At 61.9% G+C, this 115,343-nt stretch carries 65 protein-coding genes, 5 tRNA genes and 1 pseudogene (2 of these 71 only partly in view); 28 read left to right on the top strand and 43 right to left on the bottom strand.

Annotation, left to right across the window (positions count from 1 at the left end; genetic code table 11):
- The 6 genes from AC1RME_RS14640 to leuC form a co-directional block, all read right to left on the bottom strand.
- On the bottom strand, window positions 1–602 hold the 5' portion of the coding sequence (locus AC1RME_RS14640; protein ID WP_493091509.1) for an aspartate-semialdehyde dehydrogenase. 409 nt of this gene lie to the left of the window's left edge; 602 of the gene's 1,011 nt are visible here — the first part of the coding sequence; its start codon is at window positions 600–602; the stop codon falls past the left edge of the window.
- A gap of 193 nt (window positions 603–795) precedes the next feature.
- Entirely contained in the window at window positions 796–1,908 is a 1,113-nt protein-coding gene (gene asd / locus AC1RME_RS14645; protein WP_064363920.1) for an aspartate-semialdehyde dehydrogenase, read from the bottom strand.
- 66 nt (window positions 1,909–1,974) lie between these two features.
- Entirely contained in the window at window positions 1,975–3,057 is a 1,083-nt protein-coding gene (leuB, locus tag AC1RME_RS14650) for a 3-isopropylmalate dehydrogenase (RefSeq protein ID WP_085732478.1), read from the bottom strand.
- Window positions 3,058–3,126: 69 nt separating this feature from the next.
- Entirely contained in the window at window positions 3,127–3,894 is a 768-nt protein-coding gene (locus AC1RME_RS14655; protein ID WP_011333352.1) for a class I SAM-dependent methyltransferase, read from the bottom strand.
- A gap of 37 nt (window positions 3,895–3,931) precedes the next feature.
- The gene (gene leuD / locus AC1RME_RS14660) at window positions 3,932–4,576 is read right to left on the bottom strand and encodes a 3-isopropylmalate dehydratase small subunit (RefSeq protein ID WP_493091510.1); all 645 of its coding nucleotides are present in this window, start codon (window positions 4,574–4,576) and stop codon (window positions 3,932–3,934) included.
- A gap of 10 nt (window positions 4,577–4,586) precedes the next feature.
- A complete protein-coding gene (gene leuC / locus AC1RME_RS14665; RefSeq protein ID WP_096821194.1) occupies window positions 4,587–6,005 on the bottom strand; it encodes a 3-isopropylmalate dehydratase large subunit in 1,419 nt (472 codons plus the stop codon).
- Between the two features lie 140 nt (window positions 6,006–6,145).
- On the opposite strand from leuC, the gene AC1RME_RS14670 reads away from it, so the two are divergent.
- The 3 genes from AC1RME_RS14670 to AC1RME_RS14680 all read left to right on the top strand — a co-directional run bounded on the left by AC1RME_RS14670 (window position 6,146) and on the right by AC1RME_RS14680 (window position 12,184).
- Window positions 6,146–7,036 carry a LysR family transcriptional regulator gene (locus AC1RME_RS14670; RefSeq protein ID WP_096821193.1) on the top strand — a complete coding sequence of 297 codons (891 nt, stop codon included), beginning with the start codon at window positions 6,146–6,148 and terminating at the stop codon, window positions 7,034–7,036.
- Window positions 7,037–7,104: 68 nt separating this feature from the next.
- On the top strand, window positions 7,105–10,383 hold the full coding sequence (locus tag AC1RME_RS14675; RefSeq protein WP_493091511.1) for a PAS domain S-box protein: 3,279 nt from the start codon (window positions 7,105–7,107) through the stop codon (window positions 10,381–10,383).
- A 109-nt stretch (window positions 10,384–10,492) separates the two neighbouring features.
- Window positions 10,493–12,184 (top strand): Hsp70 family protein, encoded by a 1,692-nt coding sequence (locus AC1RME_RS14680; RefSeq protein ID WP_493091512.1) that lies wholly within the window; start codon window positions 10,493–10,495, stop codon window positions 12,182–12,184.
- Here AC1RME_RS14680 and AC1RME_RS14685 read toward each other — a convergent pair.
- The 12 genes from AC1RME_RS14685 to gltX all read right to left on the bottom strand — a co-directional run bounded on the left by AC1RME_RS14685 (window position 12,181) and on the right by gltX (window position 21,588).
- Window positions 12,181–14,856 carry a DUF805 domain-containing protein gene (locus AC1RME_RS14685; protein ID WP_493091513.1) on the bottom strand — a complete coding sequence of 892 codons (2,676 nt, stop codon included), beginning with the start codon at window positions 14,854–14,856 and terminating at the stop codon, window positions 12,181–12,183. The two genes, AC1RME_RS14680 and AC1RME_RS14685, sit on opposite strands and share 4 nt — an antisense overlap.
- Entirely contained in the window at window positions 14,853–15,548 is a 696-nt protein-coding gene (locus tag AC1RME_RS14690; protein WP_493091514.1) for a DUF1266 domain-containing protein, read from the bottom strand. Before AC1RME_RS14690 ends, AC1RME_RS14685 begins: the two co-directional genes overlap by 4 nt.
- 186 nt (window positions 15,549–15,734) lie before the next feature.
- Window positions 15,735–16,181 carry an Hsp20 family protein gene (locus tag AC1RME_RS14695; protein WP_102621524.1) on the bottom strand — a complete coding sequence of 149 codons (447 nt, stop codon included), beginning with the start codon at window positions 16,179–16,181 and terminating at the stop codon, window positions 15,735–15,737.
- 120 nt (window positions 16,182–16,301) lie between these two features.
- On the bottom strand, window positions 16,302–17,261 hold the full coding sequence (locus AC1RME_RS14700) for a tRNA dihydrouridine synthase (RefSeq protein WP_102621523.1): 960 nt from the start codon (window positions 17,259–17,261) through the stop codon (window positions 16,302–16,304).
- Between the two features lie 35 nt (window positions 17,262–17,296).
- Window positions 17,297–17,758: an acyl-CoA thioesterase gene (locus AC1RME_RS14705; protein WP_114882099.1), complete on the bottom strand. Its 462-nt coding sequence runs from the start codon at window positions 17,756–17,758 to the stop codon at window positions 17,297–17,299.
- Between the two features lie 47 nt (window positions 17,759–17,805).
- Complete coding sequence (locus AC1RME_RS14710; protein ID WP_493091515.1) at window positions 17,806–18,639, bottom strand: alpha/beta fold hydrolase; 834 nt, start codon at window positions 18,637–18,639, stop codon at window positions 17,806–17,808.
- 30 nt (window positions 18,640–18,669) lie between these two features.
- Window positions 18,670–19,209 carry a TetR/AcrR family transcriptional regulator gene (locus AC1RME_RS14715; RefSeq protein WP_096821186.1) on the bottom strand — a complete coding sequence of 180 codons (540 nt, stop codon included), beginning with the start codon at window positions 19,207–19,209 and terminating at the stop codon, window positions 18,670–18,672.
- A gap of 181 nt (window positions 19,210–19,390) precedes the next feature.
- A tRNA-Glu gene (locus AC1RME_RS14720) sits at window positions 19,391–19,466 on the bottom strand.
- A 78-nt stretch (window positions 19,467–19,544) separates the two neighbouring features.
- Window positions 19,545–19,620: transfer RNA gene (locus AC1RME_RS14725), tRNA-Ala, on the bottom strand.
- A 53-nt stretch (window positions 19,621–19,673) separates the two neighbouring features.
- A tRNA-Glu gene (locus AC1RME_RS14730) sits at window positions 19,674–19,749 on the bottom strand.
- Window positions 19,750–19,828: 79 nt separating this feature from the next.
- Window positions 19,829–19,904: transfer RNA gene (locus AC1RME_RS14735), tRNA-Ala, on the bottom strand.
- Between the two features lie 202 nt (window positions 19,905–20,106).
- Window positions 20,107–21,588 carry a glutamate--tRNA ligase gene (gltX, locus tag AC1RME_RS14740; RefSeq protein WP_096821185.1) on the bottom strand — a complete coding sequence of 494 codons (1,482 nt, stop codon included), beginning with the start codon at window positions 21,586–21,588 and terminating at the stop codon, window positions 20,107–20,109.
- Window positions 21,589–21,818: 230 nt separating this feature from the next.
- On the opposite strand from gltX, the gene AC1RME_RS14745 reads away from it, so the two are divergent.
- Together AC1RME_RS14745 and AC1RME_RS14750 are read left to right on the top strand one after the other, a co-directional pair.
- Entirely contained in the window at window positions 21,819–22,868 is a 1,050-nt protein-coding gene (locus AC1RME_RS14745; RefSeq protein WP_096821184.1) for an HlyD family secretion protein, read from the top strand.
- Window positions 22,858–24,408: an MDR family MFS transporter gene (locus tag AC1RME_RS14750; RefSeq protein ID WP_096821183.1), complete on the top strand. Its 1,551-nt coding sequence runs from the start codon at window positions 22,858–22,860 to the stop codon at window positions 24,406–24,408. The genes AC1RME_RS14745 and AC1RME_RS14750 overlap by 11 nt, the downstream gene beginning before the upstream one ends.
- 60 nt (window positions 24,409–24,468) lie before the next feature.
- Here the strand turns inward: AC1RME_RS14750 and uvrB are convergent, their stop codons facing one another.
- Window positions 24,469–26,484, bottom strand: coding sequence for an excinuclease ABC subunit UvrB (uvrB, locus tag AC1RME_RS14755; RefSeq protein ID WP_096821182.1), 2,016 nt, complete (start codon window positions 26,482–26,484; stop codon window positions 24,469–24,471).
- 336 nt (window positions 26,485–26,820) lie between these two features.
- On the opposite strand from uvrB, the gene AC1RME_RS14760 reads away from it, so the two are divergent.
- Together AC1RME_RS14760 and AC1RME_RS14765 are read left to right on the top strand one after the other, a co-directional pair.
- Window positions 26,821–28,017, top strand: a complete 1,197-nt coding sequence (locus tag AC1RME_RS14760) for an amino acid aminotransferase (protein ID WP_096821181.1) — start codon at window positions 26,821–26,823, stop codon at window positions 28,015–28,017.
- Window positions 28,018–28,129: 112 nt separating this feature from the next.
- Window positions 28,130–28,330, top strand: a complete 201-nt coding sequence (locus AC1RME_RS14765; protein ID WP_007956421.1) for a hypothetical protein — start codon at window positions 28,130–28,132, stop codon at window positions 28,328–28,330.
- Here the strand turns inward: AC1RME_RS14765 and AC1RME_RS14770 are convergent.
- The gene (locus AC1RME_RS14770) at window positions 28,327–28,557 is read right to left on the bottom strand and encodes a hypothetical protein (protein ID WP_096821180.1); all 231 of its coding nucleotides are present in this window, start codon (window positions 28,555–28,557) and stop codon (window positions 28,327–28,329) included. The two genes, AC1RME_RS14765 and AC1RME_RS14770, sit on opposite strands and share 4 nt — an antisense overlap.
- A gap of 228 nt (window positions 28,558–28,785) precedes the next feature.
- Between AC1RME_RS14770 and AC1RME_RS14775 the strand changes: the two genes are divergently transcribed.
- Window positions 28,786–28,861: transfer RNA gene (locus tag AC1RME_RS14775), tRNA-Asn, on the top strand.
- A 135-nt stretch (window positions 28,862–28,996) separates the two neighbouring features.
- Here AC1RME_RS14775 and AC1RME_RS14780 read toward each other — a convergent pair.
- A complete protein-coding gene (locus AC1RME_RS14780; RefSeq protein WP_096821179.1) occupies window positions 28,997–30,517 on the bottom strand; it encodes a nucleobase:cation symporter-2 family protein in 1,521 nt (506 codons plus the stop codon).
- Window positions 30,518–30,771: 254 nt separating this feature from the next.
- Here AC1RME_RS14780 and AC1RME_RS14785 point away from each other — a divergent pair, with 254 nt between their 5' ends.
- Together AC1RME_RS14785 and AC1RME_RS14790 are read left to right on the top strand one after the other, a co-directional pair.
- Window positions 30,772–31,056, top strand: a complete 285-nt coding sequence (locus AC1RME_RS14785; protein ID WP_096821178.1) for a BrnT family toxin — start codon at window positions 30,772–30,774, stop codon at window positions 31,054–31,056.
- Between the two features lie 3 nt (window positions 31,057–31,059).
- Window positions 31,060–31,389, top strand: coding sequence for a BrnA antitoxin family protein (locus AC1RME_RS14790; protein WP_096821177.1), 330 nt, complete (start codon window positions 31,060–31,062; stop codon window positions 31,387–31,389).
- 3 nt (window positions 31,390–31,392) lie between these two features.
- On the opposite strand, the gene AC1RME_RS14795 is transcribed toward AC1RME_RS14790, so the two are convergent.
- The gene (locus AC1RME_RS14795; RefSeq protein WP_096821176.1) at window positions 31,393–32,220 is read right to left on the bottom strand and encodes an arylamine N-acetyltransferase family protein; all 828 of its coding nucleotides are present in this window, start codon (window positions 32,218–32,220) and stop codon (window positions 31,393–31,395) included.
- Between the two features lie 198 nt (window positions 32,221–32,418).
- On the opposite strand from AC1RME_RS14795, the gene AC1RME_RS14800 reads away from it, so the two are divergent.
- On the top strand, window positions 32,419–33,006 hold the full coding sequence (locus tag AC1RME_RS14800) for a GNAT family N-acetyltransferase (protein WP_096821175.1): 588 nt from the start codon (window positions 32,419–32,421) through the stop codon (window positions 33,004–33,006).
- Between the two features lie 6 nt (window positions 33,007–33,012).
- Here the strand turns inward: AC1RME_RS14800 and AC1RME_RS14805 are convergent, their stop codons facing one another.
- The 4 genes from AC1RME_RS14805 to AC1RME_RS14820 form a co-directional block, all read right to left on the bottom strand.
- Window positions 33,013–34,455 (bottom strand): mechanosensitive ion channel family protein, encoded by a 1,443-nt coding sequence (locus tag AC1RME_RS14805; RefSeq protein WP_192560214.1) that lies wholly within the window; start codon window positions 34,453–34,455, stop codon window positions 33,013–33,015.
- 150 nt (window positions 34,456–34,605) lie between these two features.
- On the bottom strand, window positions 34,606–35,232 hold the full coding sequence (ycaC, locus tag AC1RME_RS14810) for an isochorismate family cysteine hydrolase YcaC (protein ID WP_096821173.1): 627 nt from the start codon (window positions 35,230–35,232) through the stop codon (window positions 34,606–34,608).
- A gap of 51 nt (window positions 35,233–35,283) precedes the next feature.
- A complete protein-coding gene (locus tag AC1RME_RS14815) occupies window positions 35,284–35,967 on the bottom strand; it encodes an isochorismatase family protein (RefSeq protein ID WP_493091516.1) in 684 nt (227 codons plus the stop codon).
- A 93-nt stretch (window positions 35,968–36,060) separates the two neighbouring features.
- A complete protein-coding gene (locus AC1RME_RS14820; protein WP_102621969.1) occupies window positions 36,061–36,927 on the bottom strand; it encodes a pirin family protein in 867 nt (288 codons plus the stop codon).
- A gap of 104 nt (window positions 36,928–37,031) precedes the next feature.
- Here AC1RME_RS14820 and AC1RME_RS14825 point away from each other — a divergent pair, with 104 nt between their 5' ends.
- Both AC1RME_RS14825 and dkgB read left to right on the top strand, forming a co-directional pair.
- A complete protein-coding gene (locus AC1RME_RS14825) occupies window positions 37,032–37,940 on the top strand; it encodes a LysR substrate-binding domain-containing protein (RefSeq protein WP_102621968.1) in 909 nt (302 codons plus the stop codon).
- A gap of 116 nt (window positions 37,941–38,056) precedes the next feature.
- Entirely contained in the window at window positions 38,057–38,860 is an 804-nt protein-coding gene (dkgB, locus tag AC1RME_RS14830) for a 2,5-didehydrogluconate reductase DkgB (protein ID WP_096821169.1), read from the top strand.
- 4 nt (window positions 38,861–38,864) lie between these two features.
- Here dkgB and AC1RME_RS14835 read toward each other — a convergent pair whose 3' ends face one another.
- From AC1RME_RS14835 to AC1RME_RS14865, 7 genes are all read right to left on the bottom strand, one after another.
- The gene (locus tag AC1RME_RS14835) at window positions 38,865–42,086 is read right to left on the bottom strand and encodes an ATP-binding protein (RefSeq protein WP_493091517.1); all 3,222 of its coding nucleotides are present in this window, start codon (window positions 42,084–42,086) and stop codon (window positions 38,865–38,867) included.
- A 10-nt stretch (window positions 42,087–42,096) separates the two neighbouring features.
- Entirely contained in the window at window positions 42,097–42,723 is a 627-nt protein-coding gene (locus AC1RME_RS14840; protein WP_493072849.1) for a response regulator, read from the bottom strand.
- Between the two features lie 144 nt (window positions 42,724–42,867).
- Entirely contained in the window at window positions 42,868–43,299 is a 432-nt protein-coding gene (locus AC1RME_RS14845) for a chemotaxis protein CheY (RefSeq protein WP_493091518.1), read from the bottom strand.
- Window positions 43,300–43,409: 110 nt separating this feature from the next.
- Window positions 43,410–44,126, bottom strand: a complete 717-nt coding sequence (locus AC1RME_RS14850; RefSeq protein ID WP_085711975.1) for an MgtC/SapB family protein — start codon at window positions 44,124–44,126, stop codon at window positions 43,410–43,412.
- A 54-nt stretch (window positions 44,127–44,180) separates the two neighbouring features.
- Window positions 44,181–46,880, bottom strand: a complete 2,700-nt coding sequence (mgtA, locus tag AC1RME_RS14855) for a magnesium-translocating P-type ATPase (protein ID WP_096821165.1) — start codon at window positions 46,878–46,880, stop codon at window positions 44,181–44,183.
- 493 nt (window positions 46,881–47,373) lie between these two features.
- Window positions 47,374–48,711 carry a lysine N(6)-hydroxylase/L-ornithine N(5)-oxygenase family protein gene (locus AC1RME_RS14860; RefSeq protein ID WP_493091519.1) on the bottom strand — a complete coding sequence of 446 codons (1,338 nt, stop codon included), beginning with the start codon at window positions 48,709–48,711 and terminating at the stop codon, window positions 47,374–47,376.
- A 132-nt stretch (window positions 48,712–48,843) separates the two neighbouring features.
- Complete coding sequence (locus AC1RME_RS14865; protein ID WP_096821163.1) at window positions 48,844–49,326, bottom strand: sigma-70 family RNA polymerase sigma factor; 483 nt, start codon at window positions 49,324–49,326, stop codon at window positions 48,844–48,846.
- A 320-nt stretch (window positions 49,327–49,646) separates the two neighbouring features.
- Here AC1RME_RS14865 and AC1RME_RS14870 point away from each other — a divergent pair, with 320 nt between their 5' ends.
- Genes AC1RME_RS14870 through AC1RME_RS14880 form a run of 3 tightly spaced genes read left to right on the top strand, consistent with a single transcriptional unit; the run spans window position 49,647 to window position 54,195 of the window.
- Window positions 49,647–50,819, top strand: coding sequence for an efflux RND transporter periplasmic adaptor subunit (locus AC1RME_RS14870; protein ID WP_493091520.1), 1,173 nt, complete (start codon window positions 49,647–49,649; stop codon window positions 50,817–50,819).
- The gene (locus tag AC1RME_RS14875; protein ID WP_493072851.1) at window positions 50,820–52,793 is read left to right on the top strand and encodes a MacB family efflux pump subunit; all 1,974 of its coding nucleotides are present in this window, start codon (window positions 50,820–50,822) and stop codon (window positions 52,791–52,793) included.
- A gap of 7 nt (window positions 52,794–52,800) precedes the next feature.
- A complete protein-coding gene (locus AC1RME_RS14880) occupies window positions 52,801–54,195 on the top strand; it encodes an efflux transporter outer membrane subunit (protein WP_493091521.1) in 1,395 nt (464 codons plus the stop codon).
- 33 nt (window positions 54,196–54,228) lie between these two features.
- Here AC1RME_RS14880 and pvdP read toward each other — a convergent pair whose 3' ends face one another.
- Window positions 54,229–55,839 (bottom strand): pyoverdine maturation tyrosinase PvdP, encoded by a 1,611-nt coding sequence (gene pvdP / locus AC1RME_RS14885; RefSeq protein WP_096821159.1) that lies wholly within the window; start codon window positions 55,837–55,839, stop codon window positions 54,229–54,231.
- A gap of 184 nt (window positions 55,840–56,023) precedes the next feature.
- Here pvdP and pvdM point away from each other — a divergent pair, with 184 nt between their 5' ends.
- The 5 genes from pvdM to AC1RME_RS14910 all read left to right on the top strand — a co-directional run bounded on the left by pvdM (window position 56,024) and on the right by AC1RME_RS14910 (window position 65,570).
- A complete protein-coding gene (pvdM, locus tag AC1RME_RS14890) occupies window positions 56,024–57,394 on the top strand; it encodes a pyoverdine-tailoring dipeptidase-like protein PvdM (protein WP_096821158.1) in 1,371 nt (456 codons plus the stop codon).
- Entirely contained in the window at window positions 57,391–58,686 is a 1,296-nt protein-coding gene (pvdN, locus tag AC1RME_RS14895) for a pyoverdine-tailoring periplasmic protein PvdN (RefSeq protein WP_493091522.1), read from the top strand. The genes pvdM and pvdN overlap by 4 nt, the downstream gene beginning before the upstream one ends.
- Before the next feature lie 40 nt (window positions 58,687–58,726).
- Window positions 58,727–59,635 (top strand): dihydropyoverdine dehydrogenase, encoded by a 909-nt coding sequence (gene pvdO / locus AC1RME_RS14900; RefSeq protein WP_096821156.1) that lies wholly within the window; start codon window positions 58,727–58,729, stop codon window positions 59,633–59,635.
- An 88-nt stretch (window positions 59,636–59,723) separates the two neighbouring features.
- Entirely contained in the window at window positions 59,724–61,382 is a 1,659-nt protein-coding gene (locus tag AC1RME_RS14905; RefSeq protein WP_085732444.1) for a cyclic peptide export ABC transporter, read from the top strand.
- 36 nt (window positions 61,383–61,418) lie between these two features.
- Window positions 61,419–65,570, top strand: a complete 4,152-nt coding sequence (locus AC1RME_RS14910) for a non-ribosomal peptide synthetase (protein ID WP_096821155.1) — start codon at window positions 61,419–61,421, stop codon at window positions 65,568–65,570.
- 165 nt (window positions 65,571–65,735) lie between these two features.
- On the opposite strand, the gene AC1RME_RS14915 is transcribed toward AC1RME_RS14910, so the two are convergent.
- The 5 genes from AC1RME_RS14915 to AC1RME_RS14935 all read right to left on the bottom strand — a co-directional run bounded on the left by AC1RME_RS14915 (window position 65,736) and on the right by AC1RME_RS14935 (window position 103,173).
- Complete coding sequence (locus AC1RME_RS14915; RefSeq protein WP_096821154.1) at window positions 65,736–68,216, bottom strand: TonB-dependent siderophore receptor; 2,481 nt, start codon at window positions 68,214–68,216, stop codon at window positions 65,736–65,738.
- 346 nt (window positions 68,217–68,562) lie between these two features.
- Window positions 68,563–71,775 carry a non-ribosomal peptide synthetase gene (locus AC1RME_RS14920; protein ID WP_493091523.1) on the bottom strand — a complete coding sequence of 1,071 codons (3,213 nt, stop codon included), beginning with the start codon at window positions 71,773–71,775 and terminating at the stop codon, window positions 68,563–68,565.
- Window positions 71,772–85,277: a non-ribosomal peptide synthase/polyketide synthase gene (locus tag AC1RME_RS14925; protein ID WP_493091524.1), complete on the bottom strand. Its 13,506-nt coding sequence runs from the start codon at window positions 85,275–85,277 to the stop codon at window positions 71,772–71,774. Before AC1RME_RS14925 ends, AC1RME_RS14920 begins: the two co-directional genes overlap by 4 nt.
- Window positions 85,277–102,241 carry a non-ribosomal peptide synthase/polyketide synthase gene (locus AC1RME_RS14930; RefSeq protein WP_493091525.1) on the bottom strand — a complete coding sequence of 5,655 codons (16,965 nt, stop codon included), beginning with the start codon at window positions 102,239–102,241 and terminating at the stop codon, window positions 85,277–85,279. Before AC1RME_RS14930 ends, AC1RME_RS14925 begins: the two co-directional genes overlap by 1 nt.
- A 194-nt stretch (window positions 102,242–102,435) precedes the next feature.
- Complete coding sequence (locus AC1RME_RS14935; protein ID WP_096822467.1) at window positions 102,436–103,173, bottom strand: thioesterase II family protein; 738 nt, start codon at window positions 103,171–103,173, stop codon at window positions 102,436–102,438.
- 127 nt (window positions 103,174–103,300) lie between these two features.
- Here AC1RME_RS14935 and AC1RME_RS14940 point away from each other — a divergent pair, with 127 nt between their 5' ends.
- Window positions 103,301–104,431 carry a cupin-like domain-containing protein gene (locus AC1RME_RS14940; protein WP_096822468.1) on the top strand — a complete coding sequence of 377 codons (1,131 nt, stop codon included), beginning with the start codon at window positions 103,301–103,303 and terminating at the stop codon, window positions 104,429–104,431.
- Between the two features lie 6 nt (window positions 104,432–104,437).
- On the opposite strand, the gene AC1RME_RS14945 is transcribed toward AC1RME_RS14940, so the two are convergent.
- Complete coding sequence (locus tag AC1RME_RS14945; protein WP_096822469.1) at window positions 104,438–105,610, bottom strand: MFS transporter; 1,173 nt, start codon at window positions 105,608–105,610, stop codon at window positions 104,438–104,440.
- A gap of 207 nt (window positions 105,611–105,817) precedes the next feature.
- On the opposite strand from AC1RME_RS14945, the gene AC1RME_RS14950 reads away from it, so the two are divergent.
- From AC1RME_RS14950 to AC1RME_RS14960, 3 genes are all read left to right on the top strand, one after another.
- On the top strand, window positions 105,818–107,644 hold the full coding sequence (locus AC1RME_RS14950; protein WP_096822470.1) for a glycoside hydrolase family 15 protein: 1,827 nt from the start codon (window positions 105,818–105,820) through the stop codon (window positions 107,642–107,644).
- Between the two features lie 308 nt (window positions 107,645–107,952).
- A complete protein-coding gene (locus AC1RME_RS14955; RefSeq protein WP_096822471.1) occupies window positions 107,953–108,342 on the top strand; it encodes a hypothetical protein in 390 nt (129 codons plus the stop codon).
- A gap of 10 nt (window positions 108,343–108,352) precedes the next feature.
- The gene (locus tag AC1RME_RS14960) at window positions 108,353–109,252 is read left to right on the top strand and encodes an alpha/beta fold hydrolase (RefSeq protein ID WP_096822472.1); all 900 of its coding nucleotides are present in this window, start codon (window positions 108,353–108,355) and stop codon (window positions 109,250–109,252) included.
- On the opposite strand, the gene AC1RME_RS14965 is transcribed toward AC1RME_RS14960, so the two are convergent.
- Window positions 109,221–110,204, bottom strand: a complete 984-nt coding sequence (locus AC1RME_RS14965; RefSeq protein WP_096822473.1) for a GlxA family transcriptional regulator — start codon at window positions 110,202–110,204, stop codon at window positions 109,221–109,223. The genes AC1RME_RS14960 and AC1RME_RS14965 overlap by 32 nt on opposite strands.
- 88 nt (window positions 110,205–110,292) lie before the next feature.
- Between AC1RME_RS14965 and inhA the strand changes: the two genes are divergently transcribed.
- From inhA to AC1RME_RS14980, 3 genes are all read left to right on the top strand, one after another.
- Entirely contained in the window at window positions 110,293–110,979 is a 687-nt protein-coding gene (inhA, locus tag AC1RME_RS14970; RefSeq protein WP_096822474.1) for an isonitrile hydratase, read from the top strand.
- Between the two features lie 133 nt (window positions 110,980–111,112).
- Complete coding sequence (locus AC1RME_RS14975) at window positions 111,113–111,904, top strand: CPBP family intramembrane glutamic endopeptidase (protein WP_096822475.1); 792 nt, start codon at window positions 111,113–111,115, stop codon at window positions 111,902–111,904.
- Between the two features lie 102 nt (window positions 111,905–112,006).
- Window positions 112,007–113,572, top strand: a complete 1,566-nt coding sequence (locus AC1RME_RS14980; protein ID WP_096822476.1) for a methyl-accepting chemotaxis protein — start codon at window positions 112,007–112,009, stop codon at window positions 113,570–113,572.
- Between the two features lie 75 nt (window positions 113,573–113,647).
- On the opposite strand, the gene AC1RME_RS14985 is transcribed toward AC1RME_RS14980, so the two are convergent.
- Window positions 113,648–114,007 (bottom strand): DUF6124 family protein, encoded by a 360-nt coding sequence (locus tag AC1RME_RS14985; protein ID WP_096822477.1) that lies wholly within the window; start codon window positions 114,005–114,007, stop codon window positions 113,648–113,650.
- A gap of 617 nt (window positions 114,008–114,624) precedes the next feature.
- Window positions 114,625–115,343: pseudogene (locus AC1RME_RS14990) on the bottom strand (IS3 family transposase) (its annotated part continues 78 nt past the right edge of the window); the annotation flags it as partial.

The raw sequence follows: 115,343 nt of genomic DNA on the forward strand, positions 1-115,343 counted from the left end.
ACCTGAGCCAGCAGGTTGAAAGCCATTTGCCGGTCGAAGAATGTCGGCTCCAGCGGACGCATGTTCAGCAACTCGGCGGTCTGGCGAGCCAGCTCGGTCACCGCTTCGCGGCCTTGGGCGGAAACCGCCAGATTGGCGGTGACATGCACATATTGCAGCTCGATCAAATCGAGCAGCGGCGCCAGCACCACGGCGAGCGTGGTGGCCGACGGGCTTGGGCTGCTAACCTGGAACGGCATTTTCAAACCGGCCAGCAACTCGGCATTGGCTTCCGGCACCACTTGCGGCGCCTGATCCGCCGGCAACGCGCCGGACAGATCGACCAGCGAGCAACCCGCCGCGTGAGCGCGAGCGGCGTAACTCAGGGTGATGGCCGGGCCGGCGGCGAAGAACGCCAGCTTGACCTTGCTGAAATCGAACTCGTCGACTTCGCGCACTCTTACGTTCTTGTTGCGAAACAGCACCGAGCTGCCGGCGGATTCACTGCTGGCCAACAGGTGCAAGGTGCCGACCGGAAAGTCGCGCTCTTCGAGAATCTGCACAAGGGTTTCGCCGACAGTACCGGTGGCGCCGATCACGGCAATATCAAGGGTCTGGGTCATGGTGCTGCCTCTGGCGAAACGGGGGGAGCGGCACTTTACCGGGTGAGTCGCACACAGGCAATTCGCGCCCGCCGCGAAGAGCGGACGCGGAGCGTCCATGGCTGCATTCCCACGCGGAGCGTGGGAACGATCAACAGGTACAAAAAAACCCGCGCCTCTTTCAAGGCACGGGTTCTTTCATTGCGTCACGCGATCAACGCTCCAGCAGGATCCGCAGCATGCGACGCAGCGGCTCGGCCGCGCCCCACAGCAGTTGGTCGCCGACGGTGAAAGCACCGACGAACTGCGAACCCATGTTCAGCTTGCGCAGACGACCGACCGGCACGTTCAGGGTACCGGTGACTTTCGTCGGGCTCAGCTCCTGCATGCTGATTTCGCGCTGGTTAGGCACCAGTTTGACCCAAGGGTTGTGCTGGCTGATCAGCCCTTCGATGTCGGCGATCGGCACGTCTTTGTTCAGCTTGATGGTCAGCGCCTGGCTGTGGCAACGCATGGCGCCGATGCGCACGCAGATGCCGTCGACCGGGATCGGGCTCTTGAAGCGACCGAGGATCTTGTTGGTCTCGGCCTGGGCCTTCCACTCTTCGCGGCTCTGGCCGTTCGGCAGTTCCTTGTCGATCCACGGGATCAGGCTGCCGGCCAGCGGTACGCCGAAGTTTTCGGTCGGGTACGCGTCGCTGCGCATGGCTTCGGCCACACGGCGGTCGATGTCGAGGATCGCGCTGGCCGGATCAGCCAGTTGATCGGCGACAGCGGCGTGGGTCGCGCCCATCTGCTTGATCAGTTCACGCATGTTCTGCGCGCCGGCACCGGACGCCGCCTGATAGGTCATGGCGCTCATCCACTCGACCAGACCGGCCTCGAACAGACCGCCCAGGCCCATCAGCATCAGGCTGACGGTGCAGTTGCCGCCGATGTAGTTCTTGGTGCCCGCGTCGAGCTGCTGGTCGATGACCTTGCGGTTGACCGGGTCGAGGATGATGACGGCGTCGTCGTTCATCCGCAGGCTCGAGGCCGCGTCGATCCAGTAACCCTGCCAGCCGGCTTCGCGCAGCTTCGGGAACACTTCGCTGGTGTAGTCGCCGCCCTGGCAGGTCAGGATCACGTCGAGGGTCTTCAGCTCATCAATGCTGTAAGCGTCCTTGAGCGGAGCAATGTCCTTGCCCACGGACGGGCCTTGGCCACCGACGTTGGAAGTGGTGAAAAACACCGGCTCGATAAGATCGAAATCCTGCTCTTCCAGCATCCGCTGCATGAGCACGGAACCGACCATGCCGCGCCAACCGATCAGACCTACACGTTTCATCGCAACTACACCTTCTTGAAAAGTGGGCCGCTGCTTTGTCTTGAATTTCGCAGCGGGCCCGAGAGATTACAGATTCCGCAGCGCGGCGACTACTGCGTCACCCATTTCCTGCGTACCGACTTTAGTGCAACCGGTCGAAAAGATGTCGCCGGTACGCAGCCCTTGATCCAGCACCACGCTGACCGCTTTCTCGATGGCATCGGCCGCTTCGTGCAGATTGAAGCTGTAACGCAGCATCATCGACACCGACAGGATGGTCGCCAGCGGGTTGGCAATGCCTTTGCCCGCGATGTCCGGCGCCGAACCGTGGCAAGGCTCGTACATGCCCTTGTTGTTGGCGTCCAGCGAAGCCGACGGCAGCATGCCGATGGAGCCGGTGAGCATCGACGCTTCGTCGGACAGGATGTCGCCGAACATGTTGTCGGTGACGATCACGTCGAACTGCTTCGGTGCACGCACCAGTTGCATGGCGGCGTTGTCGACGTACATGTGGCTCAGTTCGACTTCAGGGTAATCCTTGGCGACCTGCTCGACCACTTCACGCCACAGTTGGCTGGACGCCAGCACGTTAGCCTTGTCCACCGAGCACAGCTTTTTGCCACGAACCATGGCCATGTCGAAACCGACACGGGCGATGCGGCGGATTTCGCTTTCGCTGTACGGCAGTGTGTCGTAGGACTGACGCTCGCCGTTTTCCAGGGTACGGGTGCCACGCGGCGCGCCGAAGTAGATACCGCCGGTCAGCTCACGGACGATCAGGATGTCCAGGCCGGCAACGATTTCCGGTTTCAGGCTCGAAGCGTCAGCCAGTTGCGGGTACAGGATCGCCGGGCGCAGGTTGCCGAACAGGCCCAGTTGCGCACGGATTTTCAGCAGGCCGCGCTCAGGGCGGATGTCACGCTCGATGGTGTCCCATTTCGGACCGCCCACGGCGCCCAGCAGCACGGCGTCGGCAGCGCGAGCGCGGTCGAGGGTTTCGTCGGCCAGCGGTACGCCGTGCTTGTCGATGGCCGCGCCACCGATCACGTCATGGCTCAGCTCGAAGCCCAGGCTGTACTTGTCGTTGGCCAGCTCCAGCACCTTGACCGCTTCGGCCATGATTTCCGGACCAATACCGTCGCCTGGGAGAATCAGAATCTGCTTGCTCATGCTTTCCTCGTGTCTTCAGTCGGTGCGCCATCGACAGGCGCGCCCGGAAAAATACTTATCGTTCCAAGATTACTTTTCAGCCCAGAGCACCAGTACATCTGTACTGAACGAACCATCGGCCTCAATCTCAAAATATTCGCGCACTTCGTTGCCCATCGACTGCTGCAACTGGCGGATCGCGGCGCGCATCACTTCAGGTGTGCGCATGCGCTCGACCCAGCTGTTGTACTCCAGACGCAGGCGCTGACGCGTGGTGCTGCGGGTGTGCAGACCGGCCTCGCTGACCTGGCGCAGCCACTCACCGGCAGAATAATCGCGTACATGGCTGGTGTCGCGCAGCACTTCGACGCTCTGCAGGTAGGTGTCGAACAGCGGACTGCCCGGCGACAGCACGTCGATGAACGCCGCCACGCCACCCGGCTTCAGCACCCGACGCACTTCGCGCAACGCAACGCCGAGGTCACTCCAGTGGTGCGCCGAGTAACGGCTGAACACGAAATCGAACTCGCCATCGGCGAACGGCAGGCGCTCGGCAGCACCGTTGACCGTGGACACGTTGCTCAAACCGCGATCAACGGCAGCCGCAGCCACCACGTCGAGCATCTGCTGCGACAGGTCGTAGGCCACCACTTCTTTCACCAGCGAAGCGACGTGAAAACTCACGTGCCCGGCGCCGCAACCCAGGTCCAGCACCCGAGCCTCACCCTGCCCCGCCAGCTCAGCCTGTAGCAGCGCAAATTCAGTGCCTTGAGCGTGAACGGCGCTGCTCAGGTAGGCGGCGGCCTGTTCACCGAATTGCTTTTGTACAACCTGACTGTGCTGGGCGGTGCTGGTCATGGGTACTTCCTTTTATTGGGGTTTCAACCTTTCTAATTCACGCGTCGCGGAACAACCACGGCTGGCTCGTACGATGCTTGCTTTCAAACGCCGCGATCGCATCGCCGTCCTGCAAGGTCAGGCCGATGTCGTCCAGACCGTTGAGCAGGCAGTGCTTGCGGAACGCGTCGATCTCGAAGCGGTACACCTTGCCGTTCGGGCTGGTCACGGTCTGTTCGTGCAGATCGATCTGCAACTGATAGCCCGGCGCGGCCTCGACCTGTTTGAACAGTTCGTCGACTTCGGCATCGCTCAAGATGATCGGCAGCAAGCCGTTCTTGAAGCTGTTGTTGAAGAAGATGTCGGCGTAGCTCGGCGCGATGATGCTGCGGAAACCGTATTCTTCCAGCGCCCATGGCGCGTGTTCACGGCTGGAGCCGCAACCGAAGTTTTCGCGGGCCAGCAACACGCTGGCGCCTTGATAACGCTCGGCGTTGAGCACGAATTCCTTGTTCAGCGGACGCTTGGAGTTGTCCTGATACGGTTGACCGACATCCAGGTAACGCCACTCGTCGAACAGGTTCGGGCCGAAGCCGGTGCGCTTGATCGACTTCAGAAACTGCTTCGGGATGATCTGGTCGGTGTCGACGTTGGCACGATCCAGAGGTGCGACAAGGCCAGTGTGCTGGGTAAAAGCTTTCATGCTGCGCTCCTCAGATCAATTCACGAACGTCGATGAAACGACCGTTCACCGCCGCCGCAGCGGCCATGGCCGGGCTGACGAGGTGGGTACGGCCACCGGCGCCCTGACGGCCTTCGAAGTTACGGTTGGACGTCGAGGCGCAATGCTCGCCGGACTCCAAACGGTCCGGGTTCATCGCCAGGCACATCGAGCAACCCGGTTCACGCCATTCGAAACCGGCTTCGAGGAAGATCTTGTCCAGACCTTCGGCCTCAGCCTGCGCCTTCACCAGACCCGAACCCGGCACCACGATGGCCTGCTTGATGGTCGAAGCAACCTTGCGGCCCTTGGCGATCACCGCAGCAGCGCGTAAATCTTCGATGCGCGAGTTGGTGCAGGAACCGATGAATACGCGGTCGAGCTGAATGTCGGTGATCGCCTGATTGGCGGTCAAACCCATGTATTTCAAGGCGCGGACGATCGAGTCGCGCTTGACCAGATCCATCTCTTTAGCCGGGTCCGGCACGTTCTGATCAACGGCCAACACCATTTCCGGCGATGTGCCCCAGCTGACTTGCGGCTTGATCTGCGCAGCGTCGAGTTCGACCACGGTGTCGAAATGCGCGTCGGCGTCGGACACCAGGTCTTTCCAGGATTCGACGGCCAGATCCCACTCGGCGCCTTTCGGTGCGAACGGACGGCCCTTGACGTAATCCACAGTCTTTTGGTCCGCCGCCACCAGACCTACGCGGGCACCGGCTTCAATGGACATGTTGCAAATGGTCATGCGGCCTTCGACGGACAAGTCACGGATGGCGCTGCCGGCAAATTCGATGGCGTGGCCGTTACCGCCGGCGGTGCCGATCTTGCCGATGACGGCGAGGACGATGTCTTTGGCGGTCACGCCGAACGGCAATTGGCCTTCGACGCGCACCAGCATGTTCTTCATTTTCTTGGCGACCAGGCACTGAGTGGCGAGCACGTGCTCAACCTCGGAAGTGCCGATACCGTGGGCCAATGCGCCGAACGCGCCGTGGGTCGAGGTGTGCGAGTCGCCGCAGACCACGGTCATGCCCGGCAAGGTCGCGCCCTGCTCCGGGCTGATCACGTGGACGATGCCCTGACGGACGTCGTTCATCTTGAATTCGACGATGCCGTATTCATCGCAGTTGTCGTCGAGGGTCTGAACCTGCAAACGCGAGACCTGGTCGGCAATGGCCGCGATGCCGCCCTTGCGCTCCGGGGTGGTCGGTACGTTGTGGTCCGGGGTCGCGATATTGGCATCGATGCGCCATGGCTTGCGCCCGGCCAGACGCAGGCCTTCGAAGGCTTGCGGCGAAGTCACTTCATGGATGATGTGACGATCGATGTAGATCAGCGCCGAACCATCGTCGCGCTGCTTGACCAAATGCGAATCCCAGAGCTTGTCGTAGAGCGTTTTGCCGGCCATCAGACGTTTCCTCATCAGCTTGTTTCTATGCCCTGGGCTTATCAATAACCCTTTGGCTTGTGAGGCCGATCCTATGGGGTTAGATTGAATAACTCAAATTCATATTTTTTATGCTTTGGATAACCAACTGGAATACGAACATGGATCTGGCCAACCTCAATGCTTTTATCGCCATCGCCGAGTCCGGAAGCTTCTCCGGCGCCGGTGAACGCCTGCACCTGACGCAACCGGCGATCAGCAAACGCATCGCCGGACTGGAGCAGCAACTGAATGTGCGGCTGTTCGACCGACTGGGCCGCGAAGTGGGTCTGACCGAGGCCGGCCGGGCCCTCCTGCCACGGGCCTATCAGATTCTCAACGTGCTCGATGACACGCGCCGCGCCCTGACCAACCTGACCGGCGAAGTGACCGGTCGTCTGACCCTGGCCACCAGTCACCACATCGGCCTGCACCGTTTGCCCCCCTTATTAAGGGAGTACACCCGCCGTTACCCACAGGTGGCGCTGGATATTCAGTTCCTCGATTCGGAAGTGGCCTACGAGGAAATTCTCCATGGCCGCGCAGAACTGGCAGTCATCACCCTGGCGCCGGAGCCACACACACTGGTCAAGGCCACGCCGGTCTGGGATGACCCGCTGGATTTCGTGGTCGCCCCGGAACATACATTGATCAGCAACGGCGCTGTCACATTGGCGGACATTGCCGGCCATCCTGCGGTTTTCCCCGGCGGCAACACCTTTACCCACCATATTGTCCAACGTCTGTTCGAGGCACAGGGCCTGACGCCGAACATCGCCATGAGCACTAACTACCTGGAAACCATCAAGATGATGGTGTCGATTGGCCTGGCGTGGAGCGTTTTGCCGCGCACCATGCTCGATGAACAGGTGGCGCGCATACCTTTGCCGGGCATACAGCTCAGTCGCCAGCTAGGCTATATCCTGCACACCGAACGGACGCTGTCGAATGCTGCACGGGCGTTTATGGCCCTGCTGGACGCTCAAATCGATCTGCCAGGGAATCACGGCTGACTTGTGCTACTCCTATAGAGCTGCCGTCCCTGTGCCTAATGCCCAAATCAGCTCAAGGCCCCTTAACAATGCCGAAATCTGTTGACCGTATTCCGCCGATGCCGCGTATTCAGGCCATTGATCCACGGCGTTCCGAGCAGAGCTGGGAGAGCGCGCCGCAATTGCTCGCGGCGCTCAATGGCGCCCGACTCGGCGCCTGGTATTGGGACATCGAACGCGGGCAGATCAGTTGGTCGCGGGGCACTCAGGCCTTGTTCGGCTTCGATCCACGGCAGCCGTTGCCCGAAGATCTGGAATACCTCGACCTGCTGCCGCCGGAAGACCGGGCGAAAACCGTTCGCGCCTTCCACGCGGTAATAGCCGGCGCGCCGCTGGAACAGGCGATGCACCACCGCATCCGCTGGCCCGATGGCAGCCTGCACTGGCTGGAGATCAATGGCAGCCTGCTGCCGGACAAGCATGGCCGGCCCCGAATGATCGGGGTGATCCGTGAAATCACCCACCAGCGGCAACGGGAACAGGCCCTCAGCAGTTCGGAGAAACGTTTCGCCACACTGTTTCATCTGTGCCCGAACATGGTGCTGCTGACCCGACAGGAAGACGGCCTGATCAGCGAGGCCAACCAGTATTTCGAAAGTCTGTTCGGCTGGCCGGTGCAAAGTGCGATCGGGCGCACCACCCTGGAATTGGGCCTGTGGGTGCATCCCGAGCAACGGGCGGAGCTGGTCAAGAAGACCAAGGCCAAGGGCGAACTGATCAGCATGGAAGTGCAGTTCCGCGCCAGCAATGGTCAAGTCCATGACGGCATTCTCAGTGCGCAAAAGGTCGAGCTCGAAGGCCAGCCTTATCTATTGAGCACGTTTCTCGACACCACCGAACGCAAAGCCGCCGAGCACGCGCTCAAGGACAGCCAGGAACGCCTCGACCTGGCGCTGGATTCGGCGCAGCTCGGCACCTGGGACTGGCACATTCCCAGCGGCATGCTCTACGGCTCGGCGCGCGCCGCGCAATTGCACGGGCTGGAGCCGATTCCGTTTCACGAATCTTTTGACGAGTTCTTCGAAGGCGTGCCCGGCGAGGAACGCGACAGCATGCGCGACGCCTACCGCAGCCTGCGCGAAGGTCCGGCGGGCAATTATCAGCTGACGTATCGCGTGCAACTGCCGGACGGCAGCTCGCGTTACCTGGAAAGCCGCGCCCGCCTCTATCGCGATGAAAACGGCGCGCCGCTGCGCATGGCGGGCACCCTGCTGGACATCACCGATCAAGTCGAACGCGAACAACGGCTGGTGGCTTCAGAAGAGAAGTTCGCCACGCTGTTCCAGGTCAGCCCCGACCCGATTTGCGTGACCCGCCAGGAAACCGGGGAATTCATCGAGATCAACTCCAGCTTCACCCAGACTTTCGGCTGGAGCGCCACTGACGTCATCGGCCATACCGCCGAAGAAGTCGGCCTGTGGGACGCCTCGGCGAAAAGCCTGCAACGCATCGAACGGGTGATCCGCGAACAGGGCCTGAGCAATGTCGCGATCATCGTCCAGCACAAGGATGGCCAGTCGCTGACCTGTGTGATTTCCAGCCGCCAGATCAGCGTCGGCAATCAGCCGTGCATCGTCACCACGCTGCGCGACATCACCCAGCAACAGCGCTCGGAAGCGGCCCTCAAGGCCAGTGAAGAGAAGTTCGCCAAGGCGTTTCACTCCAGCCCCGACGCCATCACCATTACCGAACGCGACACCGGGCGTTATCTGGAAGTCAACGACGGCTTCTGTCGCCTGACCGGTTATCGCGCCGACGAAGTGGTGGGCAAAACCGTGTATCAGGTCGGCATCTGGGCCGAGGAAAAACAGCGCTCGGGACTGCTTGCAGAGCTTCAGATCAAGGGCCGCGTGCACCATCAGGAAATGCTCGGGCGCAACAAGCGCGGGGAGTTGCTGACGGTGGAAGTGTCGGTCGAACCGATCACGCTCAACGAAACCGCGTGCCTGCTGATGACCGCCCGGGACGTCAGCCTGCTGAAGAACGCTGAAGCGCAGATCCGTCATCTGGCCTATCACGACCCGCTGACCAACCTGCCCAACCGCGCGCTGCTGATGGATCGTCTGAGCCAGCAGATCGCCCTGCTCAAACGCCACAACCTGCGCGGCGCGCTGCTGTTTCTCGACCTGGATCACTTCAAGCACATCAACGACTCGCTCGGCCATCCGGTCGGCGATACGGTGCTAAAAATCATCACCGCGCGCCTTGAGGCCAGCGTGCGCATGGAAGACACCGTGGCGAGGCTCGGTGGTGACGAATTCGTGGTGTTGCTCAGCGGTCTGGAAGGCACCCGCAACGAAGTCAGCGGCCAGGTGCGTGAACTGGCCGACACCATTCGCGAATTGCTGTCCGAGCCGATGTTCCTCGACGGCCAGCGCCTGCAAGTGACGCCGAGCATTGGCGTCGCACTGATTCCCGATCACGGCTCGACCCCGACCGACCTGCTCAAGCGCGCGGACATTGCGCTGTACCGGGCCAAGGATTCCGGGCGCAACACCACGCAGATGTACCACAACACCATGCAGAAAGCGGCCAGCGAACGGCTGCGCATGGAGACCGACTTGCGCCTGGCGCTGTCCCGTGGCGAATTCAACGTGCATTTCCAGCCGCAAGTGGACGCCCGGGACAATCGCATCATCGGCGCCGAAGCGCTGGTGCGCTGGAATCACCCGGAGCTCGGTGCGCAATCACCCACCGAGTTCATCAAGGTCCTGGAGGACAGCGGGCTGATCCTTGAGGTCGGCACCTGGATCCTCGATGAAGCCTGCGATGCCTTCAAACAACTGATCGCCGAAGGCCTGATCGATCCTCTGGCATTCAGCCTGTGCGTGAACATCAGCCCCCGGCAGTTCCGCCAGAACGACTTCGTCGAACGCATCGAACACAGCATGACCAGCCACGGCCTGCCCTGCTCGCTGCTGAAACTGGAAATCACCGAAGGCATCGTCATCCAGAACCTGGAAGACACCATCAGCAAGATGCGCCGCCTGAAAAAACTCGGCGTGAGCTTCGCCATGGACGACTTCGGCACTGGCTATTCATCACTGACCTACCTGAAACGCCTGCCGGTGGACACGCTGAAGATCGATCAATCCTTCATCCGCGACGCCACCAGTGACCCCAACGACGCCGAGATCATTCGCGCCATCGTCGCCATGGCCCGCAGCCTGGAACTGGAAGTGATCGCCGAAGGCGTGGAAACCCCGGAGCAGCTGGAATTCCTGCAAGGGCTGGGTTGCCATTTGTATCAGGGGTATCTGCACAGCCGGCCGGTGGCGCTGGAGGTATTGAAAGGCTTGCTGGATTGACCGGGACGCGTGCGGTTGCTGACCGAAGGCACCGACGCCAGGCCAGTAATTGCCAGGGTTGGCGGCAACCTGTAGGGTCGCGTTTTTTCGCGCCGTTTCGAGATCGATCATGCAGGATGCAACCCTCCCCCGCCCGGCCCTGCTGGGCATTGACCTAGGTACCACCAACAGTTTGATCGCCGTCTGGCAGGACGGTCAGGCCCGGTTGATCCCCAACGCCCTTGGCGAGGTACTCACGCCTTCCGTCGTCAGCCTCGATGAAGACGACAGCATTCTGGTCGGCAAAGCCGCCCGCGCACGCCTGACCACCCACCCGGAACGCACAGCGGCGGCGTTCAAGCGATTCATGGGCAGTGAAAAACGTCTGGAACTGGGTGGGCGCTCATTCAGCCCGGAAGAACTCTCGGCGCTGGTGATCGGTTCGCTCAAACAGGATGCCGAGGCCTTTCTCGGTCATCCGGTGTCTGAAGCGGTGATTTCCGTGCCGGCGTATTTCAGTGACGAGCAACGCAAACGCACGCTATTCGCCGCCGAACTGGCGGGCCTGAAAGTCTCCCGCCTGATCAACGAACCGACCGCCGCGGCCATGGCGTACGGGCTGCACGAACAGAAATTCGAACGCACGCTGATCTTCGATCTGGGTGGCGGGACCTTCGATGTCACGGTGCTGGAATATGCGTTGCCGCTGATCGAGGTGCATGCGTCTACCGGGGACAACTTTCTGGGTGGCGAAGACTTTACCGAGGCCTTGCTGCAGGCGTGCCTCAAGGCATGGCAGCTCACCCCGGCGCACATTGAAGCCCAGAACCTGGCCAGCCTTTGCGACGCCCTTGAACAGCTCAAGTGCAAGCTCGCCGAAGGCACTCAAAGCCTGAACTGGCGCAATGGCGATACCTCATATGAATGGACGCTGGACGAAGCGACAGCGCTGAAAGCCTGGGAACCGCTGCTGACTCGCTTGCGCGCCCCCATCGAACAGGCCTTGCGCGACGCCCGGCTCAAACCCCGCGACCTCGACAGCCTGGTGCTGGTGGGCGGCGCCACACGGATGCTGGCTGTGCAGCAAATGGTGGCCACGCTCTTCGGACGCCTGCCTTACCGACACCTCGATCCGGACACGATCGTCGCACTGGGTGCGGCGACGCAAGCGGCGTGCAAGGCGCGCGATGGTGCGGTTGAGGAACTGATCCTGACCGACGTCTGCCCCTACACCCTGGGAATTTCGACCAGCCGCGGAGAAGGCATCAGCGGTGCTTTTTCACCGATCATCGAGCGCAATACCGTTATTCCGACTTCCCGCGTGCAAAAATTCCATACCACGCATGCGAATCAGTCACTGATCCGTATCGAGGTGTATCAGGGCGAGCGCCCGTGGGTGCGCGACAACATTTTCATCGACTCCTTCGACGTGGAGCTGACCCCGAGCGAGCATATCCAGGGCCTGGACGTACGCTTCAGCTACGACATCAACGGCCTGCTGGAGGTCGATGTGACCTTGCACGACAGCGGCAAACGCCACAGCCACAGCATCGACCGCAGCCCGACCGGGCTTGACGAAGAATCCAGGCAAACCAGCCACGACCGACTGATCGCCCTGAAAATCCATCCTCGCGATGCGCTGCCCAACCGAACCCTGCTGGCACGCCTGGAACGGGCCTGGATGCAGAGCCTGGGCGATGAGCGCGAGCAGATCGCCGAATGGCTGGACGCTTTCACCACCGTGCTCGGCGCCCAGCAATCGGCGGACATCACTCGCCATCGCACCCAGTTGAACAAGGCGCTCGACGAGTTGCGCCTTTAGGTTTCCAGCTGCCGCAAAGCGGCCTGCAAACCACCGGGCAACGCATCCCTTCCTGCACTGTCCGGTGGCACACCGTAGCGATTGAGCAACTGGTCGCCAGGCAGGAAGAACAGCGTCAGCGGCAAAAAGGGCAGGATCAAGGACACCAGGCCGAACGCCAGCAACGTCGCAACTCCGCGGCCCAGGTCATGCAACCGTCGGAGAACGACGCCGAGCAAACACGCGAAGCCTAGCCCCATCACAACAGTCCCGGACGTCGGTGTGCCGCTCATCAGCGCGGCGACCGGGGTGATCAACACGACGGCCAATACCTGCCAGAAGAATGCCCCGCGCCCCAAGCGCGAGCCCCAACGCCAGAACGCCGCGGCAGGCACTGGCTGAGTATCGCCCTTGGCCAGCAACAGCACTTCACAGCGGGACAACAACGCACTGAACGCAAACCGCAGGCCGAGCCCGTTACCAGGGTCATCCTTGGCTTGCTGCAGACGTTGCAGGCGTTTTTGCCGAGGTACGCCGTTACGACCGAAAAGCACCAGTTCCTTGAGGGTATCGAGGGCCAGGTAAAAATCTTCGCTGTTGATCCCCTCATCTTCGAGTTCCTGCTGCGGAGGTCGCGGCGGCTCGCCCTTGATCAAGCCATGACGAAAACCATCGAACCATTCGGCAGGATTGACCACCTCGGTGATGCGGTCTATCAGGAAGCGGCGCTGCTTCGCATCGAACAAGGTGTCGTGATAAAGCACAGCACTCAGCAGCATACGCCCTAGCAGATCATCGTCGAACGCGGACATTTCGCTGCGCATGCACTCGAGCAAGCGGTCATTGCCCAGCAACCGAACGCTGTCGAGCGCCTCCTGAACACCAAGCAATTGCCGGGCAAGCATGGCATGCACCGGGTCCGCGCCTTGTAGCCAGCCGAGTATGGTCCCCAGGTCACCCTGTTCACGCATCAACCGGGTCAACAGCGGCTGCAACCGGCTGAGCGGATGGGCCGGGTTGAAGGTCAGGCGCTCGAGACACTGCACATCAACCATTTGCATCCAGCGTTCCGGCTGATCGAGCAATGCCCGCAGGAACAGTGTTTGGGCGTACCACGCCCAGACCGCCTCGCCCTCCCCGATCGACGGCAACACCGCGCCACGCTGAGCCAGTTCGAGCAGCAGCTTGAGATCGGACACATCGCTGTCAGCTTTCGGGTCATCGAGCTTGAACGCCTCGGCGATACGTTCCAGGGCAACGTGACTGTAGGGGCGCAATCGGCGCAACCACACCCGGCAAACATCGTGTGGCGTGCTTTTCATCAACGCTTCGGGCAACTGCGCCGAGGCTGCGTCGTCGGCAACGAAGGCTTGCATGGCCAGCGCAATCGGCGCCCGGCTCAGCCAGCGAACGTGTTGCTCAGCCTGGTACTTGAAGCCACCCAGCACCAGCGCTTCGAGTGCGTCAAACGGCAGCGGCTCATCCAGTAACTGTTGCAACAATTGTGTATCCCCACGATGCAGCGCCCAGGCATGTCGATAGAGACGCTGCAACCGTGAATCGTCATGCTCGCCAAGCAGTTGCGCCAGCAGGGGCAACTCGTCGCCGGTCAGCCGCCAATCGACAAAGGCTTGCGCCAGGCCTCGCAGTTCGAGCTGGCCGATGCCCAGCCAACGCATCATCGTTTCCGGGCGCTGTGCGGGGCTGCCAAAAACCTGAGTGGCGTGGGCCAGATCGACGGGCCAGTCACTGAACGACTCCAGGCGATCGAACGCCTGTATCAGCAGTGGCAAAAAGTCCGGCAGGCGCTTGGCGCACAATGCAAGCAACTGGCTCTCGGCCTTGGGATGGCGGTGCTCCTGCCACAAGCGAATCCAGTACGGCAGCGCCTGATCGTCCAGACCCAACAGACTGCTCTGGCACGCCAGCAAATACAGCCAATCGACATCATCCGGCGACGCGCGGTGCTGCTCGATGCACCGCTGCAAAAAGCTTTCGCCGCCGATGCCGGCCTGCGTGAACAGCACCGTCAGGCGCTTGAGGTAAACCGCGTCGTCGGGTAATGGCAGGCATGTGTGCTGGCGAGCGAAGTCTTCGAACTCTTGGAGTGGCCGCTCGGCGAAAACGAAATCCAGACTTCGCGCGTACCACAGGGTTTCCATTTGCGCCGCCTCCGACCACTCCCCCATCAGCGACGTATCAAACGGGTCGGAGGTGTTGATCCGGTCGAGGAACGCTTCAACGTGTCGGGCCTGATCGAAGCCCAGATCCAGCAACTGATGCTCCCACCCCATGCGCCGGGCCAGAACGCTTGCACAGCGGTAGGACAGCGGACCGGCGTTGGCCGTGCGCCAGAACAATTCCCAGCGCAGCTCATCAAGCTCCCCGAGTGGCAGTTGATCGAGGGCTTTGACAAAGTCCTGCCAGGCGCCGCTGTTGAAGCGCCGCGTCGGATCGCTCAGCAGCGAATCAAATTCGACAAACGTCTTGCGCGACACTGGCTCTTCAGGCGCATCCGGCGCCTCTTCATTGTCACGCGCCTCGCGGATTGCATGTTCGTAGGCCTGGCGAAGCGCTTGAAAACCGTCGGGATCGGTCTCCGGGTGATGCTCCGGCAATCGTGCGCGGTAGGCATTGCGGATCAGGGTTTCATCCGTGGTGGGTTCAATGCCCAGACGTATCCAGCAACTCATGACCAGTCCAACTCCTCAAGTGACTCCGGCCGTTGCGGCACGTCCAGTTCCATCTGCCATGGCAGGTCTGCAAGAAACACCGGAATGTTCTTATTGAGTCCGTGAACAATCAGCAGATTGTTCGAAAATATCCCCTGCCGATCCAGCTCGAAGGCCAGCTCGTCATCGCTTTTACTCATGAGACTCCAGAACGCACGACCCACCAGGAAGCCATTGAAATAGGCCAGCCAATTGCTGTAATGGAATTGCGCCCTGGCTGCCAGCCGACTGTGCAACCAGATGCTCTCGGCCACATCGATCCACTGGTTGCGCACGCCGCAACGCAGGAGAAATCCCATGCGCCCGTAATCCCAGGACAGAATCCCGCCGGGCCCGCAATTGCCGAAGGTGCGACTGGCGAACTGGTGCAGGATGCGCTCTCGAGGTTCAAGTTTTTCGAGCAACGCCTGCCATTCACTCGGCAGACAATGCTCCCAGGCGCGAAAGGCGTCTTCGAGATGAGTGGCATGGCCGTTGTCGGTCATTCTTTCGAGCATTTCGAACAACTGCTCGCGGTCATCAATGCCCCAGCTTTCGCGCAGATTGATGTATTTGTCTTTGCAGAACGCGGGAGCGTCGTACCACGTGCCAGGATTGAGCGCCGCCATCGGCGCAGAGAGGGCCCACAGCCAACGCTGCTGAATCTCGTCCATGAAAAATGCTCCAGGCCGACCGGAAAGGAATGGGGCCGGCAAAACTGCGGGCGATTGTAGAGAAACCGCTACGACGGGGCAAAGCAGCCCTTCCCTTTTCTTTCGCCCACAAAAAAGGCCCCGACGTATCGGGGCCTTCATTCAGCGGCTTATCGCCCGTTCAGACGACTTGTTTCTGCAAGTGAATCAGTGTTGCAGCGCCGGCTTCTGCGTCCCGTTGATCGGGATGCGTTTGGCTTTCGCCTCTTCAGGGATCACACGCAGCAGATCGATGCTCAGCAGGCCGTTGCTCAGGCCGGCGGCCTTGATCTCGATGTGATCGGCCAGGCGGAAGGACAGCTTGAATGCACGCTGGGCAATGCCCTGGTGCAGGAAAGTGACGCCTTCGTTCGCGTCACGCTTGCCGCCACTGATGGTCAGCACGCCTTTCTCGACTTGCAGTTCCAGGTCTTCTTCCTGGAAACCGGCCGCCGCTACGACGATGCGGTATTGATCGTCACCGTGTTTTTCGACGTTGTAAGGCGGATAGCTGCTGCCTGGCTCGTTGCGCAGGGCGGTTTCGAACAGGTCGTTGAAACGGTCGAAGCCTACCGAGGAACGGAACAGTGGTGCGAGGGAAAATGCAGTACTCATGGTTCAAATCTCCTGAAAACAATCAGCAAGGTTTTTTGTCTCCGCGACCCGAATTCGGCATCGCGTAACCCTTAGATAGGGACCTGCGTTTTGTTTTCAAGAGATTGTTCGGAGATTTTTTCAGGCGGCTTCGGCGACCGGCAAGCCCAGCAAACGCGAGACGTGATCCGGCTCGGTTTCTCGGCGCAACACGGTGAACAGCTCGGTAGCCTCAGGATAATTGCGGGTCAGCATCGCCAGCCATTGCTTCAAGCGGCCCGGGGATTGGCGTGCTGTCATCTGCGCCTTGGCTTGCAGCCAGAAGTCCTGGATCAGCGGCAGCAGCTCGGCCCAGGTCATCTCGACGACTTCCTCGCCGGCACGGGCGGCAGCGATCTGACGGGCCAGATCCGGACGCGACACCAGGCCGCGACCGAGCATGATGTCCTCGACGCCGCTGATTTCCCGGCAGCGGCGCCAGTCTTCGACGCTCCAGATGTCACCGTTGGCGAACACCGGCACCTTGACCACGTCCTGCACGCGCGGAATCCACTCCCAATGAGCCGGTGGCTTGTAGCCGTCCATCTTGGTCCGGGCGTGAACCACAATGTGCTCGGCGCCGCCCTCGGCAAGCGCGGTGGCACACACCAACGAGCCGTCCGGGCTATCGAAACCGAGGCGCATCTTGGCGGTGACCGGAATATGTGCCGGTACGGCACGCCGCACGTGTTCGACGATCTGGTTGAGCAGCTCCGGCTCCTTGAGCAGCACCGCACCGCCACGAGACTTGTTGACGGTCTTGGCCGGGCAGCCGAAGTTCAGATCGATCACTTCAGAGCCCAGTTCGCAGGCCAGCGCAGCGTTTTCCGCCAGGCATACCGGATCGGAACCCAGCAACTGCACGCGCAACGGTACGCCGGAAGCTGTGCGGGCACCGTTGAGCAATTCAGGGCCGAACTTGTGGAAATAGGCCGGAGTCAGCAACTGGTCGTTGACCCGGATGAACTCGGTCACGCACCAGTCGATACCGCCGACACGGGTCAGGACATCGCGCAGGATGTCATCGACCAACCCTTCCATCGGCGCCAAAGCAATTTGCATGGGAAACACACACTCAAGGAAAAACGTGCGGCAGTTTACTGGGTTTCGCGGGTTAAACCCATGTCCGCTGTCTGGATGGCTGGGCCGTAGCCTTCGATGAACTCGGCGGGCATGCGCTTGGGCCTGCCGGTGGACAGCTCGATGCAGACGAAGGTGGTCTGGGCGCGCAGCAGCGTGGTGTTGTCGCTGGGGCGAATCAGCTGGAATTGACGGGTCATTTTCAGGCGCTGATCCCAATCGACGATCCAGGTCGCCAATTGCAGTTCATCACCTTCGTAGGCGGCCGCCAGGTAGTCGATTTCGTGCCGCACCACCGCCATCGCCCGATCCAGACGACGGTACTCGACCAGATCCAGACCCAGCCGCTGCGAGTGGCGCCAGGCGCAACGTTCGAGCCAGGAGACGTACACCGCGTTGTTCGCGTGCCCCAGCCCGTCGATGTCCTCGGCGCCCACTTGCAGATCAATGGTAAACGGCGTTGCCCGATCCCAGCCCATGCCCTACTCCCGGTCAAATGATTCAACCGAGGCAGTGTAACGGATGACTACGCCGATTGCCGCGCCTGAAGGCTGCGACCGGCCAGCAGTGATAACACGCCATCAATCACCCGAGGGTCAGCCAGCACGCGCTGGTGACCGCCGGCTTCCAGGCGCAGCAGTCGGCTGTCGAACCAGGATTCGTGGATCAGTTGGGATTCCTTGACCGAGACGAAGGTGTCGTCTTCGGCGTGCACGATCAGGCCCGGCATATCCAGCTGATAGTGGGCGACATCGAGGGTTGCGGCACGCATGCCGACGTCTTGCTCAACCTGGCGAATGAAGGCAGAACGAGCTCTTGGCGGCATCCCGACGTAATGGGCAAACCCGCGCAACACGCCCAGAATGCGAGCCGGAGCAGCAATGCTGACCAGGGTTTCAGTGCGCAACCCCAATTGCACCGCGAGCATGGCGCTGGCGCCGCCCATGGAGTGGCCGATGACGGCCTGCAGCGGAGGCAATTCAGCGGCGGCTTCGAGCATGGCCCGGGCAAACAGTACGACGTTGGCTTCGCGCCCCGGCGAACGACCGTGGGCCGGACCGTCGAGAGCGACAACGGTGTAACCGGATTCGACCAGCGCCGTGATCAGCGCGGCAAACTGGGTCGGACGCCCTTCCCAACCGTGCATCAGCAGAACCGTCGGACCTTGCCCCCAGCGCAGCGCGGAGAGGCCGAAACGCAAAGTGATCCGCTCGGATTTCGCCAGCAGCGGCAATTCCCAATCCCGTGGCGCATTGGCGCGTGGGGTCATGAATGCCAGCCGCATTTTGCTTGCCACCAGTTTCGGTGCAAACCAGCCCAAGGTGCCATTAACGCCGCGAACCCACTTCAACGTGCTCATCGCTCTCTCCTCAGGCTCGTTGCCTTCAGGTCAACGCACCGCCGACTTGGCAGCGCGCAGCAATCGATCGGATAAATCACCAGGCCCCAACGCCCTTGAGAGCGCCAGACCACCTACCATCAAGGCCACGTCGGCCAACGTTTTATCGATGTCTTCAGGGCTTGAAGCCAACTGCGCGATCATCAACTCCAGGTGCTCGTTCAGCGCGGTGCGGAACTCTTCCGGCAGCCGTCCCAGCTCACCGATGGATGCCGGGATCGGGCAGGCCGAATCGCTGGAATCACGGTGTTTGCGCGACAGGTAGAACGCAGCCACCAGGGCGCGACGTTCTTCGCCGGTCAATTCAGAGTCCATATCGGCGATCAGGTCTCGGCGACGCCCCAGCAACTGCTTGAACGCCTCAAGCATCATGGCGTCCTTGCTTTCGAAGTGCGCATAGAAGCCACCGACAGTCAGGCCGGCGGCGCCCATCACTTCACCCACGCTCGGCTCGGCCGGGCCACGCTGAATCAGCGCGGCGCTGGCAGCCTTGAGGATGCGTTCGCGGGTTTGAGCTTTTTTGTCGTTCATCGTTGCCTCCGAATATTACGATTAGAATATTATTCTCATAATAATATTCTGCAAGTCGAAAATATGACCGCTGGTCTGAAGCACAGTTTAAGGAAAAAGGAGACTTGGCCAAACGCCAGACAAACAAAAGGGCCATTCAATAATTGAATGACCCTTATAAATCCCGCAGAGCGGGTAATCGTGGCGTCCCCTAGGGGACTCGAACCCCTGTTACCGCCGTGAAAGGGCGGTGTCCTAGGCCACTAGACGAAGGGGACACAAACCTTCTATACAACTGATCAGTGCTGAGATCTGATCGATTCAAGGTCGGTGTGGCCAGACCTTGAACTGTAAATTGGTGGAGCTAGACGGGATCGAACCGTCGACCTCTTGCATGCCATGCAAGCGCTCTCCCAGCTGAGCTATAGCCCCGGATTTTTCGCCTCGCGGCGGAGCGACATCTTGCAACATCGCTTCTGTAAAACTGGCGTCCCCTAGGGGACTCGAACCCCTGTTACCGCCGTGAAAGGGCGGTGTCCTAGGCCACTAGACGAAGGGGACGCAAACCCTTCTATACAACTGATCAACGCTGAGTGTTGATCGCTTCGAAGCCGGTGTGGCCAGGCTTCGAAGTGTAAATTGGTGGAGCTAGACGGGATCGAACCGTCGACCTCTTGCATGCCATGCAAGCGCTCTCCCAGCTGAGCTATAGCCCCTCATCGTTGATGTCATCGCTGAGGACGGGGCGAATCTTAAGGGCGTATCGAAAGGCTGTCAAACTTATTTTTGAAAAATTTCAAAATTTTTTGTCGGCATAACAATCACTTACCACCCTCCCCCCGTAAATTCGGGGGAAAACGCCGAAGGACGGGATCAAAAGATCCTGACCTCCGGCGCGTCCTGCAGAGTCAAACGCAATCAGGCGATAGCGCCCAACAGCTTTTCCCACTCTTTGTTTTCTTTCTTCGACACGCCGCCCAGCAGGTCAATCGCCTGGCGCAGACGGAAACGGGTCAGGTCCGGCCCGAGGATTTCCATCGCATCAAGCACCGATACCGAGCTCGCCTGACCGGTGATCGCGGCAAACATCAACGGCATCGCATCACGCAGTTTCAGTTCGAGGGATTCGACTACTGCCTGAATCGTCGCCGTGATGCTGTCCTTCTCCCACTGACGCAGGCTTTCGAGCTTCCACAGGATCAACTGCATCAGTTGACGAACCTGATCGCCCGAGAGCTTTTTCGATTCGAACAGCTTGGCATCCGGGTTCACGCCACCGGCAAAGAAGAAACCGCCCAGCGGTGCAACCTGGCTGAACGTCTCGACGCGGCCCTGAACCAGCGGTGCGATCTTCATCATGTATTCGGAGTTGAACGCCCACTTCTGCACACGAGCAGCGAACTCTTCCACCGGCAGATCACGCAGCCACTGGCCGTTGAGCCACGACAGCTTCTCGATGTCGAAAATCGGCCCGCCCAGCGAGACGCGCTTGAGGTCGAAGTTGTCGACCATTTCCTGCAGCGAGAATTTCTCGCGCTCGTCCGGCATCGACCAGCCCATGCGGCCCAGGTAGTTGAGCATGGCTTCCGGCATGAAACCCATGCGCTCGTAGAACGTCACCGAGGTCGGGTTCTTGCGCTTGGACAGCTTGCTCTTGTCCGGGTTACGCAGCAGCGGCATGTAGCACAGCTCCGGTTGTTCCCAGCCGAAGTATTCGTAGAGCAGGATCAGTTTCGGCGCCGACGGCAGCCATTCTTCACCGCGCAGCACGTGGGTGATGCCCATCAGGTGATCGTCGACCACGTTGGCCAGGAAGTACGTCGGCAGACCGTCGGTCTTCATCAGTACCTGCATGTCCATGCGATCCCACGGGATCTCGACGTCGCCACGCAGCATGTCCGGAACAACGCACACGCCTTCGCTCGGCACTTTCATACGGATCACGTGCGGCTCGCCCGCAGCCAGGCGACGCGCGACTTCTTCCTTGGACAGCAACAGCGCACGGCCGTCGTAACGCGGGGTTTCGCCGCGCGCCATTTGTTCGGCGCGCATCTGGTCCAGCTCTTCGGCGGTGCAGAAGCACGGGAAGGCGTGGCCCAGGTCGACCAGTTGCTGGCAGTACTTCTGATAGATGTCGCCGCGTTCGCTCTGACGATAAGGACCGTGCGGGCCGCCGACGTCCGGGCCTTCGCTCCAGTCGATACCGAGCCAGCGCAGAGCGTCGAAGATCTGCTGTTCGGACTCGCGGGTCGAGCGCAACTGATCGGTGTCTTCGATGCGCAGGATGAACTCACCGCCGTGCTGCTTGGCAAAGCAGTAGTTGAACAATGCGATGTAAGCGGTACCTACGTGGGGATCCCCGGTAGGCGATGGCGCGATGCGAGTGCGGACGGTGGTCATGGCATGTCTCGAAAAGAATGAAAAGCAAAGAACGATCAAGCGGCGAATGGTAACAGGCGACACCCGCCCCGCTCCAGCGGACAGGGCATTTAAGCCAACTTTGCGTCTGTAACGCCCGTTGGCCGTGGTGAATGGCTGAATATCAGCAGACGGCATTTACCGTTCATCGGCTGTATGCCAGATTCGCCTGCTGATAACTTTCCTTACAATTCCTCGACTACAGTTTGCCCATGCCTGCCCAACTCAAGCGTCGCCTGTTCATTTTCCTGCTGCTCGTCCTGCTGATTGCCGGGGGCTTTTTTGCTCATTGGTTTTTCAAGGGACGCTTTTATGAAAGCACCGACAACGCCTATGTCCAGGGTGAAATCACCCGCGTGTCGAGCCAGTTGAGCGCACGCATCGACGAAGTCCTGGTGCAGGACAACCAGCATGTGGAAAAAGGCCAGTTGCTGGTGCGTCTCGAAGGCGATGATTTCCGTCTCGCGGTCGATCGCGCCAACGCCGCCCTCGCCACCCGCGAGGCCGAGCGCCTGCAAGCCCAGAGCAAACTGACCCAGCAAGCCAGCCTGATCGCCGCCAGCGACGCGCAGGTAGCAACCACACAAGCCACCCTCGGCCGCTCGCAGGTCGATTTGTCACGGGCAGAAACCCTGCGCAAACCCGGCTACGTCTCCGAGGAGCGGGTCACCACCCTCTCCGCCGACGCCCATATCGCCCGCTCGCAAGTGGCCAAGGCCCAGGCCGATGCGCAGAGTCAGCGCCAGCAAGTCAACGCGCTGAGCGCCGAAATCAAACGCCTCGACGCACAGATCTCCAACGCCCGCGCCGACCTCGCCCAGGCCGAGCTGAACCTGACCCGCAGCGAAATCCACGCACCGATCAGCGGCCTGATCGGCCAGCGCGCCGCACGCAATGGCCAAATCGTGCAGGCCGGCGCTTACTTGTTGTCGATCGTTCCGGACGAAGACATCTGGGTGCAGGCCAACTTCAAGGAAACCCAGATCGGCCACATGCTGCCGGGCCAGAAAGCCGAACTGGTCTTCGACGCTTATGGCGATACGCCGATCGAAGCGCGGGTCGACAGCCTGTTCGCCGCCTCCGGCGCACAGTTCAGCCTGTTGCCGCCGGACAACGCCACCGGCAACTTCACCAAGGTCGTGCAGCGGATTCCGGTCAAGCTGACCTTCAAGGCCGATAACCCGTTGCACGGCAAGATCCGTCCGGGCATGTCGGTCACCGCCACCGTGAATATCAAAGACGCCCCAGACAATGGCCGGTGATCAACTGATCCGCCCGGTCGGCGAACCGACCCGGCGGGACTGGATCGCGGTGATGAGCGTCATGCTCGGCGCGTTCATGGCGGTGCTCGACATCCAGATCACCAACTCGTCGCTCAAGGATATTCAGGGCGCCCTGTCGGCGACGCTGGAAGAAGGCTCGTGGATTTCCACCTCCTATCTGGTGGCGGAAATCATCATGATCCCGCTGACCGCATGGCTGGTGCAGTTGCTCTCGGCACGGCGGCTGGCGGTGTGGGTGTCGCTGGGGTTTCTGATTTCGTCGTTGCTGTGCTCGATGGCCTGGAGCCTCGACAGCATGATCGTGTTCCGCGCCATGCAGGGTTTCACCGGCGGCGCGCTGATCCCGCTGGCCTTCACCCTGACCCTGATCAAACTTCCCGAACACCACCGCGCCAAAGGCATGGCGATGTTCGCCATGACCGCCACCTTCGCCCCGTCCATCGGCCCGACCCTCGGCGGCTGGCTCACGGAGAACTGGGGCTGGGAATACATCTTCTACATCAACATTCCGCCGGGGCTGATCATGATCGCCGGGCTGATGTACGGTCTGGAGAAAAAAGAAGCGCACTGGGAACTGCTGAAAAGCACCGATTACACCGGCATTCTCACGCTGGGTATCGGACTGGGATGTTTGCAGGTCTTTCTTGAGGAAGGCCATCGCAAGGACTGGCTGGAATCGAGCCTGATCGTGACACTGGGCAGCATCGCCCTGCTGAGCCTGATCACCTTTGTGATCGTGCAGGTTTCCAAACCCAATCCGCTGATCAACCTCGGCATCCTGCGCAATCGCAACTTCGGGCTGTCGAGCATTTCCAGCCTTGGCATGGGGGTCGGGCTGTACGGCTCGATCTATCTGCTGCCGCTGTACCTGGCGCAGATCCAGAATTACAACGCCTTGCAGATTGGCGAAGTGATCATGTGGATGGGCGTTCCCCAGCTATTTCTGATTCCACTGGTGCCGAAACTGATGAAGTTCGTGTCGCCGAAATGGCTGTGCACGATCGGCTTCGGCCTGTTCGGGCTGGCGAGTTTTTCATCCGGCGTGCTCAACCCGGACTTTGCCGGACCGCAGTTCAATCAGATCCAGATCATCCGCGCCCTCGGCCAGCCGCTGATCATGGTGACCATTTCGCTGATCGCCACGGCGTACATCCTGCCGCAGGACGCGGGCTCGGCATCGAGTCTGTTCAACATCCTGCGCAACCTCGGCGGGGCCATCGGCATCGCCCTGCTCGCGACGTTGCTGGATGCGCGTACCAAGACCTACTTCGATTACCTGCGTGAAGCAGTGGTACCCACCAATCCGCAGGTGGCCGAACGGCTGGCGTCGATGGCCGATCGCTTCGGCAGTGACACGGCGGCACTGGGGAAATTGAGCGAAATTGTTCATCAGCAGGCGCTGATCATGGCCTACAACGATGCGTTTCGTTTTGTCGGGATTGCGCTGGGAATCAGCATGCTGGCGATATTGCTGACCAAGAAACTGCCCGCCGGCCTGAAGGCTGGCGAGGCGCACTAACCCTGAGTGGACGCAGAGCGTCCAGGGCTGCATTCCCACGCAAAGCGTGGGAACGATCAGTCAGACTGCCAACAATCGCTCGCGCATTTTGGCAATCTCGTCGCGCATCTGCGCCGCCGCTTCGAATTCCAGGTCGCGGGCCAACTGGTACATCTTCTCTTCCAGTTGGCGGATGCGCTTGGTGATCTCGCTCGGCGAGCGCAATTCGGCTTCGTACTTGGCGTTTTCTTCGGCAGCCTTGGCCATGCCCTTGCGCTTCTTGCTGCGCGAACCAGGCACGGTGGCGCCTTCCATGATGTCGGCGACGTCCTTGAACACGCCCTTCGGTGTGATGCCGTTGGCCAGGTTGAAGGCGATCTGCTTGTCGCGACGGCGCTCGGTTTCGCCGATGGCACGCTCCATCGAACCGGTCATGCGATCCGCGTAGAGAATCGCCCGGCCATTGAGGTTACGTGCCGCGCGACCGATGGTCTGGATCAGTGAACGCTCGGAACGCAGGAAGCCTTCCTTGTCCGCATCGAGGATCGCCACCAGCGAGACTTCCGGCATGTCCAGACCTTCACGCAGCAGGTTGATCCCCACCAGCACATCGAAGGTGCCCAGGCGCAGATCACGGATGATTTCAACCCGCTCGACCGTGTCGATGTCCGAGTGCAGATAACGCACGCGCACGCCGTGATCGGCCAGGTAATCGGTCAAATCTTCGGCCATGCGTTTGGTCAGCGTGGTGACCAGCACTCGCTCCTCCACCGCCACACGTTTGGTGATTTCCGAAAGCAGATCGTCGACCTGGGTCAGCGCCGGGCGTACTTCAACCTGCGGGTCGACCAGACCGGTCGGGCGCACCACTTGCTCGATCACCCGCCCGGCGTGCTCGGCTTCGTAGTTGCCGGGCGTGGCCGAGACGAAAATCGTCTGCGGGCTCACCCCTTCCCACTCGTCGAACCGCATCGGCCGGTTGTCCAGCGCCGATGGCAGGCGGAAGCCGTATTCCACCAGGGTTTCCTTGCGCGAACGGTCACCCTTATACATCGCGCCGACTTGCGGCACGCTGACGTGGGATTCGTCGATCACCAGCAAGGCGTCGGCTGGCAGGTAATCGTAGAGCGTCGGCGGCGCCGCACCGGCCGGGCGTCCGGACAGGTAACGCGAGTAGTTTTCGATGCCGTTGCAGTAGCCGAGTTCGAGGATCATCTCCAGGTCGAACCGGGTGCGTTGCTCCAGACGCTGGGCTTCCACCAGCTTGTTGTTGTTGCGCAGGTATTCAAGGCGTTCCTGCAACTCGACCTTGATCCCCTCGATGGCGTCGAGCAGGGTTTCCCGGGGCGTCACGTAGTGGCTCTTCGGATAGAAGGTGAAGCGCGGCAGCTTGCGGATGACCTCACCGGTGAGCGGGTCGAACGCGGAAATGCTTTCCACCTCGTCATCGAACAACTCGATACGGATCGCTTCAAGATCGGATTCCGCCGGATAGATGTCGATTACATCGCCGCGCACACGGAACGTGGCCCGGGCGAAATCCATGTCATTGCGGGTGTATTGCAGGTCGGCCAGACGCCGCACCAGCGCACGCTGATCGAGCTTGTCGCCGCGATCGACGTGCAAGACCATTTTCAAATAGGTTTCCGGGCTGCCCAGACCGTAGATGCACGACACCGTCGTGACGATGATCGCGTCCTTGCGCTCCAGCAATGCCTTAGTTGCCGACAGACGCATCTGCTCGATGTGGTCGTTGATCGACGCATCCTTCTCGATGAAGGTGTCGGACGATGGCACATAGGCTTCAGGCTGGTAGTAGTCGTAGTAGGAAACGAAGTATTCGACGGCGTTGTTCGGGAAGAACGACTTGAACTCGCCATACAACTGCGCGGCCAGGGTCTTGTTCGGCGCCAGCACCAGGGTCGGACGCTGTACCTGGGCAATCACGTTGGCGATGCTGAAGGTCTTGCCCGAGCCGGTCACACCGAGCAGGGTCTGGTGCGCCAGCCCGGCTTCGATGCCCTCGACCATCTGGCGAATGGCTTCAGGCTGATCGCCGGCTGGGTCGAATCGGGTGACGAGCTGGAATTCAGACATAAACACCTCTGGATTCGCGACGCTGCGGACAAACCGGAGCCCCACGAGAAAGACCGCAAACGACCGATGTCGCGCAAGGAAAAACGAAGATTGTGCTGAATGTGGAGCCGATTGCCTCGCCTTTCAAGGCAAACGTCCTACATCCGGTAAAGTCTCCGACAAGTCCATTCGACTAACGGTCGAGAAATAATCGGAAAAACTTACCTTAAAAGCCGAATCGCCTGTCGCCATTGATCGATGATGGCCTCTATACTAGCTCCCCGTTTGTGCACCGCTCTAGTGCATTCGGCTGGAGCGCCACACGTCCCTCCACTCTCCATTAGAGCTGCCGTAAAAATGAGCCTGTTCTCCGCTGTCGAAATGGCACCCCGCGATCCAATCCTGGGCCTCAACGAAGCATTCAACGCCGATACCCGGACCAATAAGGTCAACCTCGGGGTGGGTGTGTACTGCAACGAAGAGGGGCGAATTCCACTCCTGCGCGCCGTCATCGAAGCCGAAACCATTCGCGCTGCTCAGCATGCCTCCCGTGGCTATCTGCCAATCGACGGCATCGCTGCCTACGACCAGGCCGTGCAAAAGCTGCTGTTCGGCAATGATTCGCCACTGCTGGCGGCTGGCCGAGTTGTCACCACTCAGGCGGTCGGCGGTACCGGCGCACTGAAAATCGGTGCCGACTTCCTCAAGCAACTGCTGCCGAATGCCGTCGTGGCGATCAGCGATCCGAGCTGGGAAAACCACCGCGCGCTGTTCGAAACCGCCGGTTTCCCGGTGCAGAACTATCGCTACTACGACGCCGCCACCCACGACGTGAACCGTGCCGGCCTGCTCGAAGACCTCAACGCCCTGCCGAACGGCTCGATCATCGTGCTGCACGCCTGCTGCCACAACCCGACCGGTGTCGACCTGAGCCCGGCTGACTGGAACAACGTGCTGGAAGCGGTCAAGGCCAAAGGTCACGTGCCGTTCCTCGACATGGCTTACCAGGGCTTTGGTGACGGCATCGCCGAAGACGCCGCTGCCGTGCGTCTGTTCGCCGACTCCGGCCTGACCTTCTTCGTGTCGAGCTCGTTCTCCAAGTCGTTCTCGCTGTACGGCGAGCGCGTCGGTGCCCTGTCGATCATCAGCGAATCGAAAGAAGAAAGCGCGCGCGTGCTGTCGCAAGTCAAACGCGTGATCCGCACCAACTACTCCAACCCGCCGACCCACGGTGCAAGCATCGTTGCTGCGGTGTTGAACAGCCCGGAACTGCGCGCCCAGTGGGAAGCGGAACTGGCTGAAATGCGCCTGCGCATTCGCGGCATGCGTGAGCAGATGGTCGCTCTGCTGGCGAAGAAAGCCCCGCAGCGTGACTTCAGCTTCGTCGGTCGCCAGCGCGGCATGTTCTCCTACTCCGGCCTGACCACCGAGCAGGTTCACCGCCTGCGCAACGAGTTCGGCATCTACGCCCTGGACACCGGCCGCATCTGCGTCGCTGCGCTGAACCAGAGCAACATCGAAGTCGTGACGGACGCCATCGTTCAGGTCATCTGACCTGACGTAGCACTGAAAACGGGAAGCTTTCGGGCTTCCCGTTTTTTATTTGTCTGAAGAAAAGCCGCTACACCCTCTAGACTGCACACAGACGATATTTCAGAGAGACAACATGAAAAACGATGACCTGCGCGCCGACCGCGACGATCTGGATGACTTCATCCCCCGCGCCCCGGCCAAACGCGGCAACAACCTGGTGCTGCAAGTCGCGGCCGGGGTGTTTCTCGGCGGGCTGGCGCTGTGGCTGGTGCAACTGGGCGCAACGATGCTGTACGCCAAACTGATGCTCGGCACCTTCACGTTCGGCGGTTAAGCCAGTTCCGTTGCGCGCTGAGTCGCCGCATCGTCATAAACGACGTAGAGCGATTCGGCGACCTGGCTCTTGATGGCCTTGGTGCTTTCCAGGCCGAGGACAAAACCTTCGGCCTTGCCGCGTGCGCGGTTCAGTTCTTCAGCCGTGGCGGCCTGGGTGATCGCGTCGAAAAGCTTTTCGGCGTGCGGGCCGACGCCTTTGGGCAGGCTGATTTGCACGGTGCTCATGCGAACACCTCGGCAGGACGATGGGTCAGGATGGGGTTATTCATGGCGCGTACCTTTTCGGCGAATGGCCGGCAGCGCGTGTGACCACTTCCGGGCGGCCATGGTAGACCTCTGCTGCGGTTCTGGTAACCGCCAATCGCCGATAAACCGCCGTCCGTCCTGATCTTTCCAACAAATTTACAACTGGCGCTTGACTAGTCTTTTTAAATCAGTAACATACGCACCAATTCCGCAATAGCTCAGTTGGTAGAGCAAGTGACTGTTAATCACTGGGTCCCTGGTTCGAGTCCAGGTTGTGGAGCCAAATACAGAGCCCCTGAATCGAAAGATTCAGGGGCTTTTTTGTGGACGCTGGAAAATACAGTGCAATGAATGCAGTGCAATAAAAAGGGCCGATCAGTTTCGCAACTGATCGGCCCTTCTCATTCAGAAACAGCGGTCAGACGTGTTCACCGCTCTTGGCATGCGCCTTCGGCGCGCCGTGTCCGTGATCCGAATCCGCCTCGATCACCGGCACTTCATTGCCGTCGCAGTCATGCAGTTTGCCGTCGCTGAAGTAATCGCCCTCGCGCAGCGCTGCCAGATCCCGATAACGCAGGGTTCGCTCTTCTGCCGCCGCAAACACCGACTGCTGATCCGAGTTACCCGCCGTGAAGTGGTTGAACGCCAGGTTCAGCAGGATCGCCATGATCGCCGACGAACTGATGCCCGAGTGGAAAATGGTCGCGAACCAGCTCGGGAAGTGATCGTAGAAGTTCGGCGCGGCAATCGGGATCATGCCGAAGCCGATCGAGGTCGCGACGATGATCAAGTTGACGTTGTTGCGGTAATCGACCTTGGACAGTGTACGGATGCCGCTCGCCGCCACGGTGCCGAACAACACGATGCCGGCACCACCGAGTACCGACGTCGGCACTGCTGCGATCACCCGGCCCATGAACGGCAGCAGGCCGAGGATCACCAGGAAGATGCCGCCGGTCGCCACCACATAACGGCTCTTGATTCCGGTCACCGCCACCAGGCCAACGTTCTGGGCGAAGGCGCTCTGGGTGAACGAACCGAAGATCGGCGCAAACATGCTCGACAGCATGTCCGCGCGCAGACCGTTGCCCAGACGCTTGGAATCGACCTTGGTGCCGATGATTTCACCGACCGCCAGGATGTCCGCCGAGGTTTCCACCAGGGTCACCATGACCACGATGCACATCGACAGGATCGCAGCGAAGTGGAAGGTCGGCATGCCGAAATGGAACGGTGTCGGGAAGCCGAACATCGGCCCTTGGGTGACGCTGGAGAAGTCCGCCATGCCCAGGAACACCGCCAGCACCGTGCCGATCACCATCGCCAACAGGATCGACAGACGCGAGATGGTCGAGCTGCCGACCTTGCTCAGGAGCAGCACCAGCACCAGCGTGACCGCCGCCAGACCGATGTTCTGCATGCTGCCGAAGTCCGGAGCATGACTGTTGCCGCCCATGGCCCAGCGCGCGGCCACCGGCATCAGCGTCAAGCCGATGGTGGTGATCACGATGCCGGTAACCAGCGGTGGAAAGAACTTGGTGATTCGCGAGAACACCGGCGTGATCAGCAAACCGATCAACGACGCGGCAATCACCGCCCCGAGTACCGACTGAAAGCCGCCCTCCCCGCCACTGCTGACAATCGCCACCATGGTCGCAACACCGGAGAACGACACGCCCTGCACCAGCGGCAACTGACATCCGAAAAACGGTAGACCCAGGGTTTGCAGCAACGTGGCCAGCCCCCCCGCAAACAATGAAGCAGCAATCAACAGACCAATGTCCGCCGGCGATAACCCGGCGGCCTGACCGATGATCAGCGGCACCGCGACGATACCGCCATACATGGTCAGAACATGTTGCAGGCCGTAAGCCATATTCGCGCCGACCCCGAGGTTTTCGTCCTCGGGCCGTTGGTGTGAAACATGGGGCGTTTTCATGGTGGGGGGTTCCCTGGTTTTTGTTATGCGCACACTGTATTCAATACTCGTGACAAATGTCCATAGAGTTGTATACAACTTATCGGTCACATTATGGATAGGTAGCCACCCAACCTTCTATCCCGCCGCTTCCATCCCTCACAAATCCGGCAACACATCGTTAACTGCCCCTGCGCTCTATCCACCTAGGCTGAAGTGTTCATGGCGACCGACGGCGCGGTCGCTCTCTTTTTTATACATATAAAGTATGCATAATGAAGTCATTCCAGATTCAGTTCGACAAAAGCAAGAATGCTGCCAACAAACTCAAGCACAGAGGGATCAGCCTCGCCGAGGCCGAACCGGTCTTCCACGATGAGCGAGCATTGACGATTGAAGATAACGACCATGACGAACAACGCTGGATCACTCTCGGCAACGACGGCAAGGGACGTTTGCTGGTTGTCGTATACAGCTATCGGGAGCCGAATCTGGTTCGAATCATTTCCGCGCGCAGCGCAACGCCCAGCGAGCGACGCCATTATTTTCCGGAGACTTGATCAATGAAGGATGAATACGATTTCACCCACGGAACACGGGGCGCCGTCGCCTCCAACAAGGGCAAGACCCGCATCACCATCATGCTCGACGACGCGGTCATCGAGGCCGCGCGCGGGGTCGCTGAAAGCGAGGGCTATGGCTATCAGACGGTAATCAACAACACCCTGCGCCATGCACTGCTCGACAGCCGGGGTGCAGCCGATGAACCCGAGCATGCCAGCGGGCAATTCAAGAAAGGCATCACCGCCACCGACCTCAAGAGCCTTGAGAAAAAACTGTCGGCGGCCGTGAACGAAATCCGGCGGGTACTGGAGCCGGATGTAAAACCGTAGGTTTCAGGCCGGCTGGATCAAGCGCGCCAGCGCCAGACGCGCACCAGGCTGGTGCGGCAAGCGCAGGCCGAATTCCCGCTCCAGCAACTCGATGAGCTCATCGACATCCGTCACTTCGCGTCGCTCGCTCTCGGCACCGATGCGATGGATCGCGAAACTGCCGTTGTTCAATGTGCGCCGCCAGCCGTCGCCCGTACGCGCGACCATCAGGCGCTGGGCGAACGGTGAATCCGGATGGGTCGAGACGTACCAGTTGCCGAGGGTGTAATCGATGTCTTCCTGGCGTTGCAGGTCGAACAGGTACATCGGCCGCCATTCGCCAGCGACCCTGGCCCGCAGCATGTAGCCATCGGCTTGCACTTCGATGCGATAGGGTTCGTGGGGGGTGGACTGCTCGGCTTCGGTATCCAGAATCAGCGGCGCGGTCGGCACCATGCCACCGAAGCCGACATCGGTGATGTAGCGCACACCGTCGAGGGTCACCAGACTCAAGCGATGAGTCCGTGCCGTCCAGCTGCCTTCGGGCTGATTCATGACCACTCGCCCGCTGATGCCCCGCGCATCGAACCCCAACTCCAGCAACAAGGCCAGAAACAGATTGTTGAGTTCGTAGCAGTAACCGCCACGGGCATCGTCCAGGACCTTGCGCTGGATCGATGGCAGATCGATCAGCACGGGCTCGCCGGAGAGGGTCGACAGATTCTCGAAAGGAAAGGCACCGGTATGACGCAACTGCAACAGTCGCAGGGTTTCAAGGGTCGGTGCCGGGGGCGTGTCGAACCCCAGCCGTTGCAGATACTGTTTCAGATTCGCCAGGCGTGGCTCGCTCATTGCTCAGTCCTTTTGCAGGGAGACGCGGATCACTCCGCCGATGGTCGCCATGTATACGGGATCCGGCTATTGGATCGACAATAGATTTCACCAATCGGCTCTGTCGACTGATTTGAATCAGGCTCCATGAGCAGTTGCAACGACGACGCCCGTTGCGGCGTAATGGACGCTCGCCCGAACAGACAAGAGCCGCCCCTCATGCAAACGACGCTGCAAGGCCAGGGCATTCTCCTGCGCCCTCTCCAATACACCGATGCCGATGCCTTGCTCCACGCCGCTGCCGACGGCGAGTTGTGGAACCTCACGGTCACCGTGGTGCCCTCGGCAACTACCGTTGACAGCTATCTGAAAAAGGCCCTCGACGGCCGCGAGGCCGGCACGGTCATGCCCTTTGCGATCGTGTTGAAGGAGACCGGGGAGGTGATCGGCTCGACCCGGTTCTGGAAGATCGACCCGCTCAATCGCAAGCTGGAAATCGGCAGCAGCTGGATTTCGGCACGCTTTCAGAAAACTTTCGTCAACACCGAGGCCAAGTACCTGATGCTGCGGCACGCCTTCGAAGTGCTCGATTGCGTGCGCGTGCAGTTCACCACCGACGAAAACAACCAGAAATCACGCAACGCGATCCTGCGCCTGGGCGCACAGCAGGAAGGCATCGTGCGTCACGAGCGGATCATGCCGGACGGCCGCAAGCGCAACTCGGTGCGCTTCAGCATCATCGATGACGAATGGCCGCAGGTGCGCCTGAACCTTGAGCGCAAACTCGCCGGGTACGAGCAACGCTGACGGTCATCAGGCGCGATTGCGCAGCCACTGCAGGAAGCCTTTTTTCGGTGCAACCACCGGTGCTTCCTGGGTCAGGGATTGGGCCTTGAGCAGACGGAAATCGAGCAATGCCTTCATCGCGTCGTTGATGTCGTGGCGGGCGTCCAGGCAAGGCTTGAGATACGACTTTTCGATGCGATACAGCGCACAGAAGGTCTTGGCGGAAAAGTCCGCCGGCAGCGAGGTATCGGAAAGAATCCCTGCCTCGCCGATCACTTCGCCCGGCCCCATGCGCCCGGACTCGAACGGTGTGCCGTGACGCTTCAAGGTCACCGAAACCACACCGGATTCAATGATGAACAGATGATCGCTGACCTCCCCGCCCGCCAGAATGATCTCGCCGGCGCGGAAGGTTTGCAGGGTCATGTTCTGGCTGAAGGTTTCTTTCTCTTCCTGACGCAGGGTGGAGAAAATCGGCGAGCTGTCGAGCAGCGCCCGTGGCCGTGAGAGATGGGCCGGGGCCGCGGGCTCATCGCTCGACAGCAGATTGAACCCGGACGCTTGCAGATGCCGGTAAGCCAGATCGAACAGTTGATTGCGCACTGCGCGCTTCTCATTCATCGAGGCCACGAATCCGCTGATTTCGTATTCCGCACCGGCACTGCTGGAACTCTTCAGCGCCACGCTCGGCGCCGGGGTGTCCAGCAGCGGGCGACAACCTTGCATCGCCCGCTCCAGGGCGTCGATCACCGAGTTCGGTCGCGCATGGGGGCTGACCTGCACGCTGACGGCAACCCCGAACATATTGCTCGGCCGGCTGAAGTTGATGATCTTGGCCTTGGCCGCCAGCGAGTTGGGAATCACCGCCATGCTGCCTTGGGACGTTTGCAGGCGCGTGGCGCGCCAGTCGATGTCGGTGACCCGCCCTTCCGTGCCGTCGATGGAGATCCAGTCATCGAGTTGATAGGGTTTGGTGGTGTTCAAGACGATGCCGGAGAACACATCGCTCAGGGTGCTTTGCAGCGCCAGACCGACGATGATCGCCAAGGCTCCAGACGTGGCCAGCACACCTTTGACCGGCAGATCCAGCACATAGGCCAGTGCCGCAATAATGGCGATCAGGAAAATCACTGCGCCGAGCAGATCCTGCAACAGCCGTCCGGTATGACCGACCCGTTGCATCATCACCGCGCCGATCAGCACCGTCAGCGTGCGCGCCCCGAACAGCCACCAGCCGATCTGCAACCCGGTCGCCGCCAGGTGCAGCGGCACGTTGTCGGCCCACGGCGCCGGCTCCATCGGATTGAGGCCTTCGTTGAACAGCAGCACGCTGAACAGGCTGAAAATCAGCACCCGCACCAGCAGCTTCCATTCGCTGCCCCGGGAGCTGATCAGGCGCCACAGGCCCAGGTCGAGCAGGATCAGGATCAACGCGCAGAACAACGGATGTTCAGTCAGCAGAGACAGCATCAAACAACTCCGACAGAGGTCAATCGCGAGAAGATCGCACAGATTGGGCTTAGTGTAGGAGCAATTGATTTGGCGGGATGCGTGCTATTTGGCAGGCGCCGAAAAAACCTGTGGGAGACACCTTGTTCCCACAGGTTTTCATAGGGCTGGTTACTTGCCGCTGGTCAGCGTGCTGTAACTGGTCATCAGGTTGCGGTAGTCCGGGATGTGGTTGGAGAACAACGTGCCCAACCCTTCGATATCGTTGCGCCAGTCACGGTGCAACTCGCAGGCCAGACCGAACCAGGTCATCAATTGCGCGCCGGCGCTGGACATGCGGTTCCATGCCGATTCACGGGTCAGTTCATTGAACGTGCCGGAGGCGTCGGTCACCACGAATACATCAAACCCTTCTTCCAGGGCCGACAGCGCCGGAAATGCCACACACACCTCCGTCACCACGCCGGCAATGATCAGCTGTTTCTTGCCGGTAGCCTTGATCGCCTTGACGAAGTCCTCGTTGTCCCAGGCATTGATCTGGCCGGGACGGGCAATGTACGGAGCCTCGGGGAACAACGCCTTGAGCTCGGGCACCAGCGGGCCGTTGGGGCCGGTTTCGAAACTGGTGGTCAGGATCGTCGGCAGCTTGAAGTACTTGGCCAGGTCGGCCAGCGCCAGCACGTTATTCTTGAACCGGTCAGGCTCGATGTCGCGCACCAGCGACAGCAGCCCGGCCTGATGGTCGACCAGCAGAACGGCGGCGTTGTTCTTGTCCAGGCGTTTGTATTGAGTGCTCATTGCAGTAATCCTCGCGTGTAGTGGACCTCGACGGAATGTCGAGGTCTCGGGTCAGCGCTGGGAATCCAGCGTTTCGTGTTCGTTCGCGACTTGCTGGGCCTTGAGGTAACTCTCGATCAGCAGTTGATAATGCGGCATGGCCTGGGCGTAGACGGCTGCCCACTGCTCGGCATCGGGACGGTTCCACGAACCCTGCAGCTCGGAAAGCGTGGCCATGATGTCGATCGGCACCACCCCGGTCTGGGCCAGGCGAGCGATGGTCAGATCAGTGGCCAGTTTCGAGTGATTGCCGGAGGCATCGACCACCGCGAAGACCTTGTAGCCTTCGTGCACTGCGGCGATGGACGGGAATGCCAGGCACACGCTGGTCAGGGTCCCGGCGATCACCAGGGTTTTCTTGCCGGTGGCTTTGACGGCCGCGTGAAACTGCGGGTTGTCCCAGGCATTGATTTCACCTTTGCGCGCCACGTACTGCGCATGGGGCGCGGCTTCGTGAATCTCGGGAATCAACGGCCCGTTCGGCCCCTGCGGCACAGAGGCCGTGGTAATGACCGGCATCTTCAACAGGGTCGCCGCCTTGGCCAGCGCGATGGCATTGGCGCGCAGTTGCGGTACATCCATATCCTTGACGATCTGGAACAGGCCGCTTTGATGATCGATCAACAGCATTGCGCAGTCGTTGGGGTCGATAGTCGGCTTTTGGCCATTGAAGTTGGCCGCATTGACAGTGTTCATGTGCGTTTCCTCTTTCTTTTGGGCAGCAGCCATCCCTGGCCTTCGAACCGGCCTACGCGTCCTGTGTAGAGCGGGGTGTGGAAGCGCGGCGTGTCAGCCGTGCATGCGGCCGAAGCGGCCGGACTGGAAGTCGGCGAATGCCTGGTGGATTTCCTGCTCGGTGTTCATCACGAACGGACCGTGGCCGACGATGGGTTCGTCGATCGGCTCGCCGCTGAGCAGCAACACCACCGCATCCTCGCTGGCCTCAAGCGTCAGTTGCCGGCCGTCACGTTCGAACAGCGCCAACTGGCCCTGGCGCACCGATTCCAGACCGTTGACCTGCACCGAACCGCGCAACAGCACCAACGCGGTGTTGCGGCCCTCGTGCAGATCCAGCGTCAGCAACTTGCCGGCGTTCAGGCGCAGATCCCACACGTCGATAGGCGTGAAGGTGCGGGACGGGCCTTTGTGGCCGTCGAACTCACCGGCGATCAGACGCAGGCTGCCCGCGCCGTCCTTGAGCGGGATGCTCGGGATGTCGCCGTCCAGAATGGTCTGGTAACCGGGCGCCGCCATTTTGTCCTTGGCCGGCAGGTTGACCCACAGTTGCACCATTTCCAGATTGCCGCCGGTTCTGGCGAAGTTGTCCGAGTGAAACTCCTCATGCAGGATCCCGGACGCAGCGGTCATCCATTGCACATCGCCCGGGCCGATGGTGCCGCCGGCGCCGGTGGAGTCGCGGTGCTGCACTTCGCCCTCGTAAACGATAGTCACGGTTTCGAACCCACGGTGCGGATGCTGACCAACGCCACGTCGTTCGGTAGTCGGGGTGAATTGCGCAGGCCCGGCGTGATCCAGCAACAGGAACGGGCTGATGTGCTTGCCCAGGTTGTCGTAGGAAAACAGCGTGCGAACCGGGAAACCATCGCCGACCCAATGGCCGCGAGGGCTGGTGTAGATACCGATGATGTTTTTCATGGTTGCCTCCAATCGGGTGAATGACGCGATGGATTAAGCTTAAATCCATGACCATTGATGGACTAGACTGCAAAAATCAGCTTTAGCGTTCTATATGGAGAACGATGGTGGAAGACCTCAACACCCTCTATTACTTCACTCAAGTGGTGGAGCATCACGGCTTTGCCGCCGCTGGTCGTGCGCTGGACATCCCCAAGTCGAAACTCAGCCGACGCATCTCGCAGCTCGAAGAACGCCTTGGCGTACGCCTGCTGCACCGCACCAGCCGGCATTGTTCACTGACCGAGATCGGCCAGGCCTACTACCAGCGCTGCCTGGCGATGCGGGTCGAGGCCGAGAGTGCCGCCGAGCTGATCGAGCGCAATCGCTCCGAGCCTCAGGGGCTGGTACGCCTGAGCTGCCCGACGGCGCTGCTCAATTCCTGGGTCGGGCCGATGCTCACCCGCTACATGCTCAAGTACCCGCTGGTGGAAGTGTTCATCGAGAGCACCAACCGCCGGGTCGACCTGCTGCACGAAGGTTTCGACATTGCGCTGCGCGTGCGCTTCCCGCCACTGGAAAACACCGACATGGTGATGAAGGTGCTGGGCAACAGCACCCAATCGGTGGTCGGCAGCCCGATGTTTGCCGAACGCCTGTCATCACCGCCCTCGCCGGCCGATCTCAATGGTTTGCCGAGCCTGCACTGGGGCGCGGCGCAACGTGAGTATCAATGGGAGCTGCTCGGGCCGAACGGCGCTTCGGCGCAGGTCCGGCACACGCCAAGGCTGGTCACCGATGACCTGATCGCCCTGCGTCAGGCGGTGATTGCCGGAGTCGGCGTCGCGCATCTGCCGAGCGTGGTCGTGCGCGAAGACATCGCCGCAGGACGCGTGGTGGAGTTGATTCCGGGCTGGGCGCCGAAATGCGGGATCGTGCACGCGATCTTTCCGTCGCGCCGGGGACTGCTGCCGTCGGTGCGCACGTTGATCGATTTTCTGGGTGAGGAATTTGCTCACAGCGACATCGCTTGAGACCTGCGATTGATTCGTGACTTCTGGTCAACAGTACTTTGCCCTGACAGCGGTTTTTCCAGAGGAATCAGACGCGGATACTCCCGCCCATTCCCACTGCAACCCTGGAGTCCTGCATGTCTGTTCCCGCTTTCGGTCTTGGTACGTTTCGCCTGCAAGGTCAGGTGGTCATCGATTCGGTGAGCACCGCCCTTGAACTCGGTTACCGGGTCATCGACACCGCGCAAATCTATGAGAACGAAGCCGAGGTCGGCCAGGCCATCGCCGCCAGCGGCATCCCTCGCGACGAACTGTTCATCACCAGCAAGATCTGGATCGCCAACTTCGCCGGCGACCGGCTGATCGAGAGCCTCAAGGAGAGCCTGCAAAAGCTGCAGACCGACTACCTCGACCTGACACTGATCCACTGGCCGTCGCCGGAAGATCAGGTGCCGGTGGAGGAATTCATGGGCGCCCTGCTGGAGGCCAAGCGCCTGGGCCTGACCCGGCAGATCGGTGTGTCCAACTTCACCATCGATTTGATGAAACAGGCCATCGCAGCGGTCGGCGCGGAAAACATCGCCACCAACCAGATCGAGCTGCACCCGTACCTGCAGAACCGCCAGGTCGTCGAGTTCGCACAGAGCCAGGGCATCCAGGTCACGTCGTACATGACCCTGGCCTATGGCGAAGTGCTGAAGGATCCGCTGATCGTGCAGATCGCCGAGCGCCTGCAAGCCACCCCGGCGCAGGTCACCCTGGCGTGGGCGATGCAATCGGGTTACGCGGTGATTCCGTCGTCGACCAAACGCGCCAACCTGCAAAGCAATCTTGGCTCCACCGTGCTGACCCTGAGCGATGCTGACATGGCACTGATCGCCACACTGGATCGCGGCCATCGCCTGACCAGCCCCAAAGGCATCGCGCCGCAGTGGGACTGATCGATCAGGCCTGAAGATGCTGCGCGAGGTCGTGCATGGCCTTGCGCAGCGAATCGATGGCGGCCGTCAGTGCCGCCTCGGGCGCGTCGTCGCGACAGGCCTGTTCGAGTATCCGACAGGCCGAGACCACGCGCTCGGCACCGATCATGTGCGCCCCGCCCGTGACGTGATGCGCCAGGTCACGCAAGCCTGCGCGGTCCCCTTTGCGGTCTGACACGTCCAGCCGTTCGAGGTCGGCGCGCAGGCTGCTCAGTACCTCTTCACGCAATTGGCCGATGAGCGGGTTGTCCGCACCCACCACCTGCAACAGCGCACTCAGGTCGAATTCAGTCGACCCCTGATTATCCACACTCTCTACCTGCGTTTCGCCGGCCTCTGCGGCCAGCAAGGCCTGGCTCAGTTCGCGCAGCAGAATCGGCTTGAACAGGCAATCGTCCATGCCGGCCGCCAGGCATCGCTGTTGTTCTTCGATCTGCGCATTGGCGGTAAGCCCGAGAATCAGGCAACGCGCCCTACCCGTCGCCGCCTCTTCTTCACGAATAGCCCGCGCCAGTTCATGACCGTCAATCCCGGGCATGTTGATATCGGTGATCAGCGCATCGAAAGGTTGCCCGCGCCACACCACCAGTCCGCGCTCACCGTCCTCGACGTCGACGGTGTGATGCCCGAGTTCGCTCAACTGCCGGCACAGCAACAAGCGATTGACCGGATGATCATCCACCACCAGCACCTTCAGCGACTTTACCGCCGTCACCGCTGACGTCGTTGCGGCCTCCTGCACGAGCGGCTCCAGCACAGGCAACTCCAGTCGCAGCATGACTTGCGTGCCACGTCCCGGCTCGCTGCTGATCCACAAGTCGCCGCCCATGAGTCGACACAGATTGCGGCTGATCACCAGCCCCAGACCGGAACCGCTGCGCGCCGACGGCTGATGGCTGCCAACCTGCACAAACGGGCTGAACAACCGTTGCTGATCCTCGGCGCTGATCCCCCGGCCACTGTCTTCGATGATCACACCGGTTTCCAGCTGCCCGTCCTGTTCGGTGAACACTTGCAAGCGCAGGCTGACCTCACCTTCGTCGGTGAACTTGATCGCGTTGCTCAACAGGTTCGACAGCACCTGTTTGAAGCGAACGGGGTCGAGCATCACGTCGACGTCGCTACGCTCATCCAGCTCCACCCGCCAGGACAATGACTTCTGTCGTGCCAGGCCTTCGAACACCCGACACACCGACGCCACCACCTCGCGCAGATTGGCACGCTCAGGGGCCAGCGACAGATGCCCGGACTCGATCCGCGCGATGTCGAGAATATCGCCGATCAATGCCAATAACTGCTGGCCTGCATTGGACGCCACTTCAATTGCCGGGCGATCGGTCACGCCTTCGTCGGCACGCTTGAGTGCCAGCTCGAGCATGCCCAGCAACGCGCTCATGGGCGTGCGGATTTCATGGCTCATGACCGCGAGAAATGTGCTTTTGGCACGGTTGGCGTCATCGGCCGCCTCCTTGGCTTCCTGCAATTGACGCAGCCATTGCTGACGCTGGCGAATCTGCCGGCGTTGAAAACCGATCCAGCCCAATGCCAGCAACAACAACCCCGCCGCAACGGCAAACCCGCGCAGGATTTGCTCCCGATGACGCTGCCAGTAACTGTCCTGCAGCACCACGTTGCGACTCCAGCGCGCGACCAGGTCGTCCATTTCCTGCGGAGCGATGCTCAGCAGTGCCTTGTTCAGAATCGATTGCAGCTGCGGAGCATCAAGTGCCGTGGCCATCGCGATCCGGGCCGGCTGATCACCCAGCGTCGAGACAATACGCAGGCGATCGCGGTACTGATGATCGATCTGATAACGCGCCACCAGCAATGAACTCAATGTCGCATCGGCCTGACCGTCCAGCAGTGCCTGCGTGCCCGCCGCAGGGCTTGGCAATTCGACCAGGCGAATCTGCGGCACATGTTCCAACAGATAAGTGCGCAATGGATTGCCGCGATACAGCGCCAGACGCTTGCCCGCCATCTCGTCCAGGCTGCGAGGCCCGGGCGCCTTTGAATCGGCGATCAGCACAAAGGGGCTGTTGGCGTACGCCCGGGTGAACAGCATTTCAAGTTCGCGCTCGCGGCTCGGGGTCAGCACCGGTAACAGGTCGAGCTCCCCGGTCTTCAATTGCTCGACCTGGCGATCCAGGGACTGCCCGCGTACCACTTCGAACCTCAGGCCGCTGCGCTGACTGATCAGGTTGAGCAGTTGGGCGGTCAGCCCAGTGAAACGGCCGTCAGCGTTAAAGAACGTCAACGGCGCAAAGTCGTCGACAGCGCCGACGCGCACCACCGGATGTTGATCCAGCCATTGCTGCTCGCTGGCGCTCAGGCTCACTCGCGACTGCGCTGCCATGTCGGCACGACCGGCGCTCCAGCGCAGTTCAATGGCCAGGCGCTGCTCCATGGGAATGGCCAGCAGCGCCTTGTCGACCAGACGCTTCAAACGCGTGTTGCTGCGAGTCAGGGCGAAGCCGAACGGGTTGGCATCAAGGCCGGAAGGCCCGGCCAGTTGCAGGTCGTTGTGAAAATTGGTGTTGATCAGATAACTGGCGCTGATGAAGTCACCGAGGTACAGAGCATCCCGACCGAACGCCACGGCGCCGAGGGCATCGAGAATCGAGCGGTAACGCTGCAGGGAGGCTTGCGGGTAAGTCTTCTCGATCATCGCGGCTGGCAGGTAGTCGTCCACCATGGCGATGCGCTTGCCCGCCAGATCTTCCGGCAATGGCTCGTCAAGCCGGGTCACCCACATCGGCTGATCCTCGGCGTAGGCGCGAGACAGCATCAGCTCGGGGTCAGCGATTTCGAAGTTGTTCGACGTGCCCAGCAGGTCCACCTCCCCGGCCTTGAGTGCCTTCATGGCGGCTTCGCGATCGGGGTAGCACCAGACCTCGACGCCGATGCTCAGCAACTGGGCGATCGCGTCGGCGTAATCGGCTGTGAGGCCTTCCAGTTCGTATCGTTTGCGAGTCAATTCAAAGGGTGGGTAATCCGGCCAGGAGGCACCGATACGCAGCACCGGATGTGCACTGAGCCACTGTCGATCCTGCTCATCGAGGCGAACCTGTACGCCCTCCAACCGGGTGCGAGAGACAATTTCCAGTCTTTGTGCGGCCTCGCCTGCCTGCACTCCGCTGGCGAGCATCACCAGAAAGAGGAAGACGAAACGTAGCGGCCTCATCATGCGCAGCCGCTCAGAACAGGCCGTTGCGTTTGGCAAACTCTCGCAACACTACCAGTGAGCTTACCCCGAGTTTCAGCATCAAGCGGGTCTTGTAGGTGCTGATGGTTTTGTGACTGAGGCTCATCGCTTGCGCAATTCGCTTGTTGGAGTCGCCTTGGGCGAGCTTTATCATGATCTCCATTTCGCGAGTGGACAGGCTTGCTATCGACTCTCGCTCATCACGGCTCGCGTCGGATTGACCTGCATTGTTCACAGGCAATTCGGGGAAGAAGCTATAACCCGAACGGACAGCCTTGATTGCACTCTGCAACTGCTGCATTGCGGCGGATTTGGTGACAAATGCCATCGCACCCGCACGCCGGCAACGCATCAGATAGTGCTCTGGGTCGGCCGAAGTGAAAATCACCACCTTGCAGTCCAGCCCGATGGTCCTGATGCGCTCCAACACTTCCAGGCCGCCGAAGCCCGTGAGCTTCAAGTCGAGCACAATCAGTTTCGGCGCGTGTGCACGGATCATCGGCACCACGTCGACGCCGCTAGACGCGACATGAATCGGTTTATAGCCCAGTGATTCCAGAACCATTCTGACGGCACCGACGACCACCGGGTGATCGTCGACGATCAATGCTGAATCCATGACCACTCCCGGGGCGAATACATCACGATGGCGCCACCGATCTTGCATGAACGGGACTATTGGTAGCTGCGCTACGACTGTTACACGGGACGCGTGGCGAAGCACCTGTCAGACCTGACAGTTGCGCCATCGACCGATCTGTGATCAGGCGCGCATTGGCGCCAGCGATTTTGTCTGGCCACTGCGCGACGAGCGCTCCAGGGAAGCCTCGACCGACGCCATCAACTGCGTGATTGCATTCATTGACGGTAACGCGGCGTGGCTGGAAGTGATTTTCGCCTGAAAAAGCCCGGAAACAGCCAATGAGTTCGCCGGCTCGCCATAGACCAGCGCATGCCGGACTTGCGGATGGTCGAACAGGAAACCACACAGATCCGCCATCCCGGCCGCCAGTTCGGCATTGATCACCAGGACATCGAATGGCTGGCAGCCGTAATCGACCAGCGTCAGCAGTTCGGCAAGGTTCTGCACCGGTGCAATGCGGTAGTAATCGAGACTATTGAACATCCGCTCGATTTTCATCCGGTGAAAATGCTGCAAGTCGGCGATCAGGATGCGCAGGGTTTTGTCGGTCAATGTGGGAGTCCCGGTAGTCGCTTCAAGTGGCGGCAAAGACTACCCAAGCATCGGGACGAGCTCTGTAGGACTTTTCCGAAAAACACCGTCACTCATCCGGATTGAACGCTTTACTCCGTAGTGCTCGGGCTCCAGAACGCCTGCACCACCAGGTTCGACGTTGAAATCCGCTTCACCAGGGCGTCCAGCTCATCGCCGTCCACCGACGTGGTTGCGAGCGTGGCTTCGATCTCGATTTCGTCGGCACCGAAGGCGTGCACATCGACGTCACTGGCCGGGTAGTTGCTGCGTTCGAGCTCGGCTTCAAGCAAGGCGAACACAGCCGTCTGCTGCGAGCGCCGGGCGATGACGTAGACGATGTTGGTGACTTCCGCCGAGACCACATCCAGTGGCTGGCGGTTGATGTTGTTGACGATCGGTCGCAGCAAGGTATTCGCGGCGAGCACGAACAAGGTGCCGAGCACCGCCTCGGCCAGCAGGTCGGCACCGGCACAGGCGCCCACCGCTGCCGAAGTCCAGAGTGTGGCGGCGGTATTGAGACCGCGCACATTGCCCTCTTCGCGCATGATCACACCGGCGCCGAGAAAACCGATCCCGGACACCACGTAGGCGACCACCCGGACCGCGCCTTCGGCCCCGCCGAGCCGGTTGGCCATGTCGACGAAAATTGCCGCGCCGACCGCCACCAGCACGTTGGTGCGCAAGCCCGCCGTGCGTTGCCGGTACTGGCGTTCGAAGCCGATCAGCCCACCGAGAATGAAGGCCGCGCTGAGGCTGACCAAGGTGTCGAGCAGCGAATCGAGGTTGATGTTGTTGATGGCTTGCATGTTGAACTCCTTGAAACCGCCCCCCTTGCTCCCACAAGGGGGGAATCTTTCCTGTTACTGCCAGCCGAACCGGCGGATGTAGAAGCCTTTTACGGCCTGGGTCAGTGCCATGTACGCCAGCAGGATCACCGGCAGGAACACGAAGTACATCGACGGCAGCGCTTGCAGTTTGAAGTAGTGCGCCAGCGGTCCCATCGGCAGGAAGATGCCCACGGCCATGATGATTCCGGTCATCACCAGCAGCGGCATGGCCGCGCGGCTTTGCAGGAACGGAATCTTCGGCGTGCGGATCATGTGCACGATCAGCGTCTGGGTCAGCAATCCCACCACAAACCAGCCGGACTGGAACAACGTCTGGTGATCCGGGGTGTTGGCATCAAACACGTACCACATCAAGGCGAACGTTGTGATGTCGAAGATCGAACTGATCGGGCCGAAGAACAGCATGAAGCGTCCGACATCCCCGGGCTGCCAGCGTTGCGGCTGTTTCAGCATTTCGTCGTCGACGTTATCGAACGGGATCGCGATCTGAGAAATGTCATACAGCAGGTTCTGCACCAGCAGGTGCATCGGCAGCATCGGCAGGAACGGAATGAACGCACTGGCCACCAACACCGAGAACACGTTGCCGAAGTTCGAGCTGGCGGTCATCTTGATGTACTTGAGCATGTTGGCGAAGGTCCGACGCCCTTCCAGCACGCCCTCCTCCAGCACCATCAGGCTCTTTTCCAGCAGGATGATGTCGGCCGCTTCCTTGGCGATATCGACTGCGCTGTCCACGGAAATACCGATGTCCGCCGTACGCAGGGCCGGCGCATCGTTGATGCCGTCGCCCATGAACCCGACCACGTGGCCGTTGCCCTTGAGGATGCGCACGATGCGCTCCTTGTGCGATGGCGTCAGCTTGGCGAACACGTTGGTGGTCTCTACCGCCACCGCCAGTTCCGCGTCGCTCATGCGTTCGATGTCGTTGCCCATCAGCAGGCCTTGCTGGGCCAGGCCCACCTCGCGGCAGATCTTGGCGGTCACCAGCTCGTTGTCACCGGTCAGCACTTTCACGGCCACGCCGTGTTCGGCCAGAGCCTTGAGTGCCGGTGCGGTGCTTTCCTTCGGCGGATCGAGGAATGCCACATAACCGATCAGCGTCAGTTCCTGCTCGTCACCCAGGCTGTAAGTGTCGCGACCTTCAGGCATCGACCGTGCCGCCACCGCTACCACGCGCAAGCCTTCAGCGTTGAATGCTGCTGTTACCTGACGAATTCTCGCCAGCAATTCATCGCTCAAGGCTTCGTCGACTTCACCGTGACGAACCCGGGTGCACACCGACAACACTTCTTCCACCGCGCCTTTGCAGATCAACTGATGCGGTTGGCCGTGCCCTTCGACCACCACCGACATGCGCCGGCGATTGAAGTCGAACGGGATCTCGTCGACCTTGCGAAACGCCGTGCCGACCTTCAGTTCACGGTGGACTTCCACGTGTTCCAGCACCGCCACGTCGAGCAGGTTTTTCAGGCCGGTCTGGTAGTAGCTGTTCAGATAAGCCATTTCCAGCACGTCGTCGGAGTCTTCACCCCAGACGTCGACATTGCGTGCCAGGAAGATCTTGTCCTGGGTCAATGTGCCGGTCTTGTCGGTGCACAGCACGTCCATGGCGCCGAAGTTCTGGATCGCATCCAGGCGTTTGACGATGACCTTCTTGCGCGACAGGAACACCGCGCCCTTGGCCAGGGTCGAGGTGACGATCATCGGCAGCATTTCCGGGGTCAGGCCCACGGCGATCGACAGCGCAAACAGCAGGGCTTCGGTCCAGTCACCCTTGGTGAAACCGTTGATGAACAACACCAGCGGCGCCATGACGAACATGAAGCGGATCAACAGCCAGCTGACTTTGTTCACGCCCTGCTGGAACGACGTCACCCCGCGATCGGTTGCCCCGACCCGCAGCGCCAGCGCACCGAAATAGGTGCTGTTGCCGGTAGTGAGAATCACCGCCACCGCTGTCCCGGACACCACGTTGGTGCCCATGAACAGGATGTTGTCGAGCTCCAGCGGGTTACGCGTATCGCGATCCGCCTGACGGGGGAATTTCTCCACCGGCATCGATTCGCCGGTCATCGCGGCCTGGCTGACGAACAGATCCTTGGCGCTGAGCACCCGGCAATCGGCAGGAATCATGTCACCGGCCGAGAGCACGATCAGATCGCCGGGCACCAGTTGCTTGATCGGCAGTTCAGTGCGCGGCGCATCCCGGCGCAGCACGGTGGCGGTGTTGCTGACCATCGCCTTGAGTGCGTCGGCCGCCCGGTTGGATTTGCTTTCCTGCCAGAAGCGCAGCAGGGTCGAGAGCACCACCATCGAGAAAATCACGGTGGCGGCCTTGAGGTCGTCCGTCAGCCACGAGATCACCGCCAGCAGGGTCAGCAGCAGGTTGAACGGGTTTTTGTAGCAGTGCCACAGGTGGGTCCACCACGGCAACGGTTGCTCATGCTCGACTTCGTTGAGGCCATGCTGCGCACGCAGCACATCGACTTCGAAATCGGTGAGGCCGTCGGTGTGGGTACCGAGGTTCGACAGCAGCACGCCGCTGTCGCAATGGGCGGCGTCCACCAATGTGTTGGCCAGGGTGGGCGGCACTTCACGGCTGACCGTGGTGTCGCGAAGACTTTCCAGCACGGCCAGACGACGGAAGTGCCGGGCGATGTGACGGGTCCGCAGGAAGCCTGCGAAAAATTCCTTGAGCGTAAGTTTCATGGCTGTTGCCCCTATGGTCAGCCGGGAAACCGTCAAGCAGGTACGTCCAGCCCTCTTGCACCGAAAAATTCGGCACGGCAAGGGTTGGCGCGCCAGTCAAAAAAGACAGGCGTGTCGATAGGGCTGCGATTGCGACGAAAAAGTCGAAACCACGCTCTTTTCAGCGTCGATGAGAAGGACGTCGGGACATGGTCTCAACTGACCATGATCGGGATGCCGCTGCTCGCTGTTCGGCGAGACAACGGCACAAAGGAATGCGCGTTATCTTGCCGAGAATCTGCCGGTTACAAGGACCGGCCGACAACTGTCACTCGAACAAGTACCCACTGTGGGTCTCCGCTATTGATGAAAACGCGCGAAGCTTACGCCCCGATGCCTGGAGAGTAAACCCGTAAAGGGAATGAGGTCGGGAGATGTGGAGGTCATTCAGGAAGGGTTCAGGATTGACCTCGAAGCGACTCCCGCGCTCGGCGCAGGAGTCGTCAGGACGTCATCAGCTGGCCGTGGCCAACAACAAATCCATCACCGAACGGCTGTGCCCGCGGTGCTTGCCATGCTCATACAGCGAGCCGGCGATCTCGTCTGCACGGATCGGCAGGATCGACAGCAACGTATCGCTCAGACCGTGGCTGGCCTGGCAGAAGCCCTGCATGTACAGACCGGCCTTGCAGCGCTCGTCGGTGATCAGTTTGTAGTTGCGATCGACCTCGAAGTCGCCCAGGTACTCTTCCAGCGGCGCCAGCAGTTTGCGATGCATCTGACGCTCGTAACCGGTGGCCAGCACCACTGCGTCGTAGGCACGCACGGTGACTTCGCCGGTAGCGTTGTTGCGCACGGTCAGTTCGATACCGTGCTCGGTGGCGGTGGCTTTCTCGACAGTGGTCAGGGTGCGGAACGCATGGCGCGCCACGCCCGAGACTTTCTGCCGATAGAAAATGCCGTAGATGCGCTCGATCAGGTCAATGTCGACCACCGAGTAGTTGGTGTTGTGGTACTCGTTGACCAGACGCTCACGCTCGCTGCTCTTCTGCTGGAAGATCAGGTCGGTGAATTCCGGCGAGAACACTTCGTTGACGAACGGGCTGTCGTCCGCCGGTTTCAGCGCCGAGCCGCGCAGGATCATGTCGACCTGCACCGACGGGAACGAATCGTTCAGATCGATGAACGCTTCCGCCGCGCTCTGGCCGCCACCGATGATCGCGATGCTCATTGGCTGATTATTGACGCACGGCTGCTTGGCCATCTCCGCCAGGTACTGCGAGTGGTGGAATACTCGCGCATCGCCCTTCAGTGCCTTGAAGGCTTCGGGAATGCGCGGTGTGCCGCCGGCGCTGACCACCACCGAACGCGCAGTACGAACGAATTGCTGACCGTCCGTCCCACGGGAAATCACCCGCAGCGCTTCAACCTGATGGTTGTGCAGCACCGGCTCGATGGTCAGCACTTCTTCGCCGTAGCGACTCTGTTCGGTGAACTGCGCGGCGACCCAGCGCAGGTAGTCGTTGTACTCCATGCGGCACGGGTAGAAGGTGCCGAGGTTGATGAAGTCCACCAGACGACCGTGCTGCTTGAGGTAATTGACGAACGAGTACGGGCTCGTCGGATTGCGCAGGGTCACCAGATCCTTCAGGAAGGAAATCTGCAACTCGCTCTGGGTCGAGAGCGTGTTGCCGTGCCAGCTGTAGGTCGGTTGTTTGTCGAGAAACAGCACATCCAGTTCGCCCTGGGTCGGGCCGCGCTCTTGCAGAGCGATGGCCAGCGCCAGGTTCGAAGGGCCGAAACCGACGCCGATCAGGTCGTGAACGATGGGCGATGCAATTGCCTGTGTCATTTCCAGTGTCCTCTGGATGTACCCCTCAACAGCGGGGATGAAGCCTGGGTGACCTGACCGGCCTTGTGCAGGACAGCAGATCGTCTGTTGAGTAGGAACGAGGACGGTGAAAAAAAATTTAACCGGGAACGATCAATGTCCATCCCATTGCTTGATGCGCACTCGGCAATGTTTCATGGCGTTGACGATGTGTTTTTCGACCAAGGCCTTGGAAATACCCAGACACTCGGCGATCTCCGGGTGCGACAGCCCTTCGATCTTGCGCAGCAAAAAGCTCTCGCGGCACAACGCCGGCAGCTCGGCCAGTGCACGCTGCAACAGCGCCAGGCGCTGGCCATGATCGAGACTGTGATGAGGAGAAGGACTGAAATAGCGCTCTTCGCTGTCGAGCACATCAAGGGATTCAACCTGGCGCGAAGCATTGCGCCGGTGGTCATCGATCACCAGATTGAGCGCCGTGCGGTAGAGAAATGCGCGGGGCTGCTCGATTGGCGTGTCGCTGGAACGTTCCAGTACCCGCAGATAAGCGTCATGCACCACATCTTCGGCCACCTGGCGGTTGCCTAGCTTGGCGTTCAGGAAACACACCAGCTCGCGATAGTAGTTTTCCAACATGACTCCCGGCCGCAGGGTGCGGTTTCGATCCTTGAGCCAGACCGGCGATCTGCCAAAACAGGCAGTGGCACGATGGTGGCAAATTCAGACGCGTAATTTATAGTAATTCTCATATAGATTTAAAGCGCTGTTTCCATTTGCCCGACAAATTGTTGCCAGCTATACCTGTTACCGCGTTTTTCAGCGCTTAAATTCCCCACCCCGTCTCTCGTTTAAAGGACAGCCCCCCGTATCTGTCGCGCCCTGCGACAGCGTTCGACTGTGGCCCGTTCGCGGTGCCTGCTGAACGACGGGCCGATTTCCACTGGCCGGAACCCTGCATGAAACGTCCCCGCCCCGCCCGACGCGCCCTGCTCATCGCCCTTTGTCTGATCCCCGTTATTGCTGTTGCCGCCTGGCAAGTCTTGCCGCCCGGTCGGGACAAATTCGCCACCGTGCAAGTCTCCCGTGGCGATATAGAAAGCAGCGTGACCGCACTCGGCACCCTCCAGCCTCGCCGTTACGTAGATGTCGGCGCCCAGGCGTCGGGGCAGATTCGCAAGATCCACGTGGACGTCGGCGACGTGGTCAAGGAAGGCCAACTGCTGGTGGAAATCGACCCGGCCACGCAAAAGGCCAAACTCGACGCTAGCCAGTTTTCCATCGAAAACCTCAAGGCGCAGTTGCAGGAACAACAGGCTCAACACGAACTGGCGCGCCAGAAGTACCAGCGCCAGCAGAACCTGGCCGCCGGCGGCGCCACCCGAGAAGAGGACGTGCAGACCGCCCGCGCCGAACTCAAAGCCACACAGGCGCGGATCGACATGTTCCAGGCGCAGATCCGTCAGGCACAGGCAAGTCTGCGCAGCGATCAGGCCGAACTCGGCTACACCCGGATCTTCGCGCCGATGGCCGGCACCGTGGTTGCGCTGGACGCTCGCGAAGGCCAGACACTCAACGCCCAGCAACAGACGCCACTGATCCTGCGGATCGCCAAGCTGTCGCCAATGACGGTCTGGGCGGAAGTTTCCGAGGCCGACATCGGCCACGTCAAACCGGGCATGAGCGCTTATTTCACCACCCTCAGCGGCGGCAACCGGCGCTGGAGCAGCACCGTGCGGCAGATCCTGCCAGTGCCGCCCAAACCGCTGGACCAGACCAGCCAGGGCGGCGGCAGCCCGACCAGCACCAGTAAAAGCGGTGCCGGTCGCGTGGTGCTGTACACCGTGTTGCTGGATGTCGACAACGCCGACAACGCGCTGATGGCAGAGATGACCACGCAAGTGTTCTTTGTCTCGAATCAGGCGAAAGACGTCCTCACCGCACCGATTGCGGCCCTGCATGGCAGCACCAAACCCGACAGCCAGATTGCCCGGGTCGTGGCACAGAACGGCGACATCGAGCAACGCACCGTGCGCACCGGCATCAGCGATCGCTTGAAAGTGCAGATCCTCGACGGCCTCAGCGAAGGCGATCATCTGTTGATCGGCCCGGCCGACGGCAACGGAGGCTGAATGCAAACGCCCCTGATCGACCTGCAGGACATCCGCAAATCCTACGGCGGCGGTGACGCACCCGAAGTTCACGTGCTGCGCGGCATCGACCTGTCGATCCATGCCGGCGAGTTCGTGGCGATCGTCGGCGCGTCCGGCTCCGGCAAATCGACGCTGATGAACATCCTCGGCTGCCTCGACCGGCCCACGTCCGGCGAATACCGCTTTGCCGGGGAAAACGTCGCCGGCCTGGACACCGATGAACTGGCCTGGCTGCGTCGCGAAGCCTTCGGTTTTGTGTTTCAGGGATACCACCTGATTCCGTCCGGCTCCGCCCAGGAAAACGTCGAGATGCCGGCCATCTATGCCGGCATTCCCGCCGCCGAACGCCATGCGCGTGCCGCCGCCCTGCTCGAGCGCCTCGGTCTGGCCTCGCGCACCGGCAACCGCCCCCATCAACTCTCCGGTGGTCAGCAACAACGGGTATCGATTGCCCGCGCCTTGATGAACGGCGGTCATATCATCCTCGCGGACGAACCGACCGGCGCCCTCGACAGCCACAGCGGCAAGGAAGTCATGGCGCTGCTCGACGAGCTGGCGAGCCAGGGCCACGTGGTCATTCTCATCACCCACGACCGTGAAGTGGCGGCCCGGGCCAAGCGCATCATTGAAATCAGCGACGGCCTGATCATCCGCGACAGCGCCAAGGAAGATCCCACCGTGCAGACCAGCGCCAACCCCGGCGCCTTGCAGGCGGTGGATCTGCGCAAGCGCCTGAGCGAGGGCAGCGAAGCGAGCGGCGCCTGGAAAGGCGAACTGGTCGATGCGGTGCAAGCGGCGTGGCGCGTCATGTGGATCAACCGCTTCCGTACCGCGCTGACGCTGCTGGGCATCATCATCGGCGTGGCGTCGGTGGTGGTGATGCTTGCGGTCGGTGAAGGCAGCAAGCGCCAGGTCATGGCGCAGATGGGTGCCTTCGGTTCCAACATCATTTACCTCAGCGGCGCCGCGCCGAACCCGCGCACGCCGCCGGGCATCGTCACCCTGGATGAAGTCGCTGCACTGGCCAGCCTGCCGCAGATCACTCGCATCATGCCGGTCAACGGTGCCGAAGCCGGGGTGCGCTTCGGCAACCTCGATCACATGAGTTACATCGGCGGCAACGACACCAATTTCCCGGACATCTTCAACTGGCCAGTGGTCGAAGGCAGCTACTTCACCGAGGCCGATGAGCGCAACGGTGCGGCCGTCGCGGTGATCGGCAAGAAAGTCCGCGACAAGTTGCTCAAGAACGTGAGCAATCCCATCGGCCAATACATCCTGATCGAGAACGTGCCGTTCCAGGTGGTCGGCGTACTGGCCGGCAAGGGCGCCAGCTCCGGCGATCAGGACAGCGACAATCGCATCGCCATCCCCTACTCCGCGGCCAGCGTTCGACTGTTCGGCACGCACAACCCCGAGTACGTGGTGATCGCCGCCGCCGATGCGCGCAAGGTCCACGAAACCGAAATGGCCATCGAGCAATTGATGTTGCAGTTGCACAACGGCAAGAAGGATTTCGAGCTGACCAACAATGCCGCGATGATTCAGGCCGAAGCGCGCACGCAAAACACCCTGTCGCTGATGCTCGGTTCGATTGCCGCGATTTCGCTGCTGGTCGGCGGCATCGGGGTGATGAACATCATGCTCATGACCGTGCGTGAACGCACTCGCGAAATCGGGATCCGCATGGCCACCGGCGCCCGTCAGCGCGACATCCTGCGTCAGTTCCTGACCGAAGCGGTGATGCTCTCGGTGGTCGGCGGCATTGCCGGTATTGGCCTGGCGCTGCTCGTGGGCGGCGTGTTGATACTCAGCGAAGTCGCCGTCGCATTTTCCCTGGTGGCCATCGCCGGCGCCTTCGCCTGCGCACTGATCACCGGGGTCGTTTTCGGCTTCATGCCCGCCCGCAAAGCTGCCCGGCTCGACCCGGTCACGGCCCTCACCAGTGAATGATCGATCTATGAAACCGCAACTGAGCCTGTTGACCCTTTGCCTGATGCTGAGTGCCTGCGGCAGCCCCGCCCCACGCCCGGAGAGCGGCGTGACCGCCCCCGCCGCGTGGCAGTCGCCGACCGGGCAATCGGTGGCGCAGACCAACCAGCAATGGTGGACGCATTTCGCCAGCCCGCACCTGAACCAGTTGATCGGACAGGCGCAAAGCGGCAGCCACGACCTGGCCGCCGCCATTGCCCGCGTGCGTCAGGCCCGCGCCAGCACGGTGATCGCCGGCGGTTCGCAATTGCCGGAAATAACCGCAGGCCTGAATGCCAACCGCCAGAAACTGCTGCGCGGCAACGGCTACAGCCAACTGGATGCCGACAGCAGCAACAAGGCTGTGGACTACTTCGACGCCAACCTCAGCGCCAGTTATGAAATCGACTTCTGGGGCGGTCAGGCCGCCACCCGCGAAAGCGCCCGCCAGGGCCTGCGCGCCAGTGAGTTCGATCAGGCCACCGTGGAACTGACCCTGCTCAGCGACGTCGCCAACCGTTACACCCAGGCGCTGTCATTGCAGGAACAAAGCCGCATTGCCGCGCTGAACCTGGCCAACGCGCAGAGTGTTCTGCAACTGGTGCAGACCCGTTTCAATGCCGGCTCTGCCACCGCGCTGGAACTGGCCCAGCAGAAAAGTCTGGTGGCCGCGCAACAGCGGCAACTGCCCACCGTGCAGCAACAGGCCGAGGACGCGCGAATCGGTCTCGCGGCACTGCTCGGGCGACCGGTGCAGGAATTGCCACCGAGCCTCGAATCGTTCGACCAACTGCAATGGCCACAAATCGCTGCCGGATTGCCCAGCGATCTGCTGATCCGTCGCCCGGACATCGCCCGCGCCGAAGCGCAACTGGCAGCCGCCCAGGCGGACGTCAAAGTCGCCCGCGCCGCCATACTGCCCAAGGTCACCCTGAGCGCGCAGCTGGGTTCCGGCGCCAACCGCTTCGACGATGTAATGCGCAGCCCGTTCTACAACTTCACCGCCGGGCTGATCGCGCCGATCTTCAATAACGGTCGTCTGTCCGCAGAACGCGACAAGGCAACCGCTCGCCAGGAAGAACTGCTGGAAACCTATCGCGGCGCGATCATCAATGGCTTCGCCGACGTGGAAAAAGCCCTGAACAGCATTCAGGGTCTGGATCAACAGCGGCAATGGCAGACCGAAGAGCTGAATCAGGCGCAGACCGCCTTCAACCTTTCCCAAAACCGCTACCAGGCCGGCGCCGAAGACTTGCTGACCGTGCTGGAAACCCAGCGCACGCTGTACGCCGCGCAGGATCTCAACGTGCAACTGCGACTGGCGCGGATGCAGGCGAGCATTGCGTTGTACAAAGCGTTGGGTGGGGGTTGGGAGACGCGCTGAAAAACAAAAGATCGCAAGCTGCGATCTTTTGCTTCAAACCTTGGCTTTCAAATGACGCGCATACCACGGCCGTTGCGGCACGCGGCGGAACAGCGCGGCGAGTTTCTTCTCGTCGCCGATGAAGGTGATGCGCAGCGCCAGCTTCATGGTCTCGGGATCCATCTCCACTGACTTGCCCACCTGCAAACCCGGCGTGGTGCTGCAACCGTGGGTGGTCGGCCCCAGCCACGGATCCGCGACCTCGTTCCAGCGCCCCGGCGCAAACCACTGCACACCGTTGACCACTTGCCGGGTGACTTCGCCCGGATGGAAACGTTCGTGAGCGCGGAACCAGTCCTCGATGCGGTCATCGATCCAGCCGTGGAAATGCCAGAACACCGGATTGACATGGGATGAAAACGGATCGCCGAGGAAGTCGTTTTCCGCCGCGAACCAGCGTGCGGCGAAATCCGCCGGATCCCGGGCAAACGGCACCGGTTGGCCGTTGGACGGATCGCGCGGCACCGAGGCCCAGCGCATGTGCAGCCAGTCGTGCAGCCCCAGTTCCACTTCTGAACCGAACTGGCCCAACGTGAGCTTGGCCAGATAGCCCGGATCGCGGTACTGCGACTCCCAGACCTGAAAGTTGCTTTCATAGGTCTCGGCGGTTTTCAGGTCGCTGACCCATTGGCTGTACTCATTGTCACCATCGGCCAGCCACGTCGGCGGCAGTGCCGTGCCGTCGTGGTTGTCGAAGTAGCGGGCGAAACCGACCCGATCGCGGATCAGTTCGGGCTGCGGCAGCGGGAAATACTCCCACGACGGCAGATCCTGCATCGAACGCGCTGTGCCCAGCATGTGCCGGTGCATGAAGAAAAAGTCGACGCCCGAACCGTTGCGATCCTTACGGTCGCCACGGGCATCGCGCTCGTTGTCACGCGGGCCGGGCTGCCAGCCGAGACCGCGCAACGCGTTGCGCTTGTCTTCGGCCAGGGTGTGCCACTTGTCCCGCGTCGCATGCCAGACCTGGTGAAACAACCGGTGTTCGGGAGAGATCAGCCACGCCAGCAGCGTCGGATTCAGCGGCGTGCGCTGCCGGGCTTCGGGGAACAGATGTTTGACGGCAATGAAGCGGTTGTCCTGCATCGGCAGCGCCAACGGCCGATCCAGACGCGACACCCGACCGCTGAGGCTGCCGCTGCCGGCGTTGCCGAAATCGGCCCAGACTTCGTCGAGGATCATTTGCAGTTCGTAGTCGATATGACCGTTGGCACTGATCAGCCGCCAGCTCAACTTCGCCGCGTCGCCCTCGGCCAGATCTCCGATTATTCGGTAACGCGGTGTTTCCCCAGAGCGCAGACGCTCGGGCGTATCCAGAAAACCGCAGACACCGCGCCCCTTCTGGCCGATGTCGAGGAACACTTGCAGACCGCTTGCCGGCAGCCCTTCGACGCCGGCGTCGCGGCCCTCGAAACGGATGTCCCAGACCCCGCGCAATTTGTTCGCCAGACGCTGACCGGCCATGTCGGCCACGTCGAACGACGCCTCGCCGGGGGTGATCGTGGGGTCCGGTCTGGTCCATTCACGATGACCAAAATAAGCCGCAGGCACCGCAGCGCCGGTCAGCGCCAGGCCTGCCATGAACCATCGTCGAGAAATCTTCATTGCCCTACCTGTGTCAGCCATGAAGCAGGCCTTATCCAAGCTAGAACGTACGCTGCCCCGACAAATTTAAGGGCGCCCTCGCCACAGGGCGATGCGACTAAATTTCGTTGCCAATCACTCGTTCTTTCCAGATAGCAATGGCCCCTGCGCCAGTACCTCGACGGCGAACCTGACTGAGATGGCAATGACAAAACCACGTTCGAAAAAGGCTCTTTTCATTGGCCTGCCAGTGGCCCTGGCGATCAGTGCCGCAGCAGGCTTCGCAGCCTGGGATTACTGGCTCAACGACAACCCCGGCTATCCGGCCAAGGTGATGGACCAGGCCCGCGAGATGCACCAGCACCTGCTGTCGTTCGACAGCCACATCACCGTCCTCCAGGACTTCGGTACCCACGGCAATGAAGCCGACAAGGACGGGCCCGGGCAATTCGACCTGATCAAGGCCAATCGCGGGCAATTGTCCGGTGCGGCGCTGACGATTTTCGGCTGGCCAGAGCTGTGGAACGGCGCCAATGCGCCGCACAAGCCGACGGCGGGTTTCGTTGAAGAGGCGCGCAACCAGCAGGAGATCCGCTACAAGATCATCTCCGGCATGGTCCGCGACTTCCCCAATCAGGTCGGGATCGCCTACACGCCCGATGATTTCCGGCGCCTGCACGGCGAAGGCAAGTTCGCGATTTTCATCAGCATGCTCAACGCCTACCCGCTGGGACACGACCTGAACCTGCTGGACCTGTGGACGGCGCGCGGCATGCGCATGTTCGGCTTCAGCTACATCGGCAACAACGATTGGGCCGACTCGTCCCGGCCACTGCCGTTCTTCAATGATTCGCCGGATGCGCTCGATGGCCTCTCCGACATCGGCAAGCAAGCGGTCAAGCGCCTCAACGATCTGGGCGTGATCATCGACGTGTCGCAGATGTCGACCAAAGCCCTGGAGCAAGTCGCACAACTGAGCCGCACGCCGATGGTGGCCTCGCACTCGGCGCCACGGGCGATGGTCGACATCCCCCGCAACCTCAGCGACAAAGAACTGCAACTGATCAAGAACAGCGGCGGCGTGGTGCAGGTGGTGGGCTTCTCGCAGTACCTGCGCCCGCTGACCCAGACCACCCAGGACAAACTCAACGAACTGCGCAAGAGCTTTGACCTGCCGCCACTGCCCAATCTCGCGATGGCGCTGATGCCGGGCGACCCGATCATCGCCGCGTGGCCCGAGGCCAAGTTCGGCCAGTACGCCAGCCGCCTCTACGCGATCCTCGATGAAGAACCCAAAGCCACGCTCAAGGACTACGGCGACGCCATCGATTACACCGTGCGCAAGATCGGCATCGACCATGTCGGCATCAGCTCCGACTTCAACGAAGGCGGCGGCGTCAAAGGCTGGGAGAACGTCGGCGACATCCCCAACGTCACCGCCGAACTGATTTCGCGCGGCTACTCCCAAGCCGACATCGCCAAGCTCTGGGGCGGCAACTTCCTGCGGGTCTGGGATCAGGTGCAGAAAGCCGCCCGACCTGCGCTGATTTCACAGCAGGACAAGATCAAGCCATGAGTGATCGTCGTACGTTTCTCAAGCAGGCGGGAATTCTCGCCGCCGGCCTGCCGCTGGCCTCGGGCATCGTCCAGGGCGCCAGCCCCGCCAGCACCGCGAACGTTGCGCCAGCAGCGCCGGCACAGGACAAGTGGGCGCAATTGCGCACGCTGTTCGAGCAGGATCCGGACTGCCTGCACTTCTCCAACTTCCTGATCACCTCGCACCCCAAACCGGTGCGTGACGCCATCGCCCAGCACCGCGCCGCCCTCGACAAGAATCCGGGACTGGCGATGGACTGGGACCTGGGCGTGATCGAGCAGCGCGAGGAAGAAGTGCGGGTCTGGGCCGGGCGCTATCTGCAAGCCGACGCCAGACAGATCGCCCTGACCGGCAGCACCACCGAGGGCCTGGCGATGATTTACGGCGGCGCCCATGTGCGTGCCGATCAGGAAATCCTCACCACTCAACACGAACACTACGCCACCCACACCATCCTCGCGCTGCGCACACAGCGTGAAGGCACCAAGGTGCGCAAGATCCGTCTGTTCAAGGATCCGCACACGGTGACCAAGGCCGAAATCCTCGCGGCCATCGACAGCAACATCCGCCCCGAAACCCGCGTGCTTGGCATGTGCTGGGTGCATTCGGGCAGCGGCGTGAAACTGCCGATCGCCGAAATCGGCGCGTTGGTCGACAAGCACAACAAGGGCCGTTCGGACGACAACCGGATCATTTATCTGGTGGATGGCGTACACGGCTTCGGCGTCGACGACCTGAGCTTCCCGGCGATGAACTGCGACTTCTTTATCGCCGGCACCCACAAGTGGATGTTCGGCCCGCGCGGTACCGGCATCGTCTGCAGCCGTTTCGATCAGGTCAGGTACGTCACGCCGATCATTCCGACCTTCTCCGAAGCCACCGCGTTTTCCACCACCATGACCCCCGGTGGCTATCACGCCTTCGAGCATCGCTGGGCCTTGAACGAAGCGTTCAAATTGCACCTGCAACTGGGCAAGGCCGACGTCCAGGCACGCATTCACGCCTTGAACAGCTACCTGAAAAAACGCCTGCAGGAACACCCGCAGATCGAACTGGTCACGCCGCTGAGCCCCGAACTGTCCGCCGGCTTCACCTTCTTCCGGATCAAGGGCAAGGACTGCGACAAGATCGCCGCCTACCTGATGCAGAACAAGGTGATCGCCGATGCCGTCGACCGCGACGTCGGCCCGGTCATTCGCAGCGCGCCGGGCCTGCTGAACAACGAACAAGAAATCGACCGCTTCATGACCGTGCTCGTCAGCCAGATCTGAGCACCGCGAACTCCTTTTTAACCTGTTATCGAGAGAAATGATGAACAGTGAGCTACGTAGTTTTTCCATCAAGTCGCTCCCCGCGCTGACCCTGGCCGCCCTGCTCGCCAGCCTGTTGCCGGGGCTGGCGCAGGCGGCTGAACCACTGCAGCCGGGCAAGGTGTTCAAAGACTGCAAGGACTGCCCGGAAATGGTCGTGCTGCCCACCGGCACGTTCACCATGGGCACCCCGGAAGACGAAGTCGGCCGCGAACCGGACGAAGGCCCGATGCACCCGGTGACGTTCGCCAAACCGCTGGCCATCAGCCGCTTCCAGGTCCTTCGGGGCCAGTGGGACGCCTACCTCAAGGACACCGGTTATCAGATGCCCGACGGTGATGATCGCGAGGGCCGCGCGTGCAAGGCCGGGATTCCGGATTACGCGGGCAGCGACCCGCGCAAGCAGTACACCGACAGGCATCCGGCCGTGTGCATGGACTTCGCCGAGGTCAACGCGTACGTGGCGTGGCTCTCGAAAAAGACCGGCAAACAATACCGTCTGGTCAGTGAGTCTCTGCGCGAATACGCCGCGCGTGCCGGCAGCACCGGACCCTTCCCGTTCCCGTTCGATGAGGGCAAGGAATACAGCATCGCCAAACACGCCAACACCTACGGCGCGGCCGATGGCTACAACTTCACCGCACCGGCCGGCAGCTTTCCGGCCAACGCCTTCGGCGTCTATGACATGCACGGCAACGTCTACGAATGGACGGCCGACTGCTACAACGAAAACTACGTCGGTGCCCCGAGTGACGGCAGCGCGTGGCGGAGCGGCGACTGCACCATCCAGCGCATCCGCGGCAATGACTGGGGCGAAGCGCCGGTGTTCTCGCGTTCCGGCAACCGCAACGCGGTCTACCCCAAAGTGCGGGGCGACTGGCTGGGCTTTCGTGTAGCCCGCGACCTCTGATCCACCCCGGCGTCGACCATCGGGTCGACGCCCTCCCGGTTTTTCTCGAATCATCGCCCCCAGCGGCCTCCAAAAGCGGAATCCCCCCATGACCACTAAATCCCGTGGCGCCATCAGCGAAGTTCTCAGTCTGCTCAAGCCCTATTGGCTGGTGGTCATGATCTCGATCATGCTCGGCATGGTCGGTGGCCTCAGCGTCACGGCGTTGCTGGCGACCATTAATGACGCCCTGAACGCCAATGGCAGCCCGTCGCTGGGCGTGCTCGCCAGTTTCGCCGGGCTCTGTGCACTGGCACTGTTGAGCTCGATCCTGTCCGACATCGGCACCAACCATGTCGGCCAGCACATCATTGCCGGACTGCGAAAATCCCTTGGCGAAAAAGTCCTGCTGGCGCCGATCGAACAGATCGAACGCTTCCGTAGCCATCGCCTGATCCCGGTGCTGACCCACGACGTCGACACCGTCAGCGACTTCGCGTTTTCCTTCGCGCCGCTGGCCATCGCCTTCACCGTCACCCTCGGTTGCCTGGGTTACCTGGCCTACCTCTCGGTGCCGATGTTCGCGCTGCTGCTGGTGGCGATCATCATCGGCACCGTCGTGCAGTACGTCGCCCGGGCCAAAGGCATCAAGGGTTTCGAAGCCGCCCGTGAAGCCGAAGACGAACTGCAAAAGCACTACAGCGCCATCGCGGCCGGTGCCAAGGAACTGCGCATCCATCGCCCACGCCGTCAGCGCATGTTCAGCCAGCGCATCGAAGGCACCGCCGATTACATCTGCAACACCCACATCCGTTCGATCAACACCTTCGTGGTCGCCAAGACGTTTGGCTCGATGCTGTTCTTCGTCGTAATCGGGCTGGCACTCGCCCTGCAATCCTTCTGGCTGGGCACCGACAAAGCGGTGCTCAGCGGTTTCGTGCTGGTGCTGCTGTACATGAAAGGCCCGCTGGAATACCTGGTGACCACCCTGCCGGTGGTCAGTCGCGCCAACATCGCCTTCAAACGCATTGCCGATCTGGCGGAACAGTTTTCCTCCCCGGAACCCCACCTGCTGCTGAGCGACACCGCCAGCGCCAAACCGGTGGTCGAGCATCTGGAACTGCGTGACGTTCACTACGCCTTTGCCGCCGTGGACAACAACAAACCATTCACCCTCGGCCCGGTCAATCTGTCGATCCGTCAGGGTGAAATCGTGTTCATCGTCGGCGAGAACGGCGGCGGTAAAACCACCCTGATCAAATTGCTGTTGGGGCTGTATGCGCCAAAGGGCGGGGAAATCCTGCTCAACGGTGCGCCTGTGGTGGCCGAGAACCGTGACGATTACCGTCAGTTGTTCACCACGATTTTTGCCGACTACTACCTGTTCGACGAACTGGTGCAAGGCGATCAACAAGTGCCCGAGGACGCCAACCGCTACCTCGAACGCCTGGAGATTTCGCACAAGGTCAGCATTCGCGATGGCGCGTTCAGCACTACCGACCTGTCCACCGGCCAGCGCAAGCGTCTGGCCCTGCTCAACGCGTGGCTGGAGGAACGTCCGGTGCTGGTGTTCGACGAGTGGGCGGCCGATCAGGACCCAGTGTTCCGGCGGATTTTCTACACCGAGCTGCTGCCAGAACTCAAATACCTGGGCAAGACCATCATCGTGATCTCCCACGACGACCGTTATTTCGACGTCGCCGACCAACTGGTGCGCATGCAAGGCGGTCAGGTCATCAGCGAAAAAGCCCCGGCAGCCGTCTGCTGAGCCGGGCCCGCCCCTGTCGAGTGTTAAGAGAAAGCCATGAACGAACTTCTTGATGATGACCTGCTGGCGCTGCTGTTGGCCGATGCCGACGCCGTCGAGCCAGACCCGGTCGCCACCCGCCGCGCACGCCTCGATCGGGCGCCGCTGTCGTACGCCCAGCAGCGCCTGTGGCTGGTGCAGCAACAGGCACCGGCGAATGCCGCCTACAACTTGCCGCGCGCCCTGCGCCTGGACGGTGACCTCGATCCGCAGGCGCTGGAAACCGCGCTCAACGCGGTGATCGATCGCCACGACATCCTGCGCACTGCCTTTCGCGAAATCGACGGCGTGCCGACCCAGGTGGTCGAGCGCCAGACACGCCTGAACCTCAAGCGCCAGGACCTTTCCTCGCTGGATGAGGACACCCGTCGCCTGCACCTGGAACAACGCCTGCAAACCCAGGCCCTGCAACCGTTCGACCTGAGCCACGCACCGCTGATCCGCACCACCCTGGTCAAGACCGCCGAGCGTGAACATGTGTTGCTGCTGAACATGCACCACATCGTGTCCGACGCCTGGTCCAACGCAATCCTCATGCAGGATCTGGCGCGCGCCTACGCGCAGGCCAGCGCCGGCCTCAGCCCGGTACTGAGCGAGTTGCCGATCCAGTACAGCGACTACGCGCAGTGGCAACGCAGCGAGTACCTCGACGGTGTGGCCTGCAAGCGCGCCGACCATTACTGGCGTCAGTACCTGGGTCGCGAACTGCCGGTGCTTGAGCTGCCGGTCGATCATGCCCGCGCCGAAGGCCAGCAACACCTGGCCGGGCGTCATTCTCTGAGCCTTGAGCCCACAGCGCTGCAAGCCCTCAACCGTTTCTGCCAGCACGAGGGCCTGACCCCGTTCGTATTGGCGATGGGCGCCTGGCAACTGCTGCTCGGCCGCTACAGCCAGCAGCGCGAATTCACCGTCGGCGTGCCCAACGCCAGCCGCAACCGCAGTGACAGCCAGGAACTGGTGGGCTTTTTTGTCAGCAGTCAGGTGTACAAGGCGACGCTCGACGGCCAGCAACCAGCGCGGGATTTTCTCCAAGCCTTGCGCGCGCACTCGCTGGCGACGCTGGAACACGCCGATTACCCGCTGGAGTTGTTGTTCGATCAACTGCAACGCGGCAGTGCGACATCGCTCAATCCGCTGTTCCAGGTGTTGTTCAACTGGCGCACGGGCGGCGGCGAGTCGGCGGCCGTGGAATGGGGCGGGCTGAACCTGCAATTTCTCGATGCCGGCGAAAGCCAGGCCAAGTTCGACCTGTCGCTGGACATCGACTTCAGCCCGCAGAACCTGCAAGCCACCTTCGAATACAGCCGCGACCTCTACACCCCCGCCACCATCGAGCGCATGGCCCGGCACTGGCAGCAATTGCTGCTGCAACTGATCGCCCGCCCCGACCTGCGCCTGGACGAATTGCAATTGCTTGATGCCGAAGAGCATCGGCAGACCCTCGCCGAATGGAACCCGCAGCAGACCCGAATCGCCCCGTCGCTGTGCCTGCACCAGTTGATCGAAGCGCAGGTCGCCCGCAATGGCGCCGCCATCGCCCTGACCTTCGGCGAACAACAGGTCAGTTACGCCGAGCTCAACCGCCAGGCCAACCGTCTGGCCCACCGTTTGATCGCCAACGGTGTCGGCCCGGACGTGCTGGTGGGCATCGCTGCCGAGCGCTCGCCGCAGATGCTGATCGGCCTGCTGGCGATTCTCAAGGCCGGCGGCGCCTATGTGCCACTGGACCCGGCCTACCCGGCTGATCGCCTGGCTTACATGATCGAGGACAGCCGCATCGACTGGGTCCTGACCCAGTCCCATCTGCGTGAACAATTGCCATTGCCGGCCCACGTGCGCTGCGTGCTGCTCGACGACGCCACGAACCTGAGCGACGCCGCCGAGCACAACCCCGACGTGGCCGTGCAGCCGGACAATCTGGCGTACGTGATCTATACCTCCGGTTCGACCGGCAAACCCAAGGGCGCCCTGCTCGCGCATCACAACGTCGTACGTCTGTTCGAAGCCACCACTGGTTGGTTCGGCTTCGATCAGAACGATGTCTGGAGCCTGTTCCATTCCTATGCCTTCGACTTCTCGGTCTGGGAGATTTTTGGCGCGCTGCTGTACGGCGGTCGCCTGGTGATCGTGCCCCACGCCGTCAGCCGTTCGCCGCAAGACGTCTACACGCTGCTCTGCGAGGAAAATGTCAGCGTGCTGAACCAGACGCCGTCGGCGTTCAAACAGCTGATGAAAGTCGCCTGCGAAGCCGACCAGCCGTTGACCCAGCAACTGCGCTACGTGATTTTCGGCGGTGAGGCGATCGAGGTGAAAAGCCTGCGCCCCTGGTTCGAACGCTTCGGCGATCAGGCCCCGCAACTGATCAACATGTACGGCATCACCGAAACCACGGTTCACGTCACCTACCGGCCGCTGTCGCTGGGCGACCTGAATATCGAGTCCGCCAGCCCCATCGGCGTGCCGATTGCCGACCTGTCCTGGTACCTGCTGGATGAAGGCCTCAACCCGGTCGCCAAAGGCTGCACCGGCGAGCTGTACATCGGTCGTGCCGGGCTGGCCCGGGGTTACCTGAACCGCACCGACCTGACCGCCACGCGCTTCATCCCCGACCCGTTCGACAGCGTTCCGGGTGGGCGCCTGTACCGTACCGGCGACCTCGCGAAGTACTGCAACGACGGCAGCATCGAATACGTCGGGCGGATTGACCATCAGGTAAAAATCCGTGGTTTCCGTATTGAACTGGGCGAGATCGAGGCGCGTCTGCTCGATCAGCCGCAGGTGCAGGATTGCGCGGTGCTCACCCACGACGGCCCGAGCGGCCTGCAATTGGTGGCCTACGTCATCGCTGCGGACTCGTCGGAGTTGCGCGACACCCTGATCACCGCACTGCGTGCGCAATTGCCCGATTACATGGTGCCTGCGCACCTGTTGTTCCTTGAGCGTTTCCCGCTGAACGCCAACGGCAAACTCGACCGCAAGGCCCTGCCGGAGCCGGATGCCAGCCTCTGGCAACGAACCTACGTGGCGCCGGGCAATCCGCTGGAAGAAGCGCTGGCCAGTCTTTGGCAGCAGTCGTTGAACATCGAGCGCGTGGGGATCACCGACAACTTCTTCGAGTTGGGCGGCCATTCGATTCTCGCGATCCAGTTGATCGCCCAGCTCAAGGCGCAGCTCGACATCGAAGTGCGCCTGCAAGAGCTGCTGGCCCACCCGACCATCGCCGAACTGTCCGCTTTCGTCGCCCGCCAGCATTTCGCAACCGCGCAGTGTGTGGTCGAACTCAACAACGCACCGGCCGACGCACCGGCACTGTTCTGCCTGCACCCCAGCGGCGGTATCGTGTTCTGCTATCAGCCACTGGCCAAACGCTTGAACAACCGGGCGAAAGTCTACGGCGTGATGCATCGCGGCTTCTCGCAGCAACACAACGACGCGCAAACCTGGTCGGAGATGATCGCCGACTACAGCCGTGAAATCGTCGACACCCAGCCGCAGGGGCCTTATCACCTGATGGGCTGGTCGCTGGGTGGTCCGCTGGCCATGGACGTGGCCGCGACACTGGAGTCTCAGGGTCATGAAGTGGCGTTTCTGGGACTGGTCGACGGTACCGTGCCGGCTTCGGCCTTCCCTGCCGACCTGCCACGCTTCCAGCGACCGGATGACGAAGCGCTCGGCGTCACCTCGGAAGAAGTGCTCGACGCCGTGCACTACTTCAACCTGCTGTTCCCGACCCTGGCACTGCGCACCACCGCCTACCTGCAAACGTCGCCGCATGGCAGCGTCAAAGACTTCTATGACTGGGCGGCCGGTCAGGTCGAGCCGGGGCAAGGTGACTTGCTGGCCACCGTGCAGAACATCAAGAGTGAAGTCATGAATGCCCAGGCGTTCTCGGTGCATGAGCGTCTGGTGGAAGCCTTCGACGCCTTTACCTTCAAGCCACTGCGGGTCAAACCGAGTTGCTGGTGGGCGGTGCCTGAAAAGACGGCTGAAGAACTGTCCTTCAGCCAGGCGTTGATCCAGCGCTACAGCCTGTCGGGCGAACTGAACTGCTCGCTGCTGTCACCACTGGAACACCGCAGCATGATCTTCCAGGATGAATTGCTCGAACCCCTGATCGATACGTTCCTGAGTAACAGTCGAGTGCGCTGAGCCCTCTGCGCAAGACCCAAAAACCCCGTCAATCCTTGATTGACGGGGTTTTTCTTTGGGCGCTTTTTCAGGCATCCGTCGCTGAAGCCAGGCGCCGTCGATTTCTTCCGGGCAATAAAAAACCCGGCCTGCAATGGCAGACCGGGTTCGGGTATTACCGATGGATCAGAACTGCGGCTTGTACGTCACGCTGAACATCACGTTACGCGGGTCGCCGTAGTAGCTGTTGCTGTTGATCTGGGCGAAGGCCGGAATGATGTAGCGCTTGTCGAACATGTTGTTCAGGTTGACGGCCAGGTTGACCTCGTCGGTAGCCTGGTAGGCAACGCGCGAACCCCAGATGGCAAACCCCGGCAGATCGAAGCTGCGGTCGAAGCTGACCGTGCTGCTCTGGGCATTCACGCCGGCACCGACGCTGACCTTGTGGAAATCACCCGGCAGGGTGTAGTCGCCCCACAGGCGGAACATGTGCATCGGCGTACCGGTGGCGAAACGCTTGCCCTTGAGGTCGGTGTCTTCGAGGAACTTGGTGGTGTTGTAGGTATAGCCGCTGGAGATCTGCATGCCATCGAACAGTTCACCGGCGATTTCCGCTTCCAGACCCTGGCTGCGAACCTTGCCCGACGCCGTCGAGCAGTACCAGCCGTTGCAGGCTTCCGGCCCTTCGATGTCGGTGGTCAGGTCAGACACGGCGCGGTTTTTCTGGATGTAGCGGAACAACGCCAGGGACGTGTTGAAGCGGCCATCCATCAGCTCGCCCTTGATACCCAGCTCGTAGTTGGTGCCTTCGATCGGCTTGAGCGCGGTCTTCTCTTTGGTCAGCTGGGTTTGCGGAATGAACACTTCGGCAACGCTGCCGTAGGCCGACCACTGTTCGTTGAGCGCATACACCATGCCGACGTAAGGCGTTACACGGCCGGTGCTCTTGATCGAGTTCTTCTCGCCGCCTTCCTGCAGTTCGCGGGCGAAGTAGTTGTCCTGGTCGAAGGAGAAGTCATACCAGCTGGTACGCGCGCCGAGGATCAGGGTCAGCGGATCGGTCAGGTTGATTCTGTAACTGCCGTAGAGGCCTTTCTGGCGAACATCGTAGGTGCTCACGGCCAGGTTGGCGTTGTCGGCGATCATGTCGAACGACTGCTGCGGACGGTTGTGATCGATGTCGAAAATGTCTACGCCCGGCGTGAACTGACGCGCGTATTTGTCATCGCTGGTGAACTTGGAGTAGTTGGCACCCACGGTCAGGCCTTGCTTGAAGCCGAAGCCTTCAAACTGACCGTCGAGGTAGATGTCGAACGCACGGTTCTTGTTGGCGAAGTCAGTCGAGTAATCGGAGAAACGCGGGCCGGTGCTGCCGCCCACCGGAACCACGCCGGCAACGAACTGATAAGTAGCCTCGTTGGACTCGTTCATGGCGATGGCCGAGGCCTTGATTTTCCAGCTGTCGTTGAAGTGGTGTTCAAGGTCGGCGTACACCGCGGTCTGGTCGTTCATCGAACGGTTCCAGGTTGCACCGGTGTAGGTCGAGCGCGGCAGGTTGATGTTGCTCGCGTCGGCGTAGCGCGGCAGGCCCAGCAGGTATGGACGGCCGTGGCTCTTCTTGTTGCTGAAACCGATGCCGAGCACGGTGTCTTCGTCCAGATCAAAATCCAGGGCGCCGTACACGGTCTGTTCCCAGTTCCAGGCGTAGTCGGTGAACGAGTGGTCTTTTTCATAGTTGACCACTGCACGACCACGGATGGTGCCGGCATCGTTCAGCGGGCCACCGACGTCAGCCTGGGAGCCATAACGATCCCAACTGCCCGCCTTGGCAGTGAGGGTCACGGTCGGTTCGGCCTGGCCGCGTTTGCGCACCATGTTGATCGCGCCGCCCGGGCTGTTCGCGCCTTGCAGCAGGCCGGCCGCGCCACGGATCACTTCCATGCGGTCGTAGATCGCCATGTTTTCGGTGATGTAGCTGCCCAGCGCATACACGTTGCGCGGGATCGGCACGCCGTCGTACTGGATCGCTTCGATGTCGAAACCACGGGAGTAAATGAAGATGCCCGGGCCTGGCGACTTCAGCGCGGTCAGGCCGGTGGTGGCTTCGACGGCCTGGGTCAGGTTGCTGATGTTCTGGTCATCCATGCGCTTGCGGGTCAGGACGCTGACCGACTGCGGGATGTCCTTGAGTTTCTGCTGGCCCTTGCCGATGGTCACGGCACCGGTGGTATAGGAATTGGTGCCTTCGGTGGTGGTGCCCAGCGCGGTGGCGTTGATCGTGGTGGCACCCAGTTCCAGACCTTTGGCGCTGCCACTGCGCACCAGCATCAGGGTGTTGCCTTCCACGGTGAAACGCACATCGGTGCCGCGCAGGAGCTGGCCGATGGCCGACTCCGGGGTCATGTTGCCTTTGACTGCAAAGCTCTTGAGGCCCGCCAGATCATCGGCGCTGTAGATGACCTGCATGTTGCTCTGCTCGCCAAACGCTTGCAGCGCCTGTGGCAGGGACTGTGCCGCGATATTGAAGGCTTTGTCTTCGGCCTGGACCTGAGCACTGAGCGGCAGCAGGCACGCCATGCCCATCCCCGCCAGTACAGAGCGCGAGCGCAACGTTCGGGAAATCACCAGGGCCTTGAACAGGGGTTTCAATTCGTGAATTGCGGACATTGTGCTCTCTATTATTGGTCGAAGTGGAAAAGCCTGCGGGCCGCCGAGCGCCCCTCGAAATGCACACCCGCGTGCCGGGATCGTTCAATCATGTGAATCGATCGACTGGCCCCTCCCCGGGCAGCAGTCGCCCGCGCAGTGGCGCGAGCCGGTCATGGGTTGCGTAAGAAATCCGTTTGTTGCCGCGTGAAAACCTGACTGAAAAGGCCCTTTTTCGAGTCATTTCACGCGCTTACGTTAGTAAGACGGAGCAGACCGGAAAAACCGGAATGCGTTTGTTTATCATTTGTGAAATAAATTAAAAAAAACCGTCGCACTGAGGCGACGGTTTTTCCTGGGCGGACAGTTAAACGTCCTGGGCCACCTTGGCGGCTTGCAACTGCCGGGCCTTTTCGGTCAGCAGGGCTTTTTCCTCGGGGCTCATGGACTCAAGACGCACCCGCGCCTGAGCCAGTTTGTCCAGTTGCCCGGGACTCGCTTCCTGGCCACGCAACGCTTGCGCAAGCCCGGCCACGGTCGGATGGTCGAAGACCACACCCGGGTGGATTTCGCACTGCAACAGCTTGCGAATACCCGCAACCAGTTTGATCACCAGCAACGAATGACCACCGGCGGCAAAAAAATCGCGTTCGATGCTCAGGCGATCCTGCCCGAGCAACTGCGCCATGCGCCCGGCCAGCAAGGTTTCGAGGGCGTCACGTGGCGCGACGTAATCGTCGTCGACGCCTTGATCGGCCAGTTGCTGCAAGGTCTTGCGGTCGATCTTGCCGTTGGCCAGCCGTGGCAAGCGCTCGATGAAGCGAATCTGCTGCGGCACCATCACCGCCGGCAGTTGCTGCGCCAGTTGCTCACGCAGGCTGTCCGCCGCCAGCGATTCACGCGCCACGACAAACGCCTGCAAGCCTTGCTCAGGGCTGTCCCCGGCAATCACCACCGCTTCCTGCACGGATGGCAGGCGCAGCAATTGCGCCTCGACTTCCGTCAGCTCGATGCGGAAACCGCGCACCTTGATCTGATGATCGCGCCGCCCGTGCAGGACAATCGCGCCTTCAGGCGAGTAGCGCGCAAGATCGCCGGTGCGATACAGGCGTTCGCCGCTGATGAACGGGTTGTCGATCAACAGTCCTGCCTCGGCTTCGACATTGACGTAACCGCGAAACAGCTGCGCACCGCCGACATACAACTCGCCGACGACACCGACCGGCGCCAATCGCAGCTGCGCGTCGAGCACGTACACCTGATTGTTGTCGAGCACCTGACTCAGCAGACCGGCGCCCTGCCCCGGCGCAACCTTGTGCACCATCACGCCGACCGTGGTTTCGGTCGGGCCGTAGTGGTTGAACACCTGGCAATCGCCACGCACCTGCGCGATGCGCTGGATCAGCGGTGCGGCAATCGCCTCCCCGCCCAGCACCAGAGTTCGCGGCAAACGCGGCGTGTCGCTGTCGAGCAGCGCAGCCAGATGCGACGGAACGATTTTCAGGCAATCGACGGCATGCTCTTGCAGGTAGCCGGCGAATGCCTGTGCGTCTTGCATCTGTTCATCGCTGGCCACGTGCAGCGCCGCCCCGTTGAACAGCGCGCCGAACAACGTGGTGTTGCCCAGATCCGCCGCCACCGTGGAGGTCAGACCGAAGTGCCGGTGACCGTCCAGCCCCAGTGCCGTGCTGACACTGGCGGTGTAGTTGAGCAGATGACGGTGTTCGATCAACACGCCTTTCGGAGTACCGGTAGAACCCGAAGTGAACAGCACGTAAGCGAGATCGCTGCCTTGTGTTTCATGGGCCGGGGCCGGGGCTGCATCCGCGGCCAGCAATTGATCTATAGAACGCACCGGCAGCACGCTGTCGTGCCACTCAGCGATCTGCGCGGCATCGGTCAACAACAGACCGGCACGCGCTTGTTCGAGCATCAGTTGCTGACGGGCCAGCGGCCATTGGCGATCCAGCGGCAGATACGCCGCGCCCACTCGCCAGATCGCGAGCATCGCCACCACCAGCGCCGCCGAACGCGGCAAGGCCAGCGCGACGATCGAATCACGGCCCACACCCTCGGCATGCAACCCCGCCGCCAGTCGCTCGATCTGCGCCTGCAACTGCGCGTAATTCAGGCGGCCGGTCTCATCGGTCAGTGCCAGCGCTTCTGGCGTGGACTGCGCCCATTCGGCGATGCGTTGTGGCAGCAAAGAGATGTCAGCCCAAGATCGCGCCGACGGATTGATCGACAGCAAGCGCTGACGCTCGGCCTCGGTCAGCAGGCTGATCGTATTCAGCGGCGCGTGTGCGTCGGCCACGATCTGGCCCAGCAGCGTGACGTATTGATCCAGCAGCACCTGCATGGACGCCACGCTGTAGCGCTGCGCGGCATATTCAAGCGCCACCGCGCTGGCCACGTTTTCCGCGTTCAACTGCACTTGCAGCAGCAACTCGAATACGCCACCACGCCCGGTTTCCACCTGTTGCGCTGTGCAGCGGGTCGCGCCGATCGCCACCGGCTGTGCCTGACGATGCAACGCAAAACCATAGGCCGGGCGCGCAGCCGCCGGTTGCAGTTCAGGGGCCCAGTATTCCTGCCAGAGACGATGTTCTTCCAGGCGCGCGGCGACTGTCGGCAGCCATTGCGCGAATGACTGTTCGGCATCCACAGGCAGATTCAGCGGCAGGGTTTTCTCGAACACGCCAATCGCGCCGGAGAAATACTCATAGTCTTCGCGGCCATCGTGGCGCCAGCCCATCAACACTTCATCGCGACCGCTCAAACGCGCCAGCAGCAACCACCAGGCACTTTGCATCAGCACTGCAACCGGTTGTGCAACGGTCTGCGCCAGACGTTCTAGCCCCGCGACCAATGAAGCGTCGAGTGGCTTGCTGAGGCTCGCCGAAACAGCGCCCGACACCGTGGATTCGCGCGCCGCCAGCCAAGGCGTCGACAGGGTCGCATCGACGCCATTGAGTTGTGCCTGCCAATACGCCCGGGCGGTCGCGGCATCCTCGTCGAGGATCACTTCGCTGCGCCATTCCAGGTACTGACCGAACTCACCCGACTCTTCGTCTTCAGGCCATTCACGCTGTTCATACGCGCGCAGCAACTGCTGATAGACCAGCGTCAGCGCATTGTCATCCAGACTGTGACGGGCCGCGCCCAGCACCAGCGCCCAACGCTGTTCGGGCAGCGCGTACAACACCGCTTGCACACCGGCTGACTCGCCGGGCACAAAGGCGCGCTGCGCCCATTCGGTCAATTGCGCCTGAATCTCCGCTTCGCTGGCCGGTGCGTTTTGCACCGTCAGCGGAAAGCGCTCGGCGACGTCGGTGAACTGGCGCAGACCATGAAAACCCGGGGCCTTGGCCAGCCGGGCCAGCAACATCGGTTGCTGTGCCAGCACCTGGTCGAAGGCCGCTTGCAGGCGCGCCACGTCGAGCTCGCCGGAAATATCGATGCGCAGGAAACGTGCGGCATCGGCCCAGCATGCAGCGCCGGGCAGTTGATCGCAGAGCATCTGTTGCTCGGGGGTCAACGCCTGCCCCACGTCCTGTTGTTCCATCACCACCTCGTTCATGCCTCTGTTCCTTCGGTTGCGCGGACCGGCTCGCCACGGGCGCCTTGCAAGTCGCTGTGGTCGAACATGTCACCCATGGCCACGACAATCTTGCGCGGACCTTCGAACGGATCGCGGGCATGCGCCACCAGCATGTTGTCGAGCAGAATGGCGTCGCCCTTCTGCCAGTCGAACCGCACGGCGCACGCTTCGTAGAGCTCACCGATGCGCTGCATCACTTCGTCTTCGATCGGCGTGCCGTCCCCGTAGTAAACGTGGCGCGGCATGCGCTCCAGACCGAACATCGACAACAGGTCTTCACGCACATCCGGCTCCAGCCAGTAGATGTGGTGCAGTTGCACCTGGTTGAAGAACGATTTCGCACCGGTCACCGGGTGGCGAATGATCGCCGGGCCCGGGGTGCGGGTTTGCAGTTCGTCGTTGTCCAGCCAGCGCCATTCGATACCGCCGGCCCGGCAACGGGCCTCGACTTCGGCGCGGTCTTCGGTCTTGAAGAAGTGCTGCCACGACACGTCCAGTTTGTCGGTAAAGGTGCGCACATACAGCAGGCCTTTTTCCTCGAACTTGTCGCGCAGATCCGCCGGCAGTTTTTCGTACATCAAGCGGCAATCCACCACCGGCGTCGCGCCGCCAACCGGGGCCGCCACTTCGCAATAGAACATCTGCTTGCGCGGCCAGCGGTCCTGATGGGAGCTCTCGTTGTGGAACAGAATCATCTTGCGTTCCGGGTACGGCGTGGAGCGGTAGGTGTTCTTGCCGCCCTCTTTCTTCGGCAGATCGCCGTACTGGCCGTACAAGCCGGGCTGGATCGCTTCGGCGAAGGCTTCAAAGCCCTGAATGCCATCGAGCTCAAAACCGCGGAACAGGATGCCGGCGTGGGTGGCGAGCTTCGCCTCGATCAGCGGCCGGTTGTTCTTGATCCACTCGATCAGGTCCAGTTGCGGCTCGTTCGGTTCCACCAGCAGCGGGAACGGTTGTGGCGCCGCCATCAACGACTCACGCACCGGCACCGGGCGTGCCTTGGCCACCGGGGCGGCGCCGCGCTTGAGGAATTTGCCCAGTTTGTCGGCCTTGGGTCCGGGGGCAGACGGCCGGGTGGCCGCTGCTAAATTGTCGACTGGCATGCTGATAGCTCCCAATTGAATGTCCTGATCAGCGACGATCTGTTCCAACAGGGCTATCCAGGCCTTGACCAGGTACTGAATGCGCTCATGTCCGAACAAGCTTGTGGCGAATTGCCAATTACCCAGCAATTGCCCTTCTTCTTCGTCAACGAACAATGCCATGTCGAATTTAGAATGGGTCTCCAGCGACGGCAGCGCTTCGACGCTCAAACCGCCCATGGCCTGGGTGCGGCCCGGCAGGTTGTTCATCACGAACAGCACCTGCACCAGCGGGTTCATGCCTTTGTGACGGGGCACGCCCGACGCATCGACGATCATGTCGAACGGCAGGTCCTGATGCTCCAGCGCTTGCAGCAGCGTGTCCTGGGTCTGCGTCAGGAAGCCGCTGAACGAGGCTTCACTCGCAAACCGCGAACGCAGCGGCAGCACGTTGACGAAGAAGCCGATCAAGCGCTCCAGCTCCGCCCGCTCACGCCCGGCCACGTCGGCACCGACCAACACGTCGGCGCCTTCGCTGACCCGGTGCAGCAATACCTGGAACGACGCCAGCAACGTGCTGTACAGCGTGACACCGGCCCGTGAGGCCAGCGCCCGGACGTCGCGACTCAACTGCGCACCGAGGGCAAACTGCACCGCGTCGCCAGCGTAGGACGGCGTCGCACCGCGCGGGTTGTCCAGCGGCAGATTGAGCTGGCCGTTGTAGCCCGCCAGTTGTTCTTTCCAGAACGTCGCCTGCTGCCCGAGCACGCCTTGTTGCTCCAGCGCCTGTTGCCACAGGGCAAAGTCCGAATACTGCACGGCCAGGGCCGGCAAGGCATGTGGTTCGCCGGCGCTGGCGCGGTCGTAGATTTCCACCAGCTCGTTGATCAACACACCCATCGACCAACCATCGGAAATGATGTGGTGCATCGAATACAGCAACACATGTTCGCCCGGGCTCAGGTGCAGGATGCGTCCGCGCAACAGCGGCGCCTGCTCCATGTCGATCGGCGTGTTGGCGTTGTCGAGGACGGCTTGCGCCACCTGTTCTTCCTGATCGCTGCGCGACAAGGCGGACAGATCGATCAGCGGGAAATCCAGCTCGACCTCATCGACGATCACGGCAATCGGATCGCCTTCGTCGTCCTGCACATAGGCCGTGCGCAACACCTCATGGCGACGCACCACCTCGGCAAAACTCGCCAGCAGGCGCTGCACCGACAAGTCACCGCGCAAACGCAACGCCATCGGCATGCCATAGGCGGACGTGCCGCCGGACAACTGCTCGGCAATCCACAAGCGGCGCTGCACCAGCGACAACGGCGCGCTGCTCTTGGCGCCGTGCGCCTTGAGCTCGACCTGACGTGAATCGAACGCCGCCAGCTCGGCCCCGACATTGGCCTGCATGACCGCCGCCAGATCCTTGAGCACCGGCGCACCGAACAGATCGCGCAGGCTCAGCGTCAGACCGGTGACCTTGCGCAAGCGCGAGACGGCCTGGGTCGCCAGCAACGAATGACCGCCGGCCTCGAAGAAATGCGCGTTGCGCCCGATCTGCTCGCGCTCCAGCACGTCCTGCCAGACCTGAGCAATCTGTTGCTCCAACTGGCCCTGTGGCGCGACGAAATCTTCGCTCGACACCTGACTGTCCGGCAGTGGCAAGGCCTTGCGATCCAGCTTGCCGCTCGGGCCGATTGGTAATTGCGCCAGCAGCAGGACATGGCTTGGTTGCATGTAGTCCGGCAGGCTGTTTTTCAGCCCGTCGCGCAGTGTTTGAAGCAACGCAGCATCAGCGTTGCTGGCCAGAGATTCGTCGTGTGGCACGACGTAAGCCACCAGTTGCTGACCTCCTGCCCCCGGCTGCGCCAGCACCAACGCCTGACGCACACCGTCCTGACGCAACAGGCAAGTCTCGATCTCGCCCAGTTCAATGCGGAAACCACGCACCTTGACCTGATGATCGAGACGCCCGACGTATTCGATCAAACCGTCAGCATTGACCCGCGCCAGATCGCCGGTGCGATACAGCCGCCCACCCACCGCGCTGAACGGATCCGGCAGGAAGCGATCGGCCGTCAGATCAGGACGCTGGAAATACCCCCGCGCCAACAGCTCGCCACCGATCAGCAACTCGCCCACTACGCCTTGCGGCACCGGCTGCCCGGCGCTGTCGAGGATATGAATCGTGCGCCCTGCCAGGGCGTGACCGATCGGCAATGCCGCCGGCAGCGGCTGGCCGCCCTGCACGTACTCGACGCAATCGAGCACGGTGCTGGTGACCGTCGCTTCGGTCGGGCCATAAGCGTTGATCAGTTGCACCTGTTCAAGCCCTGCACGCTGATACGCCGCGAGGCCTTGCGGCGGCATGGCTTCACCGCCCACCACCATCTGGCGCAGACGGCCATAGTCGCGCGGGCCGTGGTCGGCGAAGTCCTGCACCACCACGTTCCAGTAGGCCGTGGTCAGGTCGGCGATGCTGATGTCCCGGTCGATAATTTGCTGATACAGGGTTTCGCTGTCCCACACCTCGTTGCCGCGCAACACCACCGCAGCACCGCAGACCAGCGCCGGGTAGACCTGTTCGACAAAACTGTCGAAGTTGAACGTGGCAAATTGCAGCACCCGATCACTGGCCGACAGGCCTTTGTAGGCCTCGGACACACGGGTATGTCGCGCCAGCGTGGCGTGGCTGATGCCCACGCCTTTCGGGCGCCCGGTCGAGCCGGACGTGAACATCACGTACGCCAGGCTTTGCCCGTGCACGACAGGTGTCGGGTTGCTGTCGAGCAACGGCCATGCATCGCCGTCCACGGTCAGCGTACGCACGCCAGCCACCGATGGCAGTCGCTGCAGCAGGTGTTGCTGACTGAGCATCAGGCGCAGGCCGCTGTCTTCGATCATCGCCAGCAGTCGGTCGGCCGGGTAGCCAGGGTCCAGCGGCACATAGGCGCCGCCCGCCTTGAGCACGGCCAACAGGCTGATGATCATGTCCATCGAACGATCAACCGCAATCCCCACCAGCACATCGCTGCCGACGTTGTGTTGCAACAAGCCGTGGGCCACGCGGTTGGCGGCCGCATTGAGTTCGGCGTAAGTCAGTTGCCGGTCTTCGAATATCAGGGCAATGGCGTCCGGGGTTTGCGCCACTTGCTGTTCAAACCACTGATGCACGCAATGCTCGCTGGCAGGCGCGTCGACGGCAGAAAGCATCGGCCTGACCGCCAGTGCCAGTTCGCCCAGACAGGTCGAAGCCGTTACCTGCACCATCTGCTGCAACAGGTGATCGAGCTGGGTCGCCAGTTGCTCGACCGAACGTCCGTCGAATTGCTCACGGTCGAAACTCAGGTGCAGCGAGAGCTGGGCGTCGAGGCTGACCGCAAGGGTCAGCGGGTAGTTGGTCTGTTCGTGATTGGCCACTTCGCCAAAGCGCAGATCCTGCGGCGCACCTTGTTGCAGCGCTTCGGACACCGGGTAGTTTTCGAACACCAGAATGTTGTCGAACAGCGCTTCACCGCCCTGCCCGGCCCAGCGCTGAATCTCGAACAGCGGCGTGTGTTCCTGCTCGCGCAGTGCGAGGTTCTGCGCCTGCACCTGTTGCAGCCAGGCACTCAGCGTTTGTTCGGCACGCGGACTGGCGATCACCGGCAAGGTGTTGATGAACAGGCCGATCTGTTGCTCGACGCCGGCCAGTTGCGCCGGACGCCCGGACACGGTCGCACCGAAGCTGACGGTGTCGAGCCCGGTGAAGCGTTGCAACAGCAGCAGCCAGGCACTTTGCACCAGCGTGTTGAGGGTGACTTTGTGGCCACGGGCAAACTCGTTGAGCTGGCGCGTGCGCACCTCGTCCAGCACATGGAAACGCTCGCCATGGCCCTTGACCGGTTGCACTGCGGCAAACGCGCGCGCCAGTCGGGTCGGCTCTTGCAGGTCGGCCAGTTGCGCGTTCCAGAACGCTTCGCTGACGTGCGCGTCCTGTCGCGACAGCCACTGAATGTAATCGCGATAACGACCCGCGCCGCCGGCCGGTGGCTGACCGCTGTAGCGTTGCAGCACTTCGCCGAGCAACTGCGAATTGCTCCAGCCATCCATCAGGATGTGATGGCTGGTGTAGATCAGGCGGCAGGCATCGGCAGCGGTACGCACCACCACCAGACGCAACAATGGCGCGGCGCCCAGCTCGAAACCTTGCTGCTGTTCGGCCAGCGCCAGGGCGGCGATGGCTTGCGGCAGGTCCGCGTGGTCACGCCAGTCGAGCATGCTGAACGGCACGGTCAGGTGCTTGTGGATGACTTGCACCGGACGCTGGAATTCACCGTCCCAGACAAAGCTGCTGCGCAGCACATCGTGGGCATCCAGCGCGTCTTGCCACGCCGCACGGAAGCGTTCGATGTCCAGGCCTTGAACGTCGACGCACATCTGATTGATGTAATCGCCGGCCTGTTGCTCGTACAGGGTGTGGAACAACATGCCCTGCTGCATCGGCGACAGTGGATAGATGTCTTCGATCTGTTGCGGTGCCAGTGCCAGCGAATCGAGCTGCACCTGAGTCAGGTGCGCCAGCGGGAAGTCCGACGGCGTCACGCCGTGGCTGTCGGTCTGGCAGCAATGCTCCAGCAACGCCTTCAGTTCCTGCGCATAGGCATCGGCCAGCGCCTGAATGGTCGCAGGGTCGAACATCTGCGAACTGAACGTCCAGCCGACACTCAACTCACCGCCATACACCTGACCGTTGAGCGTCAGCCAGTTACCCAGCGCCGCCAACGGGCTCTGTTCGGCGCCGGCCGGTTCGTTGGCCGGGCTGAACAGCGCGCCGCCATCGTCAGCGAAACCGGCATCGAACTGACCCAGGTAGTTGAAGGTGATGCGCGGCATCGGCAACGCTTGCAGGGTCTGACGCGCCGCGTCGTCGCCCAGATAACGCAGCGCACCGAAACCGAGGCCTTTGGCCGGAATCGCGCGCAGTTGCTCCTTGATTGCCTTGATCGAACCGGCGAGATCACCAGTCGGGGTCAACCGGACCGGGAACAGGCTGGTGAACCAGCCCACGGTGCGGCTCAGATCCAGTTCATCGAACAGGTCTTCACGGCCGTGGCCTTCGAGCTGAATCAGGGTCGATTCGCTGGCGGTCCAGCGGGAAATGACCCGCGCCAGCGCGGTCAGCAACAGGTCGTTGACCTGGGTGCGATACGCCGCCGGTGCCTGTTGCAGCAGTTGGCGGGTCTGCTCTTTGTCGAGGCGGGTTTCGACGCTCGCGGCGTAGCGGTTTTGCAGCGCGCCATCCGCGTGATCCAGCGGCAGTTCAACCTTCGCGCCTTGCAGCTGCGCCTGCCAGAAACCCAACTCCGTTTGCAGTGCCGGGCTGGCGGCGTAGGTTTGCAGACGTTGCGCCCAGGTTTTCGCAGCGCTGGTCTTGGCCGGCAGTTTGAGTGTCTGACCGGCCTGCAACTGCTGATACGCCTGTTGCAGGTCTTCCAGCAGAATCCGCCACGACACCCCGTCAACCGCCAAGTGATGGATCACCAGCAGCAAGCGCTGGCTGCCATCGGCCAGGGTCGCCAGCAGTGCCCGCAGCAACGGTCCGCTTTCCAGGTCGAGGCTGCGTTGCGCCTGTTCGCCCAGTTGATCCAGCGCGGCATCATCTGCCACCGCCTGCTGCCAAAGCAGCGGTTCGGCGCCCGGTGCACGGTGAGTTGCAGACCACTGACCATCACGCTGACTGAACGCCAATCGCAAGGCATCGTGCTGCACCAGCAGCGCCTGCAACGCATGTTCGACGTGGGCGGCCTCCAGCGTTTCGCGCGGTTTGAGCAACACCGACTGGTTCCAGTGATGCGGCTCGGCCATGGCGCTGTCGAAGAACAATTGCTGGAACGGCAGCAACGGACTGTCGCCCGTCACCGGGCCCTGATCAATGCTCGGGCCGGCCACACCGACCTTGGCCACGGCTGCCAGACTCTGCACGTTCTGGTGCAGGAACAGATCCTTGGGACTGAAATGAATCCCGGCCTGACGCGCGCGGCTGACCACCTGAATCGAGATGATCGAATCCCCGCCCAGCTCGAAGAAGTTGTCGTGAATGCCCACCTGCTCAAGGCCCAGCACGTTCTGCCAGATCGCCACCAGCGCTTGCTCGATCTCGCTGGTCGGCGCGCTGTAGGCTTTCTGGCTGACGCTCAGATCGGCCTTCGGCAGGGCTTTGCGTTCGAGTTTGCCATTGGGGCTGACCGGCATCTTCGCCAGCAACAGCCAGTGTTGCGGGATCATGTACTCCGGCAGGTTCTGGCTCAGGTGTTCCTTGAGACGGCGCTGGAAGGCCTGGCGACGATCATCGTCCGCCTCAAGCAGCGATTCGTCGTTCGGCACCACATAGCCGACCAGCAACGAGCCGTCCTGAGCGATGACCACGGTCTCGCGCACGTCATCGTGCTCGGCCAGGCGCGCTTCGATTTCGCCCAGTTCGATACGCAGACCGCGGATCTTCACCTGATGGTCCATACGCCCGGCGTACTCGATCACGCCGTCGGCGCGATAGCGCGCCAGGTCGCCGGTGCGGTACAGGCGCTGGCCGTCACCGAACGGGCTGGTGACAAAGCGCTCGGCGGTCAGCGCCGGACGACGGTGGTAACCACGGGCCAGGCCTTCGCCGCCCAGGTACAACTCGCCGATCACACCGACCGGCAACGGCGCCAGGCTGTTGTCGAGGATGTAGGTGCTGAGGTTGGCAATCGGCTGACCGATCGGCACGCTGTCGCGACCTTCGTCGCGGCACGTCCAGTGGGTCACGTCGATGGCCGCTTCGGTCGGGCCGTAGAGGTTGAACAACCCGGCGTTCGGCAACTTGGCGAACACCTGCTGCTGCGCATCGACTTGCAGGGCTTCACCGCTGCACACGATCCGCGTCAGGCTGGTGCATTCGGCCACCGCCGGGTCTTGCAGGAACGCCTGCAACATCGACGGTACGAAGTGCAACGTGGTGATGCGCTGTTCGGTGATCACCTGAATCAACTGCACCGGATCACGGTGTGCGCCCGGAGCCGCGACCACCAACGATGAACCGGTCATCAACGGCCAGAAGAATTCCCACACCGACACGTCGAAACTGAACGGGGTCTTTTGCAGCACGCTGTCATCGGCTGTCAGTTGGTAAGCCTGCTGCATCCAGCACAAGCGGTTGACCAGCGCCGAGTGACGGTTGCCCGCGCCTTTCGGTTTGCCGGTGGAACCCGAGGTGTAGATCACGTACGCGAGGTTTTCCGGATCGATATTCAGCTCCGGGTTGACCTCGCTGCGGCCTTCCAGCCAGTCACCTTCCTGATCCAGCACCAGACTGCGAAGCCCCGCCGGAACCGGCAGTTGCGCCAGCAGATGGCTTTGGGTCAGCAACAGCGCAATCCCGCTGTCCTCGAACATGTAGGCCAGACGATCCTGCGGATACTCAGGATCCAGCGGCAGATACGCACCGCCGGCCTTGAGAATCGCCAGCAGCCCGACAACCATTTCCAGAGAACGCTCAACCGAAATACCGACCAGCACTTCCGGGCCGACACCGTGTTCGATCAACACCGCAGCCAACTGGTTGGCGCGGGCGTTGAGTTGGGCGTAGGTCAGACGTTGTTCACCAAACACCAGCGCCAGAGCGTCCGGCGTGGCGCGCACCTGATCCTCGATCAGCGAATGCACGCTGCGCGACAGTGGGTATTCGGTGGCCGTGGCGTTCCAGCCTTCGACAATCAGTTCGCGTTCTGCGCCGTCGAGCAGCACCAGTTCGGCCAGCGGACGCGCCGCGTCGGCCACGACGGCTTTGAGCAGGTTCAGCCAATGCCCGGCGAGGCGCTGGATGCTGCTCGCCTCGAACAGATCGGTGGCATAGGTAAAGGACGCATCCAGGCCTTCCGGGCTGTCGCCGGTGTCCAGCGCCAGATCGAACTGCGCGGTCCGGTGTTCCCAACTCAGGCTTTGCAGGTTCAGCCCCGGCAATTGCGCGACGAGATCGGACTCGGCTTCGGTGCGATGGTTGAACATCGCCTGGAACAACGGGCTGTGGCTCAGATTGCGTTCAGGCTGCAAGGCATCGACCAGTTGCTCGAACGGCAGGTCCTGATGCATTTGCGCGGCAATCGCGGTGTGCTTCACCTGCTGCAGCAACCGGGCGAAATCCAGTGCCGGATCGAACTCGGCCCGCAGCACCTGGGTGTTGACGAAGAAGCCGATCAGTCGCTCGATTTCCAGACGATTGCGGTTGGCAATCGGCACCCCGACGCGGATATCCGACTGACCGCTGTAGCGGTGCAACAGGGTCTGGAACGAAGCCAGCAGCAACATGAACACGGTCACGCCTTCACGCCGCGCCAGCGCCTTGAGTGCGTCACCCAGCGCCGGTTCGATGGTCACGTTCAGGCGTGCACCGCGAAAGCTCTGCACGGCAGGACGCGGATGGTCGGCCGGCATTTCCAGCAGCGGTTGTTCGCTGCCCAACTGGGTCTTCCAGTACGTCAGCTGGCGTTCGCGCTCGCCGTTGTCCATCCACTCGCGCTGCCACACCGCGTAATCGGCGTACTGCACCGCCAGCGCCGGCAACTCGGCCGCGCGGCCCTGACTGAACGCCGCGTAGCAGGCGATCAGGTCTTCGATCATCACCTGCATCGACCAGCCATCGGAGACGATGTGGTGCAGGGTCAGGACCAGCACATGGTCGGTGTCGCTGATGCGCAGCAAGGCCACCCGCAGCAACTCGCCCGCCAACAGGTCGAACGCCTGCTGGGTCTGTTGTTCGACGAAGGTTTTGATCTGCTCTTCCGTGGCGTTGGCCAGCGTCTGCTCGTGCAACGCGACCTGCCCGCTCGGCCGGATCACTTGCTGCACGCGCCCGTCGGTATCGACAAACGCCGTGCGCAGGCTTTCGTGGCGCTGGATCAGCGCCTGGAAGCTTTGCTCCAGTGCCGCACGATCGAGTTCGCCGCGCAGGCGCAGCGCGGTGGGAATGTTGTAGGCGGCGCTTTGCGGGTCCATCTGCCACAGGAACCATTGACGTTCCTGTGCGTAGGACAGCGCCAGCGGTTGCTCGCGGCCGACCTGTGGAATCGGGGTTTGCGTGGCCTGTTGATCGGCATCGAGGACGCGGACAAACGCTTCCAGGCTGCTGTGTTCGAACAGCGTGCGCAGCGGCACCTGAATATCCAGCGTGCGGCGGATGCGCGAGACCACCTGGGTCACCAGCAGCGAATGCCCGCCCAGTTCGAAGAAGTTGTCGCTCAGGCCGACGCGCTCAAGCTTGAGCACGTCCTGCCAGATCGCCGCCACTTGTTTTTGCAGATCGGTCTGCGGCGCGACAAAGGTGTTTTGCAGGGTGCTGGCATCAAATTTCGGCAGCGCCTTGCGTTCGAGTTTGCCGTTGGGGCTGACCGGCATTTTTTCCAGCCAGACCCAGTGTTGCGGCACCATGAACTCCGGCAGGCTCTGCCCCAGATGCGCCTTGAGCTCGAGGTTTTTCGCACTTCGCGTGGCGTCATCGGCACTCAACAGCGCTTCGTCATCGGGCACCACGTAGGCCACCAGCAACGAACCGTCCTGAGCGATGACCACGGTTTCACGCACGTCATCGTGTTCGGCCAGGCGCGCTTCGATTTCACCCAGCTCGATACGCAGGCCACGGATTTTCACCTGATGGTCCATGCGCCCGGCGTACTCGATCACACCGTCGGCGCGGTAACGCGCCAGGTCACCGGTACGGTACAGGCGCTGGCCGTCACCGAACGGGCTGGTGACAAAGCGCTCGGCGGTCAGTGCTGGGCGACGGTGGTAACCCCGGGCCAGGCCTTCGCCGCCCAGGTACAACTCGCCGATCACACCGACCGGCAACGGCGCCAGGCTGTTGTCGAGGATGTAGGTGCTGAGGTTGGCAATCGGCTGACCGATCGGCACGCTGTCGCGACCTTCGTCGCGGCACGTCCAGTGGGTCACGTCGATGGCCGCTTCGGTCGGGCCGTAGAGGTTGAACAACCCGGCGTTCGGCAGTTTGGCGAACACCTGCTGCTGCGCATCGACCTGCAACGCTTCACCGCTGCACACGATCCGCGTCAGGCTGGTGCATTCGACCACCGCTGGGTCTTGCAGGAACGCCTGCAGCATCGACGGCACAAAGTGCAGCGTGGTGATCCGTTGTTCGGTGATCACCTGAATCAGTTGCGCCGGATCACGGTGCGCGCCCGGCGCGGCCACCACCAACGAAGAACCGGTCATCAACGGCCAGAAGAATTCCCACACCGACACGTCGAAACTGAACGGGGTCTTTTGCAGCACACTGTCTTCAGCCGTCAGCTGATAGGCCTGTTGCATCCAGCACAAGCGGTTGACCAGCGCCGAGTGGCGGTTGCCCGCACCTTTCGGTTTACCGGTCGAGCCCGAGGTGTAGATCACGTAGGCGAGGTTTTCCGGATCGATGTTCAGCTCCGGGTTGGCCTCGCTGCGGCCTTCCAGCCAATCACCTTCCTGATCCAGCACCAGACTGCGCAGCCCCGCCGGAACCGGCAGTTGCGCCAGCAGATGACTTTGCGTCAGCAACAGCGCAATCCCGCTGTCCTCGAACATGTAGGCCAGACGATCCTGCGGGTACTCCGGATCCAGCGGTAGGTATGCACCGCCGGCCTTGAGAATCGCCAGCAGGCCGACGACCATTTCCAGCGAGCGCTCGACCGAGATGCCGACCAATACTTCCGGGCCGACACCGTGTTCGATCAACACCGCTGCCAGCTGATTGGCGCGGGCATTGAGCTGGGCGTAAGTCAGACGCTGTTCACCAAACACCAGCGCCAAGGCGTCCGGGGTGGCGCGTACCTGATCTTCGATCAACGAATGCACGCTGCGTGACAGCGGGTATTCCGTGGCGGTGGCGTTCCAGCCTTCGACAATCACGTCGCGTTCTGCGGCGTCGAGCAACACCAGTTCGGCCAGCGAGCAACTCGCGTCGGCCACAACCGCTGCCAGCAGGTTTTGCCAATGCGCGGCCATGCGTTCGATGGTCGCGGCGCTGAACAGGTCGGTGGCGAAGGTCAACTGCGCGCCAAGGCCTTGCGGGGTTTCGAAGGTATCCAGGCTCAGGTCGAACTGGGCGGTCTGGCTGGCCATGCTCAGCGGATCGATTTGCAGACCCGGCAGGCGCGCGCCTTGCCGGGACTCGCCGGTCGCGAGGTTCTGGTGGTTGAACATCACCTGGAACAGCGGGCTGTGGCTCAGGCTGCGTTCCGGTTGCAGGGCTTCCACCAACTGTTCGAACGGCAGTTCCTGATGCGCCTGGGCGCCCATCGCCGACTGCTTGACCTGTTGCAGCAGGCTGCGAAAACTCGCCTGCGGGTCAATGCGGGCCTTGAGCACCTGGGTGTTGACGAAGAAGCCGATCAGGCGCTCGGTCTCGACCCGGTTGCGGTTGGCGTTGGGTACGCCGACGCTGATTTCGTTCTGGCCGCTGTAACGGTGCAACAAGGCCTGGAACGAGGCCAGCAAGACCATGAACACGGTCATGCCTTCGCGCTGAGCGAGGGTTTTCAGACCGGCAGCCAATTGATTGTCGAGGGTTAAGTCAAGCCGCTGGCCACGGAAACTCTGCACCGACGGCCGAGGAAAATCGGTCGGCAGTTGCAGCACCGAATGGTCGGTACCCAGTTGTTCCTGCCAGTAAGCCAGTTGCCGCGCGCGCTCGCCCGCCTCCATCCAGTGCCGCTGCCAGATGGCGTAGTCGGCGTACTGGATCGGCAATTCGGCGAGGCTGACGTCGCGCCCCTGTGCATAACCGGAATACAACTGCACCAGCTCCTCAACCATGACCCGCATCGACCAGCCATCGGCCGCAATGTGGTGCACGGTGACGGCCAGCACATGGTCGTCATCCGCCAGGCGCAGCAGGCTGGCGCGCATCAGCGGGCCGGTCTGCAGATCGAACGGAAGGTGCAACTGTTCGTTGATGTAGGCCTGAATCTGCTGCTCGCGTTGCGCCGGATCCGCCGCGCTATCCAGCGCATCCACCGCGATGGTCAGCGGCAGCTGCGCGTGAATCACCTGCACAGCGCCCTCGTCGTCCTGACCGAAGGTCGTGCGCAGGCTGTCGTGACGGGCGATCACGGCATTGAACGCACGCTCCAGCGCCGGCACGTCGAGGGCGCCGCGCAACTGCAGCGCGGTCGGAATGTTGTAAGCCGCACTGTGCGGGTCCATCTGCCAGACAAACCATTGCCGGTCCTGAGCGAACGACAACGGGATCGCGGTGAACTCCTCGCGGGTCTGCGGGATCGGCAGATTCGCGGGGGAAACCCCTTCCTGGAGCATCTTTTCAAGATAGAGCGTGCGCTTTTCCAGGGGCAGACAAATAAACCGCCTGGCAATCTTCAGTGCGACATTCCTATCCATCAAGCCTCCTCCATTTCATCAAGCAGGGATTCCAGCTTGCTCAGTTTCAACATATCGACTTGCTCATCGGCGGCGTCCAGCTGGCTGACGAAATCGCCAAGCGCGGGGTGCTGGAAAATCAATTGCGGTGTCAGCTTCAGGCCCAGTTCCAGTTGCAGGCGCGAAACCACGGTGACGGCCAGCAAGGAGTGGCCGCCCAGTTCGAAGAAGTTGTCGTTGAGGCCGATGCGCTCCAGTTGCAGCACGTCCTGCCAGATGGCCGCCACTTGTTGTTGCAGTTCAGTGGACGGCGCGACAAAGGCCTGCTGCGCCTGGCTGGCATCGAACTTGGGCAGTGCCTTGCGTTCGAGTTTGCCGTTCGGGCTGACCGGCATTTTCGCCAGCAGCACCCAGTGCAGCGGAACCATATAGTCAGGAACGTTCCGGGCGAGGTGTTCTTTAAGGCGCTGGAACAGTTCGCTGCGGCTGGCCTCGTCGGCCTCCACCAGACGGGCGTCGTTCGGCACCACATAACCCACCAGCAACGAACCGTCCTGAGCGATGACCACGGTCTCGCGTACGTCATCGTGTTCGGCCAGACGCGCTTCGATTTCGCCCAGTTCGATGCGCAGACCACGGATCTTCACCTGATGGTCCATACGCCCGGCGTACTCGATCACACCGTCGGCGCGATAGCGCGCCAGGTCACCGGTGCGGTACAGGCGCTGGCCGTCACCGAACGGACTGGTGACAAAACGCTCGGCGGTCAGCGCCGGACGGCGGTGGTAACCACGGGCCAGGCCTTCACCGCCCAGGTACAACTCGCCGATCACACCGACCGGCAACGGTGCCAGGCTGTTGTCGAGGATGTAGGTGCTCAGATTCGCGATTGGCTGACCGATCGGCACGCTGTCGCGACCTTCGTCGCGGCAGGTCCAGTGGGTCACGTCGATGGCCGCTTCGGTCGGGCCGTACAGGTTGAACAGCCCAGCGTTCGGCAGTTTGGCGAACACCTGCTGCTGCGCATCGACTTGCAAGGCTTCACCGCTGCACACGATCCGCGTCAGGCTGGTGCATTCGGCCACCGCCGGGTCTTGCAGGAACGCCTGCAGCATCGACGGCACGAAGTGCAGCGTGGTGATGCGTTGCTCGGTAATCACCTGAATCAGTTGCGCCGGATCACGGTGCGCACCCGGAGCCGCGACCACCAGCGATGAACCCGTCATCAACGGCCAGAAGAACTCCCACACCGACACGTCGAAACTGAACGGGGTCTTTTGCAGCACGCTGTCATCGGCTGTCAGTTGGTAAGCCTGCTGCATCCAGCACAAGCGGTTGACCAGTGCCGAGTGACGATTGCCCGCGCCTTTCGGTTTGCCGGTCGAGCCGGAGGTGTAGATCACGTAAGCGAGGTTTTCCGGATCGATGTTCAGCTCCGGGTTGGCCTCGCTGCGACCTTCGAGCCAATCACCGTCCTGATCCAGCACCAGACTGCGCAGCCCGGCCGGAACCGGCAGTTGCGCCAGCAGATGGCTTTGGGTCAGCAGCAAGGCAATCCCGCTGTCCTCGAACATGTAGGCCAGACGATCCTGCGGATACTCAGGATCCAGCGGCAGATACGCACCGCCGGCCTTGAGAATCGCCAGCAGGCCGACGACCATTTCCAGCGAGCGCTCGACCGAGATGCCGACCAATACTTCCGGGCCGACACCGTGTTCGATCAACACCGCAGCCAACTGGTTGGCGCGGGCGTTGAGTTGGGCATAGCTCAGGCGTTGTTCACCAAACACCAGCGCCAGAGCGTTCGGGGTGGCGCGCACCTGATCCTCGATCAGCGAATGCACGCTGCGCGACAGTGGGTATTCGATGGCCGTGGCGTTCCATTGTTCGACCTGCTGCTGTTGCTCGTCGCTGGAGAGCAACTCCAGTTGGCCCAACGCCAGAGCGCCGCCCTGCATCATCTGCGTCAGCAGGTTGTGCAAGTGTTCGCCCAGTCGCGCAATGTCGACTTCGGCAAAATGCGCACGGCCGTAGCTGAAGTGCAGCGACAGGGTGTCGCCCATGCTCACGGCGAGGGTCAACGGGTAGTTGGTCTGCTCGTGGTTGGTGACGTCGGTGAAGCGCAATCCGGCCGGCGCACCTTGTTGCATGGCCTCGGACACCGGGTAGTTCTCGAACACCAGAATGCTGTCGAACAAGGCGTCGCCGCCCTTGCCGGCCCAGCGCTGGATCTCGAACAGCGGCGTGTGTTCGTGCTCGCGCAGGCTCAGGTTTTGCGTCTGCACGGTGTGCAGCCACTGGCCGACACTCTGCTCGGCACGCGGGGTGCCGATCACCGGCAGTGTGTTGATGAACAGCCCGATCTGCTGCTCGATGCCTTTGAGATCCGCCGGACGCCCGGCCACCGTCGCACCGAACGCGACCGTGTCCTGACCGCTGTAGCGTTGCAGCAACAGCAGCCACGCCGCTTGCACCAGGGTGTTGAGGGTGACTTTCTGCTCGCGGGCGAACTCGGCCAGTTGCCGGGTCGCAGCGGCATTCATGACGCGCTGATGATCGGCATACCCCGCGACAGCCATCAGGTCATCACGACGGGCGATGGCCTGGGTCAGGCGGGTCGGCTCTTGCAGGTCGGCCAACTGGGTTTTCCAGAAGGACTCGCTGACGCCGCCGTCCTGACGTTGCAGCCAGGCGATGTAGTCGCGATAACGCCCCACCGATTGCGCCAGCGGCTGACCGCTGTAGCGGTGCAGCACTTCGCCCATCAACTGCGAGTTGCCCCAGCCATCCATCAGGATGTGATGGTTGGTGTAGATCAGGTGGTAGGTGTCATCGTCGATGCGCACCAGACACAGGCGCAGCAACGGCGCGGCGGTCAGCTCGAAGCCCTGTTTGCGCTCCTGCGCAGCCAGTGCGTCGAGGTCGGCCTGATAGTCACGGCGACCACGCCAGTCCTGCACGCTGAACGGCAGTTCGACCTGTTTGTGCACCACCTGCACCGGGCGTTCGCCCTGCCACAGGAAACCGCTGCGCAGCACGTCATGCGCCTGCAACGCCGCCTGCCAGGCGGCACGGAAGCGCTCGACATCCAGGCCCTGCACATCGGCACGGGTCTGGTTGATGTAATCGCCTGCCTCTTCCTCGTACAGCGTGTGGAACAGCATGCCTTGCTGCATCGGCGACAGCGGGTAGATGTCTTCGATCAACGACGCCGGCAGCGGCAACCCATCGAGTTGTGTCTGGCTCAGCGGTGCCAGCGGGAAGTCCGACGGTGTCACACCGTGCACGCCGTCGCGGCAGCAATGTTCGATCAGTGCCGCCAGTTCCTGCGCGTAATCGCCGGCCAGGGCTTGAACGGTGCCGCGCTCGAACATGCGCTCACTGAAGGTCCAGCCGAGGCTGAATTCGCCGCCGTAAATGCCGCCGTTGAGGGTCAACGGACTGCTGAGCAAGGCGTCCAGGCTCTGCTCCGCACCGCGTGCTTCACTGGACGGCGTAAACAGGGCTGCCTGCCCCGCGTCGAAGCTGCTGTCGAACTGCCCGAGGTAGTTGAAGGTGATCGCCGGTTGCGGCAAGGCACGCAGGGTTTCACGGACCGCGTCGCTGCCCAGATAACGCAACACACCGAAGCCGATGCCTTTGTTCGGGATGGCGCGCAGTTGTTCCTTGACCGCTTTGAGCGAAGCGCCGAGTTCTGCGCTGGCGGTCAGCTTGACCGGGAACAGGCTGGTGAACCAGCCGACGCTGCGGCTCAGGTCAATGTCGGCGAACAGGTCTTCGCGGCCATGGCCTTCGAGCTGAATCAGCGTCGAATCCTCACCGGTCCAACGGCTGATCACCCGTGCCAGTGCGGTCAGCAACAGGTCATTGACCTGGGTGCGATAGGCCGCTGGCGCGTCTTGCAGCAGTTGGCGGGTCAGGTCCGCGCCGAGTCGGGTCTGCACCGTGTGTTCATGACGACTCTGCAAGCTGCCGTCGGCGTGATCCACCGGCAACTGGCTGGATACGTTTTGCAGCTGTGCGAGCCAGTAAGGTTGCTCGGCCAGCAGCGTTTCGCTGCTCGCATAAGCGTGCAGGCGCTCGGCCCAGGTTTTGAACGCGCTGGTCCGGGCCGGCAGTTTCACTGGCTGAGCGCTGCTGATTTGCTGGTAAAGCCCTTGCAGGTCTTCCAGCAGAACACGCCACGAAACGCCGTCGACCACCAGGTGATGGATCACCAGCAACAGCCGCTGAGTACCGTCCGCCAGCGTCGCCAGCACGGCGCGCAACAACGGCCCGCCGAGGGCGAGGCTGCGTTGCGCTTCAAGGCCCAGTGCTTCGAGTTCTGCGGCGTCTGCGACCTGGGTTTGCCACAGCAGATCCTCCGGCTGCTCGCCGACTGCCAGGTGTTGCGCGATCCACTGACCATCGACAGACGCAAACGACAAGCGCAGTGCATCGTGGTGTTCGATCAACGCGTCGAGGGCGGCCTTCAGATGCCCGGCGTCCAGGGTCTGCGAGGTGTTGAGCAGCACCGACTGGTTCCAGTGATGCGGCTCGGCGACGCCTTCTTCGAAGAACTGCAACTGCACCGGCAGCAACAGCGACGCACCGGTGACCGGCGACTGGTCGATGACAAAACCGCCCTCGCCGACCCGCGCGACACTGGCCAGACCTTGAATGGTCTGGTGCTGGAACAGGTCTTTCGGACTGAAATGAATACCCGCCTGACGGGCGCGGCTGACCACTTGAATCGAGACGATCGAATCACCGCCCAGTTCGAAGAAGTTGTCGGTCACACCGATTTGCGCCAGGCCCAGCACCGCTTGCCAGATGTCCACCAGCGTTTGCTCGGCGGCATTGGTGGCGGCCAGGTAATCCTGCTGCGCCTGCGCTGCATCGGGTTTCGGCAACGCGTGGCGATCAAGCTTGCCGTTGGGTGACAGCGGCATTTTCGCCAGGAACAACAGGTGCGTCGGCACCATGTAGTCCGGCAAGGTTTGCTGAAGCTGCTCGCGCAATGCTCGGCGCAGTTCGCTTTGCAGATCGTTGTCGGCCATGACCGGTTCGGCGTCGGTCGGCACCACGTAGGCCACCAGTTGCTGACCGCTTGGCCCGGCCACTGCCATCACCAGTGTTTCGCGGACGGTCTGGGCATCCAGCAGACGCGCTTCGATTTCACCGAGTTCGATACGGAAACCACGAATCTTCACCTGATGGTCGACACGCCCGATGTACTCGATCACCCCGTCGGCACGGAACCGCGCCAGGTCACCGGTGCGATACAGACGTGCGCCCGGCTGCACCGAGAACGGATCCGGCATGAAGCGCTCGGCGCTCAGGTCCGGACGGTTGAAATAACCGCGAGCGAGCAATTCGCCGCCGATCATCAGCTCGCCCACCGCGCCCACCGGCACTGGTTGGCCGGCGATGTCCAGCAGGTAGATGGAACGGCCCGGCAACGCCGAACCGATCGGCAAGGTCGATGGCGTCGGCTCGGCACCGGTCACGTAGTCACCGCAATCCAGCGACGTGGCGGTCACGGTGGCTTCGGTCGGACCGTAGGTATTGAGCAAACGAACGTGGGCCAGACCGGCCTTGTTCCAGGCCGCCATGCCTTCGGGCGGCATCGCTTCACCGCCGGCATGCACCTGACGCAACACGCCGTAGTCACGCGGGCCGACTTCGGCGAAGTCCTTGGCCAGCATGCCCCAGTAGGCGGTGGTCAGGTCGATCACGCTGATGCGCTTGTCGAGCATCTCGGTGTAAAGGGTTTCGCTGTCCCAGATCTCGGTGCCGCGCAGCACGACCGAAGCACCGGTGATCAGCGCCGGGTACAGCTGCTCGACGAAACCGTCGAAGTTGAACGTCGAGAATTGCAGCACGCAGTCCTGCGCGGTCAACGCCATCAGGTCCACGGTCACGTAGGCGTGCTTGGTCAGCGACGCCTGATTGATCCCCACGCCTTTCGGACGTCCGGTCGAGCCCGAGGTGAACATCACGTACGCGAGGTTATCGGCCAGGGTCAGGTTCGGCAGATCAGCGCTTTCGAGCTGCTCTGGTTGACGATCAACACACAGCACCTCGACGCCTGCGACCTGCGGCAGACGCTCCAGCAAATGGCTCTGGCTCAGCAACAGCAGCAGGCCGCTGTCTTCGATCATGCAGGTCAGGCGATCACTCGGGTATTGCGGGTCCAGCGGCACGTACGCGCCGCCGGCCTTGAGCACCGCCAGCAGGCTGATGATCATCTCCAGCGAACGCTCGACCGCGATCCCCACCAGCACGTCAGGACCGACGCCGCGCTGACGCAAGGTGTGCGCCAGGCGGTTGGCCTGCTGGTTGAGTTCGGCGTACGTCAGACGCTGATCGGCAAAGTACAGCGCGACCTGATCCGGCGCCCGTTGCACTTGCTGTTCGAACAATTGATGCACGTGCAGCGCAGTTGGGTAGTGCCCGGCGCAATAACCCCAATCGTTGAGTGCCAGTTCCCGTGCAGCCGCATCGAGCAGTTGCAGGTCGCCCAGGCAACGTTGATCGGAACCGCCGGCCATCTCCATCAGCACGTGGTTCAACTGAGCACCCAGTTGCTCGACGGTGGCGTCGGCAAAGTGTTCGCGGTCAAAGCTGTAATGCACTTCCAGCGTGCCCTCCAGGCTCACGCCCAGGGTCAGCGGGTAGTTGGTCTGTTCGTGGTTGGCCACCGGACCGAAGCGCAGGCCTTGCGGTGCGCCCTGCTCCAGCGCCTGGGCAATCGGGTAGTTCTCGAACACCAGAATGTTGTCGAACAGCGCTTCGCCGCCCTGCCCGGCCCAGCGCTGGATATCGAACAGCGCGGTGTGTTCGAACTCGCGCAGCGCGAGGTTTTGCGCCTGCACCGCTTGCAGCCAACTGCCGAGCGATTGCTCGGGCCGTGGGCTGGCGATCACCGGCAAGGTGTTAATGAACAGACCGATCTGTTGCTCGATCCCCGGCAAGTCCGCCGGACGCCCCGCCACGGTGGCGCCGAACGCGACGCTGGCCTTGCCGGTGTAGCGTTGCAGCACCAGCAGCCATGCCGCCTGGACGAGGGTGTTGACGGTGACTTTGGAAGCACGGGCGAACTCACCCAGGCGAGCGGTCTGCTCGCTGTCGAGCACGCGATAATGGTCGCCGTAGCCTTGCACCGTCGGCGCATCTTTCGGCCGGGCGATGGCGTGAGCCAGGCGCGTCGGTTCGTCCAGCGTGCGCAACGCCGGCAGCCAGAACGCTTCACTTGCCGCCGCGTCCTGACGCTGCAACCAACCGATGTAATCGCCGTAGCGACCTGCATGTGCGGCACTGAACTTGCCGCTGTAGCGCTGCAGCACTTCGCCGAGCAACTGCGAGTTGCTCCAGCCATCCATCAGGATGTGGTGGTTGGTGTAGATCAAGTGATGACGCTGGTCATCAATACGTACGATCACCAGACGCAGCAGGGTCGATGCATTCAGGTCCAGGCTTTGACGCTCGGCGTCGGCCAGGGCCTGCAACGCGTCTTCTCGCTGCGGCTGCGCGCGCCAGTCGTGCAGGCTGTAAGGCATTTGCGCGTGCTTGCTGACCACTTGCATCGGCGCATCCAGCTGGCCCTGCCAGACGAACCGCGTACGCAGAATGTCGTGCGCATCGACGGCGGCCTGCCAGGCCTGATGGAAACGCTCGGGCTCGAGGCCTTCGACGTCCAGGCGCATCTGGTTGATGTAGTTGCCGGTGGATTCTTCATACACCGCGTGGAACAGCATGCCCTGCTGCATCGGCGACAGCGGATAAACGTCTTCGATCAGCTGTGGCGCCAGCGGCAAGCCGTCCAGTTGAGCCTGGCTCAAACGTGCCAGCGGGAAGTCCGACGGCGTGACACCGTGATGATCGGCCTGGCAGCAATGCGCGATCAGCGCTTGCAGCTCCTGGGCGTAATCATCGGCCAGACGCTGAATCGTTGCCTCATCGAACATCTCATGGCTGAACGTCCAGCCCAGGTTCAGTTCGCCGCCATACACCTGGCCGTTGAGCGCCAACTGGTTGGCCAGCGGCGCATTGGCATTCAGTTCATCGCCCGCCGCTTCGCTGGATGGCACGAACAGCGCGCCATCGGCGGCGTCGAAGCTGCCGTCGAACTGGCCCAGGTAGTTGAAGGTCAGGCGCGGAACCGGCAGCTGCGCGAGGGAGGCGCGATCAGCGTCCTCGCCCAGATACGCCAGCGCACCGAAACCGATGCCCTTGTTGGGGATCGCGCGCAGTTGTTCCTTGATCTGTTTCAGCGACGCACCCAGCTCTGCAACCGGCGTCAGTTTGGCCGGGTACACCGTGGTGAACCAGCCCACGGTGCGGGTCAGGTCGATGCTGTCGAACAGCTCTTCACGGCCATGGCCTTCGAGTTGAATCAACGCACTGTCGGCGCCGGTCCAGCGCACCATCACGCGGGCCAGTGCGGTCAACAGCAAGTCATTGACCTGGGTGCGATAGGCCGCCGGAGCGTCCTGCAGCAACTGACGGGTCAGGGCCTTGTCCAGACGGGTGCGCACGGTCAGCGCATGACGGTTTTGCAGACCACCGTCGGCGTTGTCCAGCGGCAGCGCGACATCGGCACCTTGAAGCTGGTCCTGCCAGTACGCCAGCTCGGAGCGCAGCTCGCTGCTGCGGGCGTAGGTTTGCAGGTGTTCGGCCCAAGCCTTGGCGGCGCTGGTTTTCGCCGGCAATTGCAGGGGTTCGCCCGCTGCGATCTGCCGGTAAGCGCTTTGCAGATCATCGAACAGAATCCGCCACGACACGCCGTCCACCACCAGGTGATGGATCGCCAGCAGCAACCGCTGACTGCCGTCGTCGAGGTTTGCCAGCACCGCACGCAGCAGTGGCCCGGCTTGCAGATCGAGGCTGCGTTGCGCCTCGTTGGCCACCGCTTCCAGCGCGGCGACATCGGCCACATCGACCGTCCACAGGAGAGCATCGTTGCGGCTGTCGACGCCACGGTACTCGGCGTGCCAGCCATCGGCCTGCTCGACGAAGCTCAGGCGCAAACCATCGTGGTGCGCGACCAGCGATTCCAGCGCCTGCTCCAGTGCCGCCGCCTGCAACGGCTGGGTCGGCTTGAGCATCACCGCCTGGTTCCAGTGCTGACGCTCAGGGATGTCCTGTTCGAAGAAGGCCTGTTGCACCGCCAGCAACGGCAGCGCACCGGTCACCGGACCCTGATCGATGGCTTGCGCCTGCTCGCCCACCTTGGCCACTGCCGCCAGTGCGGCGATGGTCTGGTGCTGGAACAGGTCTTTCGGGGTGAAACGGATCCCGGCCTGCCGCGCACGGCTGACCACCTGGATCGAGATGATCGAATCGCCACCGAGTTCGAAGAAGTTGTCGCTGACACCCACCTGCTGAAGTTTCAGCACGTCCTGCCAGATCGTCGCCAGTTGCTGCTCCAGCACGGTTTGCGGAGCGACGTAGGCTTGTTGCAGCTGGCTGACATCCGGTTTCGGCAGGTTCTTGCGGTCGAGTTTGCCGTTCGGTGTCAGCGGCATGCGTTCCAGACGCAGCACGTAGGCCGGCACCATGTGCGCCGGCAGTGTGGCTTTGAGCTGCTCGCGCAGGTCTTCGGCGAAATCCTCGCGCGCCGAATCACCGACCACGTAGGCCACCAGACGCTTGCCGCTGCCGGCGCTGCCTTCCTGCGCCACGACTACCGCTTCCCGCACGCCATCGAGGGCTTGCAGGCAGGCTTCGATTTCCCCCAGTTCGATCCGGAAACCACGGATCTTCACCTGATTGTCGATGCGATCCAGATAGTCGAAGGTGCCGTCGGCACGCTGGCGCACCAGGTCGCCGGTGCGGTACAGCAAACCACCGGTGTGGCTGAACGGATCCGCGACAAAACGCTCGGCCGTCAGCCCCGGACGATTGAGGTAACCGCGCGCCAGACCCGTGCCGCCGAGGTACAACTCACCGGCCATGCCTTGCGGCAGCAGGTTCAGATCGGCGTCGAGCACATAGGCGCTGCGGTCACCGATACGGCTGCCGATCGGCGCGTAGGCCGCACCGCACGGCACTTCGCGACCGGCCTTCCAGATCAGCGGCGTGACCACGGTTTCGGTCGGCCCGTAACCGTTGATGATGTAGTCCGGATCGAGGGCGCGTTTGACCCGTTCGAAACTGGCGCTCGGCACCGCGTCACCGCCGAAGCAGTAGATACGCACCTTAGGTGGATTGCCCTCGCGCTCGGCGTGTTCGGCCAGTTGTTGCAAGTACACCGGCGGGAACGCGACCACGGTCACGCCGTGCTCGCGCATCGCGTTGTACGTCTGCTCCGGCGTCCACAACGTGTCGTCACGGATCAACAGCGAGGCGCCGTGGGTCAGGCTGGTCAGCCAGCGCTCGTGGGCACCGTCGAAGGCGAACGACATGAAGTGGAATTCGCAGTCGCTGTCACGCATTTCATAACGCTGACCGATGGCCTGGCAGTGCATCGCCAACGGGCCATGGGCAACGCTGACGCCCTTCGGATTACCGGTGGAACCGGAGGTGTAGATCACGTAGGCGAGGTTGTCCGGATCGAGCTGCACCTGCGGTGCCTTGATCGGCCACTCGCGCAAGTCGAGGCGGTCCAGTTCCAGCACCGGCACCGATTCGGCGACCGGCAATTGCGCCGACACCGACGAATCGCTGATCAGCAACGCCAGCCCCGAATCCTCGATCAGGTACGCCAGACGCTCGCGCGGATAACTGGTGTCCAGCGGCACATAAGCACCGCCTGCCTTGAGCACGGCCAGCAAGGCAACAATCACCGCTTCGCTGCGCGGCAAGGCCACGCCGACCCGGGTTTCGGCACCGACACCGCGGGCAATCAGCGCGTGGGCCAGTTGATTGGCGCGCTGATCGATCTCGCCATAGCTGAAGTGCTGACCGTTGAAAATCACCGCGGTGCGCTGCGGACGCTCGGCGGCCAGGGCGCTGATCCGCTGGTGTACAGCGATGTCCACCGGGTACGGCTGCGGGTGGTTATCGGCGTGTTGGCGGGCGTGTTCGCCGGCGTCGGCCAGGGCGATTTCACCGAGGCTGCGCTCGGCGGACACAGCAAACTGCTCAAGCAATTGCAGCAGGTGCGCGCTGATGCCTTCGATGGCAGCGTGGGCGAAATGGCCACGGTCGAAGCTGTAGTGCAGCGCCAGTTGCTCACCGAGGGTGACGGCGACGCTCAACGCATAGTGGGTCTGTTCCAGGTTGGCGACTTCGCCGAACACCACGCCCTGATCGGCGCCTTGCTTCAGGGCCTGGGCAATCGGGTAGTTTTCGAACACCAGAATGTTGTCGAACAGCGCTTCACCGCCCTGCCCGGCCCAACGCTGAATGTCCGCCAGCGGCGTGTGCTCGAAATCGCGCAGGCCGAGGTTTTGCGCCTGCACGGCTTGCAGCCAGTGGCCCACGCTCTGATCGGGACGCGGCGCACCAATCACCGGCAAGGTATTGATGAACAATCCAACTTGCTGCTCGATGCCCGGCAGGTCCGCCGGACGCCCGGCAACCGTGGCTCCGAACGCCACCGCTTCGTGACCGGTGTAGCGTTGCAGCAACAGCAGCCACGCGGCCTGGATCAAGGTGTTGACGGTGACTTTCTGCTGGCGGGCGAAGGTTTCCAGCACACGGGTTTGCGCCACGTCGAGTGTCTGGAAATGATCGCCGTGACCGCTCTGGCTGTCGCTGGTCGAAGCCACGCGGGCCAGACGGGTCGGCTCTTGCAGGGCGGCCAGTTGCTCGCCCCAGAAGTTTTCGCTGAGTCGAGCGTCCTGACGTTGCAGCCAGGCGATGTAGTCGCGATAGCGTCCGCCGGTATTCGCCGGAATCTGCCCGCTGTAGCGCTGCAACACTTCGCCGAGCAACTGCGAGTTGCTCCAGCCATCCATCAAGATGTGGTGATGGGTGTAGATCAGGTGCCACTGCTCGGCGTCGGTCTGCACCAGCACCAGACGCAGCAGCGGCGCGCAGGTCAGGTCGAAGCCTTGTTGGCGCTCGGCATCGGCCAGCGCCGCGAGGGCTTGTGGCTGATCGTCACGGGAGCGCCAGTCCAGCGCAGTGAACGGCAACTGTACCTGCTTGTGGACGATTTGCACCGGCTCGGCCAGCTCGCCCTGCCAGACAAACCCGCTGCGCAGGATGTCCTGGGCATCGACGGTGGCTTGCCACGCATCGCGGAAACGCTGTGGATCGATGCCTTGAACGTCGACGCGCATCTGGTTGATGTATTCGCCCGCCGCTTGCTCGTACAGGGTATGGAACAGCAGACCCTGCTGCATCGGCGACAGCGGATAGAGATCGTCCAGCTCACCGGCCGGCACCGGCAGCGCATCGAGTTGCGCCTGCGTCACGCGCGCCAGCGGGAAGTCCGACGGTGTCGCTTGCGGCGCTTCGAGCGCACAGCAATGGTCGATCAAAGCGTTGAGTTCAAGGGCGTATTGATCTGCCAGTTGCTGCACGGTCGCCGTGTCGAACATCTCACGGCTGAAGCCCCAGTTCAGCGCCAGCTCGCCGCCGTACACCTGGCCTTCGACCGTCAGCCAGTTGGCCAGCGGCGCCGAAGGATCCTGCGCCGCACCGCCACCCTCACCGGACGGCACAAACAGTGCCGCCTCATCGAACTGACGGTCGAACTGGCCGAGGTAGTTGAAGGTGATGCGCGGTTTGACGTCGCTGTTCAGCGACGCCGCCGTTTGCGCGTCCGCCAGATAACGCAGTGCGCCGTAGCTCAGGCCTTTGTCCGGCACGGCACGCAGTTGTTCCTTGATGGCTTTGATCGAAGCGCCGAGGTTGTCCGCCGGGCGCAGATTGACCGGGAACAGGCTGGTGAACCAGCCAAGGGTGCGGGTCAGGTCGACGTCATCGAACAGGTCTTCGCGACCGTGACCTTCCAGTTGAATCAGGGTGCTGACCTGGCCGCTCCAGCGGCAGACCACGCGGGCCAGCGCGGTCAGCAGCAGGTCGTTGACCTGGGTGCGATAGGCCGCCGGCGCCTGTTGCAGCAACTTGCGGGTTTGCTCGGCGCTGAGCTTGAGCTCGACCTTGTCTTCGAAACGGTTTTCCAGTGCGCCGTCAGGACGCTCGCAAGGCAGTTCGGCATGCGGTGCATCACGCAGTTGCGCCTGCCAGTAATCGAGGCTTTCGGCGAAAGTCGGCAGGTGCCCTTGCAGGCGTGCGACCCACTGCTGATACGAACTGGTCTTGCCCGGCAAGGCGCCAACCGTGCCGTTCAGGGCATGAGTGTAGGCGGCTTGCAGGTCTTCCAGCAGCACGCGCCACGACACGCCGTCGATCACCAGGTGATGCGCGACCAGCAGCAAACGCTGGCTGCCATCGGCCAAATTCACCAGCATTGCGCGCAGCAAAGGGCCGTTGCTCAGGTCCAGGCTGCGCTGGGCTTCGTCGCACAAGGCCTTGAGGTCTTCCAGCGATTGCGCGTTGCGCTGCCACAACACCGACTCGCCGGTTGCCGCGGCATACGCCTGCTGCCAACCCTCGGCAGTCGATTCGTAGCGCAAGCGCAGCGCATCGTGATGGTTGAGCAACTGGCTCAGCGCGCGATCCAGCGCGCCAGCGTCCACAGGCTGTTGCGCCGTCAGCAACAGCGATTGGTTCCAGTGCTGACGCTGAGGAATGTCTTGCTCGAAGAACCACTGCTGCACCGGCGCCAGCGCCACGGCGCCCACGGCCGGGCCTTGTTCGATCAAGGTCTGCTGACCCTGACGGGCAACTTGCGCGAGGCTGCGGATGGTCTGGTGCTGGAACAGTTCTTTGGGGCTCAGCACGATCCCGGCCTGACGGGCGCGGCTGACCACTTGCATCGATACGATGGAGTCGCCGCCCAGTTCAAAGAAGTTGTCTTCGAGGCCGACGTTTTCAATCGACAACACGTCCTGCCAGATTGCCGCCAGGGCTTTTTCCAGTGCGCTGCGTGGCGCCACGTGTTCGCGTTGTTGCTGGCTGCCATCGACGGCCGGCAACGCTTTGCGATCGAGCTTGCCGTTGGGTGTCAGCGGCAATTGTTCGAGGAACAGCAGATACGCCGGCACCATGTAGTCCGGCAAATGTTGGCGCAACGCTGCTTTCAGGGTTTCGCGCAGGCCCGCCTGTGCATCGGCATCCGCCGCCAGCACGGCCGTGTCGGTCGGCACGATGTAGGCCACCAATTGTTGGCCGCTGGCGCCCTCCTGAGCCAGCACCGCCAGCTCGCGCACCGCGTCCTGTTGCAACAGCCGCGCTTCGATTTCGCCGAGCTCGATACGGAAACCGCGCACCTTCACCTGGTGGTCGATCCGGCCGACGTATTGCAGCGCGCCATCGGCCTGATAACGGGTCAGGTCGCCGGTGCGGTACAGCCGCTCGCCGTTGTTGGCGAATGGATTGGGCACGTACTTCTCGGCGGTCATCGCCGCGCGGCCCAGATAGCCACGGGTAATACCGGCACCCGCCAGATACAGTTCGGCAGCCGCGCCTTGCGGCACCGGTTGCAAATCAGCGTCCAGCAGATAGCTGGCGGTGCCGGTCAGTGGTCGACCGATGCTCGGCGTACCGCCCGCCGCACGACGGGTCCAGGTCGAATACGTAGTGTCTTCCGACGGGCCGTACAGGTCGTAGACGTGTTCGACGCTGGTCTGTTGATACAGCGCCTCGACCAGGCTTTGCTTCAGCGGTTCACCCGCGAGGTTGATGATGCGCACGCTCGACGGGATCGCACCGTCGCGCTGCAAGGCATTGATCGCCGAAGGCACGGTATTGATCAACCGCACCTGATCGCGTGCCGGCAGTTGCGGCAGCTCCAGGGCATTGCGCGCGATGATCACCGAACCGCCGTTGGCGAGGGTGACAAACAGCTCCCACACCGACAGGTCGAAGCACACCGACGTCGACGCCAGCACACCTTGAATGTCATCGCGGCTGTAGACCGTGCGCGACCAGTCGATCAAGGCCTGCACGTTGCGGTGCGCGATGGCCACGCCTTTCGGTTTGCCGGTGGAGCCCGAGGTGTAGATCACGTAGGCGAGGTTGTCCGGCGTCACCGCCGTGACTGGCGTACTGGACGGATACGCCGCCAGTTCTGCGGCGATCCGGTCCAGCAACAGGACTTGGGTTTCGGCGTTGACGGAAAGCGTCTCGGCCACGGCCTGCTCGGTCAGCAGCACCAGCGCGCGACTGTCTTCAAGCATGTAGGCGACGCGATCCGCCGGGTAATCCGGGTCCAGCGGCACGTAGGCGCCACCGGCCTTGAGCACCGCCAGCAACGCCACCAGCAAACTGTCGGAACGCTGCATGGCAACGCCGACCCGGACTTCCGGGCCGACGCCGCATTCGATCAGTTTGTGCGCCAGCGCATTGGCCCGTGCATCGATCTCGGCGTAGGTGAAGGTTTGCTCGCCAAAGGTCACGGCCAGCGCGTCCGGCTGGGCGGTAACTTGTTGCTCGATCAAGCGATGGATGCTCGACGCCTCGGCAGTGCTGGCCTGCGCGCTGTTCCAGTCGAACACCATGCGTTGGTATTCGGCCGCTTCCAGCAGCAGCAGATCGCTGATGCGCTGATTGCTGTTCTGCACCATGCCGCGCAGCAGATTCAGCCAGTGCTGCGCCATGCGGGCGATGGTCTGTGGGTCGAACAGATCGTTGGCGTAGGTCAGCGCGGCGTGCAGCCTGCCGCCCTTCTCGTAGGTGTCCAGGGTCAGATCGAATTGCGTGGTGCGCCCCTGCCATTCGATGACGCCCAGCTCCAGCCCGGACGCGGTGCTCACCGTGCTGATGTCGGCGACTTGCGGCTGATGGTTGTACATCACCTGAAACAGCGGCGTGTGGCTTAGGCTGCGTTCCAGCTTCAGCGCTTCGACCAGCCGCTCGAACGGCAAGTCCTGATGAGCCTGGGCACCGAGCGCGGTCTCTTTGACGGCGCGCAACAGATCGCCGACGCGCGTCTGCCCGTCCAGCTCGGTACGCAGGACCTGGGTGTTGACGAAGAAGCCGATCAGGCCTTCGATTTCACCCCGGTTGCGGTTGGCGATCGGCACGCCGACGCGAATGTCCGACTGCCCGGTGTAGCGATGCAGCAGCACGTTGAAGGCGCCGAGCAGCAACATGAACAAGGTGATGTTGTGCTGTTGGGCGCTGCTGCGCAGTTGTTCCGCCAGCGCGCCGTCGATGGCGAATTCGTAACGCGTACCGCGATAGCTCGGCATTGCCGGGCGCGGGTGATCGGTTGGCAGCTCCAGCACCGGGTGCTCATCGCCCAGTTGCGCCTGCCAGTATTCCAGTTGCCGCGCCTGTTCGCCCGCTTCCAGCCAGCGGCGCTGCCACAGTGCGTAGTCGCTGTACTGGATCGGCAACGGCGCCAGTTGCGGCGACTGCCCGGCTTCATGGGCGTCATAGCAACGGATGAATTCGTCGATCAGCACGTTCATCGACCAGCCATCGGAAACGATGTGGTGCAAGGTCAGCAGCAGCACGTGCTCCTGTTCGTCGAGCTTGAGCAACTTGACCCGCAGCAGCGGGCCGACGGCCAGATCGAATGGCTGCAAGGATTGTTGCTGAGCGGCGTCGGCTACCGCGGCTTCCCGCTCGGGCGCGGCGAGACCGCTGAAATCTACGTGTTCGATCACCAGCGGCGCTTCGGCCGGCACTTGCAGCAGACTGTCGTCGGCCTGTCGCTGGAACACCGTGCGCAGGGTTTCGTGACGCGCCACCAGGCTGGCAAATGCTGCGTCGAGCGCGGTCAGACTCAAGCGCCCCGTCAGGCGCACCGCGCCCGGCAAGTTGTAGGCGCCGCTGTGCGGGTCCAGTTGCCAGAGGAACCACATGCGCTGCTGCGCGTAGGACAGCGCCTGCCGATCATCGGCCTCGACCCCTTGGGGAATCGGAAAACGGGCGAAATCCACGCCCTCCTTGTGCAGGGCCGCGAGGAACATCTGGCGCTTTTCCAGGGGCAACCCGATAAACCGGCGAGCAAGTTTCAAGGAGTCTTCAGCATTCATTTCTTGGTATCCGAATCAGTAGGCTGGCAGCACAAAGGCACGTCGTCCCTATAAAACGAATGCAAAGCGGAAAAATTAGCGATTGAGAAGAACTATCAGAAGGGAGGTGCAGCGGGGATTTGCGGGCGATAAAAAACCCTGCGGGAGCAAGCCTGCTCGCCCCTCACAGGGTTCCGGACAGCAATGAATTCGGGTTAAACGGCAGCCATCAAGCCGTGCCGACGATGATGCACATCGAGTTGATCCTTGATCACCCGCAGCACCTTGGCTTCGTGTTCATGAATGAAGAAGTGCCCGCCGGCCAGCATGTCCACCGAGAAGCTGCCACGGGTTTCCTTGCTCCAGCCGATCAACTGCTCCGTAGTCGCCTTGTCGGCCTTGCCACCGAGCACATGCACCGGGCAGTTGAGCAGCGGCCGCTGCAACGGCTGGAATTTGCCGCAGAGCAGGAAATCGGCGCGCAGGATCGGCAGCGTCAGGCTCATCAACTCCTGATTGGCCAGCACTTCCTCGCTGGTGCCATTGAGCGTGCGCAGTTGATCGATCAGCTCTGCATCCGTCTTCGGCTCGGCAAAGCCGCGGTCGTAGTCGGCGCGCAACGTCGGCGCCGCAGTGCCCGAGGCGAACAGCGCCACCGGTTCCGGGCAACCCAACGCGCGCAAGGCGTGAGCGATTTCGCAGGCCAGCAAGGCGCCCAGACTATGGCCGAACAGTGCGTAAGGGGCCTTGAGTGTCGGGCGCAGTTCCCTGGCCAGTTGCATGGCCAACGCCCGCATGTCGGTGTGCAGCGGTTCGCCGAACCGGGCACCACGCCCGGGCAATTCCACCGGTTGCAATTGCAGCCACTGCGGCAGCTTCGGCCGCCAGCGGCTGTAGACCATGGCACTGGCGCCGGAATACGGCAGGCACAGCAGGGTCAACTTGGTCACCACGCTTCCCTCGAAAAAAGTCTCTTCAAGGGGTACGGATGGCTGCCCGGGCAAATTAGTCGGCAGTTTGTAAATTACCGTTACAAATGCACGTTAACCGTTCAGACCAAAACAACAAAGAGGATTCACCGTGGACCTGCAGACCATCCTGGGCAAGCTGTTCGCCAATGCCGGCGCGGTCGGTATCGAAGGCGTTTTCCAATTCGTGCTGGGGTCACAGGCGTTCTGGTCCGAGGTCAGCGCGAGCAGCCGCACCGAGGCCGGTCGCCATGCCAGCCCCGACGTAACCATCGAAGTCGCTGAGCAGGATTTTCTCGGGATCATGGCCGGCATCGCCAACGTCGAGGAACTGTTCGCCAGCGGCCGACTGAAGATCAGCGGCAACATGGGCCTGGCGACGATGCTGCCGCAGATCATCGACCACGCTCGCCGGGGTGCGGCGCCGGTGGAAAAGGTCGACATGAACAAGCGGTACCCGACGCCGCCGCGCTTCAGCGAAAAACTCACCGCCAGCCTGCCAGCGCAAACCGTCGTCGAACGGCGACCGCGCAGCGAGTTGTCGCCGATCGAATTCGAGAGCCGTTACCTGCCCAACGGCGTTCCGCTAGTGATCAGCAATGCCCTGCAGGACTGGCCGCTGTTCAGGCTCAGCCGCGAAGAATCACTGGTGCATTTCGCCGAACTGCAAGGCATCACCCGCCACGGCGATTACGTGAAAAAGACGTTCTCGACCGAACGGGATTTCCGCTCCACGTCGATGGCCGACTTCATCGCCTCGCTGGACAGCCCGGCGGTCAAAGGTGCGGACGGAGAACCACCGGCCTACATGGGCAACAACATTCTGCCGGCGGCGTTGATGCAACAGATTCAATATCCGCCCTACTTCGACGCTTCGTTGTTCATCCCACCGCGCATCTGGATCGGCCCCAAAGGCACGTTGACCCCGTTGCACCGCGACGACACCGACAACCTGTTCGCCCAGGTCTGGGGCCAGAAAAAGTTCACCCTCGCCGCGCCGCATCATCGTGAAGCGTTGGGTACTTGGTCCACCGCACCCGAGGGCGGTCTGGACGGCTGCGACTTCAACCCGGATGAGCCGGACTATGAGCGCTTCCCCAAGGCCCGCGACGTGACCTTCCTGCGGGTGACGCTGGAGGCCGGCGACCTGTTGTTTCTGCCGGAAGGCTGGTTCCATCAGGTGGAATCGGTGTCGACTTCGTTATCAGTGAATTTCTGGGTGAATTCGGGCCGGGGCTGGTAACCCCGATCACTTGAGGTGGCGGAAGCTCTGCACCGCCGAACACAGCACCACCGCACCCGCAGCAATCGCCAGCCAGAAGCCGCTGCGAGCACCGAATGCATCCACCAATGCACCGGAACCGGCGGCACCGATGGCCACGCCAATGCTCAGACCGGTCACCAACCAAGTCAGGCCTTCGGTGAGTTTGGCCGGCGGCACGATGCGTTCGATCAACGCCATCGCCACGATCAAGGTTGGCGAGAAGAACAACCCGGCGATGAACACCGCCAAGGACAAACCGAAAATATTGGTCGCCAGCAACAGCGGCAGCGTGGTCACCGCCGTCGCCAGACCGCCATACAGAAACAGGCGCGGCAACGGCAGTTTCGAGCGCATCGCACCAAACGCGATGCCCGCCAGACAGGAACCAATGGCGTACACCGACAACACGATGCTCGCCGCTGCCGGTTGCCCTTGTTGCTGAGCGAACGCAACGCTGACCACATCGACCACGCCGACGATCATGCCCATGGCGACCATCAACAGCAGCAGCCATTGCACGTCGGTCGAACGAATGATCGAACCTTGATGCTCTGATTCGTGGGGATGCACCGGCGGCTCGGTGCTGCGCTGGGCGACAAACGCCGTCACGCCGATCGCCAGCATCAACAGCGCCGCCAGTGGCCCGGCCTCGGGAAACACACCGACGCACAGCCCCACCGACAGCGGCGGCCCAACGATAAAGCAGACTTCGTCGAGCACCGATTCCAGCGCATACGCCGTCTGCAATTGCGGCTGACCGCGATAGATTTCCGTCCAGCGCGCCCGCACCATCGCCGACATGCTCGGCATGCAACCGGCCAGCGCGGCGCAGATGAACAGCGTCCAGGTCGGCGCCTGCAAACGGGTGCACAGCAGCAACATCAGCAACGCCCCGCCACCGATCAGCGCCGACACCGGCAGAATCCGCCCTTGACCGTAACGGTCCACCAGCCGCGACACCTGCGGTGCGCAGAACGCCGTGGCCAAGGCAAAAGTCGCCGCCACCCCGCCCGCCAGCGCATAGCCGCCGGTCAATTGCGAGAGCATGGTGATCACGCCGATGCCGGTCATGGAAATCGGCATGCGCGCGATCATCCCGGCCATCACAAAGGCCCGGGCGCCGGGGGCGTTGAACAGTTCGCGGTAAGGGTTTGCCATCGGATACAGCCTCATCAGGGGCGGCCAACTTGCCACAAAGCCTGACGGGCGCGAAAGCGAGGAATTGTTGGTGGAATGTGAAGTCCCTGTGGCGTGCAAGGCCAATCGCTGCGCTGCAAAGCTGTCGATCATTTCATGTACGCAGATGAACTCTCGTCGCCGGCCATCAGTCAGCTAGGTAAGCCTTCGCCTCGGAGCCAGACGACCATGGCCGAGCATCACCCTGAACGACAAAGCCCCATCGACGCCCACGGCATCATTGGCGATATGCGCAGTGCGGCGCTGGTCAATGACAAGGGCAGCGTGGATTTCTTCTGCTGGCCAGAGTTCGACAGCCCGTCGATCTTCTGTTCGCTGCTGGATACGCCCGATGCGGGGATTTTCCAGTTGGCCCCGGACCTGCCCGATGCCCGGCGCGAGCAGATTTACCTGCCGGACACCAACGTCCTGCAAACCCGCTGGCTCAGCGATCATGCCGTGGTGGAAATCACCGATCTGCTGCCGATTGGCGACAACGACGATGCCTTGCCGCTGTTGATCCGCCGGGTTCGGGTGGTCAGCGGGCAGGCGACATTTTACCTGCGTTGTGCCGTCCGGCATGACTACTCCCGCGCTGAAACCCGCGCGGTCGTCGATAAAAAGGATGTGCTGTTCAGCGCCAGTGGACAGCCGACATTGCGGCTGGCTTCGGATCAAGCCTTGAGCGTCGATCACGATGCAGCGGTCGGGCAATTCACCCTCAAGCAGGATGAAACGGCAGCGTTCATGCTCGGCGCCAGCGACGATCCGCGCTTTGCCGAAGGGGCCGCCAAGCTGTGCATCGAACGCACCCTGAAGTTCTGGCGCGACTGGATCGGCCAGTCCAACTATCGCGGTCGCTGGCGGGAAATGGTCAACCGCTCTGCCCTCGCCCTCAAGCTACTCACCTCGCGTCAGCACGGCGCAATCCTCGCCGCCGCCACCTTCGGCCTGCCGGAAACCCCCGGCGGCGAACGCAACTGGGACTATCGCTACACCTGGATCCGCGACGCCTCCTTCACCGTCTACGCCTTCATGCGCCTGGGCTTTGTCGACGAAGCCAACGGCTACATGCGCTGGCTGCGCGGGCGGGTCAGCGATTGCAGCGGCCAGCCGATGAAACTCAACATCCTCTACGCCATCGACGGCCGCCAGGAACTGCCGGAAACCGAACTCACGCATTTGTCCGGGCATGGCAGCGCAAAACCGGTGCGCATCGGCAATGGCGCGTACGACCAGATTCAACTGGATATCTTCGGCGAACTGATGGACGCCGTTTATCTGGTCAACAAGTACGGCGACGCGATTTCCCACGAAGGCTGGAAACATGTGATGGAAGTGGTCGATCAGGTCTGTGAGACCTGGCAGACCAAAGATGTAGGCATCTGGGAAATGCGCGGTGAGCAACATCACTTCCTGCACTCGCGACTGATGTGCTGGGTGGCGCTGGACCGGGCGATCCGCCTGGCCTCGAAACGCTCGCTCCCGGCGCCCTTCGCCCGCTGGGACCAGACCCGCCAGGCGATTCATGCCGACATCTGGGACAACTTCTGGAATGAAGAACACGGGCATTTTGTGCAGTACCAGGGCGGCACCGCGCTGGACGGCTCGATGTTGCTGATGCCGCTGGTGCGCTTCGTCAGCGCAAAGGATCCGCGCTGGCTCGCGACGCTTGAAGCCATCGAAAAACACTTGGTGCGTGACGGCATGGTTTACCGCTATCGCAATGACCATACGGGGATCGATGGATTATCGGGCACCGAAGGCGCTTTCGCTGCGTGCTCGTTCTGGTATGTCGAATGCCTGGCCCGCGCCGGACAACTGGAGAAGGCCCATCTGGAATTTGAACAACTGTTGCGTTACGCCAATCCGTTGGGACTGTACGCGGAGGAATTCGACAACCGTGGCCGGCATCTGGGCAACACGCCCCAGGCATTGACCCATCTGGCGTTGATCAGCGCGGCGAGTTTTCTCGATCGCAAGTTGAGTGGGGAGAAGAATTACTGGCAGCCGTAGTCATCATTTTTCGCCACATGCTGTAGGAAAGATCTCCACTTCAACCGCCGTTTGTAGGATGACCTCCTACGAACGGTAAACAACCTCGCCCCTTGCGGTTGAAGGGCTGGCCCGCACAATCGATTACTTTCGATACAACTGGTTGATGGCACGGCCTACAGAAACCTGCCAACCCCGTGTAACGCTTGACCCGCAACTCGCACTTACACCCCGAAATACCTTGTTGCCAGCTGTTACATCCCCCCCTACCATCCACCGCAACGGGCACAGCGGAGCTGTCCAATAAAAACCCGATTCAAGGAACCAGAATGAGCCAACGCATCCACCGCCAGATCGACGCCCCTCTGCGCACGGGCCTGACCCGCGACGAACTGTGGGAAGCCGCCGATAAGGGCCTGATCAAATGCTGGGAAATCGGCCGCCAGCGCGCCGCCCGCTTCCCCGACCTCGCCCAACGTTGCACTGCCGATGAACTTCCGGTGCTGGGCTGGAAAGGCGGGGTCAGTCGCAGTCTGAAGAAGAATGAAAAATACGGGTCGCTGAAATACCTCGCCCAGTGGCAAGGGTTGCGTGGGGAGGATCTGGATATTGATCTGGGTGCCGAGCGAGTCATGACCTGTTCGCGGACGAAAATGGTGGTGACGTTTACGCCGGATCGCAGCAAGTATTTCAATCAGGTGGCGGAAGCTGAAACTTGAGGAATCCCGTATGACCCAAGCCGTGATGCAACTTTGCAAGACTGAAAGTCTGACCATCGCCTATGAGCATCATGGCCCGGAAAACGGTACGCCGGTCATCCTCCTCCACGGCTTCCCCTACTCCCCCCGCGCCTACGATGAAATCGCTGCCCCCCTCGCCGTCAAAGGCTACCGGGTGATCGTGCCGTACCTGCGTGGTTACGGGCCGACCCGTTTCAACAGCCCGGACACGCTGCGCTCCGGCCAGCAAGCGGCGCTGGCGCAGGATCTGCTGGACCTGATGGATGCGCTGGGTATCGAGCAAGCGACGTTGTGCGGTTATGACTGGGGCGGTCGGGCGGCGTGCATTGTGGCGGCACTGTTCCCGGAGCGCGTGCGCGGCTTGGTCACGGGCGATGGCTACAACCTGCAGGACATTCCGAACTCGACCCAACCGCTGGATCCGCAGAGCGAGCATCGCTTCTGGTATCAGTACTACTTCCACACGCCCCGTGGCGTTGAAGGGCTGACGCAGAATCGTCGGGCGCTGTGCGAGTTGCTGTGGCAGTTGTGGTCGCCGACCTGGGCGCGGAACGCCGAGCGTTATCCGTTGAGTGCACCGGCGTTCGACAACCCTGATTTCGTTGAGGTGGTGATTCACTCCTATCGCCATCGGTTCATGTATGCACCGGGCGATCCGGCGCAGGAGTGGATGGAGCAGGCACTGGAGAAGCAACCGGCGATCAGCGTGCCGACGATTTCGCTGTGCGGTGCCGATGATGGCGTCGGACCGGCGCCGGTAGACGATGAAGATGCGCACCACTTCACCGGGCCTTATGAGCGGCGGGTGCTGGCGGGTGTCGGGCACAACCTTCCCGAGGAGGCGCCGGGTGAAACGCTCAAGGCATTACTGGATCTGCTCCAGCGCTGACCGAAAACCGCTCCCGATACGCCTGCGGCGTCACACCCATGGCCCGCAGAAAACTGCGGCGTAACGTCTCTTCACTGCCAAATCCACAATTGGCCGCGACCCGTTTGACCGGCAGACCGGTATCGCTCAGCAACCGGCGGGCGGTTTCGACGCGGATCAGTTCGATGGCGCGGGCCGGGGTCTGGCCGGTATCGGCGCGGTAGTGGCGCACGAAGCTGCGTTCGCTCATGCCGGCCTGTTCGGCGAGGGTCGGGATGCCCAGATCGCAAGTCAGGTGTTCGGCAATCCACGCGTGTAAATCATCGAAGCGGTTGCCCTGTTTTTGCAGCGACAGCGTCACGCTGAATTGCGACTGCCCGCCCGGTCGCTTGAGGAACACCACCAGTTGCCGGGCGACGTCCAGGGCCATGTCGCGACCGAGGTCGTCTTCGACCATGGCCAGCGCCAGGTCGATGCCGGCGGTGACACCCGCCGAGGTCCAGACCGGGCCGTCGTTGATGAAGATCGGATTGGGCTCGACCTGCAAGCGTGGGTGCTGCTGCGCCAGTTGTTCGCAGCGGGTCCAGTGGGTGACGACTCGGCGACCGTCGAGCCAGCCGCTGGCCGCCAGCAGAAATGCGCCGGTGCAGACCGAGGCCACGCGCCGGCAGCCGTTCGCATGCTCACGCACCCAACTCACCAACGCGGCATCTTCCGCAGCGGCGTAGACGCCCCAGCCGCCGGCAATGATCAGCGTATCGCTGGGCTGTTTCGGCAGCGATTCGGCCAGCATCGCCAACCCGGCAGAAGAGTTCACCGCCCCACCGCCGCTGGCGATGACCGTTGGTGCGTACGGCGCAGGCAGACCCTGCTGGCGGGCAATGTCGTTGGCCGAGGCGAAGACCTGCAACGGCCCGGTGACATCGAGCAGTTGCACATTGGCGAACGCGAGGACGTGGATGGTTTTCGGCATTTGGCGTAATTCGTGGGCTGATTGGCGTATGCGCCAAAACCTACGCGCCTACAGTGAAGCCGTCCACCCCTTTTCACGGAGATGAATCATGGCGTTGCAGATCGGTTTTCTGTTGTTTCCCCAGGTGCAGCAACTCGACCTGACCGGCCCGTATGACGTGCTGGCCTCGTTGCTGGACGTGCAGGTGCATCTGATCTGGAAGGATCTGGTGCCGGTCACCGCCAGCACCGGGCTGGTGCTGAAACCGACCACCACGTTCGAGGACTGCCCGGATCTGGATGTGATCTGCGTTCCCGGCGGCGCAGGCGTCGGGCCGTTGATGGAAGATGAGCAGACGCTGTCGTTCATCAAGACACAAGCTGCGCAGGCGCGGTACGTGACATCGGTGTGTACGGGTTCGCTGGTACTTGGGGCGGCGGGTCTGTTGCAGGGCAAACGGGCGACCACGCACTGGGCTTATCACGATCTACTGCCGACACTGGGCGCAATTGCGGTGAAGGATCGGGTGGTGCGCGATGGCAATCTGTTCACCGGGGGTGGCATCACGGCCGGGATCGATTTCGCGCTGACGCTGGCGCAGGAACTGGTGGGTGTCGATACGGCGCAACTGGTGCAGTTGCAGCTGGAATATGCGCCGGCGCCGCCGTTTGATTCGGGCAGTCCGGAGACGGCGCCGAGTGCTGTTGTCGATGAGGCGCGCAAACGTGCAGCACCGTCGCTGAAACTGCGCCGGGAAATCACCGAGCGCGCGGCGGCGAAGCTCAACCTGCGCTGATTCGTGCGCAGCACAGGCCCTGTGGGGACCCACCCACAGGGCCTGCGTCCCGGTTTTCCCCTGCACCTTCACTTGTCCCCTCGCCCCCACCCGTGTAGAAAGCCTGTCCACAAATCGTGCACAAGGACTTTCCATGACAGCTCTGCCATGGCTCTATCTCGGGCTTCTCAGCCTTGGTTACGGATTGGCGCTGAGCTTTGGCCAGCTCGGCTGGCTGGCGCTGATCTCCATCGCACTGCTGGTTTTCGCCGGTTACGCCGTGCGCCAGCAAACCGTGCCGGTCGGGCGTTTTCTCGGCCATGGCCTGTTTATCGTGCTGGCCGTGGCGCTGGCCCTGCACTGGCTGCCGGGCTTCTATAACGGCCGGGCCATTCCGGCGCAGCGCTTCACTGACAACGCCGTGCCGTTCTCGATGTTCGTGAATCTGGACAAACCGCTGATTGGCTTCTGGCTGTTGCTGGTCTGCCCATGGATCGTCGCACGGCGGTCGTTGCGCCTGACCGTTTACGCCACCGCACTGGCACTGACGTTGAGCGTGATCCTGGCGCTGGGCGGCGCGGTGTTGCTGGGCATGATCACCTGGGCGCCGAAATGGCCGGATCAGGCGTGGCTGTGGGTGCTGAACAACCTGCTGCTGGTGACACTGGTCGAAGAAGCGCTGTTTCGCGGCTATATACAGGGCGGCCTCAGCCGGCATTTCAAACACTTGCCCTACGGCGAAAACCTCGCGCTGCTGCTGGCGTCCCTGCTGTTCGGCCTGGTGCATGTGGGCGCCGGCTGGCAATGGGTGTTGCTGGCGGGCCTGGCGGGTGTCAGCTATGGTCTGGCCTACCGTTTTGGCGGGCTCGGCGCGGCGATCATGACGCACTTTGGTCTGAACCTGCTGCATTTCGGCCTGTTCACCTATCCGATGCTCGCAGGTTGAAGCAAGCCCCGTTTTGCGACGCCGTACTTATAAATGAAAAAAAACTTCAACAAATCGCCGACCCCGCCGACAACCTTTCAAAGCCTTGCGGATTGAAAAACCATGCGTAATAACCAGCCCATTACACAACGCGAACGGACTTTCCCGGCTCAGCAACGGTTGATTTCCACAACCGACGCCAAGGGCGTGATCACCTACTGCAACGACGCTTTCGTCGAAATCAGCGGGTTTTCGCGTGAGGAACTGATCCGTGCGCCGCACAACCTGGTTCGTCACCCCGACGTCCCAGCTGCGGTGTTTTCGCACATGTGGGGCACACTGAAACAAGGCTTGCCATGGATGGGCATTGTCAAGAATCGCTGCAAGACCGGTGATCATTACTGGGTGAACGCCTATGTAACGCCGGTGTTCGATGGCAGTCAGGTGGTCGGTTACGAGTCGGTGCGGGTCAAGCCGTCCGCCGAACAGATCCGCCGTGCCGAAGCGCTCTACCAACGCATCAACCAGGGCAAGTCGGCGATTCCTTCGAGCGACAAATGGCTGCCAATTGTGCAGGACTGGCTGCCGTTCATTCTGGTCAGCCAGTTGAGCTTCATGATCGGCGCCACCCTGAACTCGCAGTGGGGCTTCGCCCTCGCTGCCGGTCTGTCGGTGCCGCTGGGTCTGTTGGGCTTGCAATGGCAGCAACGTGGGCTCAAGCGCCTGCTGCGTCTGGCCGAGCAGACCACCTCCGACCCGTTGATCGCGCAGATGTACACCGACAGCCGTGGCGCCCAGGCGCGTCTGGAAATGTCAATCCTCAGCCAGGAAGCCCGCCTGAAAACCTGTCTGACCCGTCTGCAGGACACCGCCGAGCACCTGACCGATCAGGCCAAACAGTCCGACAGTCTGGCGCACAACAGCTCCATCGGCCTGGAACGCCAGCGCGTGGAAACCGAACAGGTCGCCACCGCCGTCAACCAGATGGCCGCCACCACACAAGAAGTGGCGAGCCACGTCCAGCGCACCGCCGACGCCACCCAGGAAGCCAATCGCCTGACCGGTCGCGGCCGCGACATCGCCGGCGAAACCCGCGAAGCCATCCAGCGCTTGTCGGTCGTTGTCGGTGAAACCGGCCTGACCGTCACTCAACTGGCCAAGGACAGCGACGAAATCGGCGGCGTGGTCGACGTGATCAAAGGCATCGCCGACCAGACCAACCTGCTCGCCCTCAACGCTGCGATTGAAGCCGCGCGTGCCGGCGAAATGGGTCGCGGTTTTGCCGTGGTCGCCGACGAAGTCCGCCAACTGGCACAACGCACCAGCGAATCCACCGGCCAGATCCACGCCCTGATCGCCAAGTTGCAACAGACTGCATCCAGCGCCGTACAAACCATGGAAGCCGGCCATCGCCAGGCGGAAGAAGGTGTAGCGCGGGTTCTGGAAGCGGATCAGGCATTGGTCGGCATCAGCGAAGCAGTGGCCAACATCACCGACATGACCACCCAGATCGCCGCCGCGACCGAAGAGCAAAGTGCGGTGGCTGAAGAAATCAGCCGCAACATCAGCAACATCTCGGAACTGGCGGACCAGACCTCGGAACAGGCGCATAACTCGGCGCTGTTGAGTGAAGAGCTGACGAAGACGGCTAATACGCAGTATTCGTTGGTGGAGCGGTTTAACCGCTGATTATTCTGGCAATAAAGAAACCCCGGACAGCGAAAGCTTCCGGGGTTTTTGTTTGTTGATTCCTACGATTGACGACTATTGCGGCAACCGAAGCTTGTCCAGCAGCCGATTCACCAGCAGCTCGTTCAACATGATCAACTGTTGCAGCGCCAGCAGCGGTTTGCGTTCCGGGCCTTTCACCGAGTTGGCGATATTGCCGGCCATGGCGTTGGCTGACGACAGTGATTCACTGGCTTCGACGAGCAGTGTTTCGTCATCGAGCGTGGGATCGACCATGTAGATGGGGCGGGCCTTGGGTGGGAAGTACTTCGGGATTTCAGGGCCTAGGTAAAAGTCGAGTGCGCGGTCGGCGGCTTCTTTTGTCTTTTGGGATTCGAGCGCGGGGTCGTTGGAGGTTGGATCGGTTTCTGGTGGGTTGGGTGTGGCTTTGAACATGGATAAAACTCCAATTCGAAAAATATGGGAGCCATCACCCTCGCTACCAAACGGCGGGTGGCGGCCATGCGCGGGTTGGTAGACCGGTCGAATTGGGAAACCCGGCGCTCACGAATGAGCCCCACGCACGCCCACCATACAAAGCTGCGCCTCAGAAAAGAGACAGCATTGAAGGTGTCGCAATAACCACAACTCGAATCGGGCTACCAAACCCAGTCACTTTTCAGTGACAGGGAAACGATATAGCCCTCTCCAAGTTGTGTAAGCCGGCGAATTCTGGCGTACGCGTAGGCAACGACGCAAGGTGTTGTAGCCCTTATGGCGTAACGGTTCGTGTACTTTAAACGTGGTCACTCGATCGTGTTTATTCGCTGGAAATGCTGGGCTGGGGGGCTTTCAGTTTTTGTGGTGTGTCAGTGAAATCCTTACCCCTCACCCTAGCCCTCTCCCCGAGGGAGAGGGGACTGACGGAGGTGTTTGGGTGAGGTACGCCGACATGGGATACCGAGTTGAACTCAGGTTTTTGAAAGCACCTCAATCTTAAAGAGCAAACATTCCGCTTCTCACCACTCAACAGGATGAGCGTTAGCTCGGATTGTAGTGGTCAACTAATCCCGGACACTCGGTACCCATTCAGTTTTCAAACTTCGAAACACGCGCTCCATCGGTGCGTTATCCCAACAGTTTCCACGACGGCTCATGCTCTGGCGCATGCGGTAACGCTACAGTCGTTGGCGAAACTGGCGAAACTGGCGACTGCCATATTGCGAGCCCTGATCCGAGTGGAGTAGCTGTCCTTGAGGCCGGCCACGCTGCTCGTGAGCCATGTCCAACGCATTGATCACCACGTCCGCGTCCGGTTTGCTCGACAGCGCCCAGCCCACAACTCGACGTGCGTAGAGATCCAGCACGACAGCCAGTAATGCCATTTTCCTCGAACCCAGACGTACGTGATATCGCCACACCAGACCTGATTGGGTGCCGGCACTTAAAACTCTCGATTCAAGATATTCGGAATGTCCGGTCGCTCAACCGTCGCTTGTTTGTAGGCATGTGATCCGGGTTGTTTACTGACTAATGCCAGTTCCCGCATCAGGCCACGCACCTTGAACCGTCCGATTTGACCGCCCTCTTTCTGCATCATCGACACGATACTGCGGCTGCCAGCGGCGCTTCGACTCTGCGTGAACAGCTCATTGACTCGGCTGCGTAACCGAAGCCGCTCAACGTCTGGAGTTCGACGTCTGAGGCGGTGGGCGTAGTAGCACGAGCGAGTGATATCAAAGACCACACAAAGCCAATCAATCGGCTCCTGGGCGCTCAGTTGATCAATCAG

It is taken from the genome of Pseudomonas sp. GW822-FHT03F08 (genome assembly GCF_058801265.1).

Excerpts from the sequence above, each read along its gene's own strand:
- asd (WP_064363920.1), bottom strand. The coding sequence starts at position 1,908 with ATGAAACGTGTAGGTCTGATCGGTTGGCGCGGCATGGTCGGTTCCGTG.
- leuB (WP_085732478.1), bottom strand. The coding sequence starts at position 3,057 with ATGAGCAAGCAGATTCTGATTCTCCCAGGCGACGGTATTGGTCCGGAA.
- AC1RME_RS14655 (WP_011333352.1), bottom strand. The coding sequence starts at position 3,894 with ATGACCAGCACCGCCCAGCACAGTCAGGTTGTACAAAAGCAATTCGGT.
- leuD (WP_493091510.1), bottom strand. The coding sequence starts at position 4,576 with ATGAAAGCTTTTACCCAGCACACTGGCCTTGTCGCACCTCTGGATCGT.
- leuC (WP_096821194.1), bottom strand. The coding sequence starts at position 6,005 with ATGGCCGGCAAAACGCTCTACGACAAGCTCTGGGATTCGCATTTGGTC.
- AC1RME_RS14670 (WP_096821193.1), top strand. The coding sequence starts at position 6,146 with ATGGATCTGGCCAACCTCAATGCTTTTATCGCCATCGCCGAGTCCGGA.
- AC1RME_RS14675 (WP_493091511.1), top strand. The coding sequence starts at position 7,105 with ATGCCGAAATCTGTTGACCGTATTCCGCCGATGCCGCGTATTCAGGCC.
- AC1RME_RS14680 (WP_493091512.1), top strand. The coding sequence starts at position 10,493 with ATGCAGGATGCAACCCTCCCCCGCCCGGCCCTGCTGGGCATTGACCTA.
- AC1RME_RS14685 (WP_493091513.1), bottom strand. The coding sequence starts at position 14,856 with ATGAGTTGCTGGATACGTCTGGGCATTGAACCCACCACGGATGAAACC.
- AC1RME_RS14690 (WP_493091514.1), bottom strand. The coding sequence starts at position 15,548 with ATGGACGAGATTCAGCAGCGTTGGCTGTGGGCCCTCTCTGCGCCGATG.
- AC1RME_RS14695 (WP_102621524.1), bottom strand. The coding sequence starts at position 16,181 with ATGAGTACTGCATTTTCCCTCGCACCACTGTTCCGTTCCTCGGTAGGC.
- AC1RME_RS14700 (WP_102621523.1), bottom strand. The coding sequence starts at position 17,261 with ATGCAAATTGCTTTGGCGCCGATGGAAGGGTTGGTCGATGACATCCTG.
- AC1RME_RS14705 (WP_114882099.1), bottom strand. The coding sequence starts at position 17,758 with ATGGGCTGGGATCGGGCAACGCCGTTTACCATTGATCTGCAAGTGGGC.
- AC1RME_RS14710 (WP_493091515.1), bottom strand. The coding sequence starts at position 18,639 with ATGAGCACGTTGAAGTGGGTTCGCGGCGTTAATGGCACCTTGGGCTGG.
- AC1RME_RS14715 (WP_096821186.1), bottom strand. The coding sequence starts at position 19,209 with ATGAACGACAAAAAAGCTCAAACCCGCGAACGCATCCTCAAGGCTGCC.
- gltX (WP_096821185.1), bottom strand. The coding sequence starts at position 21,588 with ATGACCACCGTCCGCACTCGCATCGCGCCATCGCCTACCGGGGATCCC.
- AC1RME_RS14745 (WP_096821184.1), top strand. The coding sequence starts at position 21,819 with ATGCCTGCCCAACTCAAGCGTCGCCTGTTCATTTTCCTGCTGCTCGTC.
- AC1RME_RS14750 (WP_096821183.1), top strand. The coding sequence starts at position 22,858 with ATGGCCGGTGATCAACTGATCCGCCCGGTCGGCGAACCGACCCGGCGG.
- uvrB (WP_096821182.1), bottom strand. The coding sequence starts at position 26,484 with ATGTCTGAATTCCAGCTCGTCACCCGATTCGACCCAGCCGGCGATCAG.
- AC1RME_RS14760 (WP_096821181.1), top strand. The coding sequence starts at position 26,821 with ATGAGCCTGTTCTCCGCTGTCGAAATGGCACCCCGCGATCCAATCCTG.
- AC1RME_RS14765 (WP_007956421.1), top strand. The coding sequence starts at position 28,130 with ATGAAAAACGATGACCTGCGCGCCGACCGCGACGATCTGGATGACTTC.
- AC1RME_RS14770 (WP_096821180.1), bottom strand. The coding sequence starts at position 28,557 with ATGAGCACCGTGCAAATCAGCCTGCCCAAAGGCGTCGGCCCGCACGCC.
- AC1RME_RS14780 (WP_096821179.1), bottom strand. The coding sequence starts at position 30,517 with ATGAAAACGCCCCATGTTTCACACCAACGGCCCGAGGACGAAAACCTC.
- AC1RME_RS14785 (WP_096821178.1), top strand. The coding sequence starts at position 30,772 with ATGAAGTCATTCCAGATTCAGTTCGACAAAAGCAAGAATGCTGCCAAC.
- AC1RME_RS14790 (WP_096821177.1), top strand. The coding sequence starts at position 31,060 with ATGAAGGATGAATACGATTTCACCCACGGAACACGGGGCGCCGTCGCC.
- AC1RME_RS14795 (WP_096821176.1), bottom strand. The coding sequence starts at position 32,220 with ATGAGCGAGCCACGCCTGGCGAATCTGAAACAGTATCTGCAACGGCTG.
- AC1RME_RS14800 (WP_096821175.1), top strand. The coding sequence starts at position 32,419 with ATGCAAACGACGCTGCAAGGCCAGGGCATTCTCCTGCGCCCTCTCCAA.
- AC1RME_RS14805 (WP_192560214.1), bottom strand. The coding sequence starts at position 34,455 with ATGCTGTCTCTGCTGACTGAACATCCGTTGTTCTGCGCGTTGATCCTG.
- ycaC (WP_096821173.1), bottom strand. The coding sequence starts at position 35,232 with ATGAGCACTCAATACAAACGCCTGGACAAGAACAACGCCGCCGTTCTG.
- AC1RME_RS14815 (WP_493091516.1), bottom strand. The coding sequence starts at position 35,967 with ATGAACACTGTCAATGCGGCCAACTTCAATGGCCAAAAGCCGACTATC.
- AC1RME_RS14820 (WP_102621969.1), bottom strand. The coding sequence starts at position 36,927 with ATGAAAAACATCATCGGTATCTACACCAGCCCTCGCGGCCATTGGGTC.
- AC1RME_RS14825 (WP_102621968.1), top strand. The coding sequence starts at position 37,032 with ATGGTGGAAGACCTCAACACCCTCTATTACTTCACTCAAGTGGTGGAG.
- dkgB (WP_096821169.1), top strand. The coding sequence starts at position 38,057 with ATGTCTGTTCCCGCTTTCGGTCTTGGTACGTTTCGCCTGCAAGGTCAG.
- AC1RME_RS14835 (WP_493091517.1), bottom strand. The coding sequence starts at position 42,086 with ATGATGAGGCCGCTACGTTTCGTCTTCCTCTTTCTGGTGATGCTCGCC.
- AC1RME_RS14840 (WP_493072849.1), bottom strand. The coding sequence starts at position 42,723 with ATGGATTCAGCATTGATCGTCGACGATCACCCGGTGGTCGTCGGTGCC.
- AC1RME_RS14850 (WP_085711975.1), bottom strand. The coding sequence starts at position 44,126 with ATGCAAGCCATCAACAACATCAACCTCGATTCGCTGCTCGACACCTTG.
- mgtA (WP_096821165.1), bottom strand. The coding sequence starts at position 46,880 with ATGAAACTTACGCTCAAGGAATTTTTCGCAGGCTTCCTGCGGACCCGT.
- AC1RME_RS14860 (WP_493091519.1), bottom strand. The coding sequence starts at position 48,711 with ATGACACAGGCAATTGCATCGCCCATCGTTCACGACCTGATCGGCGTC.
- AC1RME_RS14865 (WP_096821163.1), bottom strand. The coding sequence starts at position 49,326 with ATGTTGGAAAACTACTATCGCGAGCTGGTGTGTTTCCTGAACGCCAAG.
- AC1RME_RS14870 (WP_493091520.1), top strand. The coding sequence starts at position 49,647 with ATGAAACGTCCCCGCCCCGCCCGACGCGCCCTGCTCATCGCCCTTTGT.
- AC1RME_RS14875 (WP_493072851.1), top strand. The coding sequence starts at position 50,820 with ATGCAAACGCCCCTGATCGACCTGCAGGACATCCGCAAATCCTACGGC.
- AC1RME_RS14880 (WP_493091521.1), top strand. The coding sequence starts at position 52,801 with ATGAAACCGCAACTGAGCCTGTTGACCCTTTGCCTGATGCTGAGTGCC.
- pvdP (WP_096821159.1), bottom strand. The coding sequence starts at position 55,839 with ATGAAGATTTCTCGACGATGGTTCATGGCAGGCCTGGCGCTGACCGGC.
- pvdM (WP_096821158.1), top strand. The coding sequence starts at position 56,024 with ATGACAAAACCACGTTCGAAAAAGGCTCTTTTCATTGGCCTGCCAGTG.
- pvdN (WP_493091522.1), top strand. The coding sequence starts at position 57,391 with ATGAGTGATCGTCGTACGTTTCTCAAGCAGGCGGGAATTCTCGCCGCC.
- pvdO (WP_096821156.1), top strand. The coding sequence starts at position 58,727 with ATGAACAGTGAGCTACGTAGTTTTTCCATCAAGTCGCTCCCCGCGCTG.
- AC1RME_RS14905 (WP_085732444.1), top strand. The coding sequence starts at position 59,724 with ATGACCACTAAATCCCGTGGCGCCATCAGCGAAGTTCTCAGTCTGCTC.
- AC1RME_RS14910 (WP_096821155.1), top strand. The coding sequence starts at position 61,419 with ATGAACGAACTTCTTGATGATGACCTGCTGGCGCTGCTGTTGGCCGAT.
- AC1RME_RS14915 (WP_096821154.1), bottom strand. The coding sequence starts at position 68,216 with ATGTCCGCAATTCACGAATTGAAACCCCTGTTCAAGGCCCTGGTGATT.
- AC1RME_RS14920 (WP_493091523.1), bottom strand. The coding sequence starts at position 71,775 with ATGAACGAGGTGGTGATGGAACAACAGGACGTGGGGCAGGCGTTGACC.
- AC1RME_RS14925 (WP_493091524.1), bottom strand. The coding sequence starts at position 85,277 with ATGGATAGGAATGTCGCACTGAAGATTGCCAGGCGGTTTATTTGTCTG.
- AC1RME_RS14930 (WP_493091525.1), bottom strand. The coding sequence starts at position 102,241 with ATGAATGCTGAAGACTCCTTGAAACTTGCTCGCCGGTTTATCGGGTTG.
- AC1RME_RS14945 (WP_096822469.1), bottom strand. The coding sequence starts at position 105,610 with ATGGCAAACCCTTACCGCGAACTGTTCAACGCCCCCGGCGCCCGGGCC.
- AC1RME_RS14950 (WP_096822470.1), top strand. The coding sequence starts at position 105,818 with ATGGCCGAGCATCACCCTGAACGACAAAGCCCCATCGACGCCCACGGC.
- AC1RME_RS14955 (WP_096822471.1), top strand. The coding sequence starts at position 107,953 with ATGAGCCAACGCATCCACCGCCAGATCGACGCCCCTCTGCGCACGGGC.
- AC1RME_RS14960 (WP_096822472.1), top strand. The coding sequence starts at position 108,353 with ATGACCCAAGCCGTGATGCAACTTTGCAAGACTGAAAGTCTGACCATC.
- AC1RME_RS14965 (WP_096822473.1), bottom strand. The coding sequence starts at position 110,204 with ATGCCGAAAACCATCCACGTCCTCGCGTTCGCCAATGTGCAACTGCTC.
- inhA (WP_096822474.1), top strand. The coding sequence starts at position 110,293 with ATGGCGTTGCAGATCGGTTTTCTGTTGTTTCCCCAGGTGCAGCAACTC.
- AC1RME_RS14975 (WP_096822475.1), top strand. The coding sequence starts at position 111,113 with ATGACAGCTCTGCCATGGCTCTATCTCGGGCTTCTCAGCCTTGGTTAC.
- AC1RME_RS14980 (WP_096822476.1), top strand. The coding sequence starts at position 112,007 with ATGCGTAATAACCAGCCCATTACACAACGCGAACGGACTTTCCCGGCT.
- AC1RME_RS14985 (WP_096822477.1), bottom strand. The coding sequence starts at position 114,007 with ATGTTCAAAGCCACACCCAACCCACCAGAAACCGATCCAACCTCCAAC.